The organism is Kordia aestuariivivens, assembly GCF_014397005.1.
Classification (GTDB): Bacteria; Bacteroidota; Bacteroidia; order Flavobacteriales; family Flavobacteriaceae; genus Kordia; species Kordia aestuariivivens.
This window is the reverse complement of sequence record NZ_JACGWS010000016.1, coordinates 1-115343: the sequence shown is the minus strand read 5'-3', so window position 1 is coordinate 115343 and position 115343 is coordinate 1. Positions and strand designations below refer to the sequence as shown.

The following is a 115343-nucleotide window of genomic DNA, read 5'->3' as shown; positions in this document are numbered from 1 at the left end:
TTTAGAAATGAGGTATTTATACGCTGTTTTATTCGTGCCATTATGTATAACTTTGAATAATATCAATTTAAAAAAACTTTTTAGTATGGCAACGAATTTAAAAGCAACCATGACAATTCCGAAAAACGGAAAAAATATATGGACAGAAATGATGCAAGATCCATCTAAATTCAAAATTCCTGAAGGAGTGAGCGAAGGCGGATTTATGGCAGCTTCGTATGCAAAATTTTCTGATGGCGTTTCAGTCTTTGGCGGTATTGCAGTTGGAACAGCAGATTATAATTATCCAATGTTTAATGTGTTCGATAAAGATTATAATAGAATTGGTGGCTGGCCAATTGATCCAAGTGATTGGGAAGATTTTCAAGTAACTTCTGTTGAATTTGCATTGAATGATGCCGAAGATCCAATGTATACTTTAGAAATCGTAGAAGCGAGTTAAATTGTTTCTTACTATATTATATAAAAAGCGAACTGAGAAGTTCGCTTTTTGTTTTTGGTGATGCTTATCTTGGATCTTGACAGGAAATACACGCCGTTACACAATTTGTAGCCAATTGTGTATGTCCGCCACCTTTTACAGCAACAATGTTTGCTTTTGAAATTGTCTTTTTGTTTAGTTTTAACGATTGTAAATGTTGTTTTTTCATGATTAAAAGTTTTTTGGGTTATACTTCAAGATAGAAATAATCACTGATTTGCCGTTACAGAAAAACCACCATTTCTGTAATGTATAATTAGAAAATAGTGTTGTTTACGGAAAACCTTTTTTAAGTCCTAAAAAAAAGCATAACTTTAAGTATGAATAAATTAGATGGTAAACATCTTAAAAAAGTAACTCGAAATGAAGATCAAAACTAAAATTATACAATTCACTTTTATCTGCACATTACTCTGTTCTATATCTATTTTTCAAAGTTGTAGCTCTGTCGAAACATTAAAGCCGCTTCCATCTGATGAATCTCCTATTTTAAGAGCATTTCCATCTTATTTTGATGGTGATTTTGAGCTTATTACAAAAGAGCCTGCGGGAGATGATTTTAAATTAGGACGCGATTTTATAAAATTTACAGTGACCGATCAACACAAATTAACCATTGTAAGTTATTTGTCATTCACTAAAGAAGAACTTGCAAAAAAATCAAAATATTATACGATCAAAGGCGAACTTTTGGTATACAAAAATGATAGTTTGCATGCTTTAAAAGAAAAATTAGAAAACAAAAAAAGTACTTCAAATAACTTAACAGAACAGGAATCTAGCCAACTTTTACAATTAAAAGAACAAGATGAAAAAGGACAAATCTTCAAAACTTTCCCATTAAGCATTGATAATAAAAACTATAGCTATCAGAAACAATTGATTTATGAGATTGATTTAAAAACAAATCTGATTTTAGAATATGATGAAAATACCGCTCCTAAAAAGTCGAAATGTGTATTTAAAAAATACAAAGATCATTATTTCTTAAATATGTTTAATAAAGATAAAGAACGTTGGGTTGCTGTTATTTTTCAGGAAAAAGACACTAATATTATAGTGAGTGATGTCGATTTTGACAACTTAAATAAGAATAGTAACTTTTATAAAAGTATCGCGAATCTTATTGAAAAAGAGAAATATACAATTGTGATTGATCCTTCTAAATCACAATTTGAATCGTTAATGCAAGACGCAAATTTTTTAGGTGAAATAGCAACTTTACAACGCACTAAAACTTCATTTTCGAGCATCAATAATCTGTGGCTCTCTATTGGAGCAATCGTTGTTATATTGATCGTATTTATTGTACTGAAAAGATTTCGGATTTTTTAATACGCGCACCACAAACAGCACTTAACATTTGTAAACATACATTTTTTACTTATGTTTACATTATGTCAAAGTATCTATCGTGTGTATTTTTAGTGTTTGTAGTGATTGGTTGTCAAAAAAAATTGACTCCTGTTGAAGCGTCTCAAAAGGTTAGTTCGCTTCAGCAAAAAGCTATAAAAACTGCTTCAGATTCTACATTTTATTATCTGCAAAAAGCAGACAAACTCATTCAGCAACACGCGGGCGTTTCTGATTCGTTGAAAACCGAAAATTTGTTTCAGTTTGGATTGTATTACAGAGAGCTAAGCGACTTAGAAAATGCTTCAGAATATTTCTATAAAGCCACAGAAGCACAAGAAGATTCTATTCAAAATTCGCGACAGTTCTTTCAGTATTTTGTTGCTTTTGAAACCTATAAAAGTCTTGGGAAATATGGCGATTGTATGACTTTAGCAGATTCGTTCAAACGAAAAATAAACTTGAAAAAAGACCCGCTAAATTCAGGTCATTATTATTTCTTTCTGGAAGATATTTACAAAGTGACTTCGCGTTATGAAAAAGCACTTTCAGCCAATAAAAAACGGATTGAAATTATTGAAAAAAATCCTTCTTTGAAGTTGACAAACCATCAAGAGTTACTGAGTCAATACAATATTTTATATTACTTAAATCGTGAAAACGAAGGTGTAAAAATCTTAGATGATTTAATTCGAAAAGATTCGCTTTTAACCACCGATTTAAAACGTCAAGTATATTCTTCCAGAGGTATTTACGATTTTTATCAAGGTGATTTTACAAGTGCGATTTCAAACTATAAAAAATCACTCAAAAATGTAAAATTATTGAAAGTTTTTGATCAAAATGAACTGTTGGCAAATAGTTATTCCAACATCGCTGAAGCGTATATTATCATAAAAGAGTATGACAAAGCACGTAAGTATTTAGATTCTGCAAAAGGTCAAAATTTTGAAAAATTACCAAACGATTATCAACGAAATATTTTAAAATATGAACTCAAATTAGCAAACGAAACGCAAGAATCGTTAGCAATTGTTGAAACTGAACTCGATCGTTTGTTGGACAATCAAAATAAATCATACCAAGACAAATACGAATCTGAATTGCTTGCGTTGAAAGAATCGGCAGCAAATGAAGCCTTACTGTTTGAACAAAAGAAAAATACTGAACTCAAAAATATCCGATTGCGCAATACTTTGTTTCTACTTTTCAGTGTTTTATTGTTGTTTACGCTAGGCGGAATTCTCTATTATAGAAATAAAAAACTACGTTTTGAACGGCTCAATTTACAAATGCAACAACGTTTATTGCGCAGTCAGATGAATCCGCATTTTACGTCAAATGTCCTCTACTCTATTCAGAATACGATTAAATTTAGTTCGGAAGAAGCAAAAAAACATTTGGTAAAGTTTTCACGATTGTTGCGTTTGATTTTAGAAAATTCGACAAAAAATTACATTCAATTTGAAAAAGAAATTGACGCGCTTAAAAAGTACATGGATTTTCAGTTGATTCGCTTCCCAGAAAAATTTAGCTATACGTTTACCTACGAAAATATGGAGGAAGATGATTTTATTTTTGTTCCGCCAATGCTGTTGCAACCTTTTATTGAAAATAGTATTGAACACGGTTTTTCCGCGATGGAACATGGTGGTTTGATTGCGTTGACATTCACGAAGAAAGACAGCTATATTTTATGTGCAATTCGCGATAACGGAAAAGGATTTTCAGATCCAGGAAGTACGTTTAAAGACTCTGTTTCGATCAAATTAATTGCTGATTTCTTGAAAAAATCGACCAAAAAAGAAGTTTCTATTGAAACAAACACACAATCAGAAACAGGAGTTTTAGTTACCTTAGCGATTCCTTATAAACTTTCAGATGAAAATTAAAACGCTCATTATTGATGACGAAGCCGCAATTCGCAATGACTTGAAAGAGAAACTTCGAGAACATTTTAGCGAAACTGTTGAAGTTGTTGGTGAAGCTTCCAATGTTGCTTCTGGAATTGCACAAGTGAAGGCTTTGAAACCCGATTTGATTTTGCTCGATATTCATTTAGGCGACGGCACCGGATTTGATCTATTGACAGCAATTGACAATAAAGCATTCAATATAATTTTCATCACAGGGTTTGATAATAATGCTATTAAAGCAATTAAAGTTGGCGCGCTAGATTATATTTTAAAACCTGTAGACGAAGACGAATTTACGGAAGCTATTGAAAAAGTGATTGCACTTAAAAGCGAAGAAAATCATTTGGATAAATTAATAGAAGTTTCACAAGATTTCTTTGAAGGTGTAAAAGAGAAAAGAGTGATTTTAAAAACGTCTGACGCTGTGTACGCAGTCTATGAGAAAGATATTTTATATTGTCGTTCAGAAGGAAATTATACTACATTCTACACACAACAACAAGAAAAGATAATGATTTCAAAACCATTGAAAAAGGTGGAAGAATTGTTATCTCCAGAATTGTTTATTCGTTGCCATCAATCGTATATTGTAAATAAGAAACATGTCATTAAGTATGATAAAAATGGTGTACTCATTATACATTTGGATATTAAAGTTCCCGTTTCTAGCAGAAGAAAAGACTTTACATTAGAGAAGATATTTACGTGATTTTTTTAACGTGAGTTCTCGATATAATTTCTAGAAAATTTAGAACTAAGTATTTCATTTTTAGTTTTTTATTTTCTTTTACTTTGCTCGCACAAAGAATACTGAATCAAGTTCAGCACAGGCTTCAACAAAAGAAAGTGCGCTTTTTAGCTCATATTATTTATATTTTAAACTAAAGTATTCATGAATCTTCGATTTCCAGAGGTGTTTTAAGCTTTCTCTTTGGAAAGCTTAAACCGCAATCATTTTACTAAATTTTCTCCAAGGCTTCGAAAATTCTTAACGTAAAATGACTGCTACACTACGGAAAAAGAATCCGTTGCTTATAATTTTTATATCGAACTCCAATTATTTCACGAATATGAAGTAAAGTCGCGCGAATATGAAGTGAAAGCCTTCAAGTATCATTGCAATCGTTCTATTCGTAAATTAATCCTTATTTTTAAAATAAAGTTCATCTCATAATAGCATTGTATATGAAAAAGATAGTATTCCCTTTACTGTTGCTTCTTTGTATTTTTTCTTGTCAAAAAGAAGATCCTTTAACCGAAGAAGAAGCCATTGAAACAACAATTATTAAAAGTTCAAGAAGTCCTTCAGATGACACCTATTCTCCACGAGAAGAATTAGAAATCAGCTTGCGTTGGGTTTCATATATTACAGGAAGTGTCTTAAGAGATAGTCCGGAAGCAAAATTGGAGATTGCAGCATTACTTCAAAGTGGAAATACTATTGTTAAGTTGCATGAGATTTTAGAAAACAATACGGTATTTGCAACTACATTTCATCAAAAGGCAGGTTTATATTTGATTATGGGTTATCCAAATCATGATAAAACGCGGCCAAATCCACCTCCAATAGGAAGCGGACAATCTAACCATGCAGCAATATTTATAAATTATATTTTGAACGAACAATGCATTGAATTGTACTTTCCAAAGTCAATGGATTATGCTGGAAATTACACGATTACCACAACAGGACATCCAATGAATGCGGAAGATGATTCGAATGCTGGAATTATTCGTTATTACGAACCGCAATTAGAAAGAAGCAGTAATCTATATTCTACCACACACAATGTAATGGTCACGCCTGCGTATGTGCAAAATTACAATAATATCATTATAGCGCGTCCTTATAGACTGCCTTCTCAACCTATAAATGGCATCAGTTGTGATTATATACAATATGACGACATTGAAGATTTTACAGACTTTTTAGATTATTGAAACAAAAATCACCTTATACTATATTGCAGATGAAAAAGATACTATTTCCTTTATTGTTGCTTCTTTGTGTTTTTTCTTGTCAGAAAGAAGGTTCATTATTTGAAGAAGAAGCAATACAATCGAAACCAATAACACTTAAAAGTTTTGAAACTACAAGCAATTACAGTGAGCGAGAAATATTGGAAATCAATATGCGTTGGACAGCTTATATTGCAGGAAGCGTCCTGAGAGATAATCTAGATGCAAAATTAGAAATTGCAGCGTTGCTTCAAAATGGAAATCGAGTTATTAGATTGAATCAACTGTTAGAAAACAATACTGCTTTTGCAGATGCATTTCGTAACCAAACAAACTTTTATTTCATTGAAGGCCGTCCAAGTCACGATAAAACTAGACCAAATCCACCTCCACAAGGAATCAATGGCGGTGGACATTCAAGTCTTACAGGACTGTTTATCAGTTATATTCTGAATCAACAGTGTATTGAATTGTATTTTCCAAAGTCAATGAATTATACAGGAAACTACACGATTACTACAACTGGTCATTCAATGAATCCATTAGAAAATTTTAATGATGGAATTATACGCTATTACGATCCGCTACTAGGAACAACAACAGGTAGTGAAGGTGATAATGTTTATTCTACGACACACAATGTAATCGTTACAAACGCGTATGTGAACAACTATGATAATATTATAATTGCACGTCCATATAGAAATTTTGATGAACCAATAAATGATACAAATTGTAGTTATACACAGTATAATGATATACAAGATTTTAAAGACTTTTTAGATTATTAAAAGTAATTTTTTAGATCGAATTAAAAGCCGTTTGCATTTTATGTAAGCGGCTTTTTTTTATATGTTTTATGGAATTGATTACGAATTTGAAATAGACACGTACACTTATGAATTTACTATTGTTTACAGTGATTACATTGCGCATATTTACAGTGTAAGACAGAGAAAAACTGTCAATACACACTACTAATTTATTAACTTCAAACTATAATTATTATGAAAAAAAAGAATTTTAAATCATTGGAACTCAACAAAAAATCTATTTCTAGTTTAAAGGAACAAGAAGAAATAAAAGGAAAAGGTATTTTAACTTATGCTGACACTTGTTATTTATGTACTGGATTAGCTGGGTCGTGTTGGTGTAATTTAACAGTTACTGGTTGTCCTACAGAAAGATAAATTATAAAAAGAACTTCGGTTCAGAAATGGTCAGAATTTCTTCTGACCATTTTTTTGATTTAATCTCGAATATGAAGTAGATAGCTGCGCTTATGAATTTACTATTGTTTACAGTGTTTAGTTTGCTCATATTTACAGTGTAAGACAGAAGCTAAGACTGTCTGTAAACGATTTTAGCATATTAACTATAAACTGTATTATTATGAAAAAAAAGAGCTTACACGCAAAATTAAACTTAAAGAAAAACTCAGTATCAAATTTAGACACAAACCAAGTTAATGGTGGTGGAGCAAAATCTGGATATATATGTTCTAACCATTGTACGCATGAATGTTCATTTCAAGGTGATTGCGGAACTACTGATCCAGCTCCATTTACAGTACATATACAATCAGATTGCGCTTGTTTATAAAACATGTTAAAACTTCATTTTTTCACTATGAAATTTTTAAAAATTCATCAATTCATTTTGGTGATTTTTTTTTGTTATTATAATATGAATTTGATGTAACTTCTATAAAACAAAATTTGATTATCTCTTGAAAATTTAGAACTAAGTATTTCGTTTTCGTTTTCTTTGCGCGCACAAAGAAAAGAAACAAAAGAAAGTGCGCTTTTTCCAGAGGTGTTTTTAGTTTTTCTCTCGAAAAACTAAAACCGCATTCATTTTTCTAAATTTTTTCCAAGGCTTCAAAAATTCTTAACGAAAAATGCCTGCTACACTTCGGAAAAAGAATCACCTGCGTGTAATTTTTATATCGAACTCTAGTTATTACAGATTCTAAACAGAAATTTTACATACAAAAAAAGCCTTCCGTGGGAGAAGGCTGTTTTTCTGATGTAGAGATCGGGTTATGATCAGTGAACTCTAAATCATTGAGCTAAACAATTATTAATAAAAATGTTTATTTCCAGTTTTTAGGCTTTTTAGAATTATTCTTCATTTATTGTTAGTATGGTTATGGTCCTAAATCCCTGAAATAAAAAGTTTTAACTTGTATTTACAATAGCGAATCAATGCTTCCTGTTAGGAATAAAAGTTCGTATCTATTGTACATTAGTTGGTAATTTATTTGGTTGAGTAATAAAGAAGCTTCAATATAGTTTCGTTGCGCTACGCCTAAGTCTAAAGGATTTCCTTGTCCTAAGTAGTATCGCTCTTGTTCTAATTCATACGCTCTTTTTGCTGATTCTGTTTGATCTTGTCTATAGGTAACTTTCTTTTTGTTTGCCGAAATGGTATTGATAATGTTTTTCAATTCTACATAGATGTCATTTTTAACTTGTATAACATCTAGTTCTGCATTTTGATAATCTTGTCGGGCTTTGTACACAGCATTTCTTACGCCCATTCCATTAAATATTGGAACATTTATAGAAAGTCCAAAAGTATTGGTAATGTTATCTTTTAGAAACTGCTCATTAAAGGTTCTCGCCTGAAAAGATGAATATTGTGATCCATAATTGTAAAACAATGATATAGATGGTATGTACCTAGAACGTTGTAAACTCGCTTGATATTTACTCGCCAATGCTTGTGATTGAAGCTGTTTGTAATCGTTACGAACTTCTAGTGCTTGTAAGTATAAACTATCAATATTTATATCGCCTTTGAATAATTTTGCTTCTAGGTCTTTATCTAGTTGAATTTCTTCTGCTGGATTTATTCGGAGCAATAATATAAGTTCATTCTTTTTTGTATTTAATACATTTAAATTGTCTTCTCTGGAAGATTTTAAACGACTCCATTCCGCATTTTGAGTATAAAAATCCTGTCCTGGTAATGAACCAACTCTGATAAGCTCTTGTGTTCTTTTTAATTGTTCTTCTTGTACATCACAAAACTTACTGAAAATTTCATCTTGTTTGATGGCTTGTAATGTTTCCAAGTATCTTCCAACCACATTCAACATTACAAAGTCTTTTGTATACGCTAATTGTGCTTTTTGACTTTCATGATTGTATTTGGACTGTTTTACATCTGCAATTTTATTGAACACATTCAAAATATCCCAACTTGCTGTAATGGAAGCATTTACATACTGTCCAGTTTCTGTTCTTAACACTCCAGTAATTTGGTCAAAATTGGTTCCCGTAGATTCAGATAGATTTGCTGAACCGTTTACAGATGGTAATAATGAAACAAACGCTCTTGCTTTATCAAACTTTGTAGTAGCTTCGTTATTTTTATCTTTAGCAATATCTACATTATTTTCTACCGCCAATTTTAATGCTTCATCAAGAGTTAATATATCTTGGGCATTAAGAAACATGGAGTTTCCAATAAATAGAATTAAAAAATATGTAAAAAATAGCTTATTCATTGTCAATGTTAGGTTCTAGTTCTTGAGACTTGTTTATGTTTTCTGTCACTATTTTTCCATCAAATAAATTAATGATACGGTCTGCATATTTTGCATCAACTGGCGAGTGTGTCACCATTACAATTGTAGTTCCAGATTCGTTTAGTTCTTGCAATAAATTCATCACTTCTGTTCCGTTAGCAGAATCTAAGTTTCCTGTTGGCTCATCAGCAAGAATAATTTTCGGTTTTGTTACAATAGCTCTGGCAATTGCCACACGCTGTTGTTGTCCACCTGATAATTGTTGCGGATAGTGACTTCTTCTGTGCATGATTCCCATTCGCTCTAATGCTTCGTTTACTTTGATAACACGATCTGCTTTAGATACTTTTAAGTATAATAATGGTAATTCTACATTTTCAAATACCGTTAATTCGTCTATAAGGTTGAAACTTTGAAATACAAATCCGATGTTTCCTTTTCGTAAGTTCGCTCTGTCTTTTTCTGAATATTTTACAACTTCTTCATCGCCAAACCAATATTCTCCTCCAGAAGCGCTATCTAATAATCCTAAAATATTTAATAACGATGATTTTCCACATCCACTAGGTCCCATTATAGCTATAAAGTCTCCTTTATTTATTGTCAAGCTTATTTCGTTTACAGCGGTAGTTTCCACCTCATCGCTCACGTATACTTTTAGTAATTTATTAATTTTGATCATATCCCCTTTTTCTTATGTTTATTATTCAGTTACCATACTAACTCTTCATTTTCCCCAAACGTACTATATGAAGAAATAATAACGCGCTCTCCTGGACTTAATCCGTCAATGACTTCATAATTTGCCGTGTTTCGTCTTCCTAATCGGATCTGTCTTCTAACAGCTTTGTTGGTGCCGTCTTCTACAAAAATCCAGTTTCCACCTGTACTTTGGTAAAATCCTCCAACCGGAATGAGCGTTGCAATAGATGGATTTCCTAATTCTATTTTTAATCGTAATGATTGTCCTCTTCTAATACCTTCTGGAATTGCTTCCATGAATTGCATATCAACATCAAATCGTCCGTTGGTTATGTTTGGATATACATACGTAATTTGAAGTTCGTACAATTTATTTGCAATTTCAGTAGTTGCACGAAGCCCTTTTTTAATTTTAGATAAATATAATTCATCTACAGGAACTCGTATCTTATAGACACCCGAAACATCAACTTGTCCTAAACGTTCTCCTTTGTTAATGTTTTGACCTTCTTGCAATTGCGGAGAAGATAATTGTCCATCAATTGGTGCTTTAATAATTAGATTATCTAATATTTGTCGAACTCCATCTAAGTTTTCTAACATACTTGCTTCCGAAGAACGTAATTGTTTTAATTGTAACACACGCGCCGTAGAATCACTCTCAAATGCTTTGAGTGTAAATACTTTTCTTTTGATGTTGTATTTATAATCCGCTTCTGTTTTTTCAAAAGTTTGTTTAGAGATCAATTGCTTTTTGAATAAGATACTATCTCTTCTAAATTGTGGCTTTAGAATTTGCAGTTGATTTTCTATTTGTGCTAATTCTTGTTTCTTCGTTAAGAAGTTTTGATCTAATTGAAGTCGCGTTGTACGAATTCTATTGATTTGTTCGTTCAATGAATTTTCCTGACTTAGTACACTTAGTCTTAAATTGATGTTTTCCAATTCGATAATTTTATCTCCTTTTTTTACATCCGCACCACTTTCTCTAAAAATTTTGGTGATGTTCCCACCTTCAACAGCATCTAAGAAATAGGTTCTTCCCGGAATTACTTCTCCAAGTTGTATAATATACTCTTGAAAATCTCCACTTACAACACTCGAAAATGCTACTTTAGCTGGGTCAATTTTTAGGGTAGATTTATTTTCACGTAATAAGAAGTAATACAAGATAAATCCTGCAAAGAAAACAACCAATGCGATAGAGGTTATTTTTTTATATGTCCACTTTTTTTTGGCGATCTTTTTGTCCATCTATATATACTATTAAATTTTGTTACCACTTTAGCAATATGCGTACCACTTTTTACTAGTAGCTCATGTACAACACTTTACGCGAAAACCCCATATTTCATAAGTGTTCGATATCGAACACTTATGTCCGAAATCGAACACTTTTTTGCAGTGTTGAACAGCTAATTTAGGTTTTTTTTACACATTCAAAAACAACAGTAGTTGTAAAACTTTTAGCCTATTTCTTGAATAAAAGTGTATTTTTGTTATTCACATCTTTTTAAAAATTTTATATTGTTTGAAGAGATGATTTAAAACATTCACAATATGTCTAAACCGCAAAAATCTGGAAGCATTTTAATCGTAGATGATCACTACGATATTCTTGTTGCTGCAAAGTTATTTTTGAAGCGTTATTTTGCACATATTGAAACATCTACGGATCCGGAAAGAATTCCAAGTATTTTAGCACAACATACATTTGATGTGGTAGTGCTCGATATGAATTTTACCAAAGATATTAGTAGCGGAAAAGAAGGTTTTGATTGGTTGCAAAGAATCAAAAATTTGGACGCTACGCTTCCTGTTGTAATGATGACAGCGTATGGCGATATTCAACTTGCGATTAAAGCAATGAAAATGGGCGCTACCGATTTTGTGTTGAAACCTTGGGATAATGAAGCTTTTTTGAAAACTTTGCGAGACGCAATTCAAAAGGAAAAGAATGAACTTTCCGAAACAACGACAAATAATTACCAACAAAAATTTCCAACCATTATTGGCGAAAGCGAACCAATGTTAGCGGTTTTTAATGTGGTTGATAAAATTGCAGCTACAGATGCTAATGTGCTTGTTTTAGGTGAAAATGGTACTGGAAAGGAATTAATCGCGAAAGCAATTCATGAACATTCAAACAGAAGTTCTGGACCTTTTGTGAGTGTAGACCTCGGTTCTATTAGTGCTTCTTTGTTTGAAAGCGAATTGTTTGGACATAAGAAAGGTGCTTTTACAGATGCGCGCGAAGATCGTGTAGGACGTTTTGAACTCGCACAAGGTGGAACTTTGTTTTTGGATGAAATTGGCAATTTATCGCCGCATCTTCAATCGAAATTATTAACCGCTTTGCAAAGCAGAAAGATTGTCCGCGTTGGAAGCACGAAAGAAATTCCAATTGATATCCGATTGATCTGTGCTACAAATATGTCACTTCCAGATATGATTTCTAAAAAAGAATTTAGACAAGATTTATTATACAGAATTAATACCATTGAAATTGATTTGCCGCCATTGCGGGAACGAAAAGGAGATATTGTTTTATTGGCAGATCATTATTTGAAACAATATTCCGAGAAGTATCAAAAAAAGTTGGAAGGATTTCATAAGAATGCCTATTTAGAATTGAAAGCCTACAATTGGCCAGGAAATATTCGTGAGTTACAGCATACAATTGAACGTGCCGTTATTATGAGTACAATGCCAATGTTGTCTACGGATGATTTTCAGTTGAAACGACAAGCTTCTGATGCTGAAACTTTAGATGATTCATGGGATACATCGACACTGCATGAAATTGAAAAACAACACATTAAGAAAGTCATGACCACACATGACGGGAATATTTCCTTAGCCGCAGAACAATTAGGAATCACCAGAGCTTCACTCTATAGAAGATTAAAAAAATATGGTCTTTAATAGATTTCAACTTCAAATAATAATTTACCTCATAGGCATTTGCCTTAGCTTTACTGCTGCGCTTTATTTGGTGTTTTTCATCGGAAATTTTCCCGCAGTTTTTGGCGCTATTTTGTGTACAATTGTTGGCGCGATCTTGTTTCGCTATTTATATCTTTTTATTGCTAAGACGAATCAAAAATTGCAACGTTTTATCGATTCTATAAAGTATGCTGATTTTGTGTTGAAGTTTTCTTCTGATGATAGTTTGGATCGGAATTTTAAAGGACTTAATAATTCATTCAACTCTATTTTAGAAGCTTTTCGAAAAGAACGGGCTTCTAAAGAGGAAAATTTACAGTATTTAAAAACCATTTTACAGCAAGTAAATACCGGACTTATGGTGGTACATAATGATGGAAGTGTTGTGTTGGTGAATGATCGTGCTAAGAAGATCATAAATCTTAGACGCATCAACCATATTGATCAATTGAAATCTATTGATAAGCGTTTGTATAAAATACTAGATTCATTTAGTGTAAACTCGAATTATTTGTTGGATTTTCATGATAATACACAACTTATTATTCGATCTACTTCGTTGAAAATTAAGAGTAAAACCGTTCGAATTTTTACGTTTCAGAATATTTATTCAGAACTTCAACAGAAAGAAATTGAATCTTGGCAAAATCTAATTAAGATTTTGCGTCATGAAATTATGAACAGCATTACGCCGATTAGCTCTTTGAATGCTACGCTTCAAGATATTTTGGATGAAGATTTAGTGTTGGAAGATTCTAAGTATATTCTACCAGAAGAAAGTGTAGAAGATTTAAAAGAAGGTTTGAGCACTATTGGGAATAGAACAGACGGTTTGGTAAAGTTTATTGATTCGTATCGTGTGTATTCAAATCTTCCAAAACCAAATTTTGAACAACTTGATTTAAACGAACTCATCCAGAAAACGTCCCAATTACTTGATCCAGAAGTTACAAAGTCAGGCATTGCCTTTGAATATTCAATTCCAGCGAAAGCTATTGAAATTAAAGGAGATTCGTATTTGTTGGAAATGGTACTTATTAATTTGGTAAAGAATGCTATTCAAGCAAATGAAGGTATTGCAAATGCTAGAATTAAAATTACGGGCGGATACGATGAAAAAGGCGTTCCTTTTGTTGCTGTAATGGATAATGGAAAAGGAATTGTTCCCGAAGCTATTGATAAAATTTTCATGCCCTTTTTTACGACCAAAAAGATTGGTACAGGAATTGGATTGAGTCTTTCCAAGCAGATTATGCAATTACATCATGGAACTTTGGTCGTGAAATCAGAAGAAGGAAAACAGACTACTTTTACATTAAAGTTTTTATCGCAGTAATTATAAAACATAGAAAAGCCCAAGAATTTACATCCTTGGGCTTTTATATTTTTTATAGTCTTCTATTACTTAAGCATCCAAATATTTGTAGGGACAGTTTAGCTTTTTAGTGAAGTTTACTTATACTATTGCTCGCTACACAATTCACTACGACAAAACTCTCCATAATCTTTAGAATATTCCTTTGTACATACGTATGTATTCTCTCCTCCAAGTATACGTCTTTGTACTAATTTTGAAACTGTTTGCTTTTCTAAGCTTAATTTTTTGAAACTTTTTTTCATAATCTTAAAGTTAATTGGGTTAAATTTTGTCTCTTCATTGAGACTTTTGTAATGTATGCTACACAGTAAGGGCTCTAGAGAAGTATGCTACATTGGTGAATCACCGTTACATGCTTCACTACGACAATATTCTCCGTAATCTCTTGAAAACTTCTTTGTACAGACATAACTATTTTCTCCTCCGCTTATGCGCGCCTGTACTAATTTTGAAACTGTTTGCTTTTCCAAGCTTAATTTTTTGAAACTTTTTTTCATTGTATTTATGGTTTAAAATTAATAATTCGTTATTTCTGATTTTACTTCTACTAAATCATCAATCCACATAGGTTTTGGTGTCGTAGGTTCCGCTGTGAATACTTTAAATGTTTTGCTATTATCTCTGTGTTTTACGTATCGTAACGTGTATACATTGTCATTAACGCCTAGTATTTCTACTTTTCCGTGTGTCATAGACATTACAGGTCCTTTTGCCGTGGATGCTAATCCTGTGCAATTTCGGATGGCTTCTGTATATAATTCATATGCACTTTCCAACGTTTCTGCAAAGTAGTGTTGCGCGCCTGTGTCTCTTGGTAAAAACATGTAGTAAGGAATACAATTGAGTTGTACTTGCCTTTCCCACATGGTTGTCCATGTTTCTGCACTGTTGTTTATGAATCGTAATAAAGGAGATTGTGTTCGTATGGTTGCTCCAACTTTTCGTAAATTATCGATTGCTTCTTTTACTACTGGTGGCTCTAATTCTACTGGATGATTAAAATGTGCCATAAACCCTAAGTGTTTTCCGGCATCTGTAATTTTTTGCAATACATTCAGCATTCCTTCCGCGTCATCATCCGTTGTAAATTTGTATGGCCAATAGCTTAATGCTTTGGTTCCGATACGAATGGTAGTGATGCTATCTACTTTGAGTAATGGTTCTATGTACGAATCCAACACACGCGAATTCATAATCATCGGATCGCCTCCTGTGAACAATACTTCTGAAATTTGCGGATTTCTTTCTAAGTATTCTAACAGTGGATCAATTTCCTTTGATTGAATTTTAAAATCTAAATCGTTGATAAATTGTGGCCATCGAAAGCAAAATGTACAATACGCGTGGCAGGTTTGACTTTGGCTAGGAAAAAACAATAAAATATCATTGTATTTATGTTGAATTCCTTCTAGTTTTTCTTCTCCAAGATACGCACCATTCAAATCTGTTTGTCCCGCAGGATGCGGATTTAACTTCATTCGAATGTCATAAATTACTTGTTTGATTTCTTGCTCCGTTCCGTTTGCGCGGACTTCTTTTAGTTGTTCAAAATCTTCTGTTTGCAACATTTCCTTGTGCGGAAAGTTTAAACGAAAGATTGGATCATCTGGAATGTTATTCCAATCGATAAGTTTTTCTAATACATAGTTGTTTGTTTTGAAAGGATAAATTGAGCTTACTATTTTTATTTCCTCCATTTGCTCTTCACTAAGACCACTTAATTGAGGAATCTTTTCAAGTTTATTTAATGTATATGATTTAAATTTTTGCATGTTCAATTTATTAATTTTTATTTTTTTTGGTAACATCTATAGTTTGTGTAAGATGTTGGGTACGCTACTACGTTGGTATTCGCTTGAGATTATCCCATAGATGCTAAAATGCTACGATCGCCAGTAAATGGTAATCTACCATGTAGGGCAGTCATATTATCAACCATTAATAAATCGCCTTTTTGCCAAGGTACAGGAATGGTAAGTTCGTCTAATACTTCAATGATATTTTCGATGTATTCTTTTTTGATTTCTGTTCCATCAGCAAAACGAGAGAACATTGGCAATGCGTCTTCTTCTCCGCCATTCATAAGTAACAGTGTTTCGTATATTTCTTCTTCGTACATTGCGGCAGGAAAGAATTGATCTACTTGATTGAACCATAAGCGTTCTCCAGTAATTGGATGTTTTCTAATGGCAGGTCTGTGTTGCGTTAATCGTACAATTCCATCTTTTCTCCAGTCTACTTCTATTCCATTTTCCTTGCAGTATGCTTCCATGAAGCTTTTATCTTCAGTTTCAAATGCTTCCTGCCATGATGGTCCTAAACCAGCACCTGAGTGTAAGTTTCGGATGTATGTAATTTGTTTTGTATCAAATGCTTCAACGACTTCAGGTTTGATTAAATCTAACGCCCTTTTACAATCGCCAACAGTAGTTTGTCCGCCTGTAGTTGCTGGATTTTGGCAACAGAAGAATATTTTTTTCGGATAAATGTTAGAGTATGAAAACTCTGTGTGTAATCGTACTATGGAAGCTTCATCGTATTCAGAAGCATTGTATACGTTTGAAGAGTATTTTCCTCTTGAAGAGTTTCCATCAAGAAAAGCGGGTGCTTTTGGACATAATTCCTCCATTAGACTTCCAAACTTGTCAACATTGTCAATATTAATTCCAACGACATGAATTGCTCCAACATGCATTAATCGATCTTCAATAACTTCTTTATTTTCTTCGTAGTATGCTAAAAACTTATCCATGCTTCCATCTTTAAAAGTAATGGTCATTGGATATTTGTCTTCTTCAACTATAATGTCTTGGTGTGATGTTAGTGTTTTCATTTTTTCCTTTTTTTAATTCGGTTTATTATTTAATTAGTCAATTTCATAGTGTAATTCTTTTTCCCCATACAAGCGCTCGGCTTCTATGTTGTTTTCCTTACAATGATTGATGAGATTGTTTGAAGCTACTATTGGATGCGCTTCTTCATTGTAACGAACGCTACTGATAAATTCTACCCAAGGTTCTAATCCCATTGCGTAGACGTATAATTCTTTTGGCTGAAACGATTTGACCAAGCCTTTTCCTCTTTCGAAGTTTGATCCTGCGAGTCTTCTAGTACTGTCAATATCTCTGTCTACTTCTTTTTCTATTAATGGTCCGTAAACCCAAGAAAAAGGAGCACCATCACATTCCATTCCTAAGAAGATAACATCAATAGAACCAATGTGCTTTGCTACAATGTCATAGAGTTTGGGTTCTATATTGCAAGAATCTGCCATGAACATCATTGAGTTTTTACCGATGTTAACTGCGTAACATATTTTTGCCTGAATGTCTAAATCGCCATGCTCTCCCAAGAAAGGAACTCCCGTAATTTTACATTCGTTCGCTTCAATGGTTTCCAAATCTCCTAATTCCAACACGTTTTCAAAACCAATGGTTTGCAACATGAGTTTTAGGTTTGGATCTTGCAAGTTTCCTGTGGCTCCTTTTGGAACTACAACGTTTTTTACCATGTGTCGTAAACTCAACATGGTTTCAAATAAAATATGATCTTGATGGTTGTGTGTTATTAACACATAATCAATTTCTTCCGGCAAGTCTTGTAATGAATACCTGTTGACTTCATTTTGATATCCGTAATAGCTTATTACAGGATCAACCAATATGGAAATGTCTTTGGTTTCTATTAAGATGCACGCATGTCCGTAATAGCGCATTCTGATTTTATCGCCTGTATATTTTTTATATTTTACAGGTTCTTCCGTGGTAAATAATGATTGAAATAATGCTTTTTGATCTTCAGTTATGTTGAAATCGTTGTACAGATTTTCTAAGGTATCAGGTACATTTCGCATGCTACACATTTTGTCAATGGCTTTATGTGCAAACGGAATGTTGATTTCTAAGCAATTTTCATCAGGCAATCTTGCTGTACTCAATACAAAAGGACGTTCGTCATTTTCGGTAAGCCAAAGCGTGATACTTTGTGCATCCGTATTGTAGTATTCACTTTTGTACATGAGACTTTCAAAGATTCTAAACGAAGGATTTCCGTTGAGATCGTAATTGAGTTCAACATATCCTTTTAGTACTTCTGGTACTTTTTCGTATATCGGTTCTAGTGAGTATCCATCTCCGTGTTTTTCCAATAATCTGGTCAATTCATGAATTGCTTTCGCTAATTCAAGCATCTCTTTTCGATCTTCGTGCGCATGTTTTATGAGTGCCTGTACTTCTTCCTTTCGATTTGATTTGTAGTTCATGAAAGGGCCACCCAACATTTTAGGATTTCGCGTAGCTGCCATGTGAATGTTTGGAGCTTGCACATACGAGTTCATGATTTTTAAATGTCTAGACTTCATATTCATCGCTGATGTAGGCGGATAAATTAGATGCGTCCAAGCATACCATTTATCTATTAATGGTTCTAAAACTACATTGGGTTTCAGATATACTTTTTCATTTTCCATAGTTACTTTTTTAATAGTAATTAGTGGCTCCTTGTGTAAAGAAGCTGTAATAATTGATTATATAGGTGGTTTTATGTTTTAGCTAAAAAAACATGTTTAGGATTGAATGGTTTCTCCTAGTAGTTCATTTGCGATCATTTCAATGTTTTTGACTAATTGAATTGCATCGTAGTGATTTCCTTCAAGATAGATGTGTTCAAAATTCCCTGTCGTATATTTTTCCCAATCTTTCATGTTCAAGAATTTGTTACTAATGTGTTTCTTAGTTTTGAAAGCTATAATATCTCCTTTTACTTTTCCTCTTTGCTTATATTTGTTGTTGAGTTCGATATTGTTATCCCATAGTTTTTGAATACGTGCTGTTTGCTCTTCATTGTATTCAAAACTTCTTAACCATCCTTCTAAGTAACGTAGTTCATTTTCATTCGCTTCTATTACTTCTTCAGTCAGTTTTGGTTTTCTTCTACTGATGTTTCTATCAATTAGAAGTAATCGTGTTTCAAATCCTTTGCCTTCTAATATTTTAGCAGTTTCAAATACGATACTTGCTCCTAATGAGAATCCAACTAGCGTTATTTTTCTCGGTGAGCGATCTTCTAAAATTTGTCGAGAGAAATTCCAAGCTTTGTCTTCTAAACTTTTATCAAAAGGTTCGTCAAAGTCAAATCCGTTGTCTTGAATTCCGTAACAGTTGAAATCATCTTTTAATAATTTTACGATTCCCATGTATGCTAATGAAGCTCCCATTAATGGTGGAAAGAAGAAAACGTCTTCTTGTTCTTCTAAAACATCTGTTAGCGTTATGATGTTGTTGAAATCTCCTTGATAATTGCTAGAGAGTTCTACTAAATCCTTTATGAATGGAGCACTAATGACATTTCCTAGATTTATTCTCAGATCCATTTCAGCATTTATTCTAGAAACCATTTGAAGTGCTTTCATAGAATGTCCGCCAATATCAAAGAAGTTATCTTCAATACCAATTTCTTCACGTTCTAAGATTTCTTTCCAAATTTCAACCATCTGTGCTTCGCTCTCGTTTGTAGGTGCTACATATTTAGCAGAAGATACTTCTGTTGGTTTAGGCAATGCTCTTTTATCAATTTTCCCATTCAGCGTAAGCGGGAATTTCTCCACTTGAATAAAGTACTCTGGAATCATAAATGCTGGCAAGAAGTCTCTTAAATACTCTTTTAGATCGTTCTTTTCTAATACTTCGTCAGACATGAAATAGGCAATGAGATATTCATCTTCTTGCACTGTAAATACCGTTACTAATGCTTGAAGAATTAGCGGATGCATTCCCAGGTTACTTTCTATTTCTCCTAGTTCTATACGCAATCCTCTGATGTTTACTTGTGCATCATTACGTCCAATGAATTCAATGTTTCCGTCTGCTAACCATTTTACAACATCGCCCGTTTTGTATAAACGTCCTTCTCCAAACGGATTTGGAATGAAAGTAGTTTTTGTGAGTTCTTCATTGTTAATGTATCCTCTAGCGATTCCTGCGCCACCAATGTATAGTTCGCCTTCAAAACCTACTGGCATAGGATTCATGTGCTTGTCTAAAACGTATGTTTCCTTGTTTTTTATTGGCTTTCCAATTGGAACATCTCTGTCTTCAAATTTCTGATCTACTTTAAATACCGTACTCACTACAACTGCTTCCGTTGGTCCGTAGTTGTTGTAAAGTGCAAATGGTACTTTATCAAACGTTCCAAGTGTGTCTCCTCCAGTTAAAATTTTAATCCTTGGATTGACCTCTTTTCCAGATTCTTTCAAGAATTTACATGCTACAGTTGGTAAGAATACTTGATCAATTTCTTTTTCATGAATCCAATCGAATAAGCTATCAAAACCAGTTCCCATCTTATCAGCTGCCATGTATATAGTAGCGCCTTCTAGTACTGCAGGCCAAAATTCCCAGACACTTGCATCAAAACTGATACTTGCATACATACTTACTCTACTTTCGTGTGTGAGTTCGTAATATTCCGTATGCCATTCGCAAAGATTGATGAGTCCTGCTTGTTCAATCATTACACCTTTTGGCTTACCTGTAGAACCTGATGTGTATATTACATACGCCAAGTTGTTTGTGTTGGCTTCGTTTTTCAGGTTTGTAATAGGATAGTTATCAACTTGATACCATTGTTCTGGTATTTTGAAAGTTTCTGCTACTAGTTCTTCTTCAAAATAATCTGTTAGTACCAATTGAACGTTTGCATTCGTTAATTGATAGTTGAGACGCTCTACCGGAGATTTTGAATTCATTGGTAAGTATGCAGCGCCTGTTTTTGCAACTGCTAGTATACTTATTGCTAACCATTCATTGTGTTCTGCAATGATTCCGATGATATCTTCTGGTTTTGCATCATATTTATTCTTCAGATATTGTGCTAGTTGGTTTGCTTTTTCGTTGAGCTCTTTATATGTCATTTCATATTCACCATCAACAATAGCGATACGATCTCCGTGTTTTATAACTTGTGCTTCAAATAATTCATTGAGCGTTTTTTCTGGAGTTATAATGTTTGTGAGTTCATTTCTAGAAAACGTTGTTGCAACGAGTTGTTTTTCTTCTTTTTCAAGATAATTTAACTCATACATATCCATTAATGGATCTTGCATGATAGAAGTTAGTAATTGAATTAAATGCGCTCCCATTGTTTCAATACGTTCTTTGAAAAATATATCCGTATCATATTCAATTGACATGATTAATTCTCCATCACGTTCTTTAAAGTAATAGGTTAAATCGAATTTACTAATCGGCATTTGCACATTTGTTTCTTCAATTTCTAAGCCTTCTAACATCATTTCGCTTTCATCGCCAGCGTTTGCATCTTGCAATACAACCATGACATCGATTATAGGTGATCTACTTAAATCACGAATTACTTTTAAATCATCCACTAATTTATCAAACGGATAAATTCTATGATCAAACGCCTCAAGCACCGTTGTTTTCACTGTTTGTAAGAAGCTTAGGAATGAATCATTTTCTTGATATTCACTCTTAAATGCGAGTGTATTTGAGTAGAATCCGATTTGATCTTCTAAATCAGTATGACTTCTTCCTGTAATTGCCGTTCCAATCGTTAAATCATCATTTCCAGTGTATCGAATCAACATTGTTTTAACCAAGGTCAGTAATCCCATAAATAAAGTACTGCTTTCTTTTGCGAGTAATTTTTGGAATGTTTTCGTTGTATTCGCATCTATTTTGAAGTATAATCGATCTCCATTAAATTTTCGCGATGGTGGACGCCACATATCTGTTGTAATATCTAGCGACTGCGAATCACTCGTAAGTTTACTCATCCAATAGTCTTTATGACGTTGTAGATTTTCACCACTTAGTTCGTTTTGTTGCCAAGTAGCAAAATCTTTATATTGAATAGTTAATACTGGCAATTGATGTTCTTCACCTTTAACAAGTGCATTGTATATAGTAATTATTTCTCTATTTAAAATTTGCAATGACCACTCATCACCAATAATATGGTGAATGTTAAAGAAGAATAAATAGTCTGTATCCGTTGTTTGATATAAGCTCACCTTGATAAGCAAGTCTTCTTCTAGGTCGAATATTTCTTGAGAAGCATTTTGCCCGAGTCCTATTGCAAAGTCTTTCGGGTTTTGTTCATTTCTTAAATCTATATAGTCTATATCAAAATCAACTTCTTCAATTGGTACAATTTTTTGACGTGGTTCTTCTAAGGTTTCTACGAAAAGTGTTCTGAATACTTCATGACGTTCAATGATGGTTTCAAAAGTTTGTTTTAGAATTTCTTTGTCTAAATTTCCTTCTAACCAATAACTATACGGCATATTGTATACTTCTCCTGAAGATTCTAATTTTTCTAAAATCCAGATTCGTTTTTGTGGATATGATGGTGGATAATTCTCTTGTTCTTCTGCTTTCGTAATTGGTGTGTATTCTTCAAAATCTCCATTGATAATTAGGTCTGCTAAGTCGCCTAATACTGGATACATGAAAATATTTTTTAATTCAATTTTCTTTGAGAATGCTTTGTAAATACGAGATACAATCTGAATTCCTTTCAACGAATGCCCACCGAGTTCAAAGAAATTGTCTTTGATTCCTATTTGTTCATTACCTAATACTTCTTCCCAAATTGCAACTAATGCATGTTCGGTTTCATTGGTTGGCGCTACGTATACTCTAACCAATTCTTCTGATGGATTTGGTAATGCACGTTTGTCTATTTTTCCATTTGGTGTTAATGGGAATATTTCTAAACCAATTAAATACGTTGGAATCATGTATTCTGGTAAACAGTCTAACAAGTGCGTTCTCAGTGGCATACTTTCAATGCCTTCGCCTGTATAATAACCTGCCAAGTGTTTCTCACCTTCGATTTCAAGACCTACCACAACACTTTGTTGAATGCCTTCGTAACTCAACATTGCAGATACAATTTCTTCTAATTCAATTCTGTATCCACGAATTTTTATCTGATGGTCAATTCGTCCGTAGTATTTGATACTTCCTTCTTCATTCCAACTACACAAATCGCCCGTATTATACATGACTGTATTTTCTTGATACGGATGATTGATAAATAGTTTCTTTGTGAGTTCTTCTTTATTTTGATAACCAACCGCGATTCCAGCACCGCTCATGTAAAGCGTTCCAACAATCCCAATTGGTACTAATTGTAAATCTTCATCTAAGATGTACGATTGTGCATTATCCACAGGACGCCCAATGTATGGAATGTCTTGTGTTTGTTCGACCATTTTATAAGTTGCATACACCGTTGTTTCCGTCGGTCCGTACATATTCCAAATCGTTTGTGAGTAGTTGATTAGCGATTGTCCTAATGATAAGGATAACGCTTCTCCACCAGTAATCACACGAACCGTTTCGCTTCCTTCCCAACCTGCATCCACTAACATCTGCCAGAAACCTGGCGTTGCTTGCATGATTGTTGGATTGTGTTTGTCAAACAATTCAATAATTTCTTCTGGCGATTTTAACGATGAAGTCGAAGCGATAATCACACTTCCACCAACATGTAGTGGCAAGAATAATTCTACCACGGACATGTCAAAAGCATAGGTTGTGACTGCTAATAATGAATCTGATGCAGTTGCTGAAACTTCGCGTTCCATAGCATACATCAAGTTGGTAACTGATCTATGTTTTATTTTAACTCCTTTTGGTGTTCCAGTCGAACCTGAAGTATAAATCATATACGCTAAATCGTATGCATCAACAGCAGCCGAAGTTAATTCACTACTGTAATTTGATAGTTCTTCTATTTTTTCTGGAAGAATCATCATATTAATGTCTGATTCATCTTCATACGCAATATCTGAGATTAATAAATCTGCGCCACCATCTTCCAGAATGTAACTAATTCGTGAGTTTGGATAACTTTTATCCATTGGCAAATAAATTCCACCAAGTTTCAAGATACTCAACATAGAAATCAGCATCCATTCGCTTCTGTCCATTAATAAACCTACACGATCACCTTGCTTGACGTTGTAATTCTCTTTTAGATAATTTGAAAGCTGATTTACCGAAGTATCTAATTCTCCATAACTCACTGCACGATCTGCAAAGTATATTGCAATTGCTTCTGGTGTTGCAATCACATTTTCTTCATATCGCGACAAGAAACTTCCCGTTAACGGATAGTCTTTCGCAGTATTATTAAAATCTACCAGAATTTGAGAACGTTCTGCAGCAGCTAAATAATCATACTGACCAATATTCGTTTGTGGAGCAGCAACTACTAATTGCAAGAGTTCTTTTATATGTGAAACCATTCGCAAGATACGCGAATCAGAAAATAACGACGTGTTGTATTCTACCGTAAGGTGTAATTCATCATCACGTTTGCTAAAGTAGAATGTGATGTCGAATTTACTGTTGACTAAGCTTGTAGCGTCTTCTTCTATTTCGACTCCATTAATGGATTCTTTCGATTCCTTGATGCCATCTTGCCAAACAACCATGACATCAAATAGTGGCGAACGACTTAAATCACGTGAAGTTTGTAATTCTTCTACTAATAAATCAAACGGATATAGTTGATGTTCGTACGCTTCTAAACAGGTTTGTTTTACCTGAGCTAATAAATCTTGATAACTCATGTCTTTAGAAACTTCATTTCGAAGCACTAATGTGTTTAGGTAGAATCCTATTTGATTTTCTAAATCAGGATGCGTTCTGCCTGAAATCGGCGTTCCAATAACAATATCTTTCGTGCCTGTGTAGCGATATAAAAGTGTTTTCACTAACGAAAGCACGCCCATAAACATGGTGTTTCCGCCACTTGTTACCAATGTATTGAAGTCTTTGGCAAGGTTGGTGTCAAATTGACAATATTGATGCGCTCCTGAGAACGTTTTTACTGGCGGTCGTATGTAATCGGTTGGCAATTCTAACGGCGTTATTTCACCTGCTAGTTTTTCTAACCAATATGTTTTGTGTGTCGATTGTTCATCGCCTTCTAATTCTTCTGCTTCCCAAGCTGCATAATCTTTGTATTGAATAGATAATGGCTCCAATGCAAGTTCTTTTCCTGCAACGATTTCATTGTATGAAAATTGAATTTCTTCAATGATAATGCCCACAGACCATTCATCAGAAATGATATGATGATTTACCAATGTGAATAAAAATTCTCCTTCGGAAACTTCAAAAACAGCTACTTTTATGAGTGGTCCGTTTTCTAAATCGAGTGGACTTTCTACTAAGACACGTAATTTTTCTTGTGCTTCCGCATGTCCATTTTCACTTTCTTTTAAGTCAATATGATCGATTTTAAAGAATTCGTTCGTTTCTAAAACTATCTGTCGTACCTCATCATCAATCATTTTGAATACGGTGCGAAGAATTTCATGACGTTCTATGAGTGCTAAAAACGCTTGATTTAAGGCTTCTATGTTTAAATCGCCATGGAACCAATAAGACATTGACGTATTGTACGCAGCTCTTGCTTCATTGAATTGATTTAATGCCCACATACGTTTTTGTGCGTACGAAGCAATATAATGATCTGCTTCAGCAACGTTTTCAATAGATTTGAATGCTGTTAATTCTTGCTGATCAATTAGTGCTGCTAATGCTGCTAAATCATCTGTTGTGAATATATCTTTTAGTGAAATTTCTACAGATTGATTTTTTCCAATGGTGGATACTAATCGTATTGCTTTTAGCGAATTTCCACCCAATTCAAAGAAGTTGTCTTCTTTTCCAACTTGCGGAACTAGTAATAATTCTGACCAGATTTCTGCCAATAGTATTTCAGTATCGGTTTCTGGCGCAATGTATGTTTTGGTTGAAACTCCTTGCGGTGATGGTAATTTTGATTTGTCAAGCTTTCCGTTGGATGTCAATGGAAATTCCTCCAATCCAACATAATAACTTGGTACCATATACGCTGGTAATTGTGCTTCTAAGTATGTTTTTATTTCACTTGAAATTTCTTCTGAACCAATGTAATACACAACTAAAGAAGCTGCGGATTCGTCTGAAACTGTCAGGATTTCAAATTGTGTGACTAAGTCGCTTTGCGATAAGATTCCGCTAAGTTCACCTAATTCAATTCGATGACCTTGTATTTTTACCTGATCATCTTTTCGTCCGTGATAGTGTAAGTTTCCTTCACTGTCCCAACTTACGATATCTCCTGTTTTGTATAAAGTTCCTTCTCCGAATGGATTTGATAATGTGCGTTCTGCCGTTAAATCTTCGTTTCCAATATACCCTTTGAAAACTCCTAAACCACCAACATATAATTCTCCTTGAACTCCAATTGGCACCAATTCATGGTTTTTGTCTAATACATATAATGTAGTGTTTTGTATTGGACGACCAATTGTAATTGCGTTTGCATCTTCTATTAACGCGACACTACAACCAACTGTCGTTTCCGTTGGACCGTATTCGTTGTAGATTTTCATCGCAGGATTTAATCCTTTTAGAATGGAAACATGATTTGCTGTCAACGCTTCTCCACCAACAATCGCTACTGAAATATTTGTGCTTTTTATATCTAAACCTGCCAATACTTGAATGTGCGAAGGTGTTAGTTTTACTGTTTTAATTGATTCGTTCGTGAATACTTTTTGCAACGCCGTTAAATCATCTTCTTCAGAAGAAACAATGTTTAATACATCTCCGCGAAGTAATCCGCTCCATAAACTTGTCACTGTTAAATCGAATGATAACGATGTAAATAGACAACTTGGATAGTTTGCTTCGTTTCCGTAATAGTTCTCGTTTGCCCAATCTAAGTAATTGACAACTGAACTGTGTTTTATTTGTACACCTTTTGGTCTTCCTGTAGAACCTGAAGTGTAGATAACATAAGCTACCTCTTCTCCGTTAAGAGAGATTGCTGGTTTTGTTGTTGGGTGATTTTGTAATTCTTCTTGTAACTTATTAATATTTATACTCTCTATAGAATATTCAACAACAGCTGAATCACCAATAACTAAAGAAACATTTCCGTCCGAAAGCATGTATTCTATACGATCTGATGGATAATTCTTGTCTATTGGTAAATATGCGCCACCAGCTTTTAGGATTCCTAAAATACTGATGAGTAGATTTTCACTACGATCTTGAATGATCGCGACAATACTTCCTTTTTGTATGTTGTGCTTAGCTTGTAAATACTGCGCCAATTGATTGGAACGTTCTTCTAATGCTTGATAGCTTAGTGTTGCACCTTCATACTGTAAAGCTTCCGCATTTCCACTTGAATTTACTTGCGCTTCAAATAGTGAAACCAACGTTGTTTCTGAAGACTGCGATACAACTTCACCTTGATACTTATTTAGTAAAACGATACGTTCTTCAGCTTCTATCAGTGGTAATTTATCTAACGAAATTGTACTGTTTGCAACGACACTTTCTAACAATTTCCCTAAATGATCGCCTAAACGTTTCATACGTTCATCGCCATAGATATCTGTGTTGTATTCGATGTGAACTGCAATTTCGCCTTCAGCGCTTTCTTTGAACCAAAACGTAATGTCGTATAAACTTGTATCTACATCCACACGAACTGAAGAAACATCTAATCCTTCCATTTCTACCGTTTCTTCTGATGTTGCTTGCTCAGTTGCTAAAACAACTACAACATCATATAATGGAAAACGACTTAAATCTCTTGATAAATCGAGTTCGTCAACTAATAAATCAAACGGATAGGATTGATTTTCATAGCCATCTAAACAGGTTTGTTTTACTTGGTTTAGTAAACTTGTGAAATTGTCACTTCCTGCAAATTCTGTTCTTAACGCTAAGTTGTTGATGTAAAAACCTATTTGATTTTCTAAGTCAGAATGTTCCCTTCCTGCAATTGGCGTTCCTACAATGATATCCTCTTGTCCGCTATATCTGTACAATAATGCCTTCGTAAGCGACACCAATCCCATAAATAAGGTACTGTCTTGCTCCTTTACGAAGTTTATAAATGTATTGCTTACTTCTTTTGAAAAAGTAACATATTGCTGTGCTCCATTGTACGTTTGTACTGCTGGACGCACATAATCTGACGGCATGTTTAATATTGGCAATTCGCCATCGAGTTTGGATAACCAATAGTTTCGAGCGTTTGCTAACTCACCTTCTGCCAATTCTTGTAATTGCCAAGCTGCATAATCTTTGTATTGAATTGGTAAGGCTTCTAAAGTAGTTTCTTCACCTTTAGTAATTGTGTTGTAATAGCTTATTAAATCGCGAATTAATACTTGCATTGACCATTCATCTGAGATGATGTGATGAATTGAAAATAGCAAACGATGTTTAGAGTTTCCTAAGTTTACTAATATCACTTTGAATAATGGTCCGCTTGCTAAATCATACGGAAAAGCTGCTAGTTCAGCTAAGATTTCTTCAATTGACGCTTCTTGATCTGTTGCTTCTGATACATCCGTTACAGGAATTTCAAAAACAACGGATTCCATTGATTGTATTAACTGACGTGGTTCGCCGCCATCTTTTAAGATGAATGTTGTTCGTAAACTTTCGTGACGCTCTATGAGTTCTTTAAACGATTGGGTTAACGCATCGATGTTTAATTCGCCTTCAATGTCATAACTGATAGGGCGACTGTATGCTGTAAAGTCTTCTTGTAATTGGTCTAAAACCCACAAACGACGTTGTGCATGCGAAAGTGCATAATCTTCTTGTTCTTCAATTTTGGTAATAGAAACATACGTTTCGCCTTTGGATTCTGAGATTAGTAAAGCTTGTGCTTTTAGTTCTGAATAATTGAAGATTTCTCCAATGCTCAGTTGCACTTCGTGTTGTTTGTAAACACGCGAGATTAACTGAATTGCTTTTAACGATGATCCACCTAAGTTAAAGAACGAATCATTTCGTCCGATACTTTTTTGCGGAACGCTTAACAATTCTGCCCAAATGGTACTCAACGATTCCTCAATTGCTCCTTTTGGCGCTTCATAGTTGCTTCCACGTAATAATTCTGATGGTTTTGGCAATGCGCGTTTGTCTACTTTTCCGTTTAGTGTTAATGGAAATTCTTCCATGTACATGAAATAATCCGGAATACTGCTACGATCTAAATTTGCAGATAGAAGCGAGCGTAATTCGCCTGCATCATATTCTTGTCCGCTGTAATAGCAAAGTAGCGAATCTACAGTAGTGTCATTGTGAACAATTAATTCAACTTGACCAATTTTTTCTAGGTTTAGTAATGAACTACGAATACCATCGAGTTCAACTCGTACACCATGCAATTTAATTTGATCGTCAATTCGTCCAAGAATTTCTAAGTTTCCGTCGCTATCGTAACGACCGATATCGCCCGTTTTGCAAACTAAATCTTCGCGATCCGTTACTAACGGGTTTTGTACAAATAAGTTTCCTGTCAATTCTTGATCTATATATCCTTTTGTGAAGTATGGACTTTTGATATAGACTTCGCCAATTTCTCCCCACATGCTGAGTCCGCTATCGTTTATCACAGCAATCATACTATTATCAATTGCTTTTCCAACAGAAAGAACCGTTCCGGCTTCAAGTTCTTCTTCTGGAATGTGATAACAACTTTTTAAAACTGTTGTTTCCGTCAGTCCGTATAGGTTGCTCATGCGAGCTGAATGACCTGAGATCGATCGCCATAAGGCAACATCGCGTCCGTATAGTTTTTCTCCTGCCAAAACCACTTCTTGTAAGGCTGTTAGTGACACATTTTGTTCTTGTAAATTATTGGTCAGTAATCTAAATAATGACGGAACCGTTTGTAAGATGGTTATTTTTTCTTCTGCAAGCCAACTTCCTAACAGAATCATGTTCTCGCGTGTTTTTGTATTTGGAATACATAAACGGCTTCCTGAGATGAGACTCGTTAAGATATCTTTTAAACTCGCATCAAATGTCACAGCCGCAATTTGACTTACACGACTTTCCGTGTTGAATCCGAAGGTGTTTTTGTGCCAATTGATATACTGAGCAATGCTTTCCTGATTTCCGACAATTGCTTTCGATTTCCCTGTCGTTCCCGAACTGTAGAAAATGTAACTGCTGTTATCTATTGGATATTCAACCGAAATATTGTCTTCACTGTAACTTTCTAGATTGTAGTTTGATAGTTCATAGTTCCCCGAAGCGTCCGTTTTGTATACTTCTAAGCTTGTTTTTTCGAGTGAGATTAAATCTGAATCGCCTAAATCGAAATCGCCCAATAGTGACGAACCTGATACTTTGAATACTAATACATGACTAAAGTTGTGTTCAATATTTTGAGTCTGAAATGCTGTCCAAGATGCTGCATCAGTTACTAAAACCTTCATGGAAGTTTCTGAAATTGCTTGCTGCATTCGCGAAAGCGAGAAACTATTTGATAATGGAACATACGTGATTCCTGTTTTTAGACAAGAGAGTAAACTTCCCACGAGTTCTTTCCCGCTAGGTACTAAAACACCTAGCGCATCATTTTCGGATAATCCTAACTCTAGTAATAATCCACTTAGTTGGTTTGAGAATGAGTTTAATACTTTATAGCTTGTTTCGCTACCTGACTCCACTAATGCAGCGTGTTCAGGATGCGACGAAACGATTGTTTCAAAGGCTTTGTGAATGTATGTTGGTTGTACTTCTTCGATAGATTCTAAGAACCAATTGCTCGAAGATTGCTCTTCCGTACCTAAATAGGTCAGTTCTTTTAGTGATGCATCTGGTGTAGAGATTACTTCTAAGAGTAGATTATCTAGATGACTTACCATACGCGTGATACGATCCGCGTCGTATAAATCAGTACTGTATTCGATGCCACCTTCTATACAATCTTCACGATCAACAAATTGAAAACGTATGTCTCCTTTACTAATTTGTAATTCTTCATTGGCAGATGCAACTTCTAAACCTTCCATTTCTAGCGCATCCATGAATTGTAAATCTACATTTTGTAAAATCACAACGACATCAAATAATGGCGAACGATTTTTAGCAAGATTTACTTCTAATTCTTCCGCTAGTAAATCAAACGGATAGGTTTGATGATTGAATCCGGCAACACTTACTTCTTTTACGTGTGCTAATAATCCTCTAAAACTGTCTTCTCCGCTAAATTTTGCACGAAGCGCTAATGTGTTTAGGTATAATCCAATTTGGTTTTCTAAATCCGCATGATCTCTTCCTGCAACAGGAGTTCCGAGTGTTATATCTGATTGTCCTGTATATCTGTATAATAACGCATAGACTAATGAACTTACACCCATAAATAAGGTACAACCTAATTCTGAGCATAATTCTTTTAACCCAGCGCTTGTTTCTTTTGAGAAAGAGAAATGATGCTGTGCACCTTTATGACTCATAACTTCTGGTCGCGGACGATCGGATGCTAAATCAATTCGTGGTGCTTCTGCTAGATGTGTTTTCCAATACGTTCCTGATGCATCAAATTCTGCACTACCAACAGCAGAGGATTGCCAAGCCGCGTAATCTTTGTATTGAATTGGCAAAGCTTCTAAAGAAGTTTCTTCGCCTTTTACCGATCCGTTATAGTACGTTACCAAATCGCGGACTAAGATTTGCATAGACCATTCATCCGAAATGATGTGATGATCTACAAATACTAAATCGTATACATCTGCTCCATACCAAAGTAGTTTTACTCTAAATAATGGCCATTGACTTAAGTCAAAACGTTTGTGTCGTAATTCGGTTATGAGTGTATCTCTACGTTCGGGAGTTTCGCTGATATCAATCGTTTCAATATCCACGACAACATCGCTGTTTTTTAATATTTTTTGACGTGGCGCACCATCTTTTAAGATGATAATGGTTCGTAAACTTTCGTGACGATTTATGAGTTGTGTAAATGATTTTGTTAGCGCATCAATGTCTAAGTTCCCTTCTAAACGATATACTTCTGTTCCGTTGAATGGTGAAATTCCTTTTATTTGTTGTTCTATCAACCACGTACGACGTTGTGCATGCGAAAGCCCATAGTCTTCTTGTGTTGCAACTTGTACAATGGAACTGTATGTCTCTTCTTTAGATTCTCCTATTAATACAGCTTGTTCTTTTAATTCTGAATGATTGAAGATATCTCCAATGCTTAGTTGTACTTCATGTATTTTGTATACTCTTGAAATTAACTGAATTGCTTTTAAGGAAGATCCACCTAAGTTGAAGAACGAATCATTTCGTCCAATACTATGTTGTGGAACACTTAATAATTCTGACCAAATTGTACTTAACGATTCTTCTATTGCGCCTTTTGGTTCTTCGTAATTGCTTCCTCTGAGCAATTCTGATGGTTTTGGCAATGCGCGTTTGTCTACTTTTCCGTTTAAGGTTAATGGAAATTCTTCCAGATGCATAAAGTAATCAGGAACACTACTACGATCTAACGTTTTTGATAGTAAATTGCGTAATTCGCCAGCTTCATATTCTTGTCCGCTGAAATAACATAGCAATGAATCGATAGTATCATCTGTATGAACAATGAGTTCTACTTGATCGACATTTTCAAGGTTCAGTAATGCACTGCGAATGCCATCGAGTTCAACTCGTACACCATGCAATTTGATTTGATCATCAACACGTCCTAATATTTCAATATTTCCATTTGTATCATAACGACCAATATCGCCCGTTTTACATACGATATCTTCACGATTGGTTACTAATGGATTTTGCACAAATAAGTTCGCCGTCAATTCTTGATCTAAATATCCTTTACTTACGTACGGACTTTTGATATAGATTTCACCTATTTCTCCTCTGTTACATAAGCCTTTTTCATTGATGATTGCAATCAATGTATTACTGATAGCTTTCCCAACTGGCAATACGGTTCCAGCGTCTAATTCTTCAGTTGGAATGTGATAACAACTTTTTAAAACGGTTGTTTCTGTCAGTCCGTATAAGTTGCTCATACGTGCTGAATTCCCTGAGGTTGATCGCCATAAAGCAACATCGCGACCGTATAATTTTTCTCCTGCTAAGACAACTTCTTTTATAGCTGTCAATGCTAATTTTTGTTCTTGTAAACTATTTGATAGTAATCTAAATAATGATGGAACTGTTTGTAAGATGGTGATTTTTTCGTCTGCTAACCAAGTTCCTAACAACACCATGTTTTCACGTGTCTTCGCATTTGGAATGCATAAACAACTTCCTGAAATTAGACTCGTTAAGATATCTTTTAAACTCGCATCAAACGTTACCGCTGCAATTTGACTTACGCGACTTTCTGTATCAAACCCAAACGTATCTTTGTGCCAATTGACATAATGCGCAATACTTTCCTGATTCCCAACAATCGCTTTCGACTTTCCTGTCGTTCCGGAACTGTAGAAAATATAACTGCTGTTGTCTAAAGGATAATCTATTGAAAGATTGGTTTCGCTGTACGCGTCTAACGTATGTTTTGTTAAGGTAGCTTCACCCGAATCATTTAGTGTGTATACTTCTAAGCTTGTTTTTTCGAGTGCGATTAAACCTGAATCGCCAAAGTCTAAATCTAAACCACCTAATAATGACGAACCAGATGCTTTAAATACCAATACATGACTAAATTTATGTTCAATATCTAAAGCTTGAAATGCTGCCCAAGATTCGGTGTCAGTCACCAACACTTTCATCGAAGTTTCTGAAACCGCTTGTTGCATCCGCGAAAGCGAAAAACTATTCGATAATGGAACATAGGTGATTCCTGTTTTGAAACATGACAATAAACTTCCTACGAGTTCTTTCCCGCTAGGCAATAAAACACCTAACGCATCATCTGCTGATAATCCAATGTCCAATAACAAACTACTTAGTTGGTTAGCGAATGAATTCAGTGATGCATAACTCGTTGTACTACTAGCCTCAACTAATGCTGTGTGTTCAGGATGTAACGAAACGATAGCTTCGAAGGATTTGTATATATATTTTTTAGTCATTGATCTATTTTTTTAACGGTGTGGTTTTTTACTGAAAAATTTTTTTTTAGCGTGTGCTACTAAATATGAATCGGTGATGTTGGTTCTTCCTAAAGATTTTCAGAAGTTCCTATACTGTATAGATATTGGTTTGTTTGTTGTTTTTAATAATCTTCCGATAAATCATCTGCAAAACTTGCCCGTTTTGCAGCTATTTTTTTGGTTTGTATTTCGGATAGAAAGTCTAATTTTCGAATTTTAGTGGTTGTATTTTTTAGAATGCCCGATAGTAAATTGTGAATATCTGTCGCCATACGCATGATGCGATCGTTATCGTATAAATCGGTACTGTATTCGATGCTTACTTCTATTTGATCTTCTCTATCGATGAATTGAAAACGCAAATCGCCTTTGCTAATCATGAGTTCTTCCGTGTCAGATGCGACTTTTAAACCTTCCATTTCTAAGGTGTCCATGAATTCTAATTCTATGTTTTGTAGAATTACAACGACATCAAATAATGGCGAACGATTTTTAGCGAGATTTACTTCTAATTCTTCTGCCAATAGATCAAACGGATACGTTTGATGGTTGAATCCAGCAACACTCAACTCTTTTACGTTTGCTAATAATTCTTTGAAATTATCGTCTCCGCTGAATTTTGCGCGTAATGCCAATGTGTTTAAGTACAATCCAATTTGATTCTCTAAATCTGCATGATCTCTTCCCGCTACTGGTGTTCCTAACGTAATGTCTGATTGTCCCGTATATCTGAATAACAATGCATAGACTAATGAACTCACGCCCATGAATAACGTACAACCAGATTCTGTACATAATTCTTTTAAGCCATTACTTACTTCTTTTGAGAATGAAAAATGATATTGCGAACCTTTATTGGTCATGACTTCGGGTCGCGGACGATCGGACGCTAATTCTATTCGTGGTGCTTCTGAAAGATGCGTTTTCCAATACGCGCCTGATGCATTATATTCATCAGTTCCAACCCACGATGCTTGCCAAGCGGCGTAATCTTTGTATTGAATTGGTAAGGCTTCTGAAGAAACTTCTTCGCCAAGGATATAACCATTGTAATAGTTTACAAGATCGCGCACTAAGATTTGCATGGACCATTCATCCGAGATAATATGATGATCTATAAAGACTAGATCGTATACATTTTCCCCGTAGAAAAGTAATTTTATTCTAAATAGTGGCCATTGACTTAAGTCAAAACGTGCTTGTCGCAATTCGGTAACGAGTTGGTTTCTCTGTGCTGGATCTGCACTGATATCAATCGTTTCAATGTCAACGGCAACTTCACTGTTTTTTAGTATTTTTTGTCGTGGTACGCCATCTTTTATGGTGATAATGGTTCGTAAACTTTCGTGACGATCTATTAATTGTGTAAATGATTTTGTCAACGCATCAATGTCTAATTTTCCTTCTAAACGATAGATTTGCATTCCGTTGAATGGTGAAACGCCTTCTATTTGTTCTTCAATCAACCATGTTCTGCGTTGTGCATGCGAAAGTGCGTAATCTTCTTGTGCCACTACTTTAGTAATGGATTCATAACTTGATTCGCCTTTCGATTCGGTTATTAAAGATGCTTGTGATTGCAATTCTGAATGATTGAAAATTGCGCCAATACTTAGTTGTACTTCGTGTTTTTTATAAACTCTTGAAATTAATTGAATTGCTTTTAAAGATGAACCACCTAAATCGAAGAACGAATCTGTCCGCCCAATACTTTTTTGTGGAACACTTAATAATTCTGACCATATTGCGCTCAACGATTCTTCGATGGCTCCTTTTGGTGCTTCATAGTTACTGCCTTTGAGTAAGTCTGATGGTTTTGGCAATGCGCGTTTGTCTACTTTTCCGTTTAGTGTCAATGGAAATTCTTCCAGATGCATGAAATAATCTGGAATGCTGCTACGATCTAAATTCGCGGATAAGAGTGAACGTAATTCGCTTGCGCTGTATTCCTGTCCGCTGTAATAGCAAAGTAGTGAATCTACAGTAGTGTCATTGTGAACAATGAGTTCTACTTGACCGATATTTTCAAGGTTTAAAAGGGAACTACGAATTCCATCGAGTTCAACTCGAACGCCATGCAACTTGATTTGATCGTCAATTCGTCCAAGAATTTCTAAGTTTCCTTCACTATCGTAGCGACCGATATCGCCAGTTTTGCAAACCAAATCTTCACGATCCGTCACTAATGGATTCTGAACAAATAAATTAGCCGTCAATTCTTTGTCTAAATAACCTTTTGTAAAATATGGACTTTTGATATAGACTTCACCAATTTCTCCCCACATGCTCAATCCGCTATCGTTTATGACAGCAATCATGCTATTATCAATTGCTTTTCCAACAGATAAAACCGTTCCTGCTTCAAGTTCTTCATTTGGAATGTGGTAACAACTTTTTAGCACTGTTGATTCTGTCAGTCCGTATAAATTACTCATGCGAGCAGAATGCCCTGAAATTGATCGCCATAATTCAACATCGCGTCCGTATAATTTTTCTCCTGCTAAGACAACTTCTTTTAAAGCAGTTAGCGCTATGTTTTGTTCTTGTAAATTATTCGTTAGTAACCTGAAAAGTGATGGAACTGTTTGTAGAATCGTTATTTTCTCTTCTGATAACCAACTTCCTAAAAGCACCATGTTTTCTTTCGTCTTCGCATTTGGAATGCATAAACAACTTCCTGAGATGAGACTCGTTAAGATATCTTTTAAACTTGCATCAAATGTTACCGACGCAATTTGACTTATACGCGTTTCAGTGTTAAATCCGAATGTGTTTTTATGCCAATTTACATAGTGTGAAATACTTTCCTGGTTTCCGACAATTGCTTTCGATTTTCCAGTTGTTCCAGAACTGTAGAAAACATAACTGCTGTTATCTATTGGATATTCAACCAAAAGATTGGCTGTGCTATAACTGTCTAAATTATGGTTTGAAAGTTCATAGTTACCTGAATCATTTACTTTATATACTTCTAAGCTTGTTTTTTCGAGTGCGATTAAATCTGAATTACCTAGTTGTAAATCGCCCAATAATGACGAATTTGCTATTTTAAATACAAATACGTATTCAAGAGTATGTTCAATATTCTTCGATTGAAATGCCGTCCAAGATTCTGAATCGGTAATCAACACTTTCATGGAAGTTTCTAAAACTGCCTGCTGCATTCGCGAAAGCGAAAAACTATTCGATAATGGAACATACGTACTTCCTGTTTTGAAACACGATAGCAAACTTCCCACGAGTTCTTTCCCACTCAATACTAAAACACCAACCGCATGTTCCGTTTGGATGTTGAGGTCAATTAATAAGTGTCCAATTTGGTTACTTAGTCCATTAATTTCTTCATACGTATGCGATTCATCTTCAAAAACGATTGCTTTGTTTTTCGGATATAAATCCACAATTGCTTCAAACGATTTGTGAATGTATTGTGGTTGCACTTTTTGGATTGGCTTTTCAAACCAATTCGTTGACGATTGTTCTTCTTCACCCAAATACGTCAATTCTTTCATGGCAGCATCTGGTGTCGAAATAACTTCTAAGAGTAAGTTATCTAAGTGACTTACCATACGCGTGATTCTGTCTGCATCATATAAATCAGTACTGTATTCGATGCTTCCTTCTATACAATCGTCACGATCGATAAATTGAAAACGAAGATCACCTTTACTGATTTGTAATTCTTCATTGGCAGTTGAAACGTCTAAACCTTCCATTTGCAATGCATCTATAAATTCTAATTCTACATTTTGTAAAATTACAACGACGTCAAATAATGGTGAACGGTTTTTGGCAAGATTCTCTTCTAATTCTTCCGCGAGTAAATCAAACGGATAGGTTTGATGATTGAATCCTGCAACACTAACTTCTTTTACATGTGCTACTAATTCTTTGAAACTGTCTTCGCCACTGAATTGTGCTCTCAGTGCCAACGCATTTAGGAATAATCCAATTTGATTTTCTAAATCTGCATGATCTCTTCCTGCAACTGGCGTTCCGAGTGTAATGTCTGATTGTCCTGTATATCTGTATAATAATGCATACACTAACGAACTCACGCCCATAAATAAAGTACAACCGAGTTCAGTACACAATTCTTTTAAGCGTTCGCTTGTTTCTTTTGAGAAAGAGAAATGATGTTGCGAACCTTGATGACTCATGACTTCCGGTCGTGGACGATCGGATGCCAATTCTATTCTTGGTGCATCTGCTAAATGTGATTTCCAATACGCACCTGATGCTTTAAATTCATCGCTTCCAACCCAAGAAGATTGCCAAGCTGCATAATCTTTGTACTGAATTGGTAATGCTTCCAATGGTGTTTCTTTGCCTGTGATGAATCCGTTGTAGTAGTTCACCAAATCGTGTACTAAGATTTGCATGGACCATTCGTCTGAAATAATGTGATGATCTATAAAGACTAAATCGTATACATTGTCTCCGTAAGAGAGTACTTTGATTCTGAATAGTGGCCATTGACTTAAGTCAAAACGTGCTTGTCGTAATTCGGTTACGAATGTATTTCGTTGTTCTGGTGTTGCCCTGATGTCAACGGTTTCAATGTCTACAACAACTTCACTATTTTTTAGTATTTTTTGTCGCGGTGTTCCATCTTTTATGGTAATGATGGTTCGTAAACTTTCGTGACGATCTATTAGTTTGGTGAAAGATTTCGTTAACGCATCAATGTCTAAGTTTCCTTTTAATCGATAGATTTCCATTCCGTTGAATGGTGAAACGCCTTCTATTTGTTGTTCAATTAACCAAGTTCGGCGTTGCGCATGTGAAAGTTCATAGTCTTCTTGTTCCGCTACTTTTTCAATGGAACTATACGTTTCTCCTTTAGATTCTGAGATTAAAGAAGCTTGTCCTTTTAATTCTGAATGATTGAAAATTTCGCCAATGCTTAACTGTACTTCATGTATTTTGTAAACTCTCGATATTAACTGAATCGCTTTTAAAGACGAACCACCTAAATCGAAAAACGAATCTGTTCGTCCAATACTTTTTTGTGGAACACTTAATAATTCTGACCAAATTGTGCTTAGTGATTCTTCTATTGCTCCTTTCGGTGCTTGATAGTTGCTTCCTCTCAGTAATTCTGATGGTTTTGGAAGTGCACGTTTGTCTACTTTTCCGTTTAAGGTTAGTGGAAATTCTTCCAAGTGCATGAAGTAATCAGGAATGCTACTTCTGTCTAAATTTGCGGATAAGAGTGAACGTAATTCGCTTGCGCTGTATTCCTGTCCGCTGTAATAGCAAAGTAGTGAATCTACAGTAGTGTCATTGTGAACAATTAATTCAACTTGACCAATATTTTCTAGGTTTAATAATGAACTACGAATTCCATCGAGTTCAACTCTCACTCCATGCAATTTGATTTGATCGTCAATTCTTCCAAGAATTTCTAAGTTTCCTTCACTATCATAACGACCAATATCACCTGTTTTACAAACTAAATCTTCTCGATTGCCTACTAATGGATTCTGAACAAATAAATTTGCTGTTAATTCTTTGTCTAAATAACCTTTCGTAACATAAGGACTTTTGATGTAGACTTCACCAATTTCTCCCCACATGCTCAGTCCACTGTCGTTTATCACAGCAATCATACTGTTATCAATTGCTTTTCCAACAGATAAAACCGTTCCTGCTTCAAGTTCTTCATTCGGAATGTGATAACAACTTTTCAGCACTGTTGATTCTGTCAGTCCGTATAAATTGCTCATTCGAGCTGTGTGTCCTGAAATCGAACGCCATAATTCAACATCGCGTCCGTATAATTTTTCTCCTGCTAAGACAACTTCTTTTAAAGCTGTTAATGACAGGTTTTGCTCTTGTAAATTATTCGTAAGTAATCTAAAAAGTGATGGAACCGTTTGTAAGATGGTGACTTTTTCTTCTGAAAGCCAAGTTCCTAAAAGCAACATGTTTTCTTTCGTCTTTGCATTTGGAATGCATAAACAACTTCCTGAGATGAGACTCGTTAAGATATCTTTCAAACTTGCATCAAACGTTACGGATGCAATTTGACTTATGCGCGTTTCTGTGTTAAACTCGAATGTATTTTTATGCCAATTGATATAGTGTGAAATACTTTCTTGGTTTCCGACAATTGCTTTCGATTTTCCTGTCGTTCCAGAACTGTAGAAAACATAACTACTATTGTCTTTTGGATATTCTACTGAAAGATTTTCTTTGCTGTAACTTTCTATGTTATGGTTTGATAGTTCGTAATTACCAGAACCATTTACTGTATATACTTCTAAACTTGTTTCTTCTAGTGAGATTAAATCTGAATTCCCCAATCCTAAATCACCCAATAATGAAGATCCTGATGCTTTAAATACGAATACATGACTAAATTTATGTTCAATATTTTTCGATTGAAATTCCGTCCAAGATTCATCATCAGTTATTAACACTTGCATTAACGTTTCTGAAACTGCCTGCTGCATTCGCGCTAGCGAAAAACTATTCGATAATGGAACATACGTGATTCCTGTTTTTAAACAAGCCAATAAACTTCCCACGAGTTCTTTTCCGCTAGGTACTAAAACACCAACCGCATTTTCTGCTGATAATCCGAGGTCGACGAGTAAACCAATAAGTTGATTCGAGAATGAGTTTAATGCTTTGTAACTTGTACTTCCGCTAGCTTCTACTAATGCGGTCTTTTCAGGATATAGTGCGGCAATTTTCTCAAATGATTTGTGAATGTATTCAGGTTTCGCTTCTGGTATTGATTTTGAAAACCAATCCGTTGACGATTGCTCTTCTTCACCTAAATACGTCAATTCTTTCATCGATGCATCTGGTGTTGAAATGACTTCTAACAACAAATTATCCAAGTGACTTACCATACGCGTGATGCGATCAGTATCGTATAAATCCGTACTGTATTCAATACTTCCTTCTATATAATCTTCGCGATCAATGAATTGAAAACGGATATCTCCTTTACTAATTTTGAGTTCTTCATTGGCAGCTTCGATTTCTAAACCTTCCATTTGCAACGCATCGATAAATTGTAATTCTACGTTTTGTAAAATCACAACCACATCAAATAATGGCGAACGGTTTATGGCTAAATCTACTTCTAATTCTTCCGCCAATAAATCAAACGGATAGGTTTGATGATTGAATCCAGCAATACTCAATTCTTTTACATGCGCTACTAATTCTTTGAAACTGTCTTCTCCGCTAAATTCTGCGCGCAATGCCAAGGTGTTTAAGAATAACCCAATTTGATTTTCTAAATCTGCGTGATCTCTTCCTGCAACTGGCGTTCCTAAAGTAATATCTGATTGTCCAGTATATCTGTATAATAATGCATATACTAATGAACTCACGCCCATAAATAACGTACATCCAAGTTCTGAACATAATTTTTTTAAACCGTCACTTGTTTCTTTTGAGAAACGAAAGTGGTTTTGCGAACCTTCATGCGTCATGACTTCTGGTCGCGGACGATCGGATCCTAATTCTATTCGTGGCGCATCCGCTAGATGTGATTTCCAGTAGTCACCTGATGTTTTGAATTCATCACTTCCAACCCAAGACGATTGCCAAGCTGCATAATCTTTGTATTGAATTGGTAATGCTTCTAAAGAAACTTCGTCACCAGCAACATAACCGTTGTAATAACGAATTAAATCGTGTACCAATACTTGCTCCGACCATTCGTCAGAAATGATATGATGCATCGAAAATAGTAATTCATGATCGCTCTCATTGTTCTCTAAAATGGTTACTTGGAAAAGTGGTCCTTTGCTGAGGTCAAAAATATGATTTGAGAATTCCGCTATAATTTCAGCGCGATTTGAAGCGTTTTTGTATGCGATAGAAAAGTTATAATCTTCGTTTGATAAAATTACCTGACGCGGCTCCACACCTTTTAACGTAATGATCGTTCGTAAACTTTCATGACGATTTATCACCGCATTAAACGCTTTTTCTAATGCTTCACGATTGAGAATTCCTTTTAATTGATATCTGTTGAAGATATTAAACGTTAATGCTTTTGGATCTCTTTGGACTTGTAGCCAAGTTCGATGTTGTGCTCTTGAAAGTTCGTAATCTTCTTGTGTTCGGACTTTTGGAATGCTTACGATTTCATCGGAATGTACTTTTGTTGCGTTTGCTGCAAGGTTTTTTAAGATTGGATTTCTAAAGATAGCTTCCATGCTTATTTTCAGTGAAGCTTCTTTTTTCAATCTTCCGATGAGCTGAACTGCTTTTAACGAATTTCCACCTAATTCGAAGAAGTTATCTTCTTTTCCAACTTGCGGAACTAATAATAATTCTGACCAGATTTCTGCTAACAGTTTTTCTGTCTCAGTTTCTGGTGCGATGTATGTTTTGGTTGAAACTCCTTGCGGTGATGGTAACTTTGATTTGTCAAGTTTTCCGTTGGATGTCAATGGAAATTCATCCAATCCAACATAATAACTTGGTACCATATACGCTGGTAATTGTGCTTCAAAATAGGCTTTTATTTCACTTGAAATTTCTTCTGAACCAATGTAATACACAACTAAAGAAGCTGCGGATTCGTCTGAAACAGTCAGGATTTCAAATTGTGAAACTAAGTCGCTTTGCGATAAGATTCCACTTAGTTCACCTAGTTCAATTCGATGTCCTTGTATTTTTACTTGATCATCTTTTCGTCCGTGATAGTGCAAGTTTCCTTCACTATCCCAACTTACGATATCGCCAGTTTTGTATAATGTTCCTTCTCCGAATGGATTTGATAGTGTTCTTTCTACTGTTAAATCTTCTTTTCCGATATACCCTTTGAAAACTCCTGAACCGCCAACATATAATTCGCCTTGAACTCCAATTGGCACCAATTCATGGTTTTTGTCTAATACATATAATGTAGTGTTTTGTATTGGGCGACCAATCGTAATTGCATTTATATCTTCCACTAACGCGACACTACAACCAACTGTTGTTTCTGTTGGACCGTATTCATTGTAGATTTTCATTTCAGGATTTAATCCTTTTAGAATGGAAACATGATTTGCTGTCAACGCTTCTCCACCAACAATTGCGACTGCAATGTTTGTGCTTGAAATATCTAAACCTGCCAATACTTGAATGTGCGAAGGCGTTAGTTTTACAGTTTTAATCGATTCGTTCGTGAATACTTTTTGCAACGCCGTTAAATCATCTTCTTCAGAAGAAACAATGTTTAATACGTCTCCGCGAAGTAATCCGCTCCATAAACTTGTCACTGTTAAATCGAATGATAACGAAGTAAATAAACAACTTGGATAGTTTGCTTCGTTTCCGTAATAGTTCTCGTTTGCCCAATCTAAGTAATTGACAACTGAACTGTGTTTTATTTGTACACCTTTTGGTCTTCCGGTTGATCCAGAAGTGTAGATAACATAAGCTACCTCTTCTCCGTTAAGAGAGATTGCTGGTTTTGTTGTTGGGTGATTTTGTAATTCTTCTTGTAGTGCAACAATGTTGATATTTTCAACTGAGTTTGTTATTTCTGAATCGCTAATAACTAAAGAAACATTTCCGTCAGTTAACATATATTCAATACGATCTGAAGGATAATTCTTGTCTATTGGTAAATACGCGCCACCAGCTTTTAGGATTCCTAAAATACTGATGAGTAGATTTTCACTGCGATCTTGAATGATTCCGACAATACTGCCTTTTTGTATGTTGTGTTTGGCTAGTAAGTACTGTGCAAATTGATTGGAACGTTCTTCTAATTCTTGATAGCTTAGTGTTGTATCTTCATACTGTAAAGCTTCCGCATTTCCACTTGAGTTTACTTGCGCTTCAAATAGTGAAACTAAGGTTGTTTCAGTTGCTTGTGAAACGACTTCGCCTTGGTAGTTATTGAGTAAAACCGTTCGCTCTTCAGCTTCTATCAGTGGTAATTTATCTAACGAAATTGTACTGTTTGCAACGACACTTTCTAACAATTTCCCTAAATGATCACCTAAGCGTTTCATTCGGTCATCACCATAAATGTCTGTATTGTATTCTATGTGAACAGCGATTTCGCCTTCAGCACTTTCCTTGAACCAAAACGTAAGATCGTATTTGCTTAATGTTTTTTCTAAACGTGCTTCTTCAATCGTAATGCCATCAAATTTAGTGATCGTGTCTTTTACATTATCTTCCACAACAACCATCACATCAAATAGTGGTGCTCTTGACGGATCGCGTTGTACGACTAATTCATCCACTAATAAATCAAACGGATACGATTGATGTTGATAACCGTCTAAAATGTTCTTTTTGACATCGTTTAATAGTGCCGTGAAATCTGAAACTCCGTGTATATTCTGGCGCAAAGCCAAGGTATTGATATAAAACCCAATTTGATCTTCTAAATCCGCATGCGTTCGTCCTGAAACTGGCGTTCCGAGGATGATATCGTTTTGACCACTATATCTGTAAAGTACTGCATACACGAGCGACATCACTCCCATAAATAAGGTCGCGCCGTTTTCTTCTAGTAGTTTGTGGAATTGTTGACTGTTTTGTTTTGAGATTTGAAACGAAACTTCATTTCCGTTATAGGTTTGTATCGCAGGACGAATGTGATCCGAAGCTAGTTCTAGGATCGGAAGTGTTCCTTCAAGCTTTTTCAACCAATAGTCTTTGCTTCTATTTTCGGTTTTTATGTTGTCTAATTCCCAACTTGCATAGTCTTTAAATTGGATTCGTAATGGTGTTAATTCTGTGTTTGTTCCGCTTTTTAAGCCATTGTATATTTCAATTACATCTCTCACTAAAACATGCATAGACCATTCGTCAGAAATGATATGGTGAATACATAATGATAGAAAATAACGTTCGTGATCAACTTTTATAAATGCAACTTTTAGTAACGGATCTGTATCTAATTTGAATGTTGATTCCGCAACTGCTGTTGCTTTTGTTACCGCACGTTCTTTTGGGTTTTCGCTGTTTGAATAGTCTAAGGTTTCAAAAGAAATTCCTTCTTTTTCATTTGCAAGAATTTGTTGAAATGGTTGTTCATTTTTGTATGCGAAACGTGTTCTTAAAATTTCATGTCGTGCTACTAACATTTCAAATGCTTGCGCGAATAATTTTTCATCGATAGCACCATTCAACCAATAATGCATTGCTACATTAAAAACTGTTGAAACTTGGTCAAATTGGTCTAAAACCCACAATCTATTTTGAGAAAATGAGAGCGGATAGTATTCTTTTTTTGCTGCTACTGGAATTTCAGATACACTTTCTTCATTCCCAAGTTGCTTTAATAAATCAATAATTTCTTCCTTGTAGCTTTTTAATTTTTCCACAAGATCAGCCGTCAATACTCCTTCAGGAGCTTGAACTTCTAATTTTCCATCATTGAGATTTAATTCAACCTCTTTAGATTTTAATTCTTCTAAAAATGAATATACATTCATAATATTATGGTCTCTTTTTTAATGATAGTATCATCTGAATTTTTTGAGCTTTTTGCCCATTGAATGATCGAAATTTTTGAAGCAACATCTGTCAATACTGGCGAAATGAAGAGTTCTTTTAATTCCAATGTAATTCCTAATTCTTTTTTGATTCTGGAAATAATCTGGATTCCTTTGAGTGAATGTCCACCGAGTTCAAAGAAGTTATCTTTGATTCCGATTTGTTCTTTACCTAATATTTCTTCCCAAATTGCGACTAACGCGCGTTCCGTTTCATTGGTTGGCGCTACATATACGCTGACGAGTTCTTCTGAAGGGTTTGGTAAAGCTCTCTTGTCTATTTTTCCATTTGGTGTTAACGGGAATGTTTCCAAGCCAATTAAATATGTTGGAATCATGTATTCTGGTAAACAATCTAGCAAGTGCGTTCGAAGTGCTGAATTTTCAATTCCTTCGCTTGTATAATAACCTGCTAAGTGTTTTTCGCCGTTAATTTCTATTCCTATAACAATACTTTGTTGAATTCCTTTGCAACTCAACATCGCTGATATAATTTCTTCAAATTCTATTCTGTACCCACGAATTTTGATTTGATGGTCAATTCGTCCGTAGTATTTAATGCTTCCTTCTTCATTCCAACTACATAAATCTCCCGTGTTATACATGACTGTATTTTCTTGGTACGGATGCTTTATGAATAGCTTTTGTGTCAGCTCTTCTTTATTTTGATAACCAACTGCGATTCCTGCACCGCTCATGTATAATGTGCCAATCACGCCAATTGGTACTAGTTGTAAATCTTCATCTAAAATGTACGATTGTGCATTGTCTACGGGACGACCGATGTATTGAATGTCTTGTGTCTTTTTGACCATTTTATACGTAGCATATACTGTAGTCTCTGTTGGACCGTACATATTCCAAATCGTTTGTGAGTAGTTGATCAACGATTGTCCTAAGGATAAAGACAAGGCTTCTCCACCTGTAATCACACGAACTGTTTCGCTTCCTTTCCAACCTGCATCGACTAGCATTTGCCAGAAACCTGGTGTTGCTTGCATGATTGTTGGATTGTGTTTGTCGAACAACTCAATCATTTTTTCTGGCGATTTTAATGATGAGGTCGAGGCAATAATGACGCTTCCACCAACATGCAACGGCAAGAATAATTCTACCACAGACATATCAAACGCATACGTAGTAACTGCCAATAACGAATCTGATGCAACTGCTGAAACTTCACGTTCCATTGTATACATTAAATTGGTAACTGATCTGTGTTTTATTTTAACTCCTTTTGGTGTTCCTGTCGATCCTGAAGTATAAATCATATACGCCAAGTCGTTTTCATCAACAGCAACCGAAGTTAATTCACTGTTATAATTTGATAGTTCTTCTATTTTTTCTGGTAGCATCATCATGTTAATGTCTGATGATTCATTGTTGTATGCGATATCTGAGATTAGTAAGTCAGCGCCACCATCTTCTAGTATGTAACTGATTCGTGAGTTTGGATAACTTTTATCCATTGGCAAATAAATTCCGCCAAGTTTCAAGATACTCAACATAGAAATCAGCATCCATTCGCTTCGATCCATTAGTAAACCAACACAATCGCCTTGCTTGACGTTGTAATTCTCTTTTAAATAATTTGAAAGCTGATTCACTGAAGTATCTAATTCGCCATAACTCACCACACGATCTGCAAAGTAGATCGCTATTGCTTCTGGAGTTGTTGTAGCATATTGTTCGTATCTCGTTAAGAAACTTCCCGATAACGGATAATCTTTCGCAGTATTATTGAAATCTAACAGAATTTGAGAACGTTCATTTTCTGATAAATAATCATACGTTCCAATACTCGTTTTCGGAGCCGAAACTACTAATCGTACTAATTCTTCTATGTGTGAAACCATTCGCGTAATGCGCGAAGCAGAGAATAACGACGTGTTATATTCTACCGAAAGGTGCAATTCATCATCACGCTTGCTAAAGTAGAATGTAATGTCAAATTTGCTCGTTTCTTCATCTACATATTCTCCTGAAATTGTTAAATCTGAAAAGGAAGATTCATGGTTATTGCGTTCCATATCTTCCAAAACAACCATCACATCAAATAATGGTGAACGACTTAAGTTTCGAGAAGTATCTAATTCTTCTACTAATAAATCAAACGGATATGATTGATGTTCATATGCTTCTAAACAGGTTTCTTTTACCTGAGCTAATAAAGTTTCATAACTCATGTCGCCCGAAAGTTGATCGCGAAGCGCGAGTGTATTTAAGTAAAATCCAACTTGATTTTCTAAATCGGGATGCACTCTTCCTGATATTGGAGTTCCGACAATAACGTCTTTCGTTCCTGTGTAGCGATATAAAAGCGTTTTGACCAATGACAATACGCCCATAAATAGTGACGAATCGTTTTGCTCAACTAATGCTTGGAAGTCTTTACTTATTTCCTGTCCAAAAGTGTGTTTGATGCGTTTTCCGTCAAACGTTTGTTGTATGGTTCTTGAGAAACAGGTCGGAAGATCTAACGGCGTTATTTCGCCCGCTAGTTTTTCTAACCAATACGTTTTGTGAACCGATTCTTCATGCACTTTCGATGCTTGCTGCCATACTGCGAAATCTTTATATTGAATTCTTAATTCGTCCAATATTGCGTGATTTCCACTGATTTTAGCATTATATACTTGTTGTAATTCTGTAATTAATAGTTGAACCGAAGTTTCATCAGCAATGATGTGATGCATGTTGATAAAAAGAAAATGTTTGTCTTCTTTTAGTTGAATAGCATACACTTTTAGCAATGGCCCTTCCGATAAATCAAAAGGTGTATTATAGGTTTCAAAAATGTGATCAACTACAGTTTTATCATCATTTGAACTTCTTGAATATTTGATGTATTCTACTGAAAAATCAACCGTTCTAGAAGCTTTTACATATTGTTTAACGGTTTCGTCTTTCCAAAGAAATACAGTTCGTAAACTTTCGTGTCTTTTTATTAGTTGCGTAAAAGCGTATGATAATGCGTCTACATTTAAGGTTCCTTGCAACCAATGTCCAAATGTGATATTATACGCAATCGAAGCTTCATTTAGTTGATCTAAAAACCACAATCTGCGTTGTGCGTATGATAATGGATAGCCATCTTGTACCGTTGTCACGGGAATTGCCTCGTAAAGCGATTTCTCCATCGTTGCCAATATATCCGATTGTTCTTGCAATTCTGGATACATGAATATTTCCTTCAATCCGATAGCAACTGAAAATTCTTGTTGAATACGACTTGCGATTTGAACTGCTTTTAAAGAATGTCCGCCCAACTCGAAGAAATTGTCTGTAATTCCAATGATTTCAACTTTTAAAACCGTTTTCCAAATCGCGATTAATTTCTCATCTCTTTCGTTTCTAGCTTCTTGATGTGTTTTTTCTGTTGCCAGAATTGGATCTGGTAATTTGTTAGTAGCTATTTTTCCGTTTGCCGTCATCGGGAAAGATTCCAGCTCCACTAAATACGTTGGAATCATATAATCGGGTAATTCGCCACGTAGATATTCGCGCAAAGCGATTTCAGAACAATTTCCTGTAAAATATCCTACTAAGTGTTGAATTCCATGCGATTCATATCCAACAACATGACTGTCATTAATTTCTTTGACTTGAAGAATTGCGTTCGCAACTTCCATCGTTTCTACGCGATAGCCACGTACTTTTAATTGATGATCTTTTCGACCGATGAAGTGAATGTTTCCTGAAGCATCCCAATAACCTAAATCGCCTGTTTTGTAGAGTGTTCCTTCTCCGAAAGGATTTTCAATGAAGCGTTCTGCGGTTAATTCTGTTTGCTTGTGATAACCAAGTGCGATTCCTTTTCCACCTAAATACAATTCGCCAATGACAAAAGTTGGTTGCAATGCTAAATCATCATTACAGATGAAAATACTTCTGTTTGCAATCGGCGAACCAATACAATTGGAAACACTTGATTTTGTTAGTTCGTAATAACTCGTACAAATAGTTCCTTCGGTTGGTCCGTATGTATTGTATAATTTGATTCTTGATGAGAAGTTAGATACGTATTCTAATTTTAATGCGTCTCCTCCACTAATTAAAATTCGTAATGACGGAATATTTTTGTTTACTATAAGTTCGTTTAAGCTTTGTATCACCAATGGCGTACTACTTAAAACACTTACGTGATGTTTCTCAGTGAGTTCCAATAGTTTTTCAACATCTTTTCCGCCAGAAGGTGTTAAGATTAATTCGCCTCCAACACTTAAAATTGGATAGATTTCTTCAACACTGGTGTCAAACGAAAAAGACGATTGTTGCATGACAACATCGTTTTCCGTGAGTTCAAAATAGTTTTTGAATGTTTCTATATAATCTAACATAGAACCGTGACTCACAGCAACACCTTTTGGTTTTCCTGTTGTTCCGGATGTGTATATTAAATACGCTACATCATCTTTGTTTGGATTGATTCCTTGGTAATTGCTATTGTATGTTGATAGTTCAGATGTGTTTATCGTTAGCGTTGAAACTGTCGTTGTTGCTTCAATTCCTTTACTGATGATTAATACTTCTAATCCGCTGTCTTCTATGAGATAGTTTTTTCGTGCAACAGGATATTCGCTGTCAATTGGAACATACGTTGCACCCGATTTTAAGACGCCCAACATTCCGATAATCATGTCAAATCCGCGATTTGTCATTAATCCAACAAAGCTTCCATTTTTTACTCCGTAATCAGTTACTAATTGATCTGCTAATTGATTAGAGCGTGCTTCTACTTCTTGATACGTAAGACTTTCTCCTTCGTACGTTAAGCATCTTGCATTCGGCGTTTTTGCTACTTGCGTTCTGAATAAATCAATAATCGATTCAGAATTATATTTTTGTATTTCTCCTTTGCTAAAGTTTAGAATAGTATCTGTTTCTGATTCAGAAAGTATATTGTAACTACCTATTTCTTTTGTTGGTTCAGCAACTATTTTCGTTAGTAATTCTTCTAAAGATGCTATAAAAACCGTCAGTTGTGCTTCGTTGTATATTGCCGTGTTGTACCGAACTGTTAATGCTAATGAATCATCTTTTTCGTTAAATTCTAAGAGTAAATCATTGAGACTTGTAGGTGTTTCAATCGTTTGACTTGTGATTGATACATCTTCAATTAGATCATTAAAACCTAGCGCATTTTCAAAGTTTTGGAATAACACTAAAACATCCAATAACGGAAGTTTCCCCATGTTTCGTTGCAATCCCAATTCTGAGATCAACGTATCAAAAGGATAGGATTGATGACTGTAACCTGCCAATAAATGTTCATGAACTGAAGCTAATACTTCTGTAAAACTGTCTTCGCTTGAAAAATCAATTCGAATTGGTAATAAGTTCAAGTAATATCCAACTTGATTTTCTAAATCTTGATGAATTCTTCCTGCCGTATCGGTCCCGATAATCATATCGGTGTTTCCTGTCAATTGATAGAATAAACTGCTCAACACACTCATGATTCCGGTAAACGTAGTTACCTGATGTGAAGCGCAAAGTTCTTTTAGTTTTTTACAAGTTGTAGTATCAAAAGTATGATGCAAGTATGCTCCTGAAAAAGATAATGCATCGCCGCTATTGTGTGAAAATGGTAATTCTAAACTTGGTAATTCGCCTGAAAAACGATCTAACCAATATGCGCGAGAAGCTTCATACGAAGCAGTTGATTCATACGATGCATACCAAGCTACGTAATCTTTGTATTGCAAACGAAGTGGCTCAAGTGCTGAATCGTTTCCTAAACTGTATGATTTGTATAAGGATTGTAACTCTTTGCTGATAATATCAATGGACCAACCATCGCTGATAATATGATGAATCACGAATATAAAGTAGTACTGCGCTTCTGATATTTTGATAAGTTCCACGCGAAGCAAAGGTCCTTCTGATAAATCAAAACTGCTATTTGCCACATCGTACGCGCGTGATTTTGCTACTATTTCTGGTTCAGATTGACTACTAAAATCTAAGATCCCAACTTCAAATTCAAAAGTTGCTGCTGGAATGATTTGTTGATAGACTTCGCCTGCTTTTGTTTTGAAAACCGTTCGTAAACTGTCATGACGATTGACAATTGTTTTCATTGCTTTTGCGAAAGCCGTTGGATTGAATGCTTTGTTTCCTAATTCGATGTTACACAACCAACATAAGTTGAACGATTGTTTTGCGATTTCTAGTTGATCTAAAAACCATAATCTGCGTTGTGCGTATGATAATGGATATCCGTCTTGTACCGTTGTCACGGGAATTGCCTCGTAACTAGATTTTTCAAGTTTTGCCAATATATCCGATTGTTCTTGCAATTCTGGATACATGAATATTTCCTTCAATCCGATAGCAACTGAAAATTCTTGTTGAATGCGACTTGCGATTTGAACTGCTTTTAAAGAATGTCCGCCCAACTCGAAAAAGTTGTCTGTGATTCCAATGGTTTCGACTTTTAAAACCGCTTTCCAAATCGCGATTAATTTTTCATCTCTTTCGTTTCTTGCTTCTTGATATATCTTTTCGGTTACGCTGATTGGATCTGGTAGTTTGTCTGTCGCTATTTTTCCGTTTGCCGTCATCGGGAAAGATTCCAGCTCCACTAAATACGTTGGAATCATATAATCGGGTAATTCGCCACGTAGATATTCGCGCAAAGCGATTTCAGAACAATTTCCTGTAAAATATCCTACTAAATGTTGAATTCCATGAGATTCATATCCAACAACATGACTGTCATTAATTTCTTTGACTTGAAGAATTGCGTTCGCAACTTCCATCGTTTCTACGCGATAGCCACGTACTTTTAATTGATGATCTTTTCGACCAATGAAGTGAATGTTTCCTTCGTTATCCCAATAACCTAAATCGCCTGTTTTGTAGAGTGTTCCTTCGCCATAAGGATTTTCAATGAATTTTTCTTTTGTTAATTCTACTTGATTGTGATAACCAAGTGCGATTCCTTTTCCACCTAAATACAATTCTCCAATGACAAAAGTTGGTTGTAATGCTAAATTCTCATTACAGATGAAAATACTTCTGTTTGCAATCGGCGAACCAATACAATTGGAAACACTTGATTTTGTTAGTTCGTAATAACTCGTACAAACTGTTCCTTCCGTGGGTCCGTACGTATTGTATAATTTGATTCTTGATGAGAAGTTAGATACGTATTCTAATTTTAATGCGTCTCCTCCACTAATTAAAATTCGTAGTGATGGAACGTTATTGTTTACTATAAGTTCGTTTAAACTTTGTATCACCAATGGCGTACTACTTAGTACACTTACGCGATGCTTCTCAGTGAGTTCCAATAGTTTTTCAACATCTTTTCCGCCAGAAGGCGTTAAGATTAATTTGCCACCAACACTTAGAATTGGATAAATTTCTTCAACGCTTGTATCAAACGAAAAAGACGATTGTTGAATGACAACATCGTTTTCCGTAAGTTCAAAATAGTTTTTGAATGTTTCCACATAATCTAACATAGAACCGTGACTCACAGCTACGCCTTTCGGTTTCCCTGTCGTTCCAGATGTGTACATCAAATACGCTACATTATCTTTGTTTGGATTGATTGCTTTGTAATTGCTATTGTATGTTGATAGTTCAGAAACACTTAATTCTAGTGTTGAAACTGTCGTTGTTGCTTCAATTTCTTTGCTGATGATTAATACTTCTAATCCGCTGTCTTCTATGAGATAGTTTTTTCGTGCAACAGGATATTCGCTGTCAATTGGAACATACGTTGCACCCGATTTTAAGACGCCCAACATTCCGATGATCATGTCAAATCCGCGATTTGTCATTAATCCAACAAAGCTTCCGTTTTTTATGCCGTAATCTTTTACTAATTGATCTGCTAATTGATTAGAGCGTGCTTCTACTTCTTGATACGTAAGACTTTCTCCTTCGTACGTTAAGCATCTTGCATTCGGCGTTTTTGCTACTTGCGTTCTGAATAAATCAATAATCGATTCAGAATTATATTTTTGTATTTCTCCTTTGCTAAAGTTTAGAATAGTATCTGTTTCTGATTCAGAAAGTATATTGTAACTACCTATTTCTTTTGTTGGTTCAGCAACTATTTTTGCGAGTAATTCTTCTAAAGATGCTATAAAAACCGTCAGTTGTGCTTCGTTGTATATTGCCGTGTTGTACCGAACTGTTAATGCTAATGAATCATCTTTTTCGTTAAATTCTAAGAGTAAATCATTGAGGCTTGTAGGTGTTTCAATCGTTTGACTTGTGATTGATACATCTTCAATTAAATCATTAAAACCTAGTGCATTTTCAAAGTTTTGGAATAATACTAAAACGTCCAATAAAGGAAGTTTCCCCATGTTTCGCTGTAATCCCAATTCTGAAATTAACGTATCAAAAGGATAGGATTGATGACTGTAACCTGCCAATAAATGTTCATGAACTGAAGCTAATACTTCTGTAAAACTGTCTTCGCTTGAAAAATCAATTCGAATTGGTAATAAGTTCAAGTAATATCCAACTTGATTTTCTAAATCTTGATGAATTCTTCCTGCTGTATCGGTTCCGATAATCATATCGGTGTTTCCTGTCAATTGATAGAATAAACTGCTCAACACACTCATGATTCCGGTAAACGTAGTTACCTGCTGTGAAGCGCAAAGTTCTTTTAATTTTTTACTTATGTTGTTGTCAAAAGTATGATGTAAGTATGCTCCTGAAAAAGATAATGCATCGCCACTATTGTGTGAAAATGGTAATTCTAAAGTTGGTAATTCGCCTGAAAAACGATCTAACCAATATGCGCGAGAAGCTTCATACGAACTTGTGGATTCATACGATGCATACCAAGCTACGTAATCTTTGTATTGCAAACGAAGTGGTGCAAGTGCTGAATCACTTCCTAAACTGTATGATTTGTATAAGGATTGTAACTCTTTGCTGATAATGTCAATGGACCAACCATCGCTGATAATATGATGAATCACGAAAGTGAAATAGTACTGTGCTTCTGATATTTTGATAAGTTCCACGCGAAGCAAAGGTCCTTCTGAAAGATCAAAACTGCTATTTGCAACATCATACGCGCGTGATTTTGCTAATGTTTCTGGCTCCAATTGACTGCTGAAATCCAACACACCAACTTCAAATTCAAAACTCATAGCTGGAATGATCTGTTGATAGACTTCGCCAGCTTTTGTTTTGAAAACTGTTCGTAAACTGTCATGTCGATTGACAATCGTTTTCATTGCTTTTGCGAAAGCTTCTGGATGAAATTCCCCTTTAATTTTTGAAACACTTGTAATGTGTGATGCCGTACTTTGATTGAATTGATGCAACATCCAAAACCGCTGTTGTCCTTGCGTTAATGGATAGTTTTCTTTTGTTTCCGCAACTTGAATTTGCGCTACATGTTCACGTTTTTCATTCTTTAGATATTCGCTTAATTCAGCTACACTCGCGTTTTTGAAAAGTGTTTCTATTGATATTTGATAGCCAAGTCGATGAATTCTTGATAGTAATGCGGTTGCTTTTAGACTGTTGAATCCATCTGTAAAGAAGTTTTGAGAAACTTCTAGAGTATCATTTTTAAGTATGTTTTTTGCAATTGACCATAACTTGTCTTCTAAGGAAGTTGCGTTTTCGTCTTCTTTGCGGATTAATTCTTTTTCTAACTCAGCAATCGTCTGAATTTGTTCTTCGTACTCTCCTTTGAGATATTGTTGCACTAATTGATAGTGCTGTACTTTTCCGCTTGTTGTTTTTGGAATGCTTCGCACCGCAATTACTTGCTGAACTTCTAAGTTTAATTCGTTGAGCACTTCACGTTTTACATTCCATATGGTAGGAATGAATTCTTCCGATACACGACGTTGTTGCACAAATATTAGTAATTCTTCTGAATGATTTACATCTTTTCGAGCACTACACGCAACAACAACTCCTGGCTTTAGATTCAGTTTTTCAGAGATTACTTCCTCAATATCTTGCGGATAAATATTTTGTCCATTGATGATAATCAAGTTTTTAGCACGTCCAGTTATGATCAAAGCACCATCATACATAAAACCTAAATCACCTGTTCTATGCCAGTGATCTTTTGTTTTGCAATCCGCACTTACTTCGGGATCGTTGTAATATCCTTCTGTAACATTTGCGCCTTTGATTTGAATGTGTCCAATGTGTTTATCGTCAAGTACTTCGTCAAGATCATTGCTGATGCGAACACCACATTGTGCTAAAGGTCTTCCAACTTCCACGAAAGAGGTACTGTTGGATGTATTTCCGTTTGTTACTTCTACTATTTTATCTCCAATTTTTAAATGATCGCGATCTACAAAGTAACTTTTGAAAGGGTTTCCAACGATTGGAAGTGTTACTGCCACACATGCTTCTGCCAATCCGTAACCTGGATATAGTATGGATGAAGCCAATTGAAATTGACTCATTTCTTCTAGAAACTGATTGCACAGTTTCCACGAGATTGGTTCCGCGCCATTGTACATGATTCGTACGTTGGAAAGATTCCAATCGATTGGTTTTTTTGCTGTTGAAACAGCGGATAGTATGTATTGACAACCAAAGTTTGGAGAGTAGAGTAAGCTTGCTTTATGCTCGCTTGCTTTGTCCATCCAAAGTAAAGGTCTTCTTATGAATAGTGTGGTTGGTAGCAGGAATTGTTCAATTTTCCGTAGCGTACATGATAAGTGAAAACATATTAGTCCCATATCATGCGTTAAAGGCAACCAACTTAAGGAACGATCTGTTTGTGTAATTTCTGAACGATTTGCGATATCAACAATATTCGCTACTAAGTTAGCGTGTGTTAGTACAACTCCTTTTGGATTTCCTGTAGAGCCAGACGAGAATTGAATATACGCAATGTCTTCAGATTGTATCGTATCATTTATAGTTCCGTGCGATTTTTCGAGAACAGCATCCGTCGTAAATAATGTCGTTTTGGCAATTTTTTGATATGCAGTTTCGGTAATTTCATCACTTTTGTATGAAATCATTTTTTCCAATAATCCTTGATCCCAAACTAAGAAAGGATTGTTGAGTTTTTTCCAAATATTGTATAGTTTGTATTTGTGTCCTTCTTGTCTTCCTATTGCCACAGGAACCGGAATTATTTTTCCAAGAATACATGCCCAAAAAACTTGTAAGAAGTCAGCGTTATCATTTACTTGTATTATGACTTCATCACCAGACTGCACTCCAAAATCTTGAAGATTCTGAAGTGTATATAATGCCTTACTGAGCAATTCCTGATATGAATACGTTAATTCGTCATTAGATGAACGAATAAACGTAATCCCAGTTTGTGCTTGTGCGGCATTTTTCAAAACGTCTACTAAAGTACTGTCAATACGCATGTTGTGATATGGTAAGTTGTTCACTTATGCTTAATGCAAGAGCGAAAAAATCTATTCTTAAAGAATTCGACTTATTTTTTTGAGAATATTGAATTGTGTATAAGCTGTATGAACATTCAGCTTATGAAAATTGTTTTTGTATTAAAACTACGGGGGAATTGTAGGGCTCTTTGGTGGCAATATGAGCGATGTATTGTTCGGAAAGTGGAATTTCTTTTAAGTGCCAGTTTCCATAATTTAGTACGGTTGCCTGATTGTCCGTAATTTCTATGTCTTGCAATGGAATGTTTAGCCCATTTCCGATTGCCTTTACTACGGCTTCTTTTTTTGTCCAGTACGTGTAAAAAGTATTGTACTCTTCTAGATCTGTATAGATTGCTTTCGTTTCTGTTGGTGTCCAACAATTGTAAAAATCCGTTTTGTCTATTGGTTTTAGTGCTTCCACATCAATTCCAATACTTCCGTTGGTTGTAACAACACACATCACTAAAGTTTTAGAGTGTGAAATGTTAAAGTCTATTTTCCCAGGAATGGAAGGTCTACCGTATTGATTGTATGTGAGTACAGATAGATCAATTTTTGGAAACCCAATGTCTTGTAAAGCTTGTATTAGCAATAGTTTCCCTACCAACGAAGTGTGTGCATCTTCCCAATTTTTGTAACGACAAATTTTTTGTTGAATAACAAGCGGCATTTGGTCAAGATACCTTTGAAAGTCAAAAGTGTTTAGCGGCTGGTTTATGTTAGCATAATAAACTCTCATGATTTTTTGTATTAATACAAAATGTACCTAGAAATTTTCTAGATACATTCTGCATTAATTTTTATTTTTGTTCCCTTTTTATTATTTACCCATTCCTACTTTAGAAAGTTTAAATGAAGGTCCTTGTGCACCATTAGAGTTGATGATGAAAGGTAAATCTCTATTGTTAAGAATCCAATATTGTGTTTCCCCATCTTTTTCAACGATGTATATTGCGTCCACTTCTTCTCCATCAATTTTGATTTCTTTTCCTTTTGGAATTTCTTTCAATTCGAAAGTTTTCTCATCATATTGTGCCGTTTTTTTGCTTTTTATTTCGTCAAAAAACGCTTTTGATACACTAAATATGGTTTGATCTTTAGGAAGAATTCTTACTTCTCCAGGTCCAAGACCTTGCCAGTTAAAGTATTTTCCACTTTCTAATCCTTCTGCAGACATTACCCAGTTTCCAGAAAACTGTTTGTCTCCGTTACTCATCGTGTATTTGAACTTAACAGTTTCTGCATCCATTTCATTGATTTTTAATGCAAATAATACTTGACTTCCTTGAGGTCCGTCAGCTGAGTAGGTCATTATTAAATTGGGTTTTACATCTACATTCATCTTCTTTTGGGCAGTTGCAGAAAAGACAATAAATAGTGTAATTAAAGCGGTTACTAGTGTTTTAGTATTTACGTTCATAGTTTTTAATTTAATAGTTATTTAATAAGGTTTTTGTTTTTATGTAATAGTTAAATAGCGCTGTTATTTCTTTTTTGTGTTGAAATATGAAGAAATGATTTCCTTCAAATTCTTTGATATCAATGGTATGCGTACTTTCATCTTGCCAAGCTTTTGCTTCTTCCCATGTAACTTTGTCTTTGTTTCCTATGAAAACTGTTAATGGAATTTTTAAAGGTTCCTGTTTTTTATATTCATACGTTTCAATCGCTTTAAAATCTGCTCTTAGCGGAGGCTCAAATAGTGCCATAAGTTCATCATCTGCTAGTATTTCTTCTGGACATCCACCCATTTTTCTAATTTTATCTACAAATTCATCTTTCGGTAAATCGTGATAAAAAGGTGGAAGCCTTTTAATTTTTGGAGCTCTAGCACCCGAAACAAATAAGTGAATTGGATTTGCAAATTCACTTTCTACTATTTTACGCGTCAATAAGTGAGTTAAAATCGCTCCCATACTGTGACCAAAAATAGCATACGGTTTTGTTACGTTGTTTTTTAATTGTTCAAATAAATCATTTACGACCTCATTTACATTTGTTAGTAAAGGTTCTTGAAATCGTCTTCCCCTTCCAGGAAGTTCTAGTGTAATCAACTTAATGTTACGATCTAAAAACGCTTCCAAAGGAGTGTAGGAATATTTGTTTCCTCCTGCAAAATGTAAACAAACTAAATTCACCATATAAAGTTAACTTTTTCCTACTTGTTTTATAGTCCTTTGTGTTTTACTTTTCATAAACTGTGCCAAATTATCTTTATCGCTTACAATTTTTCCAAAATTAAATTTGATAACTCGCGTTGCTTTGTCATAATATTCGTCATCATGGGTAATTGCTATGATTGTTTTCCCTTGCTCTTTTAAGTGTGGTAATATTTCTTCATAGAAATATTTTCTAAACCCAGGATCTTGCTCCGCTGCCCATTCATCTAATACGATGATTTCTTTGTCTTCTAGTAGTGCATAAATAAGCGCAAGCCTTTTTTGTTGCCCTTTGGACAGGTTTTTATCAAATGCATTTTTCTCTTCATTTAGATGAAGTATTTCCTGCATTTTCATCATATCAATATGTGCTGTGAGTTCGTTATTGTCAGCTGCTAATTGAAATTCATCATAGTTTTCACTGAAGATATAGTTTGTAGTAAAGACTGCTGAGATTTTATCACTGTAATACATTAACTGACCTCTGTCAATAGGCAAGCCGTTGTAGTAAATATCGCCTTCATACGGTTTATATAATCCTGTAAGTAGGTTTCCAAATGTACTTTTACCACTACCATTTCCACCAGTTACAAATATGATTTCTCCTTTTTTGATGGTCAAATTTATTGGTTGTAAGTAAAATTTCTGGTTTCTTTCTTCATCATTGTAGAAATATGTTACGTTTTTGAATTGTATTTCTTTAAATGGTTCTGCATCGTTTAGCTTGGTTTTTTCAATTTTGTCCTGAATTGGATCAAGCATTTGCTCTATAAGATTTAAGCGTTCTGCTGCAATTTTTACCATTGTATAGGTTGGAATTAACGTAATTAAAACCGCTACAGGTCCAATAAGGTATAAGATTGTGATTAGAAAAGCCGTTGTTTTTTCAGAACTTATATTGAAAGCGCCTGGTAATACAAACATGACAATTCCTAAGATGATATACCAACTATAATATCCTGTCAGTTCATTATCCATATATTTTATAGAAGTATCTATGGCAATGTCTTTTCCTTTTACTCTGTTTTTTACTAGGAATTTATTGAAGATATTATTGTTTCGCAAGATTCCCATTTTCAATTCTTTAAAACCATGCAACATATCAGCTAGATACTGATAGTACGTGTTTTGAAGGTCTCTTCGTTCATTTAATTCTTTCTCAATAGCATTGTTTCTTACTAGATAAAAGATTAATAAGAAAACCATTGTTACCACCACTAAACCAGCTCCAATTGGAGAGATGTAGAATAGATATCCGAAACAAACGAAGATTACGATTAAGGAGTTGAACGCATTCATGAATACTTCAGGAACATTTCCTAATACTTTTGTATCATTGATGGCTGTGTATATTTTTTCATTTCCTATATCTTCAAAATCTTGATAGGAAGCCATTCGTAATTTTTTTAGAATCATTATTTCAAAATCAAACAATAAGTTATTGGTTAACCGAATCATGTACGTTTGAAAGAAACGAGAACATAGCAATGATGCTAAAATAATGGCAATGAAAAACGCCCAATCATATTCTGGAAAGAATGGAATTGGTTCTCTGATAATGGTGTTGTTTATAAAGATTAATAATCCCGCATTAAGAATACTATTGAATATTCCTAAGATCAGCATGAAGCCCATGGCTTTTTTAGATCTGTTTAATAATGTTTTGATAAAATTCATTTAGTGTTGGTTTTAAGAAAGAGAATTAAAATTTATGAAGCATTCGGTACATCAAAGACATCAATGAACATATTGAAAGTTAATACGATGATTAATAAATCTAAATCGTATGGTGGATTTAAAATAAATCCATCTCTACTATACATTTTTTTGAGACGTTCTATGGTATCTGGATTGAAATACCCTTGACTTTTGATACGATCGTAAGACAATAGATCATTTACCCATTCACTATTGGTTCGAAGTAAATGTGGGCTTCCAGGCGCCACAAATCCGAATTTTTCACGGTTTATTATTTGAGAAGGCACATACTTTTCTGCCACTTTTTTGAGTATGTATTTCTCTTGCATATCTTTTACCATCAATGATGGCGGTATTGTTTTAGCGAAATTGATAAGATCTACATCCAAAAATGGATAGCGACCTTCTACATTGTTTGCCAAAGTCATTCGATCTCCATGATCTGCAATTAAGTGTCCACCTAAACGCAGTTTGAAATCTACATACGAACGTTGATGAAAATGATGTCTGCCTTTTATACGTGCATGATCAATTGCTGGTTCGCGTAAGCAATCGAAATCTTTGTATGATTTGTTTAGTAGTGACGAATAGAGCGCTTGTTTTGTTTCTCTGAATTCGTTTTCATTTTTTTCATATATGAAATCTGGATTTCCCCAAAGTTTTTTCCGAACCTCATCTTCTCGCAAGTGTTCTAAGTCTTTATATCCGATGTTTCCTTCACGTCGTCCATCAAATTTATACCCTGCATATCCACCAAATAATTCATCTGCGCCTTCTCCAGAAAGTACTACTTTGATTTTTTCACTTTTTGCTCTTTCTGATAAAGCAATTGAACAGATATTATAGGTTTCTTTTAGTGGAGATTCTGAATAATAAATTACATCGCGCAGTTTACTTTCAAAATTGTCCCACCTAAATTCTATTTCGTTGTGTTTAGAGTTTACTTTCTCACTTAACATGCGCTGAAAACGTTGCTCGTTAATGTCTTTGTTTTCAGTGTTCGGAAAACAAATGGAGAACGAGTTGAATTCTTTGTCTTTGTCTATGTGTCGCATCATGCCTCCAATCATGGAAGAATCGAGTCCGCCACTTAGGTAGAAACCAACTGGAACATCTGCATTTAAACGATAGTCAACTGATTTTAAGAGTAGATCATTTAAGTTTTCTACATAGTATTCTTCTGATTTGTTACCATAGTCGTAATTACTTGTCGGATAATCTAGATTCCAGTATTCTTTAGTTTCTAGCTTATTGTTTTTTAAGATCGCGTAATGTCCAGGTTCTAAACCTCTTACATCATCAAAAAATGTAACTGGCGCAATGTTTGCTGGAAATGTAAAGATTTGATCTAATCCTTTGTGATCAATTTTTCGAGTCACATCAGGATGTTCTAAGATTGCTTTTATTTCCGAACCATATATGAAAGCGTCGTCTAAATTTGCATAGAATAAAGGACAGATTCCGAAATGATCTCTCGCCATGAATAGGAGTTCATTCTTTTTGTCATAGAGTGCAAAAGCAAACTGACCGTTGATCATGTTTAAGAAATCTACACCATATTCCATGTATAAATACACAATGACTTCCACATCACAGTTTGTTTGAAAGGTATATCCTTTAGCTTCCATTTTATGACGCAATTCCTTGTAATTGTAGATTTCTCCGTTACAGGTCATTACAATGGATTTATCCGGACTAAAAAACGGTTGCATTCCATGATCTAAATCAATGATACTTAGTCGCACAAAGCCAAGACCAACGTGACCGTCAACATAGCAAGCTGCATCATCAGGTCCGCGATGTTGTATTTTGTTTGCCATTTGAACTATGATCTTTTCATCGGCAACACGTTCTCTATCGAAATTATAAATTCCACTTATTCCACACATATTTTATAAATTGGTATGTTTTGTATTGATACTACTTATCAAGTTGATAAGCTGTTTTTATTCCGCAACTTTATAAAGATCATTTACTGACTTGATAAACTTTTTCAATGGATCAATATGAATTGCTTCTCTCCATACAGCTTCTAAGTCTTCAATGATGTGAAATTCGCGTACCATTTCATTGTTTCTGAAGTGACGTACAATTGGATGAATGAAAATACTGTTTTTAGCATTATCAACATCGTCTCTGTGTACACGTGTGTTAGATAAGTGATCGCCTTTCTCCTTTTTCTCCCCAAATTCCATAGTGATGATGAAGTATTCATTGTTCTCACCCATCATTTGTTCTTTAACGAAATCTACAGGAAGACTTTCATAGTATCGTACTTTGTTGTCTTCAATAACAGCAACATCTCCAAAGTATCCATATTGATTCCATAATGAAGAATTGTTATTGATGCGTTCTATGATTTGATCAGTTAGCGCATCTGTTTCCCAAGCTATTTCGGTTGATGGCAATGGAATGTTGTGATTTCTATATGCTAAAATTCTAGCCAAGAATGATGCATTGTATCTAAATCCGTGTATAAATCCTGAAGCTTGCTTTTTGTAGTCACGCATGTGTGTAAGCGTTCCTGCAAAGTATACACCTTTAGCATTTACAGATTGATAATCAGGTGTTTGATTTGGAAAACGACCTCTAATCACTACTTCTGGTCTGCAATTTTCTTCAAAAATAGAATTGTCAAACTTAAAGCCCGTACATAAAATGATACTATCGTAGACTAATTCTTCTTCTTCTCCTGCAATGTTGTTATATGTAACTGTAACTGCATATTGTCCGTTTTCCTTCTTTATCTTAGTGATGTCAGCATCTAAAACTGCATTTTGAGATTTTAAATGATAGGTATCTAAAAAGTTATTGTTTACCGCTCTTACATCTCCTACATAATGCGTATTCCATGCCATTTTTATAGTACTACCACTACAAACATGTGTAACCGCAGTAGTATCTACTAAATCGTCGGCTATTTCAAAAGCAGAGTTTCCTTTCCCTACAATTAAAACTCTTTTATTTTGATAGAGTTCCTTGTTGATATCCATATCCATGTAATGTATACCATATTCTATACCTGGAATATTAGGAACGTAAGGTTTAACCCAACCTGTTGCAACCACTAAATGATTACAGGTGTATGAATCTCCATTTGATGCTGTTAGTAAAAACTTTTCATCTTTGCCTATATTAGTGATTTCAACTCCGTAATCTATTGGTAAATTGTACCCAGTAGCGAAATCGTTTAAATACTCAACAAGTGTATCTGCTTTTGGGAAATATTTTCTGCTGTATTCTTTGAATTGTAGTTCATCTTTATCGCAAATTAACGAGTTCCAGTCAAATCTTAGATTGAAATCTTTATCGTCGTATCCTGTGAATACTTTATTGATAGAAATTAATGATCTATGACGAGGATAGCTTCTAAAGAAAGATCCTGATATATCGTTTTTTTCAAGAATTAAGAAGTCCAATTCATTTTTTTGCATGAAATACCCTAATTGCAAACCAGCAGGACCAGCACCAATTATAATATACTCTTTATGTGATATTTTTTTCATAATTAATTTTTTGTTAGTGAATTTATGGTTTTGGTTGTGCTTAGGAAGAGACTGAGTTTTGCGCTCCAGAAACTGTCATGTTGCATATTTCTCCAAATACACGGAAAGCAGCATCTAGTATCGCTGTTGAAGAGTTATCGTCTTGATCTTCTTTGCTTGTAGCTACTAATGGCCATTTTATTTTGAATACGTTTATACCATTTTTAAGTACATCTGCTGATACATCAATAGTATGTGTTTGCCATGTACTACTTACTCCAATTTTGATTACTTCTGTATCGTTTACATATACAGTTACCTCATCATTATTTTCATTTATGATTCTTGGTATACGCAATGAGATGGTTAATTCTGCATTATTTTTTGCATCTGTAACAAAGAAAAAGTCAGATTTTGTATCTCTTGCTTGCAAAAACGCCGTTTTTTGTCCTTGATATTCATCATACGAAGTTGCATGGTAATAGTTTTGCAATAAGTTGATGCGTCTGTTTTTGATATCGTGTTCGTCCAAACGAATTTTTAATAGGTAGTTTGTAATATCTACTCCATGCGATTTTAAAACTGTTGTCATTGCATCTACCAATTCCAGTTCCATGTTTTTCATGTTTCTTGCAGGAATTAGCGCGTGTACGTATCTGTCTAGTTTTGTATTGTCTTCCAATATTTTTTCAAGCGATTTACACACATTGTTTGCGGCAGCTCTACTGATCATATCACAATAGTAAACCATTGTTTTAGCAATGTCTTTCGATTTTGCTAATGCTTCTGAACAGTGATGTAATAGAATATCATACGATTGTCCCCAATGCGCATTGTGTATTGCTGCAAATAAGTGTCCTAATGCTAATCCTTCATTGGATGGAATGATACTTTTTACTTCTTTGTGTGTTTTTCTAGTATCATTAAATTCTTGAAGTACTACTTTGTAAACAGCTTCCATTGCAATTTGAATTCCTTCAACACTAAAGTGACAGTAGTCTAAGAATAAATCTCTTCCCGGAACTTTTCCATCTAAGTGTGCTTTAAAAACCGTTGGTAAATCAATTACTTTGATTCCGTGACTTTCCGCTTTTGCTAATATGGTTTGCTGTACTATTTTGAATGTTCTTGGTTTGCTATTGGTTCTGCAAAAAAGTGCCGTATCTCTAGCCAATTCATAGTAATGTCTTGCGTCTTCGTATTGTTCTTTTTTGATGCTACAATCTGCAAGCAATTCAAATCCGTATGGATGACTTGGATCTACTTCCACCATTTTTTTGGCTTCATCCATACACGTATCTAAATTACCATCCGCAAGATTCGCTTCTGCTTTTTCTTTGGCAAGAATCCACGTTTTTAGTTTGTCATACGGCAATTCAGAAACGATTCGTTCTGCAGGTGTACTTTTACAATCGAGTAAGTTGTATTCTGGAATTGTAAATAATACAGGAACTCCATTTTCTTTTGAAATATTAGAGACAAAGCCTAAGAAGTCATCTACAAGGTCACTGAAATATTCTTCTATTAAAGGTTTTACAGCAGCAATTCCTTCTTCACCTTGCATTAATTCTTGTAATGCTTGTAATTTTTCTGGACTGCTTCCTAAGGAGAACAATAAGTCTTCTCGCCAATTGTTACCCGCTAAAAAGACAACCATATCTGGCTCAAGTGCCATACATTGAATGTATCGTTCTTTGATTCCAGCCATTCCTAAGTTAGTTTCAGCTAAATCAATGATTTCGTAATCAACTTCTTCTTTGTATGATTTTAATAGTTGATCTAATACAATCGCTGGCGTGTATTCCGGATCTAATAGAAATCCTCTTGTTACCGACTCACCCAAGAGTACGATTCGTTTTTTATCAGATTTTGGCGGAATGGTTTGTACATCTGCAAAGAAACTCCACGTTCCTTTTTGTAGAATGTCTCTGTGATAGTATTTTTTTCCGTCTTTTATTTCTGGTTTGTAAATACCAATGTGTGATTTGAAAGGATCTTCTTCAAGCGTTTCTTCTTCGGTTTCTTCAGGACGTGTGTATCCTAGTTTTTCCATTAAGTCAAATGCTTTTTGTTGGTTTTCTTCTGTGATCGGTAATAATGTTGCTAAGTCAGTAGCAACTGCTTTATGTAATTTTGAAGGTCTTGACATGATTTTTTCTCTTTTTAAAGGATTAAATGAAAGTGTAAACATTTGGATTTAGCTCGAAGCGTCCTCTTTCTGTAAAGTTGTTATTAATCATTTCAAGCATGGTAATTTCATTTCCCTCTTTACTGATAATGAAATCTTCTAGTACTAAACAATCTATATCAGTAGTAATAAAACATACCAAAGCGTCTTCTGGTGAACTAACAATTGGTTCATCTTTAATATTAAAAGATGTATTTAATAGAATTGGACAATCTGTAAGTTTGTCAAATTCACGTAGTAATTTTGCAAATCTTGGATTGTGATCATCATTTACTGATTGAATCCTCGCAGAGTTATCAACGTGTGTAATTGCTGGCATATCTATTCTTGATTTTACCTGACACGTTTCTAACATAAAAGGAGATGGATGATCAATATCAAAGTGTTCATACATTTTTGACTCCAATACTGCGGGTGCAAATGGTCTGAAACCTTCTCGTTTTTTTACCATCGCATTGATACGATCTCTCATATCCAATATGCGCGGATCTGCCAATATGGAGCGTGCTCCTAATGATCTTGGTCCAAACTCCATACGTCCATTGTACCAACCAATTACTTTTCCTTCGGCAAGTTTCTGCGCTACTTTTTCAATAGCATCTCCTTCTGCTCTACAATCTTCATATTTTAAAGATGTGGCACTTAGTAAGTTTTCAATCTCTTTTGCGGTACCGTGTGGCCCTAAATATACATTGTGTAATGGTTCAATTTTTTCTTCAGGATATAATTCTGTGTATGCCAATGCTGCAGCTCCTAATGCACAACCTGAATCATTTGCTGCCGGTTGTACATACATTTTTTTGAAAGGCGAATTTTTTAATATTTTACCATTTGCTACACAGTTTAGTGCAACTCCTCCAGCCATACATAGATTATCTTCTCCTGTTTTCTCGTGCAGATAGTTTGCCATTTTAATTAATGTTTCTTCTAAGAAACGCTGTAAACTTTTTGCAATATCCATGTGGTGTTGCAACATGTCTGTATCTGTTTCTCTTACTGGAATTCCGAATAATTTTGGCAATTCGTCAGAATACATGCGTTCTCCACGTAAAAAGTCAAAGTATTTTAAATTTAGACTATATTTCCCGTCTTCTTCTAGGTGCAATAGCTGACGCATTTGCGGCAAGTATTTTTCATCTCCGTAAGGAGCCAATCCCATCACTTTGTATTCTCCGCTGTTTACTTTGAATCCTAAATAGCTGGTAATGGTACTGTATAAGAGTCCAATTGAATCTGGGAATGTTACTTCTCCAAAAAGCTCAACTTTGTTATCTTTTCCTGTTCCGTATGTTGTGGTTGCCCATTCTCCTACTCCATCTACTGTTAGAATAGCTGCAGAATCAAATTCTGAAAAATAGAATGCACTTGCTGCATGTGATTGGTGATGTTCGTAAATTTTGATAGGTCCGTCGTATCCTAATTCTTTGCGAATTTGTTTTATGACGTGGTTCGGATCCATTTCCTGAATGGAGTCTGCGGAAATTTGAGTACTTCCACTCCACAATTGACGTTCCGATTTTTTTACTGGATCTTCATAATATGCAATACAGTCAATATCGGCAATGCTTATTCCTGCTTCATCTAAACAATACATAAAAGATTTAACCGGTAAATCTGGGTCATTTTTTTTTCTTGTAAATCGTTCTTCCTGTACTGCGGCTACTAATTTTCCGTTTTGAATTATACAACATGCAGAATCGTGGTAAAAAGCAGATATACCAATAATATTTCTAGTCATTAGCTTAAGTTTTAATGTTAGTTGATTATTAATTAAATTCGTTAGAAGTCTTTACTGATATCAGAACCAAATAAATCTGAAGCGAGTCGTTCTTGTTGGCGTTCTGTATCTGTTAAAAAGTCAAAGTCTATGATGGAACGTTGTGAATCTGTAATCACTAGTTCTATTAAAGTTTTTGTATGCTCTAACAGTTGTTCTATGCGTTCTTCTTTGAACAAGTCCGTATTGTATTCTATACTTCCTTTTAGGATGTTTCCGCGATTAGCAAACTGAAATCTAAGGTCACTTTTACTAATGTTAAGCGGTTCTCTTATCGTATGTATAGAGAGGCCTTTCATTTCAAGGTCTGACTCTTTATGCAAGTCAATGTTTTGCAAAATCATTACAACATCAAATAAAGGTGATCTGCTTAAGTCTTTCTTTAGCTTTAAGTTTTCAATAAGCATATCAAATGGATATTCTTGATGTTCAAAAGCTTCTACAGCTGTTTTCTTTATTTCCGCAAGGAAGTCAACAAATTTTGCAGCAGGATCAAATTTGCTTCGCAACGCGAGTGTATTAAGGTAATACCCTATTTGTCCTTCTAAATCTGGATGTTCTCTACCAGCAATTGGTGTTCCTATGATGATGTCTTCTTGTCCCGAATAGTGATATAGAAGTGCTTTTACAATAGCTAGGCAACCCATAAATAGTGTGGCATTTTGTTCTTGCAAAAATTGCTTGAACTTAGCCGACATTTCTTCTGTGAATTCAAAGTGTAATTCTGATCCGTTGAATGTTTGTAATGGTGGTCTTGGAAAATCAGTAGGAATTTGTAAAACAGGAATATCTCCTTCTAGTTTTTTCATCCAAAACTCATGATGATTCTTAGTTCCATTTAACGATAATTCATTTTCTTTCCACGCTACATAATCTTTGTATTGGATTGTTAATGGAACTAAATTTGGTTCTTCATTAGCGGCTAATGCATTATAGACAATCAACATTTCTTTTACAAAAATCTGTGAAGACCATTCATCTGAAACGATATGATGCGTTGCAAATAACAACATGTGATTTTGAGGCGCTAACTTGAATAGTTTTACTTTCATCAACGGGCCATTTTCAAGATCAAAATGATAATGAGCAAGTTTTTGCACTTCTTTATCAATGATAGCTGTACTATTATCTTTTTCTTGAAGATCCTCATATTCCAATTCAAAAGATTGCCCTTGCATCGTTTGAATTTTTTGTCTCGGTTCTCCGTCTTTTAAAACAAATACGGTTCGTAAACTTTCATGACGCATTAAGATACGTGCGTACGTTTCTTTTAATACTTCTATATCAAGCGTACCTTCCATTTGATAACGCATGAATATATTATAGGTATTGTCTCCTTCTTTTTGCTGTGTTTCTTGTATCCACAATCGACGTTGTGCATGCGAAAGTGCATAATCTTCTTGTTCCGCTACTTGCTCAATAGAACTGTAGGTTTGATCAACTTTAGATTCAGCAATTAAAGATGCTTGTGCTTTTAATTCTGAGTGATTGAAGATTTCTCCAATGCTTAGTTGCACTTCATGTTGTTTGTATACGCGCGAGATTAACTGAATTGCTTTTATGGAAGATCCACCTAAATCAAAGAACGAATCTGTTTGTCCAATACTCGTTAGCGGAATCCCTAATAATTCGGACCAAATTGCGCTCAACGATTCTTCTATTGCTCCTTTGGGTGCTTCGTAATTGCTTCCTCTAAGTAATTCTGATGGTTTCGGCAATGCGCGTTTATCAACTTTACCGTTTAATGTCAATGGAAATTCTTCCAAGTGCATGAAATAATCTGGTACGCTACTTCTCTCTAGATTCGCTGATAAAAGTGAACGTAATTCGCTTGCGCTGTATTCTTGCCCGCTGTAATAACAAAGTAAAGAATCTACAGTAGTGTCATTATGAACAATGAGTTCTACTTGACCTATGTTTTCTAGATTTAGTAATGAACTACGAATACCATCGAGTTCAACTCGTACACCATGCAATTTGATTTGATCATCAATTCGTCCTAGTATTTCTAAGTTTCCTTCGCTATCATAACGACCAATATCGCCTGTTTTGCAAACCAAATCTTCTCTGTTGCTTACTAATGGGTTTTGAACAAATAAGTTTGCTGTTAGTTCTTTATCTAAATACCCTTTGGTAACATAAGGACTTTTGATGTAGACTTCACCAATTTCTCCCCACATGCTCAATCCACTATCGTTTATGACAGCAATCATACTATTGTCAATGGCTTGCCCAACTGATAGTACAGCGCCAGCTTCTATTTCCTCATTCGGAATGTGATAACAACTTTTTAAAACGGTTGATTCTGTCAGTCCATATAAGTTACTCATACGAGCTGAATGTCCTGAAATTGATCTCCATAATTCAACATCGCGTCCGTATAGTTTTTCTCCTGCCAACACAACTTCTTGTAAAGCTGTCAGCGCAATGTTTTGCTCTTGTAAACTACTCGTTAATAGCCTAAATAATGATGGAACCGTTTGTAGAATTGTTATTTTTTCTTCTGATAACCAACTTCCTAAAAGCACCATATTCTCTTTCGTCTTCATATTTGGAATACACAAACAACTTCCTGAAGTTAGACTTGTTAAGATATCTTTTAAACTTGCATCAAAAGTTACAGAAGCAATTTGACTTGTACGCGTTTCTGTATCAAAACCAAACGTATTTTTGTGCCAATTGATATAGTGTGTAATACTTTCCTGATTTCCGACTATTGCTTTCGATTTTCCTGTCGTTCCAGAACTGTAAAATATGTAGCTACTATTGTTTACTGGATATTCTACTGAAAGATTTTCTTTGCTGTAACTTTCTAAATTATGGTTTGATAATACATATTCACCTGAGTCGTTTACTTCGTATACTTCTAAGCTTGTTTGTTCGAGTGAGATTAAATCAAAGTTTCCTAAATCTAAACCATCTAATATTGAAGATCCTGAATCTTTAAATACCAATACATGGCTGAAGTTATGTTCAATGTTTTTTGATTGAAAAGTTGTCCAAGAGTCTGTGTCCGTAAGCAATACTTTCATTGAAGTTTCTGAAACCGCTTGTTGCATTCGCGAAAGCGAAAAACTATTCGATAATGGAACGTACGTGCTTCCTGTTTTTAGACATGATACTAAACTTCCCACGAGTTCTTTTCCGCTAGGTAATAATACACCAACTGCATCATCAACTGATACTTCTATACCCAATAATAAGTTACTTAGTTGGTTGGAAAATGTATTTAAGTCTCGATATGTTGTTTCGCTTCCTGATGCAATTAATGCTGTGTTTTCAGGATATAATGAGACAATATGCTCAAAGGTTTTGTGAATGTATGTTGGTTGTATTTTTTGTATTGGCTTTTCAAACCATTGTGTATTTTCTACTTCCGTATCTTCTAAATACTGTGCTTCTTTTAATGGCTGATTTGGAGTTTCTACAATCGTTGTCAACAAGTTTTCTAGATGCGTTACCATACGAGAAATACGCGCTTCATCATATAATTCCGTGCTGTATTCTATACTTCCGTCCAAGAATGTTCCTTGATCCATGAATTGGAATCGCAAGTCACCTTTACTTGTTTTTAAATCTTCGGCTTCCGCAGAAACTTCTAATCCTTCCATTTCAACACCTTCTAAAAGGTTTAGTTGAACGTTTTGCAATATGACAACGACATCAAATAATGCGCCTCTGTTTTTTGGTGGATATACGCCTAAGTCTTCAATTAGCATGTCTAAAGGATATACTTGATGATTGAATCCGTCTAAACTTACTTTTTTGACTTCATTTAAAAGTGCCGTAAATCCTTCTTCACCCGAAAATCTTGATCGCAATGCTAATGTGTTGAGGTATAATCCAATTTGGTCTTCTAAATCAGGATGTTGTCTTCCTGCAACTGGAGTTCCAATAACAATGTCTTGTTGTCCTGTGTATTGATATAGTAATGCTTTTACTAAAGAGAGTACGCCCATGAATAAGGTTGCACCTTCATTTTTCACTAATTCTTTTAGTTTTGAACTTAAGGTTTCATCTAGTTTGAAATAGTATTGCGCACCTGCACGATTCATGATTTCAGGACGCGGACGGTCAGAAGCCAATTCTAACATCGGAATGTCTCCTTGAAATTGTTCTGTCCAATATGTTTTGTGAACCGCTAGTTTTTCTCCACTTAGTTCCGCTAATTGCCAAGCTGTAAAGTCTTTGTATTGAATTGGCAACGGTTCTAAATTATGTGTGATTCCTTTTACGGCAGCATTGTAAAGTAATACCAAGTCTTTTACCATTACTTGCATTGACCATTCATCAGAAATGATGTGATGCATTGCAAATAGTAATTCATGATGCGATTCTTCATGTTTTACGATATCAATATTGAATAATGGCGCTTGATTTAAATTAAACACTTTGCGTGAAAATGCTGCTTTGCGATCTTGTTTGGTTGCTTCATCTTCTTGAGAAACATCTAAAAATCCAATTTCAAATGCACTGTCTGCTGCATCAATAATACGTTGTCTTGGTGCTCCGTTTACAAGTTCAAATACTGTACGTAAACTTTCATGACGTGCTACAAGTTGTTGAAACGCAAATTCGAATGCTTCTTTGTTGAACGTTCCGACAAGATTGTAACTCGTAAAGACATTATGCGTTATTGCGTCTTTTACTTGTTCTACTTGCAACCACGTTCGTTGTTGTGTTGCCGATAGCGGATAGTTTTCTTGTACTTCTACTTTCGGAATGGAAATGTAACTGCTTTTGTCTGAATTTGAAATTAATAAGGCTTGTTCCATCAATACCGGACTGCTGAAAATATCGCCAATATTTAACTGAACTTGATGTGTTTTATAAATTTTTGTGATTAACTGAATTGCTTTTAGCGAATGTCCGCCAGATTCAAAGAAATTATCTTCAACGCCAATTTTTTCTTTGTTTAGTATTTCACTCCAAATAGCGACCAAACTTTCTTCTACAGCATTTCTTGGTGAAACATGTGTAGTGTCTAGTTTTATTTCTGGTTCAGGAAGTTTCTTTTTGTCAATTTTACCGCTTGAATTTAATGGGAAATCGGCTAATTGAACTATGTATGGAGGAATCATATACTCCGGTAAAGTCTTTCGCATGTACGCCTGAACTTCTGTCGCGCTTATTTTTTCAGTAGCTGTATAGTATGCTACCAAAGCAGTGTCATCTTCCGTTTTGTGTGTGGTTACTAAGGTTTCAATAACCGTAGGATGTGATTTGATCACTTTATCGATCTCGTTCAGTTCAATACGATATCCTCTAATTTTCACCTGATTGTCAATTCGACCTAAAAAGTCAATGTTTCCATCAGGCAAACGAATTCCTTTGTCTCCTGTTCGGTACATAATTCCTTCACCGAAAGGGTTTTTTATAAATTTCTCTTTGGTAAGTTCGTCTCTGTTTAAGTATCCTTTGGCAACTCCGCCACCTGCAACGCAGATTTCTCCCGGAATTCCTTCGCCTACCAAGTTTAATGATGCATCAAGAATGTGTACTTGTACATTTCCAATGGCTTGTCCAATAGGCAATGTAACGCGTTTCGAATCTTCAGCAGATATTTTATACGTAGTTGACCAAATAGTACATTCTGTTGGTCCGTAACCGTTATACGTATTTGTAATCGTACTACATTTTATTGCATGATCTTTGTTTACAACGTCTCCTGCTGAAACTGTAATTCTTAAGAATTTTAATTCATCCACAGAAACCGCAGAGAAATATGCCGCTGGCAAAATTGCCATCGTCACTTTCTTTTCTGCCATGTATTTTACCAACTGAACAGCATCTTTGATAATATTATTTTTCGCTACTAATAAACGCCCTCCGTTTGCTAATGCAACAAAGAATTCAAATATAGAACCATCAAAAATCATTGATGAGAATTGAATGATACAATCATCCGCTGTTACTTTAAATTCTTGTCGCTGATTGTGAATGATGTGTACAGCATTACGATGACGAAGCATTACTCCTTTTGGTTTTCCTGTAGATCCTGATGTGTAATAAATGTATGCAAGATCGGATGCTGTGTTTACTTTTGAAGGATTTTCAACAGATGTTTCAAGCATGTCCAATTCGATGTCAATCGCAAATAAACTTCCTGTGAAATCGTCAACACTAAACATGTTCAACGATTCCGTGATGAGTATTTTGGCATCTGTGTCAGACAGCATAAAATTATTTCGCTCTATCGAATTGCTTGAATCTATTGGTAAATAAACGCCTCCAGATTTTAGTATTGCTAAGAATCCAACGATAAGCCATTCGTTTCTTTCAACCATTAAGGCAACCGTTTCTCCTCTTTGTACGTTGTATTCATTACGCAAATGATGTGCTACTTTATTCGCTTGTGCATTGAGTTCCTTGTAAGTAAGTGTTTTGTTTCCAAACTCTACGGCAATGTTATCTGGTGTTGCTACAGTTTGACGCTCAAGAATATCTAGTAATGTGTCGTCTTGATCATACGTGAGTACTTTTTGATTGAGTTCATTACGCAACCAATGTTCTTCCTTTGTCGTTAAGTAATTTAATGTATCAATTGTTGCAGATGGCTTTTCAGCTACTGAATTCATTAGTGCCGTTAAATGTCCTAATAAATTTTCCATACGGTGTTTGCTATAGATATCCGTATTGTACTCTAATGTCAGTGAAATGTTAGATTCGTTTTCTACGAAATAGAAACGCAAGTCAATTTTACTGATTGGAACATCTAATTGATTGTCTGAAACCGTCAATCCTTCAAATGCTGGTATTTCGTTTTTGCCTAATAAGTTTTCCAGTACGACAACTACATCAAATAATGGCGAACGACTCATGTCGCGTCCAAGTTGTAGTTCGTTAATTAGTAAATCAAACGGATATACTTGATGTTCAAAAGCGTTTAAAACGTTATTTTTTACTTTTTTAGACAACGAATTAAAGCTTTCGTTCGCTTCAATTTGTGTTCTTAATACTAATGTATTGATAAAGAATCCTATTTGATCTCTTAGGTCTGGATGTTCTCTACCAGCCGATGGCGAACCAATGATGATATCGTTTTGTCCTGTGTAACGATGTAGTAACGATTTTACAAGCGTTACTAATCCCATGTAAAGTGTAGTTCCTTCTGCTTCTAAACACGTTCTGAATGCTTCACTCGTTTCTGGACTTAGACTAAGGTGTACTTGATCTCCGTTGTATGTTTGTACTGGCGGTCTTGCGTAGTCTGTTGGTAAATCTAATACTTCTATTTCTTCTTCAAATTGATCCAACCAATACGTTCTGTGTGCTGCCAATCGTTCACTTTGCAATTCTTTTTCTTGCCAAGCTGCATAGTCTTTGTATTGAATTGGTAATGCAGGTAATACTGGCGTTGTGTTGTGAACGAATGCTTTGTAGCTTTCCATGATTTCTTTTATGAAAACATGTATGGAACGTTCATCAAATATAATGTGATGTACACACAAGTAGAAAAGATATTCGTTCGTATCTACTTTAATTACGTGTGCTTTTATTAAAGGCGCATTTTCAAGATTGAAAGGAATTAACGCTAATGCGATTGCTTTGTTTTGCGCAATTTCTTTCGGGTTTTCTGTATTTGCAACATCTTCTTGTGTGACTTCAAATGCGCAATCTTCTATGTCTTGTATTTTTTGATACGGTTCGCCTTCTTTTTGTACAAATGAAGTTCGTAAACTTTCATGACGTGCAATGACAAACTCAAATGCGTTGTTTAACGCTTCTATATTTAATTCGCCTTGAAGCCAATACGTAGTAGGAATGTTGTGTATTGCTACTTCATCTTCAAACTGTTCTAAAAGCCATAATCTACGTTGCGCATATGAAAGTTTGTAGAGCGGTTGTTCGGTAACTTTTTCAATTTTTTGATAATCTGTTTTGCTAGAGGCTTTTACTAAGGTTACAAGATTCTCAAATACTGGATTTTCAAAAATATCATCAAGTTCTAGTTTAATTTCTAATTTTTTAGATACTTGTGTAATCAATTGGATTGCCCGCAATGAATTACCTCCGATGGTAAAGAAACTATCCAGATTGCTAATTTCTTGAACTCCTAGAACTTCTTGCCATATTTCCAAAAATCCTGCTTCTATTGCGTCGTTTGGTACTACGAGTTTTTTAGGTGCTGTCTCTATATGATTTGGAAGTGCTTTTTTATCAATTTTCCCACTATTGTTTTCTGGTAAACTTTCCAAATAAACAATGTGAGATGGCACCATATATTCTGGAACAAATTTCTTTAGATACTCCTGAACATCAGTAACTGCTATTGCTTCAGCTCCATCGTAGTAAGCTACTAGGAATTTATTGAATCCTTCTCCTTTGGTAATTACAGCTGCATTGCCAATTTGAGGATGACTGTTTAATACACTTTCTATTTCTCCTAACTCTATTCTGTAACCTCGTATTTTTACTTGTGAATCAATACGGCCTAAGAAATCAATTTCTCCATTTGAATACCAAGAAGCTAAATCTCCTGTTTTATACATTTTTCCCTCAGCAAAAGGGTTTTTTAAGAAGCGAGCTTCTGTTAACTCTTGATTGTTTAGATATCCTTGCGCCACACTAACGCCCCCAATGTAAATTTCCCCAGGAACTCCAAGTGGTTGTGGCTGAAAGGATTCGTTTAAAATGTATACTTGAAGATTGCCTATTGGTTTTCCAATCGGTATTCTTTGGTAATTAATATCTGAGGATACTACTTCATGTACTGTTGTCCAAACAGCAGATTCTGTAGGCCCATAACAATTCATATAGTTTAACTCTTTACTATAATTTATCGCTAGTTCTTTATTTGCAACATCTCCTGCCGTAATTATTGTTCGCAAAAACGAAAGTTCTTCTATTGGTAGTGATGCTAAAAATGCTGGAGGAAGAATCACGATAGATACGTTCTTCTCTTTTAAATAACTTGGTAAGGTGATAGCATCTTTTAATATTTTGCTATCTGCTAAGACTAAACTTGCGCCCGAAGTAATTGCCATAAAAATTTCAGCGATTGAGGCATCAAAGGATGGAGAAGCAAATTGTAACATACCATCTTGCGTAGATAGTTTGAATACATCCTGCTTGTTCAGTACCATGTTGACACAGTTTTTATGAGCTACCAGTACTCCTTTTGGTTTCCCCGTAGATCCTGATGTATAAATTACATAGGCGGAATCATCTGCTGAATAATTTGGTATTATATTTTGATCATGCTTTTCAATGATTTCGAAAAAATCATCTATACTAAAAGTACTAGGTATTAAATCTGAAGCACGATTCATTAAATCATGCTCAGAAATTAATAATGAGATGTTAGCGTCTGATATGATATAGCTAATTCTTTCCGCAGGAAGAGAAGGATCTATCGGTATATAAACTGCGCCTACTTTTAAAATAGACAGCATTCCAATAATTAACCATTCATTTCTATTTACCATTAAACCAACATGCGTTCCCTTGGTTAAATTGAAATCCCTTTGCAAAGATTTTGCTTGTGTGTTTACAGCAAGATTTAATTCTTCATACGTCCAAGATTGTGTTGGCGTTTGAAGTGCAATGGCATTTGGATTTTCATCAACTTGTTTTTCAAATAACTGAACTAAAGTTAATGTCTCATCATATTCTAAAGATGCTTCATTAAATCCATATAATAACTGTTGACGTTCTTGATTGGTTATATAATTTAGCTCACTTATTTTTTGAGAAGGAGCTTCAACAACAGCGCTCATCAGTTCTTCAAAATGCACACAGAATCGCTGTATTCTTTCTTCTTTGAAAAGATCCGTGTTGTATTCTAAATTTAAATCTATTTCGTCTTCATTTTCTACAAAAAACAATCTGAGATCTACTTTACTTTTTTCATTGATCAATAAATGATCTTCAATGGACACTCCTTCCATTGTAGGCAACTTCTGGATGTTCTGCATATTTTGTAGTAAAACAACAATATCAAATAAAGGAGACCTACTTAAGTCTCTATTAAAACCTAAGTCTTCTACTAATAAATCAAACGGATATACTTGATGATCAAATGCTTCAACGACAACATTTTTAACTTTATATAAAAATTCTGTAAACGTTTCTTCTGTTTTTAGTAACGTTCGTAATGGTAATGCATTAATATAAAATCCAATTTGATCTTCTAAATCGGCATGATCTCTTCCTACTACTGGTGTTCCAAGAATAATATCTTTTTCTCCAGTATACTTATAAATCAACATTTTTGTAATCGTCATAAGACCGACAAATAATGTTGCCTTTTCTTTAGATAATAATGATCTAAATTTTGCGACCAATTGGGGTTCAAAGGAATATTTATACTGTGTACTATTGAATGTTTTTATGGCTGGTCTTGGAGCATCCATTGGGAAATCTATCACAGGAATATTACCTTCGAATTTATATCCCCAATAGTTTTTATGCACATTAAGATTATCGCCTGCTAACTCGTTTAATTGCCATGCAGCATAATCTTTGTATTGAATTGAAAGCGGTTTTAAGTTGTGTTCTATTCCTAGCTCCAGTGCATTATATATGCTTAAAAACTCCTTGACTAGGTTTTTGTTAGACCATTCATCCGTAACGATGTGGTGCATACAAAGCATGAATAAGTATTTTTCTTCTTCTACTTTACTTATTTGTACCCGTAATAGTTGATCATTTGCTAAATCAAAAGGAATAAAAGCTGTTTTTTCTGACAAACTCGTGGCCGCTTCTAGTGCGTTTTCCTTATTTGATACATCATGGTAATCGACCTTAAAATCTACCGTATTTACATCATGAATAAACTGATATGGGATTTGGTCAACTTCTTTAAAATTGGTTCTTAAAATTTCATGCCGTGTTATAAGATGCTTAAATGCTTCTGTTACATGCTCGATGTTTACTGTACCATTGAGCCAATAACTCAACGGAATGTTGTAAGACGCTGAACCTAAAGATTCAAATTGTTCTAATATCCATAATCTTTGTTGTGCACGAGATAGTGCATAAGTATCACTAACTTCAACAGGAATGATCGTTTTGTAATGACTTATGTTTAGTTGATCTACATATGAAGCTAAATCAATTAGTTTTGGATGTTCAAAAATATCTTTAAGACGAACTTGTACATTTAATTCTTTATGAATAGTTAGTATTAACTGAATTGCTTTTAAGGAATGTCCGCCAATATCAAAGAAATCATCCGTTGTACTAATGTTAGTACTATCTAATACATTTTGCCACAATTCTGCCAGTGCATGCTCAGTAGTTGTTTGCGGTACTGTAAGTGTTCTTTCTGTAAATTCAATGGCTCTTTCAGCAAGTTTCTTTCTGCTAATTTTACCATTGTGTGTTAATGGAAATTCTTCTAATTGTACGATGTGAGCAGGCACCATATATGCTGGCAACTTGCTTCGGAGAATCGTTTTTAAAGCATCTGCATTAACCGTTTCTTTTCCTGTAACATACGCAACAAGATCGTTTCCTTTGACAATAACTACGGCTTGATTTACTTTTGAATCTGTAGCAAGCAATGACTCAATTTCGCCTAACTCAATACGATATCCTCTGAGTTTTACCTGACTGTCGCCTCTTCCGAGATAGATTAATCTTCCTTTGAAATCCCACTGACATAAATCACCTGTATCATACATGATTTCGTCATTATTAAAAGGATTTTTTATGAACTTTTTAGTCGTTAATTCATGATCTGTATATCCTTTTGCAACTCCTGCGCCACCAATAAATAGGTTTCCTGTTACTCCATGCGGCAATAATTGTCCGAATGCATCAAGAATGTAAAGTGTGGTATTGTATAATGGTTTTCCTATGGAATTTAAGTCTGTTGCTGCTTGAATGTGTTGACATGTTGACCAAATCGTCGTTTCCGTTGGTCCAAACATGTTGTACAATTCTCCAGACATTTCTAGTAAACGTGCACCTAACGAGATTGGTAAAAATTCTCCTCCAGCTATTTTTTTCAACGAAGTTGATGCTTTCCAACCTGCTTCTAAGAGTAAATTCCATACACTTGGCGTTGCTTGTACTATGGTAGCGCCACTTTCATCGATCATTGCGGATAGCAATCTCGGGTCAGTAACAACAGTACTTGGAGCAATGGTAACTGCACCACCAACACTTAATGTTGTGAAAAATTCTAGTACAGAAATATCAAATGTAAACGTTGTGATTGCTAATAAGTTGTCGTTGCTTGAAACATCAACAATGTCCACGACTGATTTCAGTAAGTTGACTACTGAATTGTGTTTGATCATCACTCCTTTTGGTCTTCCTGTAGAACCTGAAGTGTAAATTACGTATGCTAAATCTTCTCCATCAAGAGAGATTGTTGGTTTTGTCGTTGGATAACTTTGTAATTCTTCTTGAATGTCATTCAGAATACTATTTTCAACAGCATATTCAGCTATAGCTGAATCGGCAATAATTAAAGACACATTTCCGTCCGAAAGCATATATTCTATACGATCTGAAGGATAATTTTTGTCAATCGGTAAATACGCGCCACCAGCTTTTTGAATTGCCAAAATACTGATGAGTAGGTTTTCGCTGCGATCTTGAATCATCGCGACAATACTCCCTTTTTGGATATTGTGCTTGGCTTGTAAATAGTGCGCCAATTGATTGGAACGTTCTTCTAGTTCTTGATAACTTAACGTTGTATTTTCATAATGTAACGCGTCTGCATTTCCATTTGAAAGTACTTGCGCTTCAAATAATGAAATTATGGTTGTTTCTGGAGCTTGAGAAACTATTTTTCCTTGATAGTTATTGAGTAATGTTTCGCGTTCTGTTGCTTCTATTAATGGTAATTTGTCTAGCGAAATTGTACTATCTGCAAGAACACTTTCTAATAGTTTTCCTAAATGATCGCCTAAGCGTTTCATTCTGTCATCGCCATAGATATCTGTGTTGTATTCGATGTGAACCGCTATTTCGCCCTCTGCACTTTCTTTGAACCAAAACGTGAGATCGTATAAACTTGTATCTACATCCACACGAACCGAAGAAACATCAAGTCCTTCCATTTCTACGGTGTCTTCTGATAAGGATTGATCGCTTTCTAAAACGACAACGACATCAAATAATGGAAAACGGCTTAAATCTCTTGATAAATCGAGTTCGTCAACTAATAAATCAAACGGATATGATTGATTATCATAACCGTCTAAACAGGTCTTTTTTACTTGATTTAATAAACTTGTAAAACTATCATTTCCTGCAAATTCTGTTCGTAATGCAAGATTGTTGATGTAAAAACCAATTTGATTTTCTAAATCGGAATGTTCTCTTCCTGCAATTGGCGTTCCGATAATAATATCTTCTTGTCCGCTGTATCTGTATAATAATGCTTTGATTAATGAGCTAAGTCCCATAAACAAAGTACTGTCTTGTTCTTTTAAGTATTGTTTAAATGTAGTGCTTGTTTCTTTTGAGAACGCAACGTACGTCTGCGCTCCGTTGTATGTTTGTAACGATGGACGCACGTAATCTGATGGCATGTCTAAGACTGGTAATTCGCCATCTAGTTTTTCTAACCAATAGCTTCGAGCGTTTGCCAATTCGCCTTCTGCCAATTCTTGTAATTGCCACGCTGCGTAATCTTTGTACTGAACTGGTAATGCTTCTAAAGTCGTTGCTTCACCTTTACTAATGGTGTTGTAATAACTGATGAGGTCGCGCACTAATACTTGCATTGACCAATCATCAGAGATGATGTGATGAATAGCAAATAGTAAACGATGGTGATTGTTTCCTAAGTCTAATAATACTACTTTGAATAAAGGTCCACTCGCTAAATCGAAGGATGAAGCAGCTAGTTCAGATAAAATTTCTTGAATGGCAGCTTCTTGATGTGCTGCATTTGAAACATCAGTTACCGAAATTTTAAAAGAAATCGAATCAGTCGATTGAATCAACTGACGTGGTTCGCCATCTTTTAAGATAAATGTTGTTCGTAAACTTTCGTGACGTTCTATGAGTTTTGTGAACGATTCCGTTAAAACATCAATGTCTAATTCGCCCTGAATATCATAACTAATTGGGCGACTGTATGCTGTAAAGTCTTCTTGCAATTGGTCTAAAACCCATAAACGACGTTGTGCATGCGACAATGCGTAATCGTCTTGTACTTCAACTTTGGCAATGGAATTGTATGTTTCGCCTTTTGATTCAGCGATTAGAGATGCTTGAGCTTTTAGTTCAGAATGATTGAAGATTTCTCCAATACTTAACTGTACTTCGTGTTGCTTGTAAACGCGCGAGATTAATTGAATCGCTTTTAACGAAGAACCTCCTAAATCGAAGAAGGAATCATTTCGTCCGATGCTTTTTTGTGGAACGCTTAATAGCTCAGACCAAATGGTGCTTAACGATTCTTCGATGTTTCCTTTCGGCGCTTCATAATTACTTCCTCTGAGTAATTCTGATGGTTTTGGTAATGCGCGTTTGTCAACTTTCCCGTTTAGCGTTAATGGAAATTCTTCCAAGTGCATGAAATAATCCGGAATGCTGCTTCTGTCTAAAGTTACAGCTAGTAATTCGCGTAATTCGCTTGCGCTGTATTCGTGTCCGCTGTAATAACAAAGTAATGAATCGACCGTGTTATCATTGTGAATCACGAGTTCTACTTGACCAATATTTTCTAGATTCAGTAACGAACTACGAATGCCATCGAGTTCAACTCGAACACCATGCAATTTTATTTGATCGTCAATTCTTCCTAATATTTCTAGGTTTCCATCACTATCATATCGACCAATATCGCCTGTTCTACAAACGAAATCTTCACGATCTGTTACTAATGGATTTTGAACAAATAGATTCGCCGTCAATTCTTGATCTAAATATCCTTTACTTACAAACGGACTTTTGATGTAGATTTCGCCAATTTCTTCTTCATTACATATTTCATCACCATTGATAACTGCAATTATCGTGTTTTTTATGGCTTGTCCGACTGGCAATACGGTTCCGGCTTCCAATGTTGTTTCTGGAATGTGGTAACAGCTTTTTAAAACTGTAGTTTCCGTCAATCCGTATAAGTTGCTCATGCGAGCTTTGTGTCCTGAGATTGATCGCCATAAGGCAACATCACGTCCGTATAATTTTTCTCCAGCCAATACAACTTCTTGTAAAGCTGTCAGTGAAATGTTTTGTTCTTGCAAGCTGTTCGTCAATAACCTGAAAAGTGAAGGAACTGTTTGTAGAACAGTTACTTTTTCTTCTGATAACCAACTTCCTAACAGAATCATGTTCTCTTTCGTCTTCACACTTGGAATACATAGACAACTTCCTGAGATGAGACTCGTTAAGATATCTTTTAAACTCGCATCAAATGTTACAGAAGCAATTTGACTTACACGACTTTCCGTGTCGAACCCGAAGGTATCTTTGTGCCAATTTACATAGTGCGTGATTCCTTTTTGACTTCCAACAATTGCTTTCGATTTTCCTGTCGTTCCAGAACTGTAAAATATGTAACTACTGTTATCTACTGGATATTCTACTGAAAGATTGTCTTTGCTGTAACTTTCTAAATTATGATTTGTTTTTGCGTATGCTCCTGCTGCATCCGCTTTGTATATTTCTAAACTTGTTTTTTCTAATGAAATTAAATTTGAATCACCCAATTCTAAATCGCCTAATAGAGAAGAACCAGATGCTTTAAATACCAATACATGACTAAAGTTATGCTCACTATTTTGAGTCTGAAATGTTTCCCAAGAGTCTGCATCCGTGATCAGCACTTTCATTGAGGTTTCTGAAACTGCCTGCTGCATTCGCGAAAGCGAAAAACTATTTGATAATGGAACGTACGTACTTCCTGTTTTGAGACATGATAGTAAACTTCCGATGAGTTCTTTTCCGCTAGGTAATAATACACCAACTGCATCATCAGCTGATAATCCAATATCCAACAATAGATTACTTAATCTATTGGAAAATGAATTCAACGACGCGTAACTCGTCTTGCCACTAGCTTCAACTAATGCCGTATGTTCAGGATACAACGAGACAATATCCTCAAATGATTTGTATAGGAATTTGTTTTTCACAACGAAAAATGTTTTGGTAATTTCTGAAAGAGAGTTTTATGAAAATACAGAGTAATGTAGCCCAGCTTGAATAAGCTAGGCTATATAAGGTATAATATGATAGTAATTACTATTCTTGCTTTATCGCAATTAAAGGATCATTTTTATTGATTTTCCAAGATTGTGCACCAATAATTATGAATGCAATTACGAGGACAATGATGGTAGCAAAGGCAAAGAAGAAGAAGTTAATTCCTATTCTGGTAGAATATCCTTGAAGCCATTGCTCTAATCCCCACCAGGAGACAACCCAAGCAATAGCACTTGCTAATATGATAAGTTTAACGAAATCTTTGATCAATAGTGTTAGTAAGCTAAATACGGATGCGCCTAATACTTTTCGAATTGCAATTTCTTTAGCTCTTTGGAAACTTGTGAATAGTGTTAATCCAAAAAGACCTAAACAGGTGATGAATATTGCCAAACCAGCAAATACGGTAAATATTTTTCCAAATTGCTGATCGACTTTGTATTGCTCGTTAAAAAATTCTTCTAAGAAGAAATATTCAAAAGGACTTACAGGGAAGTTTTGTTTGAATGACTCTTCTATTCGTGCTATGGACGATGAAACATTTTGTGAAGCAACTTTGATGGTATAATATTCTATACTAGAACCATCTTCCAATCTGAATACGATTGGTGTGAGTGTTTCTTTTAATGATTTTTGGTTGAAGTTTTTGATAACACCGATGATTTCATATTCAAACTCCATTCCAGATCCGTTTGTATCTGTTATAAATTCTCCAATGGCTTTTTCAGCACTTTCAAATCCAAATGCGTTTACACCAGCTTCATTGATTAAGATTGGCGTATTTCCTGTTGGCATTTCATTGATAGACATCATGCTACTATTGAATACTTTCCCAGCCACAGTTCCTATTTCAAATTGATCTATAAATTCTGGACTTATAGAGAACGTTGCGTATAGGCTATTTTTATTGATTGCATTTTTTCTTTTGTATGGTCGCCTCCAGTTAAGATCAATTCCTGGTATTGCGGAAGCAGATGCTACACCTTCTATGTCTGGATATTCCAAAAGGTTTGCTCTAAACGACTGCATTTTTTGATAAAAGTTACGTCCGCCCATTTGTGATTCAAAATTATTTGACGGTGCAGGAACTACAATATTTCTCTCCATATTGATTCCTATATCCTTTTTCTGCATGTATTCGAGCTGCTTGTATATGGTAAAGGTTCCTATGATTAAAGAGATAGAGATAATGAATTGAAAAACTACTAAACATTTTCTCACAAAAGTACCAGAACTTCCTATTGGCAATTTCCCCTTGAGAATTTGAACAGGATTGTAAGAAGATAATAGATATGCTGGATATAAACTAGAAAGAAAACTTCCTAAGATAAGCAACGCTAGTAATGGCAGCCATATTTTATAATCTGTCCAGAAGAAAGTTGTCACGGTGACTCCCGTGAGTCCCTCAAAACCAGTTCTAAAGATTAATACTAGTATGATTGCGATGAAGATTCCTATGAAACTTAATATTAAAGATTCAAAGAAGAACTGCATTATCAATGCGCCTTTTTGAGAACCAAATGTTCTTCGTAAGCCTACTTCTTTTGCTCTGTCCATTGATTTAATGGTAGAGAGGTTAATGTAGTTTACATATGCAATGATTAAGATTAAGGCTGCGATTAACAACATAAACCATACAAATTTACCATTTCCGTTTACAGAGATTTCTTTGGTAAGATCTGAATATAAATGTATCGTTTCTACTGGTTGAAATGCTAATTGAATGTTAGTAACACCATCAGAATTGTTTCCAAGATACTTGTTTACATACGCAGGCAATTTTGAAGTTGCATTTTTCACTTTTGTTCCTGGAAAAAATTTTACATACGCATATTTATCAATAAAACGCCATGAATTAGGTTTGTCTACCGTGGTTACTAAACAAGTGAATTTTAAATGCGAATTTTCAGGAACATCTTCAAGTATTGCACGAATAACTAATTCTAAATTTACTCCTTGGTTAAAGTTTACAATTTTCATTGTTTTCCCAACTGGATCTTCTTCTCCAAAAAGCTTTCGCGCTAAGCTTTGAGTTAGCATGATAGAATTTGGCTGTTTTAAAGCTTCTTTTACTCCACTTATAATAGGAAATGTAAAGACATCTAAAAAGTTTTCATCTACAAAATATACTTCATTTTCTTTATAGGATATTATATCTCCGTATGAGTTTTCAGCAGATATGATGCAATCCTGTTTTTCTAGACTCGTTGCAACTTCAACTTCTGGAATATCTTGTTTTATCGTAGGACCAATCGCTGAGAAGTTCATTGCTGAGTTTTCAACTAATACATTATTCTCTTGACGACTATGCGTTACACGATAAATTAAATCAGACTCTTTGTGAAATGTATCAAAATCAGACTCAAAAAACACGTATTGCACAATAAACAAACACGCAGCAATACCAATACCTAATCCTGTCATATTGATTAAAGCAAAGTACTTGTTCTTGAATAAAGTTCTCCAAGCAATTTTTATATAGTTTTTTAACATTTTTTGGGTCTTTTAAATTGAGTAATTTCAGGTTTTTAAATTATAAAAAATAAGGAGAAAAATGTACTTTTATTTGTTATTTTTTTATGAATCTTCTCACAATAAATTAAAGAATAAGAATAAACTATAGTATCTGTTTAATTTTGAATAGATATTTTAATGTATCGTATATTATTTTCCTTAAATTTTAGCAAGTAGGTTATTATTTTTTTATGAATATATAAGATTGTATGATTACACCGCTTTTTTAAAGGAATTTAGTGGTATTGTTGCTATTATATTTTGACGTAAAGAACTTATTCTCACAATTATTTTATTGTAATTATCCGCTCTAATAATCTCGCAATTTAATCCATTTAATGGTCCTTGCGTAATTTTTTTAATTTCTCCAATTTTTGGAAGTTGAGGTTTTAATTCTATCCCGTCAATTTCTTTACTATTCACTAATAGTTTCACTTGATCAATTTCTTTTTCCAACACGCGGGCATATTCCTTTCCAAATCGGATGTAGCAACATGCTCCATCGACAGATAGTGCTTTGTGAAAGTCTAAAGATGATTTTATATTGACAAAAACATACGAAGGAAACAATGGTTTAAGAATAGTTTTCTTTCGATCACTCCACTGTTGTATGGTTTTTATTTTAGGTAAGAAAGGCTCAATAGAAATTTCTTCTAAAGAATCATGTACTTTTTTCTCCCAACGAGATTTAACATATAATACGTACCAGCCTAATTTAAATTTCATAGCTATAAGTTCATTTTAAGACAAAGCTTCGCTTTCCTCAGTCACAGGAGTTGCTCTTTACAGTAATCTTTGGGGGGGAAATTAATTTTGGTGTTTGATTATTGAAATTCAAATTAAAGAAATTTGAATCAATGCATCATTTTTTCAAATACAAGTATAGTAATTATATTCCTTTCAAATTATTTACAGATGTCGAAAGAAGGTATTGTATCCGAATGATTACGGTAAAACCGTAATTCTATCAACACCCATAAATTTAACATTATTTCAGATGAACCAAAAGGTAGTAATAGTAATACAAAACTACCTTTTTTGAGTTTATGTTCGTTTTTAAATTTTACTGATAAATATCTTTTAAAACAATCTGTTCGCCTTTTTCATTTTGCACGTTCAAATCGTATCGAATCTTTATTTTAGTCCCAATTGGCGCGTAATAATAAAGAATCCATGCATCAGCTTCATTTGTCCCAATACATCCATTAGAATAGGCTTTTCCTAACGTAACCGGATTTGTGGTTGGATGAATCAATTGTCCATGACGCACGCCGTTTAACTCAGTTTCTATAAATGGAATTTGTGGTAATTTGGTAACTTCTTGATCATCTCGCCTAGTCACAAAATATTCATGATTGTTTACAGGATTGACATATCGCGGATTGCGAACATGCCTCACAATCGTTCCTTCGCCTGTTTTAGTTTTTAAATCTTGAATTCTGCCCGACATTTCAAGGTATTTTTTTTCATTCCTCCCTACTCTAACCAGAAACTTATACAGTTGCACAGAATCTTCATAAATACGAAGTGTAAACTCAGGAATATTAATGTCTATTTTTGTTTGTTGGAATGCATATAACAGTTGATCAGCAGCAATAGAATCTGGAATATTTATAAATGCACCTTTGCGTAAGGCAATCATTTTCTTCTGGTTGTACACAAAAGAATCGCGCGCTTTCATTAGATAATAATCTGTATGTTGAAGTGTATCAATAATCCATGAATTTGCGCGCACTAAAAGATGTTCTGTCAATGGATAATTTGTCAACGAATCGTATTTACAAACAATAGAATCGACATACTGAAAGTAATTTTCGACCAAAATATCTTGATGAATTTCAACACGCTGCAACTCAATAGAATCTGATTCATTATTAAAAGTATCAAGTCGCAAAGACATTTCAACACCTTCATCTCTTGGGCAACAAAATCGTATAATTATTAGTAAAATGATAAGTACCATTACTATTTTAAGAGGCAGTTTGAACATTATTGCTGTATTTGGGATTCACTTTTTAATTCTAAACTAAAAGTATCACATCTTATACATTCTTGAAATGATAATTATCAGCTTACTTTCATGATTTTTATCATTTTATGCATCCGGCTATTCCTATATATTTGGTATCTATGTCAGGTATACACAACATAAAAACGCAATTCAAATCCTTTTTAATTGAAATAGGCGAATTATCATATTTCACTGCACGGTTTTTCAAAGAAGTATTCAAGCGTCCTTTTGAGTTAAAAGAACTGTTACGACAGTGCTATTACATGGGAAATCGTTCCTTATTCTTAGTCGCAATTACAGGGTTTATCATTGGTTTGGTGCTCACCTTACAAACACGTCCAACTTTACAAGAATTTGGTGCGGTTTCTTGGATGCCATCAATGGTAGGAATTTCTATTGTTAGAGAAATTGGACCTATCATTACGGCGCTAGTTTGTGCAGGAAGAATTGGTTCAGGAATTGGCGCCGAATTAGGTTCTATGCGCGTTACGGAACAAATTGACGCAATGGAAGTTTCTGGCACAAATCCTTTTAAATACTTAGTTGCAACGCGAGTTTTGGCTGTAACACTCATGTTACCATTACTTGTTTTCTTTGGTGATGCTATTGCATTATTTGGCTCGTATTTGGTTGAAAGTGTAAAAGGAGATGTATCGTTTACGCTCTACTTTACGCAGGTTTTTAACTCTTTAGAATTTGGTGATATTGTTCCCGCTACAATAAAATCCATCTTTTTTGGATTAGCAATTGGACTTGTCGGAAGTTTTAAAGGATACTATTGTAAAAAAGGAACTGCAGGTGTTGGAAAGGCGGCAAATTCTGCCGTGGTTTTCACCTCATTATTATTATTTATAATTGATTTTATAGCGGTATTTGTAACGGATATTTTTTATGATTTATGATGGATAAAAAAAACATACCAAATCAAGAGATTGTCCTTGAAATTAAAGACTTACGTAAAAGTTTTGGAGACAATCATGTATTGAACGGGTTCAACATGCAATTGCATCAAGGTGAAAACTTGGTCATCATGGGAAAATCGGGTTCAGGGAAATCAGTGATGATTAAATGTTTGGTGGGTTTGCTAGAAGCTGATAGCGGCTCTATTTCTGTGATGAAAAATGATATTACCAAACTCGATCAAGAAGCGCTAGATATTTTACGTGCTGATATTGGATTTCTATTTCAAGGAAGTGCCTTATATGATTCTATGACGGTACGAGAAAATTTAGAATTTCCGCTGCGACGGCATAAACAAAAGAATAGTTTAGATACAGATATTAACGAATTGGTGGCGGAAGCCTTAGAAAATGTTGGATTGGCAAATACACAAGATTTAATGCCTTCTGAATTATCTGGCGGTATGAAACGGCGAATTGCTTTAGCGCGCACGCTCATTTTAAAGCCAAAAATTATTTTGTATGATGAACCTACCAGCGGTTTAGATCCGATTACGGCAAAAGAAATCATCATGCTCATGCAAGAAGTCCAACAAAAATATGGAACCTCTTCATTAATTATTACACATGATATTGATTGTGCAAGAGTTATTGCCGATCAAATGATATTATTGATTGATGGAATAGATTACGCCGTTGGAACATTTCAAGAATTATCCGCCTCAAAAGATCCAAAAATTAAAGCATTTTTTAAATAAAAAGTTAGGTATGAAAAAAACAAACGCACAAAAATTAAGGCTAGGATTCTTTGTCATTCTAGGAACGCTTTTATTCATTGCAGGCGTTTATTTAATTGGTCAACGAAAAGATATGTTTAGCACAACCTTTACCATAAGTTCTCATTTTCAGAATGTAAACGGATTGCAAAAAGGAAATAATGTGCGCTATTCCGGGATTAATATCGGAACGGTAAAAAACATCACAATGATTAATGATTCTACGATAGAAGTTAAGATGAATATTGAAGAAAAAATCATTAAACATCTTAAAAAAAATGCTGTGGCAACCATTGGTTCTGATGGATTGGTTGGAAATATGATTTTAAATATTGTTCCTGGAAAAGGAGTTTCAGAAACAATTAGCAACGGCGATCGTATTGAATCGTATAGCAAAATAGGCGCTGATGATATGTTGAGCACGCTAAGTGTTACCAATGAAAATGCAGCAATATTAACGGCTGATTTACTCAAAATTACAAATAGTATGATTGAGGGAAAAGGTACGTTAGGAATCCTGCTCAATGATACTATTATGGCAAAAGAGTTGCAACAATCCATTACCAATTTGAAAATTGCTAGCAATGGAGCTTCAAGATCGATTACAGAATTGAATCACATCATTACCTCACTAAAAACAAATGATGACACGGTCATAGGCATGTTACTAAATGATACTATTTCTGGCGAAAAGCTAAAAAATATTGTCAGTAATTTGGAAACATCCAGTGTTGAAATTGAAAATGTTCTTAGTAACATCAATTCGGTTGTAAATGAATTTAACGCAAGCGAAGGCACTTTCAATTATATCGTAAAAGATACTTCTCTGGTAAACAGTTTAAAATCTACACTCAAAAATATTAATGAAGGAACGGATAAGTTTAACCAAAATATGGAAGCGTTAAAGCATAATTTTTTGACAAGAGGTTATTTTAGAAAATTAGAGCGTCAGGAAAAAAGAGCTGCTAAAAAGAAAAAAACAAATTGAGAAGCTATGAAAATTGAACATTTAGAAGAACATGTTAACGATTACAAAGCATCTATAAAAACGGTGGTTGACAAAAAAACGATTTGGCAAACCAACACCAAAAATTTAATTCGCAATACATTACACGCAATTTGCGAAAAATATGATATTGGTTGGAAAGTACAAGAACTGAATTGGATAGGCACGAATGAAGCCGTCAATATCTCGTTTGATTCTTTCCCTAAAGAACTGATGGATTGTACAAATAAAATACCAGCCTATCAGTTTATACAAGGTGGAGCTTTAATATTCTCGCAGTCATATAGCGGTGATATCCATACATTTATTTTATTCCCGTATGTAGAACAAATACCTTTAGAGAATGACAGTATAGAATTAGAAATGTATGATCCGAAAGACATTACAGAAAAGCTCATCATAGAAAAAGTAGATGATTTTTTAAAGGAAATGATCAAATGGGAAGTACCAACGATAAAGAACAAATTAGGTTATTAATAGCTGTTTTTTGTATTGTAGCGTATGTCTATTATTTCAACAGAAAGCCAATGAAAATCACCTTCTTGTAGTTTCCATATCACGTTTGCTTTGTTGGGAATTTTAATTCCGTTAAATACGTTAAAAGAAGTCATTTCAATACGCCATTTCTCAAGTTTAGCTGCTGTTCCGCCTCCATAATAACGTGTGGCTTCAAACGCTATTAAATCGCCCGTTGGTGTAAAATAGAAGATCCCCGAAACTTCTTGATTGTGATGTGTAAAAGTAGCTTTCGCAGAAGTTTCATCAATAGTTTCCCATGTTATATAATCATTTAAAACAGCCGAAGGAAACCAACACATTTCACTCAAAAAACGAAGCATTGTTCCTGAATTTACTTTATGATTTTTCCCATCGTTTACCACAGGAATGATTCCCGCTAATTTAATGAGCATTTCCCCTTCTCCATTCCATAACTTATCGCGTCCAACCATAGAAATCATTGGCATTGCTTTTACATTTGTACGCCAAATAAACGCTGGTTTTTTAGTATTGAAATATTGTACTGCTTCAAAAGGCATCCAGGTGCTTTTGGGTTTGGTTCGCATCAACCCTTTTTGTTGTAATCGTACTGAAGATAGATCTTGTTTGCCAATAACACCAGAAGTTTTTAGCCATTTCTGGACAATTTCGGGAAGCTGTAAAAGATCATTTTCAGAAATAGTTTTTTTTGAGATTTGACAATCATTCAATACTGCTTCAACTTCTTTTTCAACCATTTTATGAAAAGAATAATTTCCAAAAGTGGCGATACTTACTACTAAAATAATGACATTCAGAATTGTTCCAAATTTGGCATCATTCCATACAGTGAATATTAAAATTTGTGATACAAACACCGCGAGAAAAGCAATATAAAACCACTTTTTATTATTGAAGAAAGAAACCGCAGTTACTATAAATAAGATAAAAGTCACCAACCAAAAAGCACCAATAGGTTTGGAAATGCCAAGCACTTGTTTGCTTGCTTCCGTAGAAAAGAAAGCGTTCACAAAACCAAAAAGATGTATGATTCCATGAATGAGTACTAAAAAAGTAAAAGCATATTTCATAATCGTAAATTGTGTAGATTGACTTTAAAATACTGTGTTAACTTCTTCGCATTCGTCCCGTAACTTCTTCAATTTTGATTAAAAAAACAATTGGCATATCGTCTTTGTATATTTTGCTTGAAAATTGATTTATAAAATCTAATTTTCGTTGCTCTTTTCGGATGATTAAATCTTTTACACCTAATGAAAAATCATGAAGATACGCTTTGGCATTGCTGCCATCGAGTTCTTGATACGTTCCGTGAACCACAATCGTATTCCAATGATTTACCGAATCAATTTCAGAAACTTCTAGCGCCACTTCATTGATTTTACGCATCGCCGTTATTTTATGACCTTCGGCAGAATATCCAATGATTATATTTCGCTCTTTATCAAAGAAATACGTGATTGGCGCAATAAATGGTCGGTTTCGGTATATATACGCTAAATGACCGATGTAATTCGTTTCTAGCAATGCATAATTCTCTGTTTCGTTTAAGATCTTAATCATAATTCTGAGTTTCTGAGTTAAGATTAAAAGTAGGCAGAACTAAATTCTAAAAACATGATTTTGGTCAGTTTTTAAGCAATTAGGCTGAATAAATCTTACACTTTGTAGTGAAGCAATCGCAATGCGTTTAATACCACAACAATGGTTGATCCTTCATGAAGCGCAACCGCAAAGCCAATATTGGTAAGTCCCAATATTGTAATCGGAACTAATAAGAAAACCATTCCCAAACTGATCCAAATATTCTGTTTTATGATTCGTTTCGATGCGCGACTCAAGCCAATCACAAAAGGTAAGTTTTCAATTTTATCAGACATTAAAGCAACATCAGCCGTTTCTAACGCTACATCGCTTCCTGCTGCGCCCATGGCAATACTTACCGTACTTAATGCCATTGCAGGCGCATCGTTTACGCCATCGCCAACCATGGCAATCTTTTTGTCGCGTTGCAATAACCTTTGTATTGCTGCCACTTTATCTTCGGGTAATAAATTTCCTTTTGCTTCTGAGAGTCCAATTTGGGTTGCAATGGCATCGCCCACATTTTGATGATCTCCTGTGAGCATTACCATATACTTTACGCCTATTTTTTTTAATTGTTGCAGTGTGCTTTTTGCGGCTTTTCGCGGAACATCCATCACGCTAATGAGTCCAGCAATTGTGTTTTTATAAGCTATCAACATTACGGTATGCCCGTTTTTTAAAAGGTCATCCATTTTACAACGGATAAATTCATCTACTTTAATTCCTTGATCTTCCATTAATTTTAAATTCCCAATACACACTTTTTCATTCCTATACGTCGCTATAATTCCTTTTCCTTGAATTGCCTTTACATCAGAAGCTTTTTGGAATGATTCAACTTTATACTGTGCTTTTAAATCCTTTACAATGGCTTTTGCTAATGGATGATTGCTTAAACTCTCAACTTCTAAGACGAGTTGTACAAATGCTCGTTCTTTAAAATTTTGCGCAGGAATAATATTGGTAAGTTTTGGTTTTCCTTCGGTAAGTGTTCCTGTTTTATCAAATGCAATGGTGGTAATTGTTCCCAAATCTTCTAAAGCTCTTCCTCCTTTGATAAGTACACCTTTTTGCGCGGCTCTTGCAATTCCACTCAATACAGCACTTGGCGTTGAAATAGCCAAAGCACAAGGACTCGCAGCCACTAATACGGTAATGGCTCGGTATAAACTTTCATCAAACGTTTCGTCAATAACTACATAAGCAAAGCACAATAAGAAAACTACAATTAAAACGATGGGAACATACCATTTTTCAAACCTTTTGGTCAATCGTTGTGTGGGCGATTTTTGAGTTTCCACTTCGCTCACCATTTTTATCAATCGTGAAACGGTAAAATCTTTAGGCAGTTTAAGTACTAATACATCCAAACTCGCGTCTCCGTTGATCGTTCCAGCAAATACAATATGCTTTTTATCTATTTCATTAAATTCAGGTAAATTAGCTGTAGTCGCAATGCATGTTTTATCAACCGGAATACTTTCGCCCGTAATTGGTGCTTGATTGATGCTACTACTTCCTAATATAATCACACCATCTGCGGCAATTTTTGTATTTGGTTTGACAATGATAACATCATTGATTTTCAAATCACTAATCGCGATTTCTTCAAGCTTTCCATTTTTTTTAACGAGTGCAGTTTTAGGAGATAATTCGCTTAATGCTTCTATTGATTTTTCAGCTTTATGCATGGCATAATGTTCCAACGCATGTCCTAAACTAAATAGAAATAATAGCAATGCACCTTCTGCCCAACTTCCTATGTATGCAGCGCCAATTGCGGCTAAAATCATTAAGAAATCAATATCAAAACCGCCTTTGCTTATTTTTTTAAAAGCTTCAATACTCACAAAATAACCGCCAAAAAAGTAGGAGACACTATAGCTTGTCAAGAAAATAGAACTTGACATGGTCGTTAATTTTTCAATTAAAAAACCAATCCCTAAGAAAACGCCACATAAAATCGCAAAATACAATTCTGTTTTTTTACCAAAAATTAGATATGATGTTGTGTCTTCTTTTTTTGAATCTGTCATAAAAAGATGATTTTATGGAGTTGTTTTTTTAAATTCGATACTAAGATTTGCAAGCAGCATCAATTCAGACTTATTGAGGTTAGAAAAACTAGCGGCAATTTTGCCTGATATTTCAAGAATTTCCTTTTTTAAGGAAGCTGTAAATAAGGCTTCATAGTTTTTTTTAAAAGCTATAAAATCATCATAACAAGTTTGTCCATCAGCCTCTTCAAAATAAAGTAAATCAAAGGTTGCCATAATATGATGTTCAGGGTCAATATCAGCGTTAACCATCTTAAGATTTGTGATTGTATTGAATACCGAAATCTCTTTTTTCAGTGTTTCTACCTCTACTTTTTGTATTTTTTTATCTATGGATGCAATGGCGTAAAATAATTTAGCCAAATGCTGATAAAATACAATTGCTATATGTTGTTTAGAATCCATTTATATAACTAGCTTTGTAACAAAACTAATTTGTTTATCATTTCTTAGCTATGATATAAATCATGAATACGATTTATGCGTGTTTTTTTTTGTAGCTTTATAGATCGTATACTAAACCATAACAACCTACCTATGTTTCGTCAAGATCAAGACATATTTAATATTCTCTTAGGAGCTGTATCTGAAGGAGTTATTGTCGTTGATGAGCATCAACATATTGTAGAAGCAAATGATGCCGCCGAAAAAATGTTTGGCTATCCAAAAGGAGCACTTTTACAACAACCGCTTGATGTCTTAATTCCTAAAAATTATCACGCAGGTCACAGCGCACACTTTACAGGTTTCATGAAACAGCAAGAACGTCGCCAAATGGGACAAGGGCGCGATATTTTTGGTGCGCGAAAAGATGGAAGCTCGTTTCCTGTGGAAGCTGGTTTAAATCCATTTTCAGTGTACGGAAAAAATTATGTCATGGCACTGGTCATAGATATTTCTGCAAGAAAAGAGCAAGAGAAAAAAATCTATGAATTAAATACGTTTTTAGAAGAAAAAGTTGAAGAACGCACCAAAGAATTAAAAGCTGTTGTTCATCAATTAAAAACAGTAAATCTTGAACTCGATGATGAAAATCAAAAACGAGTGCAAGCAGAAAAAGAAGCGCAAGATGCTTTAAAGAAAGAACGCGAATTGAATGAACTAAAAACCAAATTCTTATCATTAGTTTCGCATGAATTTAAAACGCCTTTGAGCGGTATTTTAACCGCTACTATGTTGCTGGGCAAATACAAACTTACGGAACAGCAAGAAAAACGCAATAAGCACATAAAAACCATCACAGATAAAGTACATTACCTCAATAATATTTTAAACGACTTTTTATCCGTTGAAAAACTAGAAAAAGGTAAAATTAAGTACAACGCAAGTACGTTCAAGTTAAGCAAAGTGATGAATGAAGTGGTGTATAATGCGAATATGTTATTGAAAGATGGACAACATATTAAATATCCAGATGATATTGATAATTTTTCGCTCCACCAAGATGAAAAAATTATTGAATTAGCCTTGTCAAATGTGGTACATAACGCTATAAAATATTCCCCTGAAAATACAGTCATTACAATTACGATTACGCAAAATGATGCGCTAACTACGTTTAAGATTGAAGATAATGGCATTGGAATTCCTGAAAGTGAACAAAAAAATATATTTAATCGTTATTTTAGAGCGGAAAATGCATTGTTAACACAAGGAACTGGTATTGGATTAAATATTGTTAAAAGTCATTTAGAAAATTTAAACGGAACGATCTCGTTTGAAAGTACTGAAAACGAAGGAACAACATTTACAATAGAAATACCTAATAAAGCAGTCGTATGAAAAAAGTAGTATTAATTGAAGACGATACAATCTTACGAGAAAATATAGCCGAATTGCTGGAACTTTCCGGGTATGCAGTTACCACTGCTCCGAATGGTAAAATTGGCGTTGAAACAGCAATACAAACCTTGCCAGATATTATTATCTGCGATATCATGATGCCAGAATTAGACGGTTATGGCGTGCTTGAAATCTTAGCTCAAAATGATATAACTAAGTATATTCCATTTATCTTTTTATCAGCTAAAACAGAGCGTCAAGATGTTCGAAGAGGAATGGATTTAGGCGCTGATGATTATATTACCAAACCTTTTAGTGAAGAAGAATTGATTAGCGCTATTGAAAGTCGCATTGCGAAAGCAGCCATTCTACTTGAAGAAAGAGAACAGTATCAAAAGAATACAACTCATGAAGATGAACTAAAGACATTGCATGATTTAAAAAACTTTTTTGATGATAACGGAACTCTTTTCGATTTTTCAAAAGATGAAATCATTTATAAAGAAGGGCAAAATTCTAATTTTATATACTTAATCCTCAAAGGTGTTGTAAAATGTCATAAACTTGATGAACAAGGAAAAGAATTAACAACTGCATTGCATAAAGAAGATGACTTATTTGGATATACTTCGTTCACGCAAAACATTCCGTATCAAGAAACTGCAACTACGATAAAAGAAACCGAAATTGTCGGAATTTCAAAAAGCGAGCTGATGAATGTTTTGCACCAAAACCACAAAGTTACTTTAGCGCTAATTCAGTTATTAACGGACGATCTTAAGAATGTAAAAGATCAGTTATTGCAAATGGCGTACAGTTCTGTTCATAAAAAAACAGCTGCTACTATTATCAAATTTGCTGAAAAATTGAATCATAAACCGAATGATCCTATAAAAATTTCACGAAACGATTTAGCCAGTGTTGCGGGTATTGCCACCGAAACCTTAATTAGAACCATGTCTAGTTTTAAAAAGCAAGGTCTGATAGAAATGGAAGGAAGAAACATTCGAATTTTAGATCTTCAAAAACTGCAAGAAATCTGCTAAAAATTTTCACTTTAAGCAAAAATATGACCAATATCATATTTTACAAGGACACTTCAAATTAGATTTGTTACTCTAAGGAAAACTTAAATGAAGAATATTTTATTACCCACGGATTTCTCTGAAAATTCATGGAATGCTATTAAGTATGTCTTGAATTTTTTTAAAAACACTGCCTGCAATTTCTACATACTACATGTCAATGAGTTAAGAACTGTAGCATCGGGAGACGTACCCTATTTGCCTTCTTATGAAGCAATAGAAGATTTGTATACAAAACCCGCAAAAAGGAAATTAAAAGAATTATTAATCCGTGTTTCTTCTGGGTTTCCCAATAATAAACTTCATCGATTTTATACACTCACCGATTACAATTTTTTCATAAAATCGATCCGGAAACATGTTGAAGAAAAGCATATTGACCTGATTGCTATGGGAACCAAAGGCGCATCAGGATTAAAGCAATATATTGTTGGTAGCAATACAGGCGACGTAATTACGAAAGTAAAATGTGCCACATTAGTCGTTCCTGAAAAGGCAACATACAAAACCATAAAAGAAATTGCCTTTCCAACCGATTATGCGTTATCGTATGATATTAGAACACTGCAACCGCTTTCAGATATTTTAAAAAACACAAAATCGTCACTTAGAATTCTTCATATTAATAAAAAAGATGAAAAACTCAACATTGAACAACAAGAACATAAAGAATTGTTAGAAGCAATATTTGAAGAATATGAATATAGTTCGCATTTTTTAACCAATACCAAAGTAGAAGATGCCATACAATGTTTTGTAGAAAGCAGAGATATTGATTTGATGGTAATGGTTGCTAAGAATCTAAATTATTTTCAACAAATATTATTTCATTCTAAAGTAGAAAAGATTAGCTACCACATTACAATTCCATTTTTGGTATTACATGATAAAGTTCAACACTATTAAATTTATATACAAATGAAAATACATATTCAATTTATAGGTATGGCAACAAGTGAAGCCATGACTGAATACACCACTGGAAAACTAAACAAATTGGCGCAAAAATATAGTATGTTAATTCGTGCTGAGGTATTTTTCAAAAAGGAAAAAGATCCCAAAGGAAAAGGCGATATCTGCGAAATAGAACTCAGCTTGAATGGTCCGCGAATATTTGCTTCTTCAAATGAAAAAAACTATGAATTAGCGGTAAAAAATACCATTAGTGATTTACAGAGACAACTTGAAAAAAGGAAAAGTACTTTAAAACCTTATTTATAGAAAATTCTTTTTAAAATCAGGCGATTACTTCTTTGTAGCTGATAAATATCATAGTTTTTCGCGATGCTGAAATGTATTTTTAAATATCTAATTAAAATCATACAGCAATGAGAAAAATATTAGTTCCTACCGATTTTTCAGCGAATGCAATGAATGCATTAAAGTTTGCTTTGGAATTATTCAAATATGATAGAAGTGAGTTTTTTATCATGCATACCTATCAAGATGAAATTTATGCAGATAACGCGTTGCTGAAAAGAGAAAATGTTGCGAAAGCTGCAGAAGTTATAGGTGCAAAAGCGGAACAGCAATTAAACGAAATATTAGAAGCTGTACATGAAATTTCTCCAAATCCAAGACATACGTATACGATAGTTTCTGCCAATAATACACTTATTGATGAATCTGACTCTATTGTCGATCGGGAGAATATTGATTGCATCGTCATGGGAACGCGCGGACAAACCAACGATCGGAAATTCACCTTTGGAAGCAACACGTTACAAGTCTTAAAATATGTGCAATCGCCAGTATTGGCAATTCCTGAAAATTATACGTATACGCCACCAAGACATATTTTATTTCCCACAAATTATATGATTCCATACAAACGAAGAGAATTAAAGTTGGTGTGTGAAATGGCTTCTAAATACAAAGCTACCATTGACATGTTGCACGTTTCTAAAAGTGGAAAGTTATCAATCCGACAAGAAGATAATCAGCAATTTTTAAGAGATGAATTGTGTAAAAATACACTCAACTTTAAAACGACAAACAACACAAGCATTAGCAACGCAATTTATACCTACATCAAAGAAAACGCCATTGATATGCTCGTAATGGTAAACACACGGCGTTCTTTTTTGGAAGATATATTACTGCAATCTACCATAAAAAAGCTGAGTTTATATATAGATATTCCATTTTTGGCACTCCAAAATGTGCGCCGCGATTAATAGTTTCATTTAAAAATAACGATCATGATAAACATCCTTTTACCAACCGATTTTTCAGACAATTCATTGAATGCTATATTCTATGCTGTTCAATTGTTTAAAGAGCAAGAATGTAACTTCATCTTACTAAACACGTATACACCAATTATTTATCAGGTAGAATACATGGAAGTCGGTTCAGCTCAATTTGGACTTATAGATGCAATGAAAGAAGCTTCAATAACTGGATTAAACACGATGCAACGAAAAATTGAATTGGAATTTCCGAATCCAAAACATACGTTCACTCAAAAATCATCATTTAATATGTTGGTGACAGAAATTAATGATTTACAAGAAGAAGGCGCCATGGATTTGATTGTTATGGGAACGCAAGGTGCTTCAGGATTAAAAGGGATTTTATTTGGCACTAATACAATACACGTACTAAAAGATGCAAAATGTCCTTTATTGGCAATTCCGAATAATTTTGCTTTTGAAGAACCACACGAACTATTATTTCCTTCTGATTACGAAATTAGTTTTCAAGAAAAACATCTCCAATTCATTAAAGATATTGCCACATTACACCATTCAAGAATCAATATTTTACATGTAACGCACACTGATGAATTAACCATCGGACAAAAATTGAACAAGGAAACATTAGCTGTGTTTTTTAAAAATACTGCACATTTATTTCATACCGTTCATGATACCAATGTTGCCAAATCAATTACTGAATTTCAATCAAAATCGAGGATAAATTTATTGGCAATGATAAATAATAAACATTCGTTTTTTGAAAACTTGTTTTTCGGTTCTAAAGTTAAAAAAATAGGATTTCACTTAAACATTCCGTTTTTAGTAATTCCTGCAAAAGCATAATTTCAAAACTGATTTATATCATAGTACATCGTGTTTTATGATCTTAAATTTAAGCTATCCATTAAAAGTGAAGACAATGACAAATATCCTTTTACCAACCGATTTTTCAGACAATGCATGGAACGCAATTGTATATACCTTAAAGTTATATGCAAACGAAACTTGCACAATTTATCTCTTAAACGCTACGCAATTGAAAGCCTCCAGGATTTCAAGTTTTTCCAATAAATTGCTAACAACAATGCGTGATAATGCCAAAAATGATTTATTAAAATTAAAGGCACAATTAGAAGAAACAAACGCAAACGGCAATCATGAATTTGAAATTCTTTTAAGTTTAGGAAATTTAGATGATGCCATTGAAGGTGCCATTGATAAATATGCTATTGATTTGGTGGCAATGGGAACAAAAGGCGCAACAGGTGCAAAAGGCATTCTTTTTGGAAGCAATACCACAAAAATGTTTAAAAAGGTGAAAAAATGCCCTGTGTTGGCAATTCCTGATAATTACGAATTTGTAGTTCCAAAACAGATTGCTTTTCCAACTGATTTCAACAGGTATTGTGATGCCAAAGAATTACATTTTCTAAAAAGATTAGCTGATCTATACAACGCAACAATTAGAGTGATTCATATCAATAAAGAAGATAAATTAACTGATCGTCAAGAAAAGAACTTAACAACACTGAGGCAATATCTAAAAAATCATGTACACAGTTTTCACTGGATTCCAACGTATGCAAGCAAATCAAAGGAGATCAATGATTGTATAGAAGAACTTGAAATAGACATCTTAGCAATGGTATATTACTCACACAGTTTTATAGAAAGTATCACGCATGAACCTGTCATCAAAAAAATAGGTTTTCATCTTAAAATTCCATTCATGGTGATTCCAGAGTAAGCTGATTTATATCATAGGATTTATTGCTAAAGTCTTGTATTTTAATACATAACCTAAAATTAATCATGATGAGACATAAAATATTAGTACCTACCGATTTCTCAAAAAATGCATGGCTTGCCATAAAATATGCAACACGATTATATGAAGATGAAGTCTGTGATTTTTACCTTTTGAATGTATTTTCTGCACCTAAAAACCTAATGGATAGTTTATTCAATATGGTGGAAGGAAGCGAATCTTATGAAACCGCAAAAGCTGCCTCTGAAAAAGAATTAGCAAACGTGGTCGATTTACTGAAGATGAGCGCTTCTGAGCATTCACAACATACATTTAAGATTATTTCTAAATTTAATGATGTCGTGGAAGCCATTAAAAATGTGGTGGAGGAAAAAGATATAGAAATTGTCATCATGGGAACAAAAGGAGAATCAAACAGAAAAGATGCTGTTTTTGGAAGTGTAGCCATTTATACCATGGAAAAAGTGCGCAATTGCCCTGTATTGGCTGTTCCTGAAAATGCTCCGCATGAGCTACCCAAAGAAATTGTATTTCCAACAAGTTATAAAACACATTACAAACGAAGAGAATTGCAATACGTAACATCAATTGCAAAAAAATGCAATGCGAATATTGCGGTTTTACACATTTCAGATAGGGAATTAAACAAAAGTCAAAAAGAGCGTCAAGAATTACTAAAAGAAATTTTTGAAGACAATACCTACTCGTTTCACACCTTACCACTCAATTCTATAAATGATGCCATAAACATTTTTGTAGATAGTAGAGATAGTGACATGGTAGCTTTTATCAATAAGAAACACTCGTTTTTCGGAAGTATTTTAACAAATCCGTTGGTAAAAGAAGTTACTTTTTTTAAAGTTCCCGTATTGGTACTACACGATTTAAGAAACTAAAACATACAGCTCATGAAAAAGACAGGCATTTGGCTAGATAAGTACAAAGCACTTATTGTAACCTTAGAAAACGAACAAGAAACACTACAAACCATTCTTTCAAAGATTGAGAATTTTCATCCGCATGGCGGTTCGGGAACACGACTAAAAGGCGGTCCACAAGATGTTGTTCAGGATCGTAAATATTTAGAACGAGAGAAGCATCAAATGAAAAACTATTTTAAAGAAATTGCTGCTGAAATTAAGGATACAGAAGCGTTGGCTATTTTTGGACCTGCTGGAACTAATGAAAAATTCAGTAAGGAATTACAAGAAAATCATAAGGATTTAAGCACAAAAATAAAAGGCATCAAAAAAGCAGATAGCATGACGGATAATCAAGTGAAAGCTTTGGTAAAAGATTTTTTTAAATCGAATTAAATAATTTCTGGAAACTAATTTGAATCAAAAAAACTGTCAAAAACAATATTGTATTGGCAGTTTTTTTTACAACAAACAAATGGAAGACACATCGCTAATCATTACAAAAGCATCTGGCAAAAAAGTGAAATTCTCATTCAACAAGCTGCGTTCTTCCTTAAAAAGAACTGGCGCAGATGATGCGTTAATTCAGCATATTGTAGATAAAGTACGTGATGAATTATACCAAGGAATTTCGACCAAAGAAATCTACAACAGAGCGTTTGCTTTATTAAAAAAGAAAAAAAGTTATTTAGCTTCAAAATACAAGCTCAAAAAAGCAATTTATGAATTAGGTCCTACCGGATTTCCTTTTGAACGTTTTGTGAGTGCTGTGTTAAAATATTCGGGCTATACAGCTGAAGTTGGTCAATTTTTGCAAGGAAAATGTGTCACGCACGAAATTGATGTCATTGTAACTAAAAATAATGAAACCACAGTGATTGAATGTAAATTTCATAGTGAACAAGGAATTACGTGTAACGTAAAAGTGCCGTTGTACATACACTCACGCTATCAAGATGTAAAAACACATTGGAATGCAAATCCAAAAAATGAAACGTCATTAACCAAAGGTTGGGTTGTGACCAATACACGATTTACAGAAGATGCTTTAAAATATGGAAACTGTGCTGGTTTGTATTTATTGAGTTGGGATTATCCGCAAAATGAAGGTTTAAAAGATCGAATTGATCGCTTGGGATTATATCCAATTACAGTATCAACATTACTCACCAAAAGAGAAAAACAGTTTTTACTTAGTAGAGATATTGTGCTTTGCAGAGAATTGTTGCATGACAAATTCTTTTTAGATCACTTGAATGTTTCCGAAATACGACAACAAAAGATTTTTCATGAAATATCACAACTATGTGGCATAAAAAATCACTAATTAACTACCATGGATAAATTTGTAAACATCAACTTTTTAGGCGCTGCTGGTGTCGTTACGGGATCTAAGTTTCTTATTGAAACCTCAGAAAAAATTATTTTGATTGATTGTGGTATGTTTCAAGGACTCAAAGAACTCCGAGAACTCAATTGGTGCGATCTTCCTGTAGATGTCGCCGCTATTGATGTCGTTTTACTCACACACGGACATTTAGATCATGTTGGATATTTGCCACGTTTGTTCCAACAAGGGTTTCGCGGGAAAATTATTGGTACAGCGCCAACCTTAGCCATTGCTGAAATTATTCTAAGAGACAGTGCTAAAATTCATGAAGAAGAAGCTAAAAAAGCAAACAAAGAACAGTATTCAAAACACCATCCTGCATTGCCTTTTTACACGTTGGACGATGTTACAAAAACACTCCAATTATTTCAAGTAGAAATTGAATCCAAATGGATTTCCTTATCAGAACATATCTCCTATCGATTTCAATACAACGGGCATATCATTGGAGCTACATTTATAGAATTGGATATTAATGCAAAACGATTTGTATTTTCGGGAGATATTGGACGCCAAAACGACTATTTATTAAGCGATCCAAAAACACCTGAATGGGCAGATTTTTTGTTTATAGAAAGTACGTACGGCAATAAATTACATCCTGAAGAAGATGTAGAAGAAATATTGACTACAATCATAAAAAATATCATTCACACTAGAGGAAATCTAATCATTCCGAGTTTTGCGGTGGAACGTTTGCAAACGTTGATGTACATTCTATGGAAACTCTACAAAAAGAACAAAATTCCAAACATTCCCATCTTTGTAGACAGTCCGATGGGCGCAAATGTGTTGGAAGTATTCAAACGTTTTCCAAAATGGCACAAACTATCGCCTGAAGAATGCAACGCGATGTGCAATCATATCAATATTGTACAATCGTACAAAGAAACTTGGGAAACGATTGATGATAAACGCTCTAAGATTGTGATCGCTGGTAGCGGAATGGTTACTGGTGGAAGAGTGCTTACGTATTTACAACAATTGATTGACGAACCATCAACTACCGTTTTATTAGTTGGCTATCAGGCAGAAGGAACACGTGGCAGACAATTGCAAGAAGGTGTTCATGAAATTCGATTTTTCGGGAAGTATTATCCTGTAAAAGCAACCATCAAAAGTGTAGATAGTTTATCGGCGCATGCCGATCAGAAAGATTTACTAAACTGGATGCAAACGATTAAAAATATTCCTGAAAAAATATATCTAATTCATGGCGAACCAACCGCTTTAGATGCGTTTAGAGTCAAAATAAAAGATGTATACAATTGGGACGCAAGCATTCCAAAATTGACAGATGTTGTAAAAGTAATGGTCTGATTTCCATAAATAATCTATCCAAAAAAAAATCATTGTTTAATTTAGTAAGCTGATATATATCATTGTATCGCCTGGGTTTCATCGGTAATTTTGAAGTATAAAATAATGTCTAACTATTTTCTGCTTTAATAGCTAAAAAAACAACCTATGAAAACAACACAAACAACTGCAAATTATATAAAATGGTTAAGTCCTGAAGACATACACAAAGCTTCACTTGCGTGGCTTTCAGAATTGAATTTTGTAAAAGACGAACATCTTTTTTTTGAAGACCTCATCAAAACATACACGATTGAATTATTAGAGTTTAAAGATTTTTCAAGTGATAAAGAAATGGTCGATGCCATCAACCGATCCGAAAAGCAAAATAATATACTTATTGATGCGGTAATTGCGCACGAAAAGAAACTCAAAGTTTTAGTGGATGATATTGATCAGCCTGAAGAAGAAAAAGAATACAAAGAAGTACACAAAAAATTAGCGATTGAAATTGATCAATTCTTAGAAGAATATAAAATGCTAAAAACACAACTATTTACAATTATAAAAGAGATTAAGAAAGAAATAAAATATAGAACCTTACTCGATAGAAATCTTTAAAAATCACAGTCATGAAGCGATTATTTTTTTTACTAGTACTACTTGTTATCACAGTTATAAGCTGTACAACCACACAATTGATAGATAATTGGAAAAACCCTGATATTGATCGGTATGAACCACAAAAAGTATTAATCGTTGGACTTACATCAAATATAGAAGCGCGCCAAAAATTTGAAAAGCAACTCAAAGATGAACTCGAATTACGAGGTTCTGAAGCCGTTGGAAGTTTAACACTTTTTGATCCTTCTTTTAGAACTGAAAAAATGACAGAAGAGGAATTAAAAGCACTGGAAGATAAGCTTATTGATGATGGGTTTGACACGATTTTATTCACAAAAATTATTGGCGTGGAAGATAAAGTAGCCTACAAGGAAAATTATCATAATTATGATGAAACGTATCGAAAATTCACAGATGAATATTTACGATATCAAGATATTTATTACAATCCTGAATATTATGATCAATATACCATTTATCACTCGGAAACCTCCATGTATTGCATCTGTCCAACAAAAGATAGAGAACTAATCTGGAAAGGATATATTGACATTGTAGATCCTACTTCTATTGATGAATCTGTAGACGATTATGTAAAACTAGCAATTGCAGTTTTAGAAGAACAACAATTGATCAATCAACGAACGATTATTCCTGTAAAAAAAGAACTCATCGACTAACGTAACTACGCTAATGAAAATATGTATAAGAATAGTATTCGCTTTTATCATTGTTGGATGTTCCTCTGTAAACTTAAATAATAGTTGGAAAAACCCCAAACATCAAGATTTTAATCCTACGAATATATTGGTGGTGAGTGTTTCTCCTAATTTTGAAACACGAAGCGATTCTGAATTCAAATTCGTCACGGAATTAAATGCGCGGAATATCAATGCGATACAAAGTACTGTTGTGTTTAAAAAACTGTTTCAAGATACACAACAAACCGATTCAGAAATTGAAGCGCAAATAGACAAACTACTCACTGTTGGTTATGATACCGTGTTAATTTCTCAAGTAAAAAACGTTCAGGAAAACGAATCGCGCACAGGAGCATCGCCAAAATTTGATTATAAGTTGCGAAAATTTCTTGGTGGCTACTTAACTTCTCAGGAAGATTATTTTGAACAAGATTATTATAAAAAATACAAAGTATTATACATAGAAACCGCTATTTATAGTCTGCATAAAGATGCAGAAAAAACGTTAGTTTGGACAGGAACGTATACTGTTATTGATCCATCAGACATCAGCAAAAGAATCAATACGTATGTAAAAGCTGTGATGAAATCTATGGAAAAAGAAAAATTGGTTGCTAAAAAATGATCTTCGTTTTCAAATGAAGATTCTATTTTTATACTGAACTCATCTTGAATTATTTCTTTAACCTCATAAGTAGATACGCAATAATAGTCTCTTGAAGTCCATTGGCGAGTGCTGTCATTCCTTTTTTCTCACGAATGTGTTGACAAAAACCCATCCAAGATTCTTTGGTAATATCTTGAAACAAATCTAATTGAAAAGGCGTTTTTAAAAGTAAGTTTTGATACGATTCTAAAGAAGTCAACATATTTTCTTTAGGAACAGACCAATTTCCAACCCAATGAGAATCGTACAAGAGTACATCCGAAAAAATAAATTCTCCTTCTTTTTTTAAGACTCTATATGCTTCTGTTAAAAAAGTTTCTCTCGTATGAAAATGAAATACGGCTTCTACAGAAATAATCAAATCAAAATGATTTTCAGGGAACGAAAGTTGTGCAGCATCCATCACTTTAAAATCGCAATTGGGATACTGTTGTTGTGCATAGGAAATTTGCCTAGAAGAAATATTTATTCCTGTAACTTTTGCATTGGGAAACTTTTTTTTAATGGCATTTGTAGTTGCTCCCAAACCACAACCGACATCTAAGATCGTTAATGGTGCTGTTGTAAGATTGACCAAATCTAAATGTTTTTCTACTAAAGCTTGACACGCTTCTTTGAGGAGCATGTTTGAATGTTCCCAATAGCCTACATTATAAAAAGCACTCTCATTATACAATTCTCTCATCACTGGAGAAAGAATCATATCGTCATAGTTATCAATAAAAGAACTGTTAGTTGTCGTCATTCCAATCAATTTTTACAGGAACAGAAGCTGGACCTCGTTGTACAAAAGGATGCATTCTCCAAGAAACTTCATCTAGCTTAGGATTGTATGCTACGACATGTTTTAACCAACTATTTAATCCTGTAGACGCTTGCAATTGCGCCAAACGAGCACCAATACAACGAAAAGCTCCTACTCCGTAGCCTAAATGTTTATGTTCTCTGTCTAATATGAGTTGCTCAGGATTTTCAAAAACGGAAGCATCTCTATTCGCTGCTCCTACTGATATTAGCAATTGACTTCCTGCCGAAATATGTTTATCATCAATCTTAATGTCTTCTTTTGCGATGAGCATAATGTATTGCAACGGACTGTCATACCGAATGAGTTCATCAACTCCTTTGTCTAGTAACTTCGGATGTTCCCTAAATTCTTGCTGCATTTTGGGATGTTCATGTAGTGTTAAAAGTGCATTTCCAAAAAAGTTCATCATGTTTTGATGACCTGCGTAAAACAGTAAAATCAGCATGGAGATCAAAAAAGCTTCCTGATCGGGTTCTTGATGACTACTTTCTAACAATACCGAACAAAGATCATTGCCCAATTCGTTTTGCTTTAGTTTGATGAGTTCTTTTAATTGTTGAATGAAAGCGGCACCTTCTATTGTTTGTTTTCCTGTTTCAATATCAATACAAGATAAATAACCGCCGTCCATTTTTGCAACTAAATTGCTAAATGTTTCTCGTTGATTTTCTGGAATTCCAATAATTCTACAAATAGTTCCGAATGTAAAAGGATGCGCAAAATCACTGATAATATCAATGTTGTTTTTCCCTTTTAAATTTATCAGTAAATCATCTGCCAAATCTTGCATTGACTTTTCATCAATTTTTAAACTTCTCCCCGCTAATTGATGTAAAATTTGCTTTCGATACGGACGATCACTTCCTGGAGATAATGTATACAAGGTTGTTGCGATTGCTTTTTCCATTGGAGGAAGGTTTCCAAAAACCCGTTCATCTTGTCCCCAATGCAAACATTTTGGACTTTGTAATAATTCATGTGCATTTTTATAATCAAAAATGATCCATTGACCTGATGGCAATTGATGTACTGGTGAATGCTCCTGCATATATGTATATGAAGGATATGGATTTTTCATGCCAATCGAAAATGTATCTGCTGTTTTTATCATAAGCTATTAATGATCAACTAAGGTAATTTTTTCTGTTTTTGAATATACTAAGATACTATTGAAGCTTTTATGATTCTTGATGTAAATAATTCATATTCAGTAAATATTCATAGTGAGTCTCTTTAAATCATCAGTTTAGGAAAAAGAGAGGTATCTTTTTTTGGTGCATGTTCTTTAAAATTCTCGATTGCTTCCAAATCTTTAGGTCGTGTTCCTAATTGATGGCTAAAATAGAAATCATCTTCAACTTTATACGCTTCAAGTTCAACAGGAGTGGTTTCGACTTTTCTGTGATAATAGAAAGTTGGTTTTTCTTCTGGCAAAAGAACATTTGTTGCTACGACTCTATCTTTTTCGCTCATATTCGGAGGAGAAGCATGAAATAGAGTTTGGTCAAATACAATTGCCTGTCCAAGTTTTGTAGGTATAGGCTTTAAATAATGTTCTCTAAGTTTCTCTTCTTGTTCTAGTAAAGGAAAAGATGTTCCTGCGGCTCTTTCATGTCGGTAGAAAAGATGGCTTTTGGGCACAAGTTGAAGATTCCCATTTTCTTTATCGGTAGCAACTAAAGGAAACCAAAAGCTTAGTCCCGCTCTACCTTCAGGTTTTGCCATAGATATATCTTGATGCAATGGCATATAACTATTGACATCATTTCCTTTTTTTACCGCATATCCACAACACATTTGTCGGTATGATTTGAAATAACGTTTTATGGTAGGTGCCAAAATACTAGCTACTTTTTCATGAATTAGTTTTCGATGTGAATGATCTGGAACTAAAAGAGTTGCCGTAAAGCCAGCATTATAATTTAAAGAGGTTTCATTATATACTGCTAACAATTCATTCAAAACATCAAAATTATCAATTGTAAGTATTTGATATCCTTGCGCTGCAAATTCAGAGTTCATTGCTTCATCATGAAAAATATCCCATTTAGTATCATATTTCATATCTCAGATTTATTTTAAAATTGATCGAATTAAATTGAACCACATCATAACAATGCATCGTGTGTTTTTTAGTCATAAATCATTAGTTTTAGCACTTTAATCACTGTTGCGGTTGTGATAGTGCTAGCATAATCACAATATAACTTTCCTTTAGGGTTTTCCCATGGTTTTTCACAGGATGGATCAGTAACTCTGAGGTTAAAACCGCCAGGGAATCTACCGTCAAGTAATTGTGTGTGTAGTATATTCTTAATATCAGCAGTGGCATCCATATTTCGAAGTTGCATACTACCAATTTTTAGTGCTTGCTCAAATACCGTTTCTCTATTAGATGGATACTCAATATTTTGATAGAATTCATTTTCTGACAATTCTAATTTTTTAAATAATTCTAAATAGTGATAGGTACTATAGAGGTTATTCTTCCACCAATAGTTTGGCCATTGCCCATTATTTGGCGCACTATTTTTTAGATACTGAATGAGTTCAGGATATAGCAGTTCTTGATTTTTTGTTGATAATGCCATATATGCTACTGGAGTAACGCAAGGATGCGCATCAGCCCAATGGTCTGGTTCTGTATATGTTGAAAAACCTCCTGATGGTTTCCAGTATGACATTAAAAATTCTTCATCTTTTGACTGAGTAGATCTTTTTAATAGTTTTAACAATCTAAGTGTCCAAGCGGTAGAGTCAGCATCAGCTCCGGTTGTTGAATTATATCCCCAACCTTTTTCATAATCTCTATAATTTTCTAGCCAATCGGCTGCTTTGTTTGCGGCCTCCATAGCTTTTTGAAACCCAGGAATATGTCCAATCTCAGCAAGGGCATAGCCAACATAAGCTGTTATCCAACCTATAGATGTTCCAACTGGTAAATAGTAATCTCCCCATGATCCATTTTCATTTTGGATATCAATTAGATATTGAATAGCTCTTTGAAGTTTTGTTTGGGTATAATCGTTGAAATTAGCTGAACTAGATTCAAAGTTTACTGGCCATTTAGGTTTTAGGTATACATTGATTCTTGTTGCATTAGAAGAAGAAACTCCCATGCCTAAAAAAGCTACTTCATTTTGGTTATCCAATAAAGATTTTTCAAGATCTATTTTTTGTAATCCGTTTTCTTTTGTTAGCTCATTTATGACTGTTATCCATTCAGCATTTGATTTCGTTATACAATGTCCACATAAATCAATTTTTGCATCTTCTAAATCTCCTGTACTTAAATCAAAACCAATACTAAATACCGTTCCAGATAAACTCATGGATTGATTTGCGATCACTTTTGTAAGGAAATTGTTTATTTGTGGAGTATTCAGTGGATTGGTTCCCAAATTACGTAAGAGTGTGGGTGCTGTTAACCTAAAATAAATTTTTGCTCTTCCCAATTGTGGCGTAAGAGCTTCCAATCCAATACTAGCAGTTACCGCATATTTCCTAAGAATTTGGACAATTTTTAGACTTTCACTTGCATCAGGAAGCACTTTAGCTAACCATTTTTCTGACATATCCCATCCACCTTCAATTCCTAGAGGTTTGGTATCTAAATATAAAGCAATTCCTGGTTGATCTGGTGAAGCACCAATCCAACAAGCACCTCTGTAGAAATCATTGAGTTGAGAAACTGTATCATAATGTAAGACTTCATGAAATAAATAATCACAGTATGCTTTTAATGAAGTAGTTTTTGTCTGAACTAATGTCTCTTCTAAGATTTTTTTACTAGCAGCAATTCTAAGTTTGGGCTGAAAAATTTCGCATGCGGGATCAGCAATAAGTCTCATCTTCACTTTTTTAGCATTTGAAGATAAACATAATTGTAAGGGTGATCCATCATTATTGAGTTCTGAAACTCCTCCAAGACGCGCGGAATTTTTGTCAAAATCTAATAAAATTTCACCTAAAAGATTGATTTCTTTTGTATTCTCAGAATAGGAATGAGCTAAATTCAATAACGTATTTACCTCATTCCTTAGACTTAATATTTCTTTCATTATAAAATATAATTGTTCTTTACTTATTGAACTCTTCTTGACTTTCTCTATTTCCTAAAAAATGGTAGAAATTCGCCCATATTTTGTTACTTTTTTTAGTCGTATCGTTGCTATGACTTTCAAAAAGTGCCGCATCTGAACAAGTTTCTACTCATTTTCGGTTAAACATTGAAAGTCAAGATGAGTTCATTGTCTATTCGACCAATTAGTCAGCAACAATATTAATAACACTCACAGTACCTTGAATAGTACCACTTATACCAGCTGCTCCAACCATACCTGACTGACCTGCGCTACCGGATGGAATTCCGCTTCCACCGCTGCTTCCACCGTTTCCACCTTTTCCACCAGCTCCAACAGCTGATTTATCTGTTTTTCCTGCTATACTATACTGGTCGGATTTTTTGTAAGTAACAGTGACTGTGGTTCCATTACCACCGTTTCCACCATTTCCACCATTTCCACCATTACCACCGTTGCCTCCGTTTCCGCCAGGAGATCCATTTGCGCTATAAGCACCACTAGAATCACCTTTTCCACCGTTTCCACCGTTTCCACCGCTTCCACCGCTTCCACCGTTTCCACCGTTTCCGCCGTTTCCACCAGCACTAAAAACTTCTATATTTCCTGTTAATTCTCCAATATTAAAGGTTGCTGGACTTGCTGCTTGACCGTCTTCGCCATTTTGTCCCGGAGCACCATGTGCTCCTGAAGCTCCTGGACTACCAGCCGTAGATTGTTCACAACCTGTTGCCCAATTACAATGTGCATTTCTACCATTAACTCCATTAGCTCCTTGACCTCCGTCAGTTCCTTTAACTCCGTTAGCTCCTGCTCTTCCTACTACTGATATATTTTTGGAATCTGTTGACATAATAAATAATTTAATTAGTTTTTGTTAATATTTTGATAGTTACTTGCGCTCTAATGTTGAGCATAAATATGTCCTCCTTTAATTTCGAAATCATTACATACAATAGAAATAAGATCTATTATTAAAGGATTACTTGCATAACTACCTTTTTAGTTATTAATAAATATTGCTTGTTCTGTCTTTGTTAGACTTCCTATTGAAGTGTGACAAATGGCACGTGTTTCAAATTGTCCGTTTCCTTGAATCTCCATTTCTTCAATTAATAATATTGCTGGATTACCTTTCAGAATAAGTTTTCCTCCTGGTTGAATGATGATTCTACGGAAATTATATACTGAAGCTTCAAAAGTTCCACGGTATTGCTCAATAGCATTTTTGTAGTCAGCTACTTTAGTCGCGTCATTAAACAAATAAATCCAACCTGCTTTTTCTATATCTGAAACTTCGGTAGCACTAAGTTCCGCTGTAGATGTGAATTTTTTATTATTCCAAGCTTTAGAAGGCATTTTCCAAGGATAGTTATCCGCATATTTATTGTTTCTTCCAATCCATTGTTTGAATTTGTCAACACTTTTAGTAGAAACAATTTGCGGCTCTATACCCGTATTCATTTCTTCTCCTATCACTACTGTTTCACCAATAGAAATTAATAAATCGCCACCTGTTTCATTTATATTGAAGAGGTTTTTTCTTTCTGTTAGTAAACTTGACGATTGTTTTAAAGTTGTTATTTTACTTCCTTCAAATAGATTAGAAAATTCTTTTAGATCTGACTCCTCAAGAAGAGAATTAAATTCATTCATAACTTGTAATGTTATTTTTTTGCCTACTCTTTACTGGTTTTTCAGCTTACACCCAAATTTTATGATCTTATATACCTTAGATTTATACATATATAGTTACAACTAAATATGCCTAAACCAGATATGATGTTATATTTTAATAATGCTAAGTATAGTGTGTTTTTCTGATTCTGTTTTCAAGAATCGAAAGGTTCAGTTTTTAGGTACTTTTAAATTTCATGTAATTCCCTTGTTTTTATAGGAGTAAAAGCACCTAGTTTGAAACACAAGTAGTAGTACGTAATATCAATTTTTTGAATAAATAAAAATGTAATAGAATCCCTATGATTTGGGTATGAAGTAAGAACTATTATTGGTCTAAAAATTAGTTTTTTAGATAAAACTAAAGAGAGCCTAGTATGAAATCAACCAAGAAGTTGTAGTGTTTGTGTAATAGAAATTAAAAAGAGGTCGTCTAAAAAGTAATTTTTAGGCGATTTTCTTTTTGGTCTAATTTTGTTTTGATCTCAAGCTTTGATTAATTGAGATTAAAAACGGTCACAATAAAAAAGCGAAGTTAGTTTACAG

At 34.6% G+C, this 115343-nt stretch carries 61 protein-coding genes; 28 read left to right on the top strand and 33 right to left on the bottom strand.

What is annotated here, in order from left to right; genetic code table 11:
* Positions 1-85 precede the first annotated feature (85 nt).
* On the top strand, positions 86-442 hold the full coding sequence (locus H2O64_RS20660; RefSeq protein WP_187564141.1) for a hypothetical protein: 357 nt from the start codon (positions 86-88) through the stop codon (positions 440-442).
* 64 nt (positions 443-506) lie between these two features.
* Here the strand turns inward: H2O64_RS20660 and H2O64_RS20655 are convergent, their stop codons facing one another.
* A complete protein-coding gene (locus tag H2O64_RS20655; RefSeq protein WP_187564140.1) occupies positions 507-650 on the bottom strand; it encodes a hypothetical protein in 144 nt (47 codons plus the stop codon).
* A gap of 194 nt (positions 651-844) precedes the next feature.
* Between H2O64_RS20655 and H2O64_RS20650 the strand changes: the two genes are divergently transcribed.
* The 7 genes from H2O64_RS20650 to H2O64_RS20620 all read left to right on the top strand — a co-directional run bounded on the left by H2O64_RS20650 (position 845) and on the right by H2O64_RS20620 (position 7311).
* On the top strand, positions 845-1816 hold the full coding sequence (locus H2O64_RS20650; protein ID WP_187564139.1) for a hypothetical protein: 972 nt from the start codon (positions 845-847) through the stop codon (positions 1814-1816).
* Positions 1817-1878: 62 nt separating this feature from the next.
* Positions 1879-3726: a tetratricopeptide repeat-containing sensor histidine kinase gene (locus H2O64_RS20645; protein WP_187564138.1), complete on the top strand. Its 1848-nt coding sequence runs from the start codon at positions 1879-1881 to the stop codon at positions 3724-3726.
* A complete protein-coding gene (locus H2O64_RS20640; RefSeq protein ID WP_187564137.1) occupies positions 3716-4459 on the top strand; it encodes a LytR/AlgR family response regulator transcription factor in 744 nt (247 codons plus the stop codon). Before H2O64_RS20645 ends, H2O64_RS20640 begins: the two co-directional genes overlap by 11 nt.
* A gap of 476 nt (positions 4460-4935) precedes the next feature.
* On the top strand, positions 4936-5691 hold the full coding sequence (locus tag H2O64_RS20635) for a hypothetical protein (RefSeq protein WP_187564136.1): 756 nt from the start codon (positions 4936-4938) through the stop codon (positions 5689-5691).
* Between the two features lie 29 nt (positions 5692-5720).
* Entirely contained in the window at positions 5721-6500 is a 780-nt protein-coding gene (locus H2O64_RS20630; RefSeq protein ID WP_187564135.1) for a hypothetical protein, read from the top strand.
* A gap of 216 nt (positions 6501-6716) precedes the next feature.
* Positions 6717-6899: a hypothetical protein gene (locus H2O64_RS20625; protein WP_187564134.1), complete on the top strand. Its 183-nt coding sequence runs from the start codon at positions 6717-6719 to the stop codon at positions 6897-6899.
* A gap of 202 nt (positions 6900-7101) precedes the next feature.
* Positions 7102-7311, top strand: coding sequence for a class I lanthipeptide (locus H2O64_RS20620; RefSeq protein WP_187564133.1), 210 nt, complete (start codon positions 7102-7104; stop codon positions 7309-7311).
* A 589-nt stretch (positions 7312-7900) separates the two neighbouring features.
* Here the strand turns inward: H2O64_RS20620 and H2O64_RS20615 are convergent.
* Genes H2O64_RS20615 through H2O64_RS20605 form a run of 3 tightly spaced genes read right to left on the bottom strand, consistent with a single transcriptional unit; the run spans position 7901 to position 11200 of the window.
* On the bottom strand, positions 7901-9223 hold the full coding sequence (locus H2O64_RS20615; RefSeq protein WP_187564132.1) for a TolC family protein: 1323 nt from the start codon (positions 9221-9223) through the stop codon (positions 7901-7903).
* A complete protein-coding gene (locus tag H2O64_RS20610) occupies positions 9216-9926 on the bottom strand; it encodes an ABC transporter ATP-binding protein (protein ID WP_187564131.1) in 711 nt (236 codons plus the stop codon). Before H2O64_RS20610 ends, H2O64_RS20615 begins: the two co-directional genes overlap by 8 nt.
* A 29-nt stretch (positions 9927-9955) precedes the next feature.
* Entirely contained in the window at positions 9956-11200 is a 1245-nt protein-coding gene (locus H2O64_RS20605) for an efflux RND transporter periplasmic adaptor subunit (protein ID WP_187564130.1), read from the bottom strand.
* A 306-nt stretch (positions 11201-11506) separates the two neighbouring features.
* On the opposite strand from H2O64_RS20605, the gene H2O64_RS20600 reads away from it, so the two are divergent.
* Both H2O64_RS20600 and H2O64_RS20595 read left to right on the top strand, forming a co-directional pair.
* Complete coding sequence (locus tag H2O64_RS20600) at positions 11507-12871, top strand: sigma-54-dependent transcriptional regulator (RefSeq protein ID WP_187564129.1); 1365 nt, start codon at positions 11507-11509, stop codon at positions 12869-12871.
* The gene (locus tag H2O64_RS20595; protein ID WP_187564128.1) at positions 12861-14228 is read left to right on the top strand and encodes a sensor histidine kinase; all 1368 of its coding nucleotides are present in this window, start codon (positions 12861-12863) and stop codon (positions 14226-14228) included. Before H2O64_RS20600 ends, H2O64_RS20595 begins: the two co-directional genes overlap by 11 nt.
* 371 nt (positions 14229-14599) lie before the next feature.
* On the opposite strand, the gene H2O64_RS20590 is transcribed toward H2O64_RS20595, so the two are convergent.
* The 19 genes from H2O64_RS20590 to H2O64_RS20500 form a co-directional block, all read right to left on the bottom strand.
* Positions 14600-14767: a hypothetical protein gene (locus H2O64_RS20590; RefSeq protein ID WP_187564127.1), complete on the bottom strand. Its 168-nt coding sequence runs from the start codon at positions 14765-14767 to the stop codon at positions 14600-14602.
* Positions 14768-14785: 18 nt separating this feature from the next.
* The gene (locus tag H2O64_RS20585; protein WP_187564126.1) at positions 14786-16042 is read right to left on the bottom strand and encodes a KamA family radical SAM protein; all 1257 of its coding nucleotides are present in this window, start codon (positions 16040-16042) and stop codon (positions 14786-14788) included.
* Between the two features lie 89 nt (positions 16043-16131).
* Entirely contained in the window at positions 16132-17103 is a 972-nt protein-coding gene (locus H2O64_RS20580; protein ID WP_187564125.1) for a TauD/TfdA family dioxygenase, read from the bottom strand.
* 33 nt (positions 17104-17136) lie between these two features.
* Entirely contained in the window at positions 17137-18738 is a 1602-nt protein-coding gene (locus tag H2O64_RS20575; protein WP_187564124.1) for an MBL fold metallo-hydrolase, read from the bottom strand.
* A gap of 96 nt (positions 18739-18834) precedes the next feature.
* Positions 18835-34155 (bottom strand): non-ribosomal peptide synthetase, encoded by a 15321-nt coding sequence (locus tag H2O64_RS20570; RefSeq protein WP_187564123.1) that lies wholly within the window; start codon positions 34153-34155, stop codon positions 18835-18837.
* A 143-nt stretch (positions 34156-34298) separates the two neighbouring features.
* Positions 34299-45593, bottom strand: a complete 11295-nt coding sequence (locus H2O64_RS20565) for a non-ribosomal peptide synthetase (RefSeq protein ID WP_187564122.1) — start codon at positions 45591-45593, stop codon at positions 34299-34301.
* Positions 45590-57019 (bottom strand): non-ribosomal peptide synthetase, encoded by an 11430-nt coding sequence (locus H2O64_RS20560; RefSeq protein WP_187564121.1) that lies wholly within the window; start codon positions 57017-57019, stop codon positions 45590-45592. Before H2O64_RS20560 ends, H2O64_RS20565 begins: the two co-directional genes overlap by 4 nt.
* 97 nt (positions 57020-57116) lie before the next feature.
* The gene (locus H2O64_RS20555; RefSeq protein ID WP_187564120.1) at positions 57117-57758 is read right to left on the bottom strand and encodes a 4'-phosphopantetheinyl transferase family protein; all 642 of its coding nucleotides are present in this window, start codon (positions 57756-57758) and stop codon (positions 57117-57119) included.
* An 81-nt stretch (positions 57759-57839) separates the two neighbouring features.
* Complete coding sequence (locus H2O64_RS20550) at positions 57840-58439, bottom strand: hypothetical protein (protein WP_187564119.1); 600 nt, start codon at positions 58437-58439, stop codon at positions 57840-57842.
* 10 nt (positions 58440-58449) lie between these two features.
* The gene (locus H2O64_RS20545; protein WP_187564118.1) at positions 58450-59160 is read right to left on the bottom strand and encodes a thioesterase II family protein; all 711 of its coding nucleotides are present in this window, start codon (positions 59158-59160) and stop codon (positions 58450-58452) included.
* A gap of 6 nt (positions 59161-59166) precedes the next feature.
* The gene (locus tag H2O64_RS20540) at positions 59167-60855 is read right to left on the bottom strand and encodes a cyclic peptide export ABC transporter (RefSeq protein ID WP_187564117.1); all 1689 of its coding nucleotides are present in this window, start codon (positions 60853-60855) and stop codon (positions 59167-59169) included.
* A gap of 32 nt (positions 60856-60887) precedes the next feature.
* On the bottom strand, positions 60888-62765 hold the full coding sequence (gene asnB / locus H2O64_RS20535) for an asparagine synthase (glutamine-hydrolyzing) (protein ID WP_187564116.1): 1878 nt from the start codon (positions 62763-62765) through the stop codon (positions 60888-60890).
* A gap of 57 nt (positions 62766-62822) precedes the next feature.
* The gene (locus H2O64_RS20530) at positions 62823-64382 is read right to left on the bottom strand and encodes an NAD(P)-binding domain-containing protein (protein ID WP_187564115.1); all 1560 of its coding nucleotides are present in this window, start codon (positions 64380-64382) and stop codon (positions 62823-62825) included.
* Positions 64383-64422: 40 nt separating this feature from the next.
* A complete protein-coding gene (locus tag H2O64_RS20525) occupies positions 64423-66510 on the bottom strand; it encodes an SGNH/GDSL hydrolase family protein (protein ID WP_187564114.1) in 2088 nt (695 codons plus the stop codon).
* A gap of 22 nt (positions 66511-66532) precedes the next feature.
* On the bottom strand, positions 66533-68287 hold the full coding sequence (locus tag H2O64_RS20520; protein ID WP_187564113.1) for a carbamoyltransferase family protein: 1755 nt from the start codon (positions 68285-68287) through the stop codon (positions 66533-66535).
* A gap of 41 nt (positions 68288-68328) precedes the next feature.
* A complete protein-coding gene (locus H2O64_RS20515; RefSeq protein ID WP_187564112.1) occupies positions 68329-84375 on the bottom strand; it encodes a non-ribosomal peptide synthetase in 16047 nt (5348 codons plus the stop codon).
* Positions 84376-84484: 109 nt separating this feature from the next.
* Positions 84485-86938 (bottom strand): ABC transporter permease, encoded by a 2454-nt coding sequence (locus tag H2O64_RS20510; protein WP_187564111.1) that lies wholly within the window; start codon positions 86936-86938, stop codon positions 84485-84487.
* Between the two features lie 234 nt (positions 86939-87172).
* Complete coding sequence (locus H2O64_RS20505) at positions 87173-87685, bottom strand: UpxY family transcription antiterminator (protein WP_187564110.1); 513 nt, start codon at positions 87683-87685, stop codon at positions 87173-87175.
* A 337-nt stretch (positions 87686-88022) separates the two neighbouring features.
* On the bottom strand, positions 88023-88922 hold the full coding sequence (locus H2O64_RS20500; RefSeq protein ID WP_235982973.1) for a L,D-transpeptidase: 900 nt from the start codon (positions 88920-88922) through the stop codon (positions 88023-88025).
* A 167-nt stretch (positions 88923-89089) separates the two neighbouring features.
* On the opposite strand from H2O64_RS20500, the gene H2O64_RS20495 reads away from it, so the two are divergent.
* From H2O64_RS20495 to H2O64_RS20480, 4 genes are read left to right on the top strand one after another with little or no spacing between them, the layout of a single operon-like run.
* Positions 89090-89872, top strand: a complete 783-nt coding sequence (locus H2O64_RS20495) for an MlaE family ABC transporter permease (RefSeq protein WP_187564108.1) — start codon at positions 89090-89092, stop codon at positions 89870-89872.
* Positions 89869-90627: an ABC transporter ATP-binding protein gene (locus H2O64_RS20490; RefSeq protein WP_187564107.1), complete on the top strand. Its 759-nt coding sequence runs from the start codon at positions 89869-89871 to the stop codon at positions 90625-90627. Before H2O64_RS20495 ends, H2O64_RS20490 begins: the two co-directional genes overlap by 4 nt.
* A gap of 10 nt (positions 90628-90637) precedes the next feature.
* Positions 90638-91633, top strand: coding sequence for an MlaD family protein (locus tag H2O64_RS20485; RefSeq protein ID WP_187564106.1), 996 nt, complete (start codon positions 90638-90640; stop codon positions 91631-91633).
* Positions 91634-91639: 6 nt separating this feature from the next.
* On the top strand, positions 91640-92128 hold the full coding sequence (locus H2O64_RS20480; RefSeq protein ID WP_187564105.1) for a hypothetical protein: 489 nt from the start codon (positions 91640-91642) through the stop codon (positions 92126-92128).
* Here the strand turns inward: H2O64_RS20480 and H2O64_RS20475 are convergent.
* The 4 genes from H2O64_RS20475 to H2O64_RS20460 form a co-directional block, all read right to left on the bottom strand.
* Positions 92125-93219, bottom strand: a complete 1095-nt coding sequence (locus H2O64_RS20475) for a DUF6544 family protein (protein ID WP_187564104.1) — start codon at positions 93217-93219, stop codon at positions 92125-92127. The genes H2O64_RS20480 and H2O64_RS20475 overlap by 4 nt on opposite strands.
* A gap of 37 nt (positions 93220-93256) precedes the next feature.
* Positions 93257-93712 (bottom strand): pyridoxamine 5'-phosphate oxidase family protein, encoded by a 456-nt coding sequence (locus H2O64_RS20470; RefSeq protein ID WP_187564103.1) that lies wholly within the window; start codon positions 93710-93712, stop codon positions 93257-93259.
* A gap of 95 nt (positions 93713-93807) precedes the next feature.
* Positions 93808-95772 carry a heavy metal translocating P-type ATPase gene (locus H2O64_RS20465; protein WP_187564102.1) on the bottom strand — a complete coding sequence of 655 codons (1965 nt, stop codon included), beginning with the start codon at positions 95770-95772 and terminating at the stop codon, positions 93808-93810.
* A gap of 12 nt (positions 95773-95784) precedes the next feature.
* Positions 95785-96198, bottom strand: coding sequence for a hypothetical protein (locus H2O64_RS20460; protein ID WP_187564101.1), 414 nt, complete (start codon positions 96196-96198; stop codon positions 95785-95787).
* A gap of 132 nt (positions 96199-96330) precedes the next feature.
* Here H2O64_RS20460 and H2O64_RS20455 point away from each other — a divergent pair, with 132 nt between their 5' ends.
* The 14 genes from H2O64_RS20455 to H2O64_RS20390 all read left to right on the top strand — a co-directional run bounded on the left by H2O64_RS20455 (position 96331) and on the right by H2O64_RS20390 (position 108188).
* A complete protein-coding gene (locus tag H2O64_RS20455) occupies positions 96331-97575 on the top strand; it encodes a PAS domain-containing sensor histidine kinase (protein ID WP_187564100.1) in 1245 nt (414 codons plus the stop codon).
* Positions 97572-98621 (top strand): response regulator, encoded by a 1050-nt coding sequence (locus H2O64_RS20450; protein ID WP_187564099.1) that lies wholly within the window; start codon positions 97572-97574, stop codon positions 98619-98621. The genes H2O64_RS20455 and H2O64_RS20450 overlap by 4 nt, the downstream gene beginning before the upstream one ends.
* 87 nt (positions 98622-98708) lie before the next feature.
* A complete protein-coding gene (locus H2O64_RS20445) occupies positions 98709-99566 on the top strand; it encodes a universal stress protein (RefSeq protein WP_187564098.1) in 858 nt (285 codons plus the stop codon).
* A 12-nt stretch (positions 99567-99578) separates the two neighbouring features.
* The gene (locus tag H2O64_RS20440; protein WP_187564097.1) at positions 99579-99881 is read left to right on the top strand and encodes an HPF/RaiA family ribosome-associated protein; all 303 of its coding nucleotides are present in this window, start codon (positions 99579-99581) and stop codon (positions 99879-99881) included.
* A gap of 107 nt (positions 99882-99988) precedes the next feature.
* The gene (locus H2O64_RS20435) at positions 99989-100837 is read left to right on the top strand and encodes a universal stress protein (protein WP_187564096.1); all 849 of its coding nucleotides are present in this window, start codon (positions 99989-99991) and stop codon (positions 100835-100837) included.
* A 24-nt stretch (positions 100838-100861) separates the two neighbouring features.
* Positions 100862-101704, top strand: coding sequence for a universal stress protein (locus H2O64_RS20430; protein ID WP_187564095.1), 843 nt, complete (start codon positions 100862-100864; stop codon positions 101702-101704).
* A gap of 76 nt (positions 101705-101780) precedes the next feature.
* Entirely contained in the window at positions 101781-102608 is an 828-nt protein-coding gene (locus tag H2O64_RS20425; RefSeq protein ID WP_187564094.1) for a universal stress protein, read from the top strand.
* A gap of 68 nt (positions 102609-102676) precedes the next feature.
* Positions 102677-103525, top strand: a complete 849-nt coding sequence (locus H2O64_RS20420) for a universal stress protein (RefSeq protein ID WP_187564093.1) — start codon at positions 102677-102679, stop codon at positions 103523-103525.
* Between the two features lie 12 nt (positions 103526-103537).
* Positions 103538-103945: a hypothetical protein gene (locus tag H2O64_RS20415; RefSeq protein WP_187564092.1), complete on the top strand. Its 408-nt coding sequence runs from the start codon at positions 103538-103540 to the stop codon at positions 103943-103945.
* A gap of 79 nt (positions 103946-104024) precedes the next feature.
* Positions 104025-104876, top strand: coding sequence for an ATP cone domain-containing protein (locus H2O64_RS20410; protein WP_187564091.1), 852 nt, complete (start codon positions 104025-104027; stop codon positions 104874-104876).
* Between the two features lie 9 nt (positions 104877-104885).
* Positions 104886-106259, top strand: coding sequence for an MBL fold metallo-hydrolase RNA specificity domain-containing protein (locus H2O64_RS20405; protein WP_187564090.1), 1374 nt, complete (start codon positions 104886-104888; stop codon positions 106257-106259).
* A 147-nt stretch (positions 106260-106406) separates the two neighbouring features.
* Positions 106407-106859 (top strand): hypothetical protein, encoded by a 453-nt coding sequence (locus tag H2O64_RS20400; RefSeq protein WP_187564089.1) that lies wholly within the window; start codon positions 106407-106409, stop codon positions 106857-106859.
* An 11-nt stretch (positions 106860-106870) separates the two neighbouring features.
* Positions 106871-107542 carry a hypothetical protein gene (locus H2O64_RS20395; RefSeq protein ID WP_187564088.1) on the top strand — a complete coding sequence of 224 codons (672 nt, stop codon included), beginning with the start codon at positions 106871-106873 and terminating at the stop codon, positions 107540-107542.
* 13 nt (positions 107543-107555) lie between these two features.
* On the top strand, positions 107556-108188 hold the full coding sequence (locus tag H2O64_RS20390) for a hypothetical protein (RefSeq protein ID WP_187564087.1): 633 nt from the start codon (positions 107556-107558) through the stop codon (positions 108186-108188).
* 49 nt (positions 108189-108237) lie between these two features.
* Here the strand turns inward: H2O64_RS20390 and H2O64_RS20385 are convergent, their stop codons facing one another.
* The 6 genes from H2O64_RS20385 to H2O64_RS20360 form a co-directional block, all read right to left on the bottom strand.
* Positions 108238-108975 carry a class I SAM-dependent methyltransferase gene (locus H2O64_RS20385; RefSeq protein WP_187564086.1) on the bottom strand — a complete coding sequence of 246 codons (738 nt, stop codon included), beginning with the start codon at positions 108973-108975 and terminating at the stop codon, positions 108238-108240.
* The gene (locus H2O64_RS20380) at positions 108962-110149 is read right to left on the bottom strand and encodes a cytochrome P450 (protein WP_187564085.1); all 1188 of its coding nucleotides are present in this window, start codon (positions 110147-110149) and stop codon (positions 108962-108964) included. The genes H2O64_RS20385 and H2O64_RS20380 overlap by 14 nt, the downstream gene beginning before the upstream one ends.
* Before the next feature lie 122 nt (positions 110150-110271).
* Positions 110272-111102 (bottom strand): phytanoyl-CoA dioxygenase family protein, encoded by an 831-nt coding sequence (locus H2O64_RS20375; protein ID WP_187564084.1) that lies wholly within the window; start codon positions 111100-111102, stop codon positions 110272-110274.
* A gap of 68 nt (positions 111103-111170) precedes the next feature.
* Complete coding sequence (locus H2O64_RS20370) at positions 111171-113099, bottom strand: prenyltransferase/squalene oxidase repeat-containing protein (RefSeq protein WP_187564083.1); 1929 nt, start codon at positions 113097-113099, stop codon at positions 111171-111173.
* Positions 113100-113304: 205 nt separating this feature from the next.
* Positions 113305-113973: a hypothetical protein gene (locus H2O64_RS20365; protein ID WP_187564082.1), complete on the bottom strand. Its 669-nt coding sequence runs from the start codon at positions 113971-113973 to the stop codon at positions 113305-113307.
* A 149-nt stretch (positions 113974-114122) separates the two neighbouring features.
* Entirely contained in the window at positions 114123-114776 is a 654-nt protein-coding gene (locus H2O64_RS20360) for a hypothetical protein (protein ID WP_187564081.1), read from the bottom strand.
* Positions 114777-115343: the final 567 nt, after the last annotated feature.

What these genes read in the sequence shown, in the direction of transcription:
- H2O64_RS20660 (WP_187564141.1), top strand. Translation starts at nt 86, where the DNA reads ATGGCAACGAATTTAAAAGCAACCATGACAATTCCGAAAAACGGAAAA.
- H2O64_RS20655 (WP_187564140.1), bottom strand. Translation starts at nt 650, where the DNA reads ATGAAAAAACAACATTTACAATCGTTAAAACTAAACAAAAAGACAATT.
- H2O64_RS20650 (WP_187564139.1), top strand. Translation starts at nt 845, where the DNA reads ATGAAGATCAAAACTAAAATTATACAATTCACTTTTATCTGCACATTA.
- H2O64_RS20645 (WP_187564138.1), top strand. Translation starts at nt 1,879, where the DNA reads ATGTCAAAGTATCTATCGTGTGTATTTTTAGTGTTTGTAGTGATTGGT.
- H2O64_RS20640 (WP_187564137.1), top strand. Translation starts at nt 3,716, where the DNA reads ATGAAAATTAAAACGCTCATTATTGATGACGAAGCCGCAATTCGCAAT.
- H2O64_RS20635 (WP_187564136.1), top strand. Translation starts at nt 4,936, where the DNA reads ATGAAAAAGATAGTATTCCCTTTACTGTTGCTTCTTTGTATTTTTTCT.
- H2O64_RS20630 (WP_187564135.1), top strand. Translation starts at nt 5,721, where the DNA reads ATGAAAAAGATACTATTTCCTTTATTGTTGCTTCTTTGTGTTTTTTCT.
- H2O64_RS20625 (WP_187564134.1), top strand. Translation starts at nt 6,717, where the DNA reads ATGAAAAAAAAGAATTTTAAATCATTGGAACTCAACAAAAAATCTATT.
- H2O64_RS20620 (WP_187564133.1), top strand. Translation starts at nt 7,102, where the DNA reads ATGAAAAAAAAGAGCTTACACGCAAAATTAAACTTAAAGAAAAACTCA.
- H2O64_RS20615 (WP_187564132.1), bottom strand. Translation starts at nt 9,223, where the DNA reads ATGAATAAGCTATTTTTTACATATTTTTTAATTCTATTTATTGGAAAC.
- H2O64_RS20610 (WP_187564131.1), bottom strand. Translation starts at nt 9,926, where the DNA reads ATGATCAAAATTAATAAATTACTAAAAGTATACGTGAGCGATGAGGTG.
- H2O64_RS20605 (WP_187564130.1), bottom strand. Translation starts at nt 11,200, where the DNA reads ATGGACAAAAAGATCGCCAAAAAAAAGTGGACATATAAAAAAATAACC.
- H2O64_RS20600 (WP_187564129.1), top strand. Translation starts at nt 11,507, where the DNA reads ATGTCTAAACCGCAAAAATCTGGAAGCATTTTAATCGTAGATGATCAC.
- H2O64_RS20595 (WP_187564128.1), top strand. Translation starts at nt 12,861, where the DNA reads ATGGTCTTTAATAGATTTCAACTTCAAATAATAATTTACCTCATAGGC.
- H2O64_RS20590 (WP_187564127.1), bottom strand. Translation starts at nt 14,767, where the DNA reads ATGAAAAAAAGTTTCAAAAAATTAAGCTTGGAAAAGCAAACAGTTTCA.
- H2O64_RS20585 (WP_187564126.1), bottom strand. Translation starts at nt 16,042, where the DNA reads ATGCAAAAATTTAAATCATATACATTAAATAAACTTGAAAAGATTCCT.
- H2O64_RS20580 (WP_187564125.1), bottom strand. Translation starts at nt 17,103, where the DNA reads ATGAAAACACTAACATCACACCAAGACATTATAGTTGAAGAAGACAAA.
- H2O64_RS20575 (WP_187564124.1), bottom strand. Translation starts at nt 18,738, where the DNA reads ATGGAAAATGAAAAAGTATATCTGAAACCCAATGTAGTTTTAGAACCA.
- H2O64_RS20570 (WP_187564123.1), bottom strand. Translation starts at nt 34,155, where the DNA reads ATGACTAAAAAATATATATACAAATCCTTCGAAGCTATCGTTTCGTTA.
- H2O64_RS20565 (WP_187564122.1), bottom strand. Translation starts at nt 45,593, where the DNA reads ATGAATGTATATTCATTTTTAGAAGAATTAAAATCTAAAGAGGTTGAA.
- H2O64_RS20555 (WP_187564120.1), bottom strand. Translation starts at nt 57,758, where the DNA reads ATGAGAGTTTATTATGCTAACATAAACCAGCCGCTAAACACTTTTGAC.
- H2O64_RS20550 (WP_187564119.1), bottom strand. Translation starts at nt 58,439, where the DNA reads ATGAACGTAAATACTAAAACACTAGTAACCGCTTTAATTACACTATTT.
- H2O64_RS20545 (WP_187564118.1), bottom strand. Translation starts at nt 59,160, where the DNA reads ATGGTGAATTTAGTTTGTTTACATTTTGCAGGAGGAAACAAATATTCC.
- H2O64_RS20540 (WP_187564117.1), bottom strand. Translation starts at nt 60,855, where the DNA reads ATGAATTTTATCAAAACATTATTAAACAGATCTAAAAAAGCCATGGGC.
- asnB (WP_187564116.1), bottom strand. Translation starts at nt 62,765, where the DNA reads ATGTGTGGAATAAGTGGAATTTATAATTTCGATAGAGAACGTGTTGCC.
- H2O64_RS20530 (WP_187564115.1), bottom strand. Translation starts at nt 64,382, where the DNA reads ATGAAAAAAATATCACATAAAGAGTATATTATAATTGGTGCTGGTCCT.
- H2O64_RS20525 (WP_187564114.1), bottom strand. Translation starts at nt 66,510, where the DNA reads ATGTCAAGACCTTCAAAATTACATAAAGCAGTTGCTACTGACTTAGCA.
- H2O64_RS20520 (WP_187564113.1), bottom strand. Translation starts at nt 68,287, where the DNA reads ATGACTAGAAATATTATTGGTATATCTGCTTTTTACCACGATTCTGCA.
- H2O64_RS20510 (WP_187564111.1), bottom strand. Translation starts at nt 86,938, where the DNA reads ATGTTAAAAAACTATATAAAAATTGCTTGGAGAACTTTATTCAAGAAC.
- H2O64_RS20505 (WP_187564110.1), bottom strand. Translation starts at nt 87,685, where the DNA reads ATGAAATTTAAATTAGGCTGGTACGTATTATATGTTAAATCTCGTTGG.
- H2O64_RS20500 (WP_235982973.1), bottom strand. Translation starts at nt 88,922, where the DNA reads ATGGTACTTATCATTTTACTAATAATTATACGATTTTGTTGCCCAAGA.
- H2O64_RS20495 (WP_187564108.1), top strand. Translation starts at nt 89,090, where the DNA reads ATGTCAGGTATACACAACATAAAAACGCAATTCAAATCCTTTTTAATT.
- H2O64_RS20490 (WP_187564107.1), top strand. Translation starts at nt 89,869, where the DNA reads ATGATGGATAAAAAAAACATACCAAATCAAGAGATTGTCCTTGAAATT.
- H2O64_RS20485 (WP_187564106.1), top strand. Translation starts at nt 90,638, where the DNA reads ATGAAAAAAACAAACGCACAAAAATTAAGGCTAGGATTCTTTGTCATT.
- H2O64_RS20480 (WP_187564105.1), top strand. Translation starts at nt 91,640, where the DNA reads ATGAAAATTGAACATTTAGAAGAACATGTTAACGATTACAAAGCATCT.
- H2O64_RS20475 (WP_187564104.1), bottom strand. Translation starts at nt 93,219, where the DNA reads ATGAAATATGCTTTTACTTTTTTAGTACTCATTCATGGAATCATACAT.
- H2O64_RS20470 (WP_187564103.1), bottom strand. Translation starts at nt 93,712, where the DNA reads ATGATTAAGATCTTAAACGAAACAGAGAATTATGCATTGCTAGAAACG.
- H2O64_RS20465 (WP_187564102.1), bottom strand. Translation starts at nt 95,772, where the DNA reads ATGACAGATTCAAAAAAAGAAGACACAACATCATATCTAATTTTTGGT.
- H2O64_RS20460 (WP_187564101.1), bottom strand. Translation starts at nt 96,198, where the DNA reads ATGGATTCTAAACAACATATAGCAATTGTATTTTATCAGCATTTGGCT.
- H2O64_RS20455 (WP_187564100.1), top strand. Translation starts at nt 96,331, where the DNA reads ATGTTTCGTCAAGATCAAGACATATTTAATATTCTCTTAGGAGCTGTA.
- H2O64_RS20450 (WP_187564099.1), top strand. Translation starts at nt 97,572, where the DNA reads ATGAAAAAAGTAGTATTAATTGAAGACGATACAATCTTACGAGAAAAT.
- H2O64_RS20445 (WP_187564098.1), top strand. Translation starts at nt 98,709, where the DNA reads ATGAAGAATATTTTATTACCCACGGATTTCTCTGAAAATTCATGGAAT.
- H2O64_RS20440 (WP_187564097.1), top strand. Translation starts at nt 99,579, where the DNA reads ATGAAAATACATATTCAATTTATAGGTATGGCAACAAGTGAAGCCATG.
- H2O64_RS20435 (WP_187564096.1), top strand. Translation starts at nt 99,989, where the DNA reads ATGAGAAAAATATTAGTTCCTACCGATTTTTCAGCGAATGCAATGAAT.
- H2O64_RS20430 (WP_187564095.1), top strand. Translation starts at nt 100,862, where the DNA reads ATGATAAACATCCTTTTACCAACCGATTTTTCAGACAATTCATTGAAT.
- H2O64_RS20425 (WP_187564094.1), top strand. Translation starts at nt 101,781, where the DNA reads ATGACAAATATCCTTTTACCAACCGATTTTTCAGACAATGCATGGAAC.
- H2O64_RS20420 (WP_187564093.1), top strand. Translation starts at nt 102,677, where the DNA reads ATGAGACATAAAATATTAGTACCTACCGATTTCTCAAAAAATGCATGG.
- H2O64_RS20415 (WP_187564092.1), top strand. Translation starts at nt 103,538, where the DNA reads ATGAAAAAGACAGGCATTTGGCTAGATAAGTACAAAGCACTTATTGTA.
- H2O64_RS20410 (WP_187564091.1), top strand. Translation starts at nt 104,025, where the DNA reads ATGGAAGACACATCGCTAATCATTACAAAAGCATCTGGCAAAAAAGTG.
- H2O64_RS20405 (WP_187564090.1), top strand. Translation starts at nt 104,886, where the DNA reads ATGGATAAATTTGTAAACATCAACTTTTTAGGCGCTGCTGGTGTCGTT.
- H2O64_RS20400 (WP_187564089.1), top strand. Translation starts at nt 106,407, where the DNA reads ATGAAAACAACACAAACAACTGCAAATTATATAAAATGGTTAAGTCCT.
- H2O64_RS20395 (WP_187564088.1), top strand. Translation starts at nt 106,871, where the DNA reads ATGAAGCGATTATTTTTTTTACTAGTACTACTTGTTATCACAGTTATA.
- H2O64_RS20390 (WP_187564087.1), top strand. Translation starts at nt 107,556, where the DNA reads ATGAAAATATGTATAAGAATAGTATTCGCTTTTATCATTGTTGGATGT.
- H2O64_RS20385 (WP_187564086.1), bottom strand. Translation starts at nt 108,975, where the DNA reads ATGACGACAACTAACAGTTCTTTTATTGATAACTATGACGATATGATT.
- H2O64_RS20380 (WP_187564085.1), bottom strand. Translation starts at nt 110,149, where the DNA reads ATGATAAAAACAGCAGATACATTTTCGATTGGCATGAAAAATCCATAT.
- H2O64_RS20375 (WP_187564084.1), bottom strand. Translation starts at nt 111,102, where the DNA reads ATGAAATATGATACTAAATGGGATATTTTTCATGATGAAGCAATGAAC.
- H2O64_RS20370 (WP_187564083.1), bottom strand. Translation starts at nt 113,099, where the DNA reads ATGAAAGAAATATTAAGTCTAAGGAATGAGGTAAATACGTTATTGAAT.
- H2O64_RS20365 (WP_187564082.1), bottom strand. Translation starts at nt 113,973, where the DNA reads ATGTCAACAGATTCCAAAAATATATCAGTAGTAGGAAGAGCAGGAGCT.
- H2O64_RS20360 (WP_187564081.1), bottom strand. Translation starts at nt 114,776, where the DNA reads ATGAATGAATTTAATTCTCTTCTTGAGGAGTCAGATCTAAAAGAATTT.